The organism is Myxococcales bacterium, assembly GCA_022184915.1.
GTDB lineage: Bacteria > Myxococcota_A > Polyangia > Fen-1088 > Fen-1088 > JAGTJU01.
Genome location: JAGTJU010000007.1, coordinates 57672 through 173014, shown reverse-complemented (window position 1 = coordinate 173014; position 115343 = coordinate 57672). Strand labels below are relative to the sequence as shown.

Annotated in this window: 99 protein-coding genes and 2 pseudogenes (2 of these 101 cut by a window edge); 53 read left to right on the top strand and 48 right to left on the bottom strand. The window is 66.3% G+C overall.

The window, feature by feature from the left end:
• Positions 1–167: the 3' portion of a metallophosphoesterase gene (locus KA712_23300; GenBank protein ID MCG5055895.1), read on the top strand. 757 nt of this gene lie to the left of the window's left edge; the window shows 167 of its 924 coding nt (coding positions 758–924); its start codon lies beyond the left edge, outside the window; it ends in the stop codon at positions 165–167.
• Positions 168–194: 27 nt separating this feature from the next.
• Here the strand turns inward: KA712_23300 and KA712_23295 are convergent, their stop codons facing one another.
• Complete coding sequence (locus KA712_23295; protein ID MCG5055894.1) at positions 195–716, bottom strand: hypothetical protein; 522 nt, start codon at positions 714–716, stop codon at positions 195–197.
• Positions 717–857: 141 nt separating this feature from the next.
• Here KA712_23295 and KA712_23290 point away from each other — a divergent pair, with 141 nt between their 5' ends.
• Positions 858–2966, top strand: a complete 2109-nt coding sequence (locus KA712_23290; GenBank protein ID MCG5055893.1) for a hypothetical protein — start codon at positions 858–860, stop codon at positions 2964–2966.
• Entirely contained in the window at positions 2963–3586 is a 624-nt protein-coding gene (locus KA712_23285) for a hypothetical protein (protein MCG5055892.1), read from the top strand. The genes KA712_23290 and KA712_23285 overlap by 4 nt, the downstream gene beginning before the upstream one ends.
• Before the next feature lie 25 nt (positions 3587–3611).
• Here KA712_23285 and KA712_23280 read toward each other — a convergent pair whose 3' ends face one another.
• Positions 3612–6218 carry a M1 family metallopeptidase gene (locus KA712_23280; GenBank protein ID MCG5055891.1) on the bottom strand — a complete coding sequence of 869 codons (2607 nt, stop codon included), beginning with the start codon at positions 6216–6218 and terminating at the stop codon, positions 3612–3614.
• Positions 6219–6387: 169 nt separating this feature from the next.
• Here KA712_23280 and KA712_23275 point away from each other — a divergent pair, with 169 nt between their 5' ends.
• A complete protein-coding gene (locus tag KA712_23275; GenBank protein MCG5055890.1) occupies positions 6388–6867 on the top strand; it encodes a hypothetical protein in 480 nt (159 codons plus the stop codon).
• A gap of 11 nt (positions 6868–6878) precedes the next feature.
• On the opposite strand, the gene KA712_23270 is transcribed toward KA712_23275, so the two are convergent.
• Positions 6879–7631: a 3'-5' exonuclease gene (locus tag KA712_23270; protein MCG5055889.1), complete on the bottom strand. Its 753-nt coding sequence runs from the start codon at positions 7629–7631 to the stop codon at positions 6879–6881.
• Between the two features lie 153 nt (positions 7632–7784).
• Here KA712_23270 and KA712_23265 point away from each other — a divergent pair, with 153 nt between their 5' ends.
• The 3 genes from KA712_23265 to KA712_23255 are packed head-to-tail and all read left to right on the top strand — an operon-like array spanning position 7785 to position 9826.
• Complete coding sequence (locus KA712_23265) at positions 7785–8105, top strand: hypothetical protein (protein MCG5055888.1); 321 nt, start codon at positions 7785–7787, stop codon at positions 8103–8105.
• A complete protein-coding gene (locus KA712_23260) occupies positions 8098–8985 on the top strand; it encodes an SDR family oxidoreductase (protein MCG5055887.1) in 888 nt (295 codons plus the stop codon). The genes KA712_23265 and KA712_23260 overlap by 8 nt, the downstream gene beginning before the upstream one ends.
• Before the next feature lie 52 nt (positions 8986–9037).
• Entirely contained in the window at positions 9038–9826 is a 789-nt protein-coding gene (locus tag KA712_23255) for a hypothetical protein (GenBank protein ID MCG5055886.1), read from the top strand.
• A 20-nt stretch (positions 9827–9846) separates the two neighbouring features.
• Here KA712_23255 and KA712_23250 read toward each other — a convergent pair whose 3' ends face one another.
• Positions 9847–11034: a PEGA domain-containing protein gene (locus tag KA712_23250; protein MCG5055885.1), complete on the bottom strand. Its 1188-nt coding sequence runs from the start codon at positions 11032–11034 to the stop codon at positions 9847–9849.
• 273 nt (positions 11035–11307) lie between these two features.
• Between KA712_23250 and KA712_23245 the strand changes: the two genes are divergently transcribed.
• A complete protein-coding gene (locus tag KA712_23245) occupies positions 11308–12819 on the top strand; it encodes a HAMP domain-containing protein (GenBank protein MCG5055884.1) in 1512 nt (503 codons plus the stop codon).
• A 3-nt stretch (positions 12820–12822) separates the two neighbouring features.
• On the opposite strand, the gene KA712_23240 is transcribed toward KA712_23245, so the two are convergent.
• Both KA712_23240 and KA712_23235 read right to left on the bottom strand, forming a co-directional pair.
• Positions 12823–14442, bottom strand: a complete 1620-nt coding sequence (locus KA712_23240) for an ATP-binding cassette domain-containing protein (protein ID MCG5055883.1) — start codon at positions 14440–14442, stop codon at positions 12823–12825.
• A gap of 40 nt (positions 14443–14482) precedes the next feature.
• Positions 14483–17224 (bottom strand): hypothetical protein, encoded by a 2742-nt coding sequence (locus KA712_23235; protein MCG5055882.1) that lies wholly within the window; start codon positions 17222–17224, stop codon positions 14483–14485.
• Between the two features lie 122 nt (positions 17225–17346).
• On the opposite strand from KA712_23235, the gene KA712_23230 reads away from it, so the two are divergent.
• From KA712_23230 to KA712_23220, 3 genes are all read left to right on the top strand, one after another.
• Positions 17347–17853, top strand: coding sequence for a hypothetical protein (locus KA712_23230; protein MCG5055881.1), 507 nt, complete (start codon positions 17347–17349; stop codon positions 17851–17853).
• 256 nt (positions 17854–18109) lie between these two features.
• Positions 18110–20269 carry a carboxypeptidase regulatory-like domain-containing protein gene (locus KA712_23225; GenBank protein ID MCG5055880.1) on the top strand — a complete coding sequence of 720 codons (2160 nt, stop codon included), beginning with the start codon at positions 18110–18112 and terminating at the stop codon, positions 20267–20269.
• Between the two features lie 97 nt (positions 20270–20366).
• Complete coding sequence (locus KA712_23220; GenBank protein MCG5055879.1) at positions 20367–21170, top strand: hypothetical protein; 804 nt, start codon at positions 20367–20369, stop codon at positions 21168–21170.
• Between the two features lie 78 nt (positions 21171–21248).
• Here KA712_23220 and KA712_23215 read toward each other — a convergent pair whose 3' ends face one another.
• The 4 genes from KA712_23215 to KA712_23200 all read right to left on the bottom strand — a co-directional run bounded on the left by KA712_23215 (position 21249) and on the right by KA712_23200 (position 26168).
• The gene (locus KA712_23215) at positions 21249–21776 is read right to left on the bottom strand and encodes a biopolymer transporter ExbD (protein ID MCG5055878.1); all 528 of its coding nucleotides are present in this window, start codon (positions 21774–21776) and stop codon (positions 21249–21251) included.
• 78 nt (positions 21777–21854) lie between these two features.
• Positions 21855–22370 (bottom strand): biopolymer transporter ExbD, encoded by a 516-nt coding sequence (locus KA712_23210; protein ID MCG5055877.1) that lies wholly within the window; start codon positions 22368–22370, stop codon positions 21855–21857.
• Between the two features lie 96 nt (positions 22371–22466).
• Positions 22467–23102: a MotA/TolQ/ExbB proton channel family protein gene (locus KA712_23205; protein MCG5055876.1), complete on the bottom strand. Its 636-nt coding sequence runs from the start codon at positions 23100–23102 to the stop codon at positions 22467–22469.
• A gap of 555 nt (positions 23103–23657) precedes the next feature.
• On the bottom strand, positions 23658–26168 hold the full coding sequence (locus KA712_23200) for a PBP1A family penicillin-binding protein (protein MCG5055875.1): 2511 nt from the start codon (positions 26166–26168) through the stop codon (positions 23658–23660).
• A gap of 78 nt (positions 26169–26246) precedes the next feature.
• On the opposite strand from KA712_23200, the gene KA712_23195 reads away from it, so the two are divergent.
• Positions 26247–28058 (top strand): tetratricopeptide repeat protein, encoded by a 1812-nt coding sequence (locus tag KA712_23195; GenBank protein MCG5055874.1) that lies wholly within the window; start codon positions 26247–26249, stop codon positions 28056–28058.
• Between the two features lie 16 nt (positions 28059–28074).
• On the opposite strand, the gene KA712_23190 is transcribed toward KA712_23195, so the two are convergent.
• Positions 28075–30411, bottom strand: a complete 2337-nt coding sequence (locus KA712_23190) for a hypothetical protein (protein MCG5055873.1) — start codon at positions 30409–30411, stop codon at positions 28075–28077.
• Between the two features lie 105 nt (positions 30412–30516).
• Between KA712_23190 and KA712_23185 the strand changes: the two genes are divergently transcribed.
• A complete protein-coding gene (locus tag KA712_23185) occupies positions 30517–30927 on the top strand; it encodes a TIGR02266 family protein (GenBank protein ID MCG5055872.1) in 411 nt (136 codons plus the stop codon).
• A gap of 32 nt (positions 30928–30959) precedes the next feature.
• Here the strand turns inward: KA712_23185 and KA712_23180 are convergent, their stop codons facing one another.
• The 5 genes and pseudogenes from KA712_23180 to KA712_23160 all read right to left on the bottom strand — a co-directional run bounded on the left by KA712_23180 (position 30960) and on the right by KA712_23160 (position 36610).
• The gene (locus KA712_23180) at positions 30960–32624 is read right to left on the bottom strand and encodes a hypothetical protein (protein ID MCG5055871.1); all 1665 of its coding nucleotides are present in this window, start codon (positions 32622–32624) and stop codon (positions 30960–30962) included.
• Positions 32625–32694: 70 nt separating this feature from the next.
• Positions 32695–33810 (bottom strand): FAD-binding oxidoreductase, encoded by a 1116-nt coding sequence (locus KA712_23175; GenBank protein ID MCG5055870.1) that lies wholly within the window; start codon positions 33808–33810, stop codon positions 32695–32697.
• 180 nt (positions 33811–33990) lie between these two features.
• Positions 33991–34230: pseudogene (locus KA712_23170) on the bottom strand ((2Fe-2S)-binding protein).
• Between the two features lie 7 nt (positions 34231–34237).
• Positions 34238–35041, bottom strand: coding sequence for a hypothetical protein (locus tag KA712_23165; protein MCG5055869.1), 804 nt, complete (start codon positions 35039–35041; stop codon positions 34238–34240).
• Positions 35042–35083: 42 nt separating this feature from the next.
• Positions 35084–36610, bottom strand: a complete 1527-nt coding sequence (locus KA712_23160) for a hypothetical protein (GenBank protein MCG5055868.1) — start codon at positions 36608–36610, stop codon at positions 35084–35086.
• A gap of 134 nt (positions 36611–36744) precedes the next feature.
• Between KA712_23160 and KA712_23155 the strand changes: the two genes are divergently transcribed.
• Positions 36745–37626 (top strand): FKBP-type peptidyl-prolyl cis-trans isomerase, encoded by an 882-nt coding sequence (locus KA712_23155; GenBank protein ID MCG5055867.1) that lies wholly within the window; start codon positions 36745–36747, stop codon positions 37624–37626.
• Positions 37627–37648: 22 nt separating this feature from the next.
• On the opposite strand, the gene KA712_23150 is transcribed toward KA712_23155, so the two are convergent.
• Genes KA712_23150 through KA712_23140 form a run of 3 tightly spaced genes read right to left on the bottom strand, consistent with a single transcriptional unit; the run spans position 37649 to position 40307 of the window.
• Complete coding sequence (locus KA712_23150; protein MCG5055866.1) at positions 37649–38953, bottom strand: (2Fe-2S)-binding protein; 1305 nt, start codon at positions 38951–38953, stop codon at positions 37649–37651.
• A 32-nt stretch (positions 38954–38985) separates the two neighbouring features.
• The gene (locus tag KA712_23145) at positions 38986–39714 is read right to left on the bottom strand and encodes a YggS family pyridoxal phosphate-dependent enzyme (protein ID MCG5055865.1); all 729 of its coding nucleotides are present in this window, start codon (positions 39712–39714) and stop codon (positions 38986–38988) included.
• The gene (locus KA712_23140; GenBank protein ID MCG5055864.1) at positions 39711–40307 is read right to left on the bottom strand and encodes a Maf family protein; all 597 of its coding nucleotides are present in this window, start codon (positions 40305–40307) and stop codon (positions 39711–39713) included. Before KA712_23140 ends, KA712_23145 begins: the two co-directional genes overlap by 4 nt.
• A 112-nt stretch (positions 40308–40419) precedes the next feature.
• Between KA712_23140 and KA712_23135 the strand changes: the two genes are divergently transcribed.
• From KA712_23135 to ruvB, 4 genes are all read left to right on the top strand, one after another.
• Complete coding sequence (locus tag KA712_23135; protein MCG5055863.1) at positions 40420–41409, top strand: lamin tail domain-containing protein; 990 nt, start codon at positions 40420–40422, stop codon at positions 41407–41409.
• Between the two features lie 135 nt (positions 41410–41544).
• Entirely contained in the window at positions 41545–42183 is a 639-nt protein-coding gene (ruvC, locus tag KA712_23130; protein ID MCG5055862.1) for a crossover junction endodeoxyribonuclease RuvC, read from the top strand.
• Complete coding sequence (gene ruvA, locus KA712_23125) at positions 42180–42797, top strand: Holliday junction branch migration protein RuvA (protein ID MCG5055861.1); 618 nt, start codon at positions 42180–42182, stop codon at positions 42795–42797. The genes ruvC and ruvA overlap by 4 nt, the downstream gene beginning before the upstream one ends.
• A 120-nt stretch (positions 42798–42917) precedes the next feature.
• Positions 42918–43943: a Holliday junction branch migration DNA helicase RuvB gene (gene ruvB / locus KA712_23120; GenBank protein ID MCG5055860.1), complete on the top strand. Its 1026-nt coding sequence runs from the start codon at positions 42918–42920 to the stop codon at positions 43941–43943.
• Between the two features lie 16 nt (positions 43944–43959).
• On the opposite strand, the gene KA712_23115 is transcribed toward ruvB, so the two are convergent.
• From KA712_23115 to KA712_23090, 6 genes are all read right to left on the bottom strand, one after another.
• Positions 43960–44526: a hypothetical protein gene (locus KA712_23115; protein ID MCG5055859.1), complete on the bottom strand. Its 567-nt coding sequence runs from the start codon at positions 44524–44526 to the stop codon at positions 43960–43962.
• 313 nt (positions 44527–44839) lie between these two features.
• Complete coding sequence (gene dapF / locus KA712_23110; protein ID MCG5055858.1) at positions 44840–45766, bottom strand: diaminopimelate epimerase; 927 nt, start codon at positions 45764–45766, stop codon at positions 44840–44842.
• 140 nt (positions 45767–45906) lie between these two features.
• On the bottom strand, positions 45907–46407 hold the full coding sequence (secG, locus tag KA712_23105) for a preprotein translocase subunit SecG (protein ID MCG5055857.1): 501 nt from the start codon (positions 46405–46407) through the stop codon (positions 45907–45909).
• The gene (gene tpiA / locus KA712_23100) at positions 46392–47174 is read right to left on the bottom strand and encodes a triose-phosphate isomerase (GenBank protein ID MCG5055856.1); all 783 of its coding nucleotides are present in this window, start codon (positions 47172–47174) and stop codon (positions 46392–46394) included. The genes secG and tpiA overlap by 16 nt, the downstream gene beginning before the upstream one ends.
• Before the next feature lie 173 nt (positions 47175–47347).
• Positions 47348–48532 (bottom strand): phosphoglycerate kinase, encoded by a 1185-nt coding sequence (locus KA712_23095; protein ID MCG5055855.1) that lies wholly within the window; start codon positions 48530–48532, stop codon positions 47348–47350.
• A gap of 198 nt (positions 48533–48730) precedes the next feature.
• Positions 48731–48934 carry a hypothetical protein gene (locus KA712_23090; GenBank protein ID MCG5055854.1) on the bottom strand — a complete coding sequence of 68 codons (204 nt, stop codon included), beginning with the start codon at positions 48932–48934 and terminating at the stop codon, positions 48731–48733.
• Positions 48935–49189: 255 nt separating this feature from the next.
• On the opposite strand from KA712_23090, the gene KA712_23085 reads away from it, so the two are divergent.
• Positions 49190–50329, top strand: coding sequence for a PAS domain-containing protein (locus tag KA712_23085; protein MCG5055853.1), 1140 nt, complete (start codon positions 49190–49192; stop codon positions 50327–50329).
• Between the two features lie 17 nt (positions 50330–50346).
• On the opposite strand, the gene KA712_23080 is transcribed toward KA712_23085, so the two are convergent.
• The 5 genes from KA712_23080 to KA712_23060 form a co-directional block, all read right to left on the bottom strand.
• The gene (locus KA712_23080) at positions 50347–51996 is read right to left on the bottom strand and encodes a glycerol-3-phosphate dehydrogenase/oxidase (protein MCG5055852.1); all 1650 of its coding nucleotides are present in this window, start codon (positions 51994–51996) and stop codon (positions 50347–50349) included.
• Positions 51997–52024: 28 nt separating this feature from the next.
• Positions 52025–53836, bottom strand: coding sequence for an aspartate--tRNA ligase (gene aspS, locus KA712_23075; protein MCG5055851.1), 1812 nt, complete (start codon positions 53834–53836; stop codon positions 52025–52027).
• A gap of 98 nt (positions 53837–53934) precedes the next feature.
• A complete protein-coding gene (locus tag KA712_23070; GenBank protein MCG5055850.1) occupies positions 53935–54894 on the bottom strand; it encodes a metallophosphoesterase in 960 nt (319 codons plus the stop codon).
• Between the two features lie 97 nt (positions 54895–54991).
• Positions 54992–55786 carry an alpha/beta hydrolase gene (locus KA712_23065; protein ID MCG5055849.1) on the bottom strand — a complete coding sequence of 265 codons (795 nt, stop codon included), beginning with the start codon at positions 55784–55786 and terminating at the stop codon, positions 54992–54994.
• On the bottom strand, positions 55783–56523 hold the full coding sequence (locus KA712_23060) for a hypothetical protein (GenBank protein MCG5055848.1): 741 nt from the start codon (positions 56521–56523) through the stop codon (positions 55783–55785). The genes KA712_23065 and KA712_23060 overlap by 4 nt, the downstream gene beginning before the upstream one ends.
• 164 nt (positions 56524–56687) lie before the next feature.
• On the opposite strand from KA712_23060, the gene xerD reads away from it, so the two are divergent.
• The 10 genes from xerD to KA712_23010 all read left to right on the top strand — a co-directional run bounded on the left by xerD (position 56688) and on the right by KA712_23010 (position 66333).
• Positions 56688–57587, top strand: coding sequence for a site-specific tyrosine recombinase XerD (gene xerD, locus KA712_23055; GenBank protein ID MCG5055847.1), 900 nt, complete (start codon positions 56688–56690; stop codon positions 57585–57587).
• A gap of 178 nt (positions 57588–57765) precedes the next feature.
• The gene (locus KA712_23050; protein ID MCG5055846.1) at positions 57766–58410 is read left to right on the top strand and encodes a site-2 protease family protein; all 645 of its coding nucleotides are present in this window, start codon (positions 57766–57768) and stop codon (positions 58408–58410) included.
• Entirely contained in the window at positions 58407–59507 is a 1101-nt protein-coding gene (locus KA712_23045) for a segregation/condensation protein A (GenBank protein MCG5055845.1), read from the top strand. The genes KA712_23050 and KA712_23045 overlap by 4 nt, the downstream gene beginning before the upstream one ends.
• On the top strand, positions 59494–60870 hold the full coding sequence (scpB, locus tag KA712_23040) for an SMC-Scp complex subunit ScpB (GenBank protein MCG5055844.1): 1377 nt from the start codon (positions 59494–59496) through the stop codon (positions 60868–60870). Before KA712_23045 ends, scpB begins: the two co-directional genes overlap by 14 nt.
• Positions 60871–60904: 34 nt before the next feature.
• Complete coding sequence (locus KA712_23035; GenBank protein MCG5055843.1) at positions 60905–61681, top strand: hypothetical protein; 777 nt, start codon at positions 60905–60907, stop codon at positions 61679–61681.
• A gap of 106 nt (positions 61682–61787) precedes the next feature.
• A complete protein-coding gene (purH, locus tag KA712_23030; protein ID MCG5055842.1) occupies positions 61788–63329 on the top strand; it encodes a bifunctional phosphoribosylaminoimidazolecarboxamide formyltransferase/IMP cyclohydrolase in 1542 nt (513 codons plus the stop codon).
• Positions 63330–63346: 17 nt separating this feature from the next.
• Entirely contained in the window at positions 63347–64654 is a 1308-nt protein-coding gene (purD, locus tag KA712_23025; GenBank protein MCG5055841.1) for a phosphoribosylamine--glycine ligase, read from the top strand.
• A gap of 34 nt (positions 64655–64688) precedes the next feature.
• Positions 64689–65399 (top strand): methyltransferase, encoded by a 711-nt coding sequence (locus KA712_23020; GenBank protein ID MCG5055840.1) that lies wholly within the window; start codon positions 64689–64691, stop codon positions 65397–65399.
• A gap of 23 nt (positions 65400–65422) precedes the next feature.
• Complete coding sequence (locus KA712_23015) at positions 65423–65818, top strand: GtrA family protein (protein ID MCG5055839.1); 396 nt, start codon at positions 65423–65425, stop codon at positions 65816–65818.
• A complete protein-coding gene (locus tag KA712_23010) occupies positions 65815–66333 on the top strand; it encodes a phosphatidylglycerophosphatase A (GenBank protein ID MCG5055838.1) in 519 nt (172 codons plus the stop codon). Before KA712_23015 ends, KA712_23010 begins: the two co-directional genes overlap by 4 nt.
• Positions 66334–66394: 61 nt before the next feature.
• On the opposite strand, the gene KA712_23005 is transcribed toward KA712_23010, so the two are convergent.
• The 4 genes from KA712_23005 to KA712_22990 all read right to left on the bottom strand — a co-directional run bounded on the left by KA712_23005 (position 66395) and on the right by KA712_22990 (position 72655).
• Positions 66395–69505 (bottom strand): CusA/CzcA family heavy metal efflux RND transporter, encoded by a 3111-nt coding sequence (locus KA712_23005; protein ID MCG5055837.1) that lies wholly within the window; start codon positions 69503–69505, stop codon positions 66395–66397.
• Between the two features lie 9 nt (positions 69506–69514).
• Complete coding sequence (locus KA712_23000; GenBank protein MCG5055836.1) at positions 69515–70744, bottom strand: efflux RND transporter periplasmic adaptor subunit; 1230 nt, start codon at positions 70742–70744, stop codon at positions 69515–69517.
• A 50-nt stretch (positions 70745–70794) separates the two neighbouring features.
• A complete protein-coding gene (locus tag KA712_22995) occupies positions 70795–72093 on the bottom strand; it encodes a TolC family protein (protein ID MCG5055835.1) in 1299 nt (432 codons plus the stop codon).
• Positions 72094–72400: 307 nt separating this feature from the next.
• Positions 72401–72655, bottom strand: a complete 255-nt coding sequence (locus KA712_22990; protein MCG5055834.1) for a hypothetical protein — start codon at positions 72653–72655, stop codon at positions 72401–72403.
• 343 nt (positions 72656–72998) lie between these two features.
• On the opposite strand from KA712_22990, the gene KA712_22985 reads away from it, so the two are divergent.
• From KA712_22985 to KA712_22965, 5 genes and pseudogenes are all read left to right on the top strand, one after another.
• Complete coding sequence (locus KA712_22985; protein ID MCG5055833.1) at positions 72999–73430, top strand: hypothetical protein; 432 nt, start codon at positions 72999–73001, stop codon at positions 73428–73430.
• 126 nt (positions 73431–73556) lie between these two features.
• Positions 73557–74705, top strand: a pseudogene (locus KA712_22980) (OmpA family protein).
• A 23-nt stretch (positions 74706–74728) separates the two neighbouring features.
• Entirely contained in the window at positions 74729–74869 is a 141-nt protein-coding gene (locus KA712_22975; protein ID MCG5055832.1) for a hypothetical protein, read from the top strand.
• 45 nt (positions 74870–74914) lie between these two features.
• The gene (locus KA712_22970; GenBank protein MCG5055831.1) at positions 74915–75220 is read left to right on the top strand and encodes a hypothetical protein; all 306 of its coding nucleotides are present in this window, start codon (positions 74915–74917) and stop codon (positions 75218–75220) included.
• A 221-nt stretch (positions 75221–75441) separates the two neighbouring features.
• Entirely contained in the window at positions 75442–75870 is a 429-nt protein-coding gene (locus KA712_22965) for a hypothetical protein (GenBank protein ID MCG5055830.1), read from the top strand.
• Here KA712_22965 and KA712_22960 read toward each other — a convergent pair whose 3' ends face one another.
• The 5 genes from KA712_22960 to KA712_22940 all read right to left on the bottom strand — a co-directional run bounded on the left by KA712_22960 (position 75871) and on the right by KA712_22940 (position 83716).
• Positions 75871–78168 carry a tetratricopeptide repeat protein gene (locus tag KA712_22960; GenBank protein MCG5055829.1) on the bottom strand — a complete coding sequence of 766 codons (2298 nt, stop codon included), beginning with the start codon at positions 78166–78168 and terminating at the stop codon, positions 75871–75873. It abuts the gene before it with no gap.
• 46 nt (positions 78169–78214) lie between these two features.
• A complete protein-coding gene (locus KA712_22955) occupies positions 78215–80593 on the bottom strand; it encodes a discoidin domain-containing protein (protein ID MCG5055828.1) in 2379 nt (792 codons plus the stop codon).
• A gap of 79 nt (positions 80594–80672) precedes the next feature.
• On the bottom strand, positions 80673–81857 hold the full coding sequence (locus KA712_22950) for a serine/threonine protein kinase (protein ID MCG5055827.1): 1185 nt from the start codon (positions 81855–81857) through the stop codon (positions 80673–80675).
• Positions 81854–83077 carry an FHA domain-containing protein gene (locus tag KA712_22945; GenBank protein MCG5055826.1) on the bottom strand — a complete coding sequence of 408 codons (1224 nt, stop codon included), beginning with the start codon at positions 83075–83077 and terminating at the stop codon, positions 81854–81856. Before KA712_22945 ends, KA712_22950 begins: the two co-directional genes overlap by 4 nt.
• Before the next feature lie 96 nt (positions 83078–83173).
• On the bottom strand, positions 83174–83716 hold the full coding sequence (locus tag KA712_22940) for a PilZ domain-containing protein (protein ID MCG5055825.1): 543 nt from the start codon (positions 83714–83716) through the stop codon (positions 83174–83176).
• 138 nt (positions 83717–83854) lie between these two features.
• On the opposite strand from KA712_22940, the gene KA712_22935 reads away from it, so the two are divergent.
• Positions 83855–84769, top strand: coding sequence for an aminotransferase class IV (locus KA712_22935; protein ID MCG5055824.1), 915 nt, complete (start codon positions 83855–83857; stop codon positions 84767–84769).
• Positions 84766–84975: a hypothetical protein gene (locus KA712_22930; GenBank protein ID MCG5055823.1), complete on the top strand. Its 210-nt coding sequence runs from the start codon at positions 84766–84768 to the stop codon at positions 84973–84975. Before KA712_22935 ends, KA712_22930 begins: the two co-directional genes overlap by 4 nt.
• Before the next feature lie 41 nt (positions 84976–85016).
• Here the strand turns inward: KA712_22930 and KA712_22925 are convergent, their stop codons facing one another.
• Complete coding sequence (locus KA712_22925; GenBank protein MCG5055822.1) at positions 85017–88508, bottom strand: PQQ-dependent sugar dehydrogenase; 3492 nt, start codon at positions 88506–88508, stop codon at positions 85017–85019.
• A gap of 242 nt (positions 88509–88750) precedes the next feature.
• On the opposite strand from KA712_22925, the gene purB reads away from it, so the two are divergent.
• The 4 genes from purB (at position 88751) to murJ (ending at position 93417) form a co-directional block, all read left to right on the top strand.
• Positions 88751–90079: an adenylosuccinate lyase gene (gene purB, locus KA712_22920; protein MCG5055821.1), complete on the top strand. Its 1329-nt coding sequence runs from the start codon at positions 88751–88753 to the stop codon at positions 90077–90079.
• A gap of 4 nt (positions 90080–90083) precedes the next feature.
• Positions 90084–91043, top strand: a complete 960-nt coding sequence (locus tag KA712_22915) for a phosphoribosylaminoimidazolesuccinocarboxamide synthase (protein ID MCG5055820.1) — start codon at positions 90084–90086, stop codon at positions 91041–91043.
• Positions 91044–91085: 42 nt separating this feature from the next.
• The gene (locus tag KA712_22910; GenBank protein MCG5055819.1) at positions 91086–91778 is read left to right on the top strand and encodes a phosphoribosylformylglycinamidine synthase I; all 693 of its coding nucleotides are present in this window, start codon (positions 91086–91088) and stop codon (positions 91776–91778) included.
• A 70-nt stretch (positions 91779–91848) separates the two neighbouring features.
• Positions 91849–93417 (top strand): murein biosynthesis integral membrane protein MurJ, encoded by a 1569-nt coding sequence (murJ, locus tag KA712_22905; GenBank protein ID MCG5055818.1) that lies wholly within the window; start codon positions 91849–91851, stop codon positions 93415–93417.
• Positions 93418–93421: 4 nt separating this feature from the next.
• Here the strand turns inward: murJ and KA712_22900 are convergent, their stop codons facing one another.
• From KA712_22900 to KA712_22885, 4 genes are all read right to left on the bottom strand, one after another.
• Positions 93422–94240 (bottom strand): zinc ribbon domain-containing protein, encoded by an 819-nt coding sequence (locus KA712_22900; GenBank protein MCG5055817.1) that lies wholly within the window; start codon positions 94238–94240, stop codon positions 93422–93424.
• 116 nt (positions 94241–94356) lie between these two features.
• Complete coding sequence (locus KA712_22895; protein ID MCG5055816.1) at positions 94357–95883, bottom strand: hypothetical protein; 1527 nt, start codon at positions 95881–95883, stop codon at positions 94357–94359.
• A 162-nt stretch (positions 95884–96045) separates the two neighbouring features.
• Positions 96046–97011, bottom strand: coding sequence for a serine hydrolase (locus KA712_22890; GenBank protein ID MCG5055815.1), 966 nt, complete (start codon positions 97009–97011; stop codon positions 96046–96048).
• Positions 97012–97063: 52 nt separating this feature from the next.
• Positions 97064–98362, bottom strand: a complete 1299-nt coding sequence (locus KA712_22885; GenBank protein ID MCG5055814.1) for a DUF4147 domain-containing protein — start codon at positions 98360–98362, stop codon at positions 97064–97066.
• Positions 98363–98457: 95 nt separating this feature from the next.
• Here KA712_22885 and KA712_22880 point away from each other — a divergent pair, with 95 nt between their 5' ends.
• Positions 98458–99423: a D-2-hydroxyacid dehydrogenase gene (locus tag KA712_22880; GenBank protein ID MCG5055813.1), complete on the top strand. Its 966-nt coding sequence runs from the start codon at positions 98458–98460 to the stop codon at positions 99421–99423.
• Here the strand turns inward: KA712_22880 and KA712_22875 are convergent.
• Positions 99404–100225: a hypothetical protein gene (locus KA712_22875; GenBank protein ID MCG5055812.1), complete on the bottom strand. Its 822-nt coding sequence runs from the start codon at positions 100223–100225 to the stop codon at positions 99404–99406. The two genes, KA712_22880 and KA712_22875, sit on opposite strands and share 20 nt — an antisense overlap.
• On the opposite strand from KA712_22875, the gene efp reads away from it, so the two are divergent.
• Positions 100224–100799, top strand: a complete 576-nt coding sequence (gene efp, locus KA712_22870; GenBank protein MCG5055811.1) for an elongation factor P — start codon at positions 100224–100226, stop codon at positions 100797–100799. The genes KA712_22875 and efp overlap by 2 nt on opposite strands.
• Before the next feature lie 57 nt (positions 100800–100856).
• Entirely contained in the window at positions 100857–101792 is a 936-nt protein-coding gene (gene genX, locus KA712_22865; protein ID MCG5055810.1) for an EF-P lysine aminoacylase GenX, read from the top strand.
• A 6-nt stretch (positions 101793–101798) separates the two neighbouring features.
• On the opposite strand, the gene KA712_22860 is transcribed toward genX, so the two are convergent.
• Positions 101799–102212 (bottom strand): tetratricopeptide repeat protein, encoded by a 414-nt coding sequence (locus KA712_22860; protein MCG5055809.1) that lies wholly within the window; start codon positions 102210–102212, stop codon positions 101799–101801.
• A 175-nt stretch (positions 102213–102387) separates the two neighbouring features.
• Here KA712_22860 and yajC point away from each other — a divergent pair, with 175 nt between their 5' ends.
• The 6 genes from yajC to KA712_22830 all read left to right on the top strand — a co-directional run bounded on the left by yajC (position 102388) and on the right by KA712_22830 (position 108886).
• Complete coding sequence (yajC, locus tag KA712_22855) at positions 102388–102684, top strand: preprotein translocase subunit YajC (protein MCG5055808.1); 297 nt, start codon at positions 102388–102390, stop codon at positions 102682–102684.
• 18 nt (positions 102685–102702) lie between these two features.
• The gene (gene secD, locus KA712_22850) at positions 102703–104484 is read left to right on the top strand and encodes a protein translocase subunit SecD (GenBank protein MCG5055807.1); all 1782 of its coding nucleotides are present in this window, start codon (positions 102703–102705) and stop codon (positions 104482–104484) included.
• A 23-nt stretch (positions 104485–104507) separates the two neighbouring features.
• Complete coding sequence (secF, locus tag KA712_22845) at positions 104508–105749, top strand: protein translocase subunit SecF (GenBank protein MCG5055806.1); 1242 nt, start codon at positions 104508–104510, stop codon at positions 105747–105749.
• Positions 105750–105845: 96 nt separating this feature from the next.
• On the top strand, positions 105846–107570 hold the full coding sequence (recJ, locus tag KA712_22840) for a single-stranded-DNA-specific exonuclease RecJ (GenBank protein MCG5055805.1): 1725 nt from the start codon (positions 105846–105848) through the stop codon (positions 107568–107570).
• 2 nt (positions 107571–107572) lie between these two features.
• Entirely contained in the window at positions 107573–107842 is a 270-nt protein-coding gene (locus tag KA712_22835; GenBank protein ID MCG5055804.1) for a hypothetical protein, read from the top strand.
• Between the two features lie 48 nt (positions 107843–107890).
• Positions 107891–108886, top strand: a complete 996-nt coding sequence (locus KA712_22830; protein MCG5055803.1) for a TerC family protein — start codon at positions 107891–107893, stop codon at positions 108884–108886.
• A 44-nt stretch (positions 108887–108930) separates the two neighbouring features.
• Here the strand turns inward: KA712_22830 and yacG are convergent, their stop codons facing one another.
• Entirely contained in the window at positions 108931–109155 is a 225-nt protein-coding gene (gene yacG, locus KA712_22825) for a DNA gyrase inhibitor YacG (GenBank protein MCG5055802.1), read from the bottom strand.
• A gap of 69 nt (positions 109156–109224) precedes the next feature.
• Between yacG and KA712_22820 the strand changes: the two genes are divergently transcribed.
• Both KA712_22820 and KA712_22815 read left to right on the top strand, forming a co-directional pair.
• A complete protein-coding gene (locus KA712_22820; GenBank protein MCG5055801.1) occupies positions 109225–112011 on the top strand; it encodes an insulinase family protein in 2787 nt (928 codons plus the stop codon).
• A gap of 97 nt (positions 112012–112108) precedes the next feature.
• Positions 112109–112822 (top strand): CPBP family intramembrane metalloprotease, encoded by a 714-nt coding sequence (locus tag KA712_22815; protein ID MCG5055800.1) that lies wholly within the window; start codon positions 112109–112111, stop codon positions 112820–112822.
• A 134-nt stretch (positions 112823–112956) separates the two neighbouring features.
• On the opposite strand, the gene KA712_22810 is transcribed toward KA712_22815, so the two are convergent.
• Positions 112957–114225 (bottom strand): hypothetical protein, encoded by a 1269-nt coding sequence (locus KA712_22810; protein MCG5055799.1) that lies wholly within the window; start codon positions 114223–114225, stop codon positions 112957–112959.
• Between the two features lie 512 nt (positions 114226–114737).
• On the opposite strand from KA712_22810, the gene KA712_22805 reads away from it, so the two are divergent.
• The gene (locus tag KA712_22805) at positions 114738–115076 is read left to right on the top strand and encodes a P-II family nitrogen regulator (GenBank protein MCG5055798.1); all 339 of its coding nucleotides are present in this window, start codon (positions 114738–114740) and stop codon (positions 115074–115076) included.
• A gap of 190 nt (positions 115077–115266) precedes the next feature.
• Positions 115267–115343, top strand: the 5' portion of a protein-coding gene (gene glnA / locus KA712_22800) for a type I glutamate--ammonia ligase (GenBank protein MCG5055797.1). It continues 1336 nt past the right edge of the window; only the first 77 of its 1413 coding nucleotides appear in the window; its start codon is at positions 115267–115269; its stop codon lies off the right edge, out of view.

The following is a 115343-nucleotide window of genomic DNA, read 5'->3' as shown; positions in this document are numbered from 1 at the left end:
CGGTTGGGGCAGGGTCGGCCTCGTACGCGGGCCCTGCGGAGGGGCGCGCCCGCTACAACGTCTACGGGTTCCGTGAGGACGGCCGGGGTATCGAGCTTCACACCTACGCCCACGATGCGCGGGAGCGGAGCTTCGTCGAGGTGAGCCGCAAAACGCTCGCGCCCTGAATCCGATTTTGCCTGCCCGCAGGGAGGTCAGAAGTAGAAGCGTCCCCCGAGCGCCGCCTCGAGGTAAAGGTTCAGGCTGGGCAAGACGTAGAAGATGGGCGCAAACTCGAGGTAGAGTTCGAGCCGATCGGGCCGCGGCGGCATGTAGTCGAGCCCCACGGGCAGGCGTCCCGCGAAGGCGAAGTCGTTGGCGCGGTCGTCCCCGGTGTAAAGCCAGATGCGGCCTCCGGCGCCGACGTGCCAGTCGAGGCGGCCCGTTTCTTCGAGCAGGGTCTCCTGCCAGAGATAATCCAGGTTGAGGGCCACGTTCGTGCGGCTGCCGCAGCCCTCCCACGCCCCCTCGACGCGGCAGCGCCCGAACGCGGAGAACAGCGACAAGCCTGCGTCGAGGGCATTACCGTTCCCCAGGAACCACTTGGCCACGAGGCCCGTAGGGTCGCCGAGCGCGAAGCCCACGCCGACCTGCCGCGTGGTGCCCACTTCCGTCGCAGAGGCCGAAGTGGTTGCGGCGAGGGTGACGAGAGCCCAAAGCCTACACAGGCGCTTCATGCGGCGATGTTTCGCGCACCTTGGGAGGAGAAGTCAACTTCGCAGGCAAATTGGCTCCATCGTGCCGAACGACGTAAAACAGCGGAAATGTCCATGCCATCGCAGAATCGGTCTTCGCAGAGGCGCAGATCGGCAGGGACCGTGGTGTTCGCCGTCGTGAGCTGTACGGCTCTGTGGGCGGGATGCTCGAACGCCTCGAGGCCCACGTCACAATCCCCGAGCCCGTCCACGGAACCGGATCCGCAGGGAGCTCCCGTAGCTCCCGTTCCCAAGCCGCACGTGCCCGCGCCGGAGGCCCTAAGGCCCGCGGCCACGGAGCGTCTTCCTCCCGAGCGTCGCGCCATCCAGGTGTGGGAGGAAAGCGAGCGGCTCGTGGACGCCGAGCAGGCCCGCGGTGCGGGGCTCGTGGTGGTGGATCTGCGCGATGAGTGGGCGCCGAGGCTCTTCGAGGATGGGCAGACGGCGGATGGAAAGCCGCTGGTGAACCGCTACCGGCAGGTGTTCGTCGGTCTGGCGAACGACAAGACCGATGGTGACGGTCAGCCCTTACCGGCCGGGGGCAAAAACTACCTCGAGCTCTTCGGCATTCCGCCCGCGCTTTCGGTGCTGCGTGAGCGCTTCCTTGCCGACGAGGGCCGAGACTGTTCCGGCGTCGACACGGAGGCGCTGCTCGGAACGCATGGCATCCCGGCGTGGGGCGAGCGCACCGAACGAGATGAGCTTGCCAAACATGATAAGCGCGGGGCTCGCCTGGCGAAGGTGCTCGCTGAACGGGGACTTGCGGACGTGGCGGCCCTTGCGGCCCTCGAAGACCCGTCCCAGGCGCGGGCCATCAAGGAGGCGCGTAGCCACCTCGAGTTTGCCGCCAAACGGGCCGCTTTGGCCGAGGTGGAAAAGCGCATGCTCTGCGAGGGGCGGATGGACCCGGGGAAGCACAAGCCCGGCTTCTACGACGGGGCCCTGCGCGCAGCCGTGGTCGAGTTCCAGGAAGAAAACATGCTCCTCGATCGGGCCGACATCGGTCGCGGCACCCTCGAGGCCATGACCCGTTCCATCGGCGACAACAACTTTGCAGCTTTACGGCGTGTGTTGGCTGAGCGGGCCACCCACGCGGGAGGCATTCTCGAGGATGGCAGCGTGGCGCCCCCGCCCAAGCGCGACGGCACGCCCCGCCCCGCGCCTACCTACCGGGACGCCGCCGGTGTCGAGGTCCCCATTCCGGATCTCGTGAGTGAAGCCACTCAGGCCACGCTCGACTGGCTCGGCATCGAGACGCCGGAGGACGCCACGGCGTTCTTCAAACGCCATGCACCGCGAGACTTTCAGTGGCTCAAGGTTGCGGTGCCTTTCCCGCGAAAACCGGACTACTACCTCGAGCACATGGATCTGTTCGTCGAGATTGATCGGGGCGATATCTGGTACGATTTTCCCTTCGACGACAAGGGAGAAAAACAACCCCAACCCCGTCGACTCTTGCCCACACTCACGCTGTTTACCCGCTGGAACGGGCAGCAGATCCCGCTCGTGAAGTGGCGGAGCACGATCGGAGGGTGGCGCACGGAGATGGCCTCCGACGGGCACGATTACATGCGCTACAAGGGCTCGGACGTGGGGCCGCGGGTGTGGAGGCACATCGTGTCGGCGCCGGTCTGGATCCCGCCGGAGAGCACGCCCCTTGGAGGCATGGTCAAGCGGAAGGTGGTCAACGGCCGCTCCCAGTGGGTGACGAACTACGACGAGGTTGGCCCGGGCTATCTTTCGGCCTATGGGCTGGCGATGGCGATCCACGTGGAAAAGCGCGTTCACCGTGACGGCAAAGTCACTTACTTCGACAACGGCATCCGATCTCACGGGTCTTCCGATTACCGTTCGTTGCTCGGCCGCTTTTCGCACGGCTGCCACCGGCTCTACAACAACTTGGCGGTGCGCCTGTTCTCTTTCGTGCTGTCGCATCGGAAGATGCAGACCATGGGGCCCGTGACGCTCGATTTTCGGCGCTCCTTCTACAAAGACGAGAAGATTTTCGACCTCAGGCTGCCGGTGCGTGGGTATTACTACCTGCTCGATCCGCCGGTGCCGGTGGAGGTGCTCGAAGGCAACATCAAAGGCAAGCTCAAGGCGCCGATCGACGGCTACGTGAAGCGTCCGGGCGCGGACTACCCCACGTCGAGGCCGCCGCCTCTTTCGGGCAGCCCGCAAGACAAATCGGGCGGAGCGGCCCCCGGAGCCGGGGAGGGGAACGAGGCATGAGGGGCGCGATAAAAATTCTCTGTTGGGCGGCAGGCGCTGTCCTCGTGACGGCGAGCGCATGCGAGCGCCCCGATCCTGCAGGTGCACGCGGGGGCCTCGGCACCCTCAAGGGGCACGAGGAGCCGCCGCACGCCGCTCCTGTCGCCCCGGTCGAAATCGATGCCGGGCTGCCCGCGGACCCGGAAGAAGACGACCTGGCGCGGGATGAGACGCTCAGCACCGAGGCTCCCGAAGAGAACCCCGAGTCGAAAACCGTGAAACTGAAGCTCGAGGTGTCCCCGCGCCACGCGCGGCCCCTCGTTTATTGGGGGCGCGAGAAGCTGGGTGAGCCGCCGCTCGTCATCGAGCGCCCCCGGCGCAGCGGCCCCATGGACATCGTGATCAAGGCTGACGGCTATCTCGAGTACCACACCCGTTTGTTCACGGACCGCGACGATCGCCTGAGCGTGGTGCTCGTGCGGCCCACCGAAACCCAGGAGATGTTGGGCTTCAAACGCAGGCCTGATGCGGGCACGGGCCCCCTCGGTGATGGGGGCACAGGCCCAAGGCGGGGCGCACCTTTCCCTTCGGCCGACGCAGGCGCATCGGGCTTCGTGGTACCCGAGGGGGTGTCATTTTGAGCTGACACGGCGTGCGTCGCGGGCGTCAGCGGCGAGGCTTCGAGCGAGGCTTTTTGTCTTCGCGCCGGGCGGCAGGCCTGGGCCGTCGTGGGGGTTTCGTTGCAGGCGGCTTTGCGGGAAGCACCGAGACGGCGGGGGTCTCCAGTCGCTCGACCCGCTCCTGCATCCCCTTGAGCGTATCTCGCAGCCTCTCCACCTCGGCCTTCAGTGTGCCCAAGGTGCCGTCGTCGGCACCCGGATCTCGTAAGTGTCGCAGCGTTCGGTCGATGAAGCGCTGGGCACGGCCATCGGTCTCGCGGCGCAGCGCGGCTTCGAGTGCGGGCTCAGCTTTGCGGTCGCGTAGAGTCAGAAGCCCTATCGCCGCCGCCGCCCTCACCGTGAAGTCACGATCCCCGAGCGCCCCTTCCAGGTGCTCGCGGACGCGGCGCTTGTGGGTGGTGCCTTCGGCCGCCTGGGCAACTGCCTTCAAAGCCGCCCGCCGAGCTGCCGCGCTGGCCCCCGGGTGATATGCGGCGATGAGGGGGTCGATGGCGGCCTCCGAGGAGCTCGCGCCGAGACCGTCGAGCGCGCCCACCTTGACGGTGTCTTGAAACGATGGGGTGGCAAACAGCGTGGGCAGCAACGCCACCGCGCGCGGGTCCCGGGTTTGGCCCAGCGCGCGCGCCGCGTTGCCAAGGACGAACACACTGTCGTCGCCTGATCCGAGGCGTGCGACCAGCGCGTCGGCCGCCTGCGGGTGCCCACGGAAGTTTCCAAGTGCCGCTGCCGCTGCCCGTCGCACGCGGGGGTCAGATGCGGACAGTGCCGGGAGGAGGGCGTCGAGCGCGTCGGTGCGGGGGGCCATCTGCCCAAGCTGCGTGACCGCCGTGGCGCGCACGCCCCAGAACGTGTCCTCGAGGGCGGCCTTGGCGAGAGCCTTGACCACGCGGGGCTCCGGCACGTCGCCCAGGGCGCGGGCGGCGGCGATCCGATCGATGGCCGCGGGACCCGCTGCCAGTTGGCGCATGAGGAGGGGGGGCGGCAACTCCAGCTTCACGGTCGCAAGGAGCGTGCCGCCAATGTCGAACACCACCATCGTGGGGCTTCGCTCGAGGCGCATGTCGATGGCCTGCCGGGCCTCGCCCATCGAGAACCGCTGGGTGACGAGACGGCCCTCAATCTCGAAGCCCACGTCGACGTGAAGCTCGTAGGCGGCAACGTTGTCCCCGGCCTGGGTCTGGACCACCTTGAGCTGCCCAACCTTACGCTCGTCATCCCAAACCCAGGTCACGCGGAGATCCGGATGACCCGGACGCAACACCCACTGATCGAAGAAGCGATCCAGGGACCGACCGGTGACCTCCTCGAAGACACGGACCAGGTCACGTGTCTCCACGGTGCCCCCCGCGTGGCGCCGGCCGTAGGTACCGAGCGCTTCGAAGAAGGCGTCGTCTCCCACCAGGTGCCGCAGCATGTGCAGCACGCGTCCGCCCTTTTCGTAAAGGTGGCCGTCGAAGATCTCGATGGGGGCCCGGAAGTGGCGGCAGACGATGGGCCGCTGGTATTCGTTGGCCTCGTGGAGGTAGTGGTCGAGTTGCGCGAGGGCATGCCAATCGGCTTCGTCGCGGCCGCGATCCTGCTCGAACCAGACGTACTCGAAATACGTGGCGAAACCCTCGTTCAGCCACGCCTCGGGCCACTCGCGGCAGGTGACGAGATCGCCCCACCACTGGTGCGCAAGCTCATGGGCAACGAGGGGCTCGACGTCGTGGTCGAGCGCTGCGCGTTCATCGAGCAGCGCCTGTTCGGTGAGCGTGGTAGCGGTGGTGTTCTCCATGCCCCCAAAAATGAAGTCAGCCACGAACACTTGGCTGTAGCGCCGGTGGGGGTAGGGGATGCCGATGAGCTTCGAGAAAACATCGACCATGCGCGGGGTCTTTGCGAGCGCGCGCTGGCCGTCCGCCACCCGGTGAGGTGGCAGGAAATAGTAGAGATCCACGTTCGTTTCGGAGGCATGATCGCGCATCTCGGCGAACGGCCCGCACACCAAGGTGACGAGATAGCTGGCCTGGGGGCTCGAGAGCTTGTAGTGCCAGCGGGTTTGGTTCGGCTCGACGTCCGAGCGCTCCAGCAGATCGCCGTTTGAAAGCAGCACCTTGTCTCGCGGGGCCAGGCAGATGAGCTCGGTGGTTGCTTTTTCGGCGGGCACATCGATGCAGGGAAACACGTGCCGTGCGTCTTCGTCCTGCCCCTGGGTCCAACACTGTTCCGGGCGATCGGGGTCGTTCTCGTCGGGGGCTAAAAAGTAAAGACCCTTGGTGGGTCGGGCCGTGTAGGCCACGACCAGGTCCAGCGTGCTGCCTCGGGGCCTTGGCGGATGCAGGGGCACCCGAAGGCTAGAGCCGTCATAGGCCACGTCAGCGAGGGCAACGGCCACGCCATCCACGGTGACGCCGTGAAGTTCCATGTCCACGGCCGACAGGGTCACGGCCGAAAGGCCTTCGCGGCGCACACGCAGGGTGAGCGCGGCCGAGCCCGAGAGCGTCCGCGCCGCAAAATCCAGGGCCAGGTCGAGCCGGATGTGGGCCACGCCCGCAGGGCGGTCGATGAGATAGCGCGCTTGGGTGTCTTGAGGAACGAAGGGGTTGGGCATGCAGGTAACCAGGAAGAGGCCCGAATCGTGACGCTTTCATCGTTGATCGGGGCTCGGGTTCGCACAAAGGGAATTTACGCGCCGGGCAGCCCTCGCGATCTGCCGTGCCCCCGCGCCGGAGCGGAGGCAGCATTGCCCGGGCCGTTGCGACCTGATAGCTCATCGGTGGATGAGCACCCCCCTTGAACCCGTCCGCCGGCGTCAGAGTTTTACCGGCCTGGCGCCCCGCGCAATCTTCGACGTCATCGCCGACATCCCCTCTTACCCCCAAGTTTTCAAAGAGATGTCCGAGGCCCGGGTGCTCGAGGTCGACGGCCAAAGAACGAGGGCCGAGTTCAAGCTGCCGATGCTGCTCCCGGTGCGTTACGTGCTGGACCTGGTCTGTGACCCTCAGGCGCTCTCCGTGTCCTGGACCTTCGTGGAAGGAGACGTGGTGGACCAAAACGAAGGGGGCTGGCGCCTCGCGGCCGAGGAGGGGGGCACGAGCGTCGCGTACTTCGTGACTCTTTCCGTGAGGGCGCCCGTTCCGGGGTTCATGCTGCGGAAAATCGTCGACGGGCTGGTCTCGGCGTCGTTGCCGGGCATGTTCAAGGCTCTCGAGGCCGAGGTCCGGCGCCGCGCGGCCGCTTCGGGGGCCCTGCCGGGCTGAGACCGGGGGCCTCAGGTGGGGCCGGGCGCAGTCCCGCCTTCGGCGGGGGAAAGAAGCAGGCGTGCAACGTCGGTCTGTTGGAGGAGGCGCTCAAAGCGGGGATCGGCCGCCAACGTGTCCAGCAGGCCCAGGGCGGCTGCTTGGTAGGCCGCGCGATCCAGGGTCCCCACGAGCAGCCGGTAACGAAGGAATACGAAGGCGGTCTGTGCCACGTCGGAAAGACAATACGCCTTGAGCGCCTCCATTTGCCCCGCGTGGAAGAGCCCCTCGACTTGGCTGCCGTCCACGCCATCTTTGCCCGGCAAACCGATGAGCTTGGCCGCCCCCGCGAGCGAGGTCCGCGAGGCCGCTCCGTGGTCGGACAGGAAGTCGCACAGATCGAGATGCCCCGCTTCGCTGAACCGGAAGCGGAAGTCCTTGTCGCGGTAGTACCAGGGGAAGGGCACGCCATGGCGAAGGGCCCGGAGCGCCAACACGGGCAGATCGAAGCCTCGCCCGTTCCACGTGACGAGGTGGGGCCGGTGCTTGTTCATGAACTCGGAGAAGGCCCTCAAGCTCTCGGCCTCGTCGTGACCGTCGCCAATCGTGCCCAGCCGCTTGACCGAGAGATCCTCGCTAAGCCACAGCACCCCGATGACCACCGTTCGGCACGCAAAGAGCGGCGGAAAGGGCCTCTCGGCCCCAGGGGCCGCCTCGGGGGGCGTATGGACGTCCCGATCGGGGATGGTCTCGATGTCCATGACCAGATAGCTATCGTTCGGCACGGGCCCATCCTACGAGGTGCCGGGAGCTGGACAAAGCGGCAGGTGCACACGGCTGACTTCCTCTGCCACCGGTCGGCGCTGGCAGGCCTGCAAAGGCTTTGCGTCCGGGGTCCAAAGACGATAGTCACGAGTCATGTGCGGTGAGCCTTAGCCATGAAGGTCCCCGTTCCAGGTCTCAAACACGTTCGCGCGGCCCAGCTGCGGGCGCGCCTCGGCCGGCGGGCGATCGGGCAGCTCGCCCTGGCCACGTTGTTCCTTTCGGGCGCATTGTCGTTTGCATATGGTCCCGATCGGGAGGAAGGTCATGCGGCGATGTGGATGGCCTTCCTGAGTGTGCTGTCGACGCTCAACGTCTCGCTCGGTGCGCGGCTGCTCACGCGCATCAAGCGCTGGCCCCGGCATACCTGGCTCGTGGGCACCGTCGCCTGGGGCAGCCTCATGGTGGGCCTTTTGTGGGGGCTTGGACGTGTCTGAGGCTCAACGTCAACCCTCCGTGCTGATCACGGGCTGCTCGAGTGGCTTTGGCCAGGCGGCGGCTCGGCTTTTTGCCTCTCGGGGCTTTCGGGTCTTTGCCTCCCTGCGGACCCCGAGCGCTGGAGCCCCCCTGCGGGAGGAGGCCACTGCGAACGGCTGGTCCCTGACGACGCCTCGGCTCGACGTGACCGATGACGATTCGGTGCGCGCGGCCGTGGAGGAGGTCCTGGCGGCGACGGGGGGAACGCTGGACGTTCTCGTCAACAACGCGGGCTACTTCTGCGTGGGACCCGTCGAGGAAACCCATCCCGACGAGCTCCAGGCCCAGCTCGAAACGAACGTGCTCGGGGCCTTGCGGCTCTGTCGTGCCGTGCTTCCGGCCATGCATGCGCAGGGGCAGGGGCGCATCGTGAACGTCAGCTCGCTCGCGGCGCTCTCGGTCATCCCGATGCTCGGGCCCTACCATGCCTCGAAGGCGGCGCTCGAGGCGCTGGGCGAAGCGCTTCACTACGAGCTGGCGCCGTTCGGCATTCGCGTGGCTTCGATTCTGCCCGGCCCCTTCCCCACGGCCCTGCAGAAAAACCAGGTGCGTGTGGGGGGAGGGCGCGCTTCCTCTCGCTACCTGGCCCTCGCGGAGCGGTTCGAGCGCCTGAACGCCCAAGCTCCGCAAGGCGATGTGAATGTGGTGGTGCGCGCGATCTTTTTCGCCGCCACATGCCGGCGTCCGCGCCTTCGCTACTTCGTGGGGCCGCTTTCGTTCGTGTCGCGCTACCTCCACCCGATCACCCCCCAGTGGCTGTACGGCTGGGTGGTCCGGCGCGTCTTTGGGCTTCGTTCGGGTCCCCCCGCCGGTTCCCCCCCGCCAGCGTCGCCACCCTGAACACCGTTTGCGGCGGCGGGCGCCTCGTCCGGCTTTCTGGGATAATCCTGAAGTGACCTCGAAGCTCACACGTGTGCAGGTCGAGATGGTGTTGAGGCGGGCGGCCGAGCTGGAAGCCGCCCGTGAGGCGAGGGCCGACGACGAGATCGACCCGGATGACCTTACCCGGCTCGGGGAGGAGGTGGGGCTTTCGGCTCCTGTCATGGAGCAGGCTTTGGCCGAGCTGAACCGGGGCCAGCTGGCGTCGGTTCCCCCCAAACCTCTCGAGCGTCTCCTGGGCGCCGCACGGGTGTGGGTCGAACGGCACGTGCCGGGGCGACCTGGCCGGGTGAGCCGCGCGCTCGAACAGTTCATGGCCGAACAGCTCATGGTGGTGCACCGCCACCATGGTGACCGCATCGAGTGGGTCCGGGCCGAGGGCCTGTTTCCCGGCCTGGCCCGTTCGGTGGCGTTTGCGGAGCGCTACAGCTTCGGGCCCGCCAGCAGGGTGGAAACGGTGGTGTGCGCAGAGGGCAACGGAACCCGCGTGAGCTTTCGCATCGAGATGGGCGCCGCCCAGAGGCTGGGTCTCCGCTCGCTGACGGCCCGTGGCATGGCCCTGTCAGGTTTCGGTTTGCTCTTGGGGCAGGGCGTTTCGGGCCTGGCCGCCGCCCTCGGCTGCGCGGGAGCCGCGGGCCTGAGTCTTTCGTGGTGTTGGTGGCACGAACGGCAACACTTGGCGAAACTGCGCGCGCAGGTTGGCGTGGGGCCCGAGCGCTTTTTGGATGAACTCAGCCGCAAGCGCAAGGTCCGCACGCCGGGCGGTGCACCCTTGGTGACCCGCTCGCGAGAGGCCTCCTGACGGGGCGGCGCGCCTGGAACTCAGAAGGAAAGGCGGGCCGACACGCCACCGCCGCCCGGAGTCAAAACCGGGGCCATCCGAATCCGCTTCGCCAGGGCAAGGTCCCCGCCGTCGGGGTCGTCGGGTGAAGCGTACGTTTTAAAGTAGAGGTACAGGCCGGTCCCCAAAAGGGCGGCGCTGGCGCCGTAAAACACCCATTGCAGGGCCCTGAGGCCCTGGGCGTCATCCAAAATGCGCTGCGCCTCGTCGCTCTCGGCGGGGGACAGGCCCCCCACGCGTTCGCCGGCTTCGTTGCAGTCCTTCACCGTAGAGGTGGGCTCGCAGGGGAAGCGGCGGAGTGGGTCGAGGTCGCTGTCGGCCTGGCGCACATCCAAGCTAAACTTCACGCCCAATGCCAAGGCCAAGGCTCCGGCGCCGAGCGTGCTCCACGTCGCGATCTTCATGCCCGTTCCGTCGCCTTCTTCGGCCGGGACCGTCTCGGCCGTTCCGAGGGCCTCACCCCCGACCGGAGGGGGTGCGGCAACCGGAGCCACCGCGTCCAGCGGAGCGGTCAAGCTGACCACCTCGCCGCCGACGACGTCCACGTCGCGGCGCACGGGCTCATAGCCCGGCTTCGACACCACGACCTCGTGGCGCCCCGTCGCGATGCCACCCAGCTCGAGCGGCTCGTCCATCGTGACGCCCACGGGCAGTCCGTCGAGCAGCACGGAGGCACCCACGACATCGGAGGTCACGCGGATGGTGCCGCTGGCGCCCGCGCCCGTCAGGGTGGAAAACCACTTTTGTACGGGTCCGCGGATTGCGGGACCGGTGGCCTGGGTGCGCGCGATCTGTTCGGCCACCCAGGCGTCCACCCGCGCCTTCGAGGCATCCAGCATCTTCAAAGTCACGAGATAACCGTCGGCAGCTCTCTTCACGCTCCCGAAGATGAGCTTTTCGGCCCCGAGGCTCTTGGCGGCCTGAGCCATGCAGGACGGTGCCTCGTCGGGGCAGGAAAAGACCAGCTTCACCTCCATGATGTCCTTGCCGGGCACCAGCTTCCACCCCTTGGCGTTCGCGACTTTCTGTCGGAGAGCGTCGGTGATGGTATTGGCCACCGAGGAGGGGGCCCCGTCCGTGGCCTCCAGCCCCAAAACCGCGAGCGGTACGTTTGCGGGCTGCTGCGCCTGCGCCTTTTGGATGCCCAGCGCCCCAGACGCAACCCCCACGAACCCAACGAAAACTAGGAGTCGACCGCTCATCATGCTTGTGTCGCTTACGTCGCGCATACTTCCCTACGATGCCCTTCGTGTCAACGCTTCGGGCAGGCTACGTACGATTTGTGTTGGGTGCCTCCACGGGCCGTCTAAGTTCTTCGCGGAGCCCCCGCGTGGGGCGATCCGGCGCACAGGAAACCTGTGGGGTGAGCTGGACCCGGAGAATCCATGCGTCCGCTCCCGGGCCGCAGTACTCTCTATGCGCGCCCCGACAGGGCGGGCCCCATGCGACTCGGCGTCTCGGGAAAGATCTTTTTGGCCTACACGGCTCTCGCGGCGATGCTCGTGGGCAGCAGCGTCTTGACGCTGGTCTACATGCACCGCACCCGGGCGCGGGTGGTGGCCAGTCAGGCGCTCTTCGACGTGCAACTCGAGATGGACGCGGCCTGGCGCAAGCTGAACGACTTTCCCAAAACGGCGACGCGTCGCCCGGATCCCACGCGCCCGCTTTTGTTCGTTCAGGCCGACGAGCGCATCGAGGCGGCCCTGGCGGCGATCGCACTTTACGGAGAGGACGCGCCGGGGCTGCCCGGAGCGCCCGACTTCGCCCGGTTTACCGACCAGATTCGCCAGCTGCGCGAGGAACTGGCGCACGCGAGGTCCAAGCTGGGAGCCTTCGAGGCCACCGAGGATGCCGAGGAACGCCGAAGGTTCACGAGCGACCTCACCAACCTCACGTACCGCCTCGACCGGCTCAAGCGGGTGATACGGCGGGAAAGTCGTCGCATCGCGGCCGAGCTGCGTGCCGACGAAGAAGCTGCCAGGAGCCTGGCCATGTTGCTCGGCCTTGGCAGCGCGGTCGTGGCGGTCATGGTGGCGCTGTCGATGATGCGCACCCTGCGGCCGCTCCGGGTGCTCCGTCAGCAGGCGCGTGAGGTGGCGGGGGGCCACTACGACCGCCGCTTGGGCGTGGCCTCGCGCGACGAGATCGGCGAGCTCGCCCGCGAGTTCGACGCCATGGCGATCGCCCTGCAAGAGCGCGAAAATCGGCTCATCCAAAGCGAGCGTCTGGCCACCATCGGGCGCATGGCGTCTCAGATTGCCCACGAGATCCGCAACCCGTTGGCCTCGATCGGACTCAACGCCGAGCTGCTCGGCGACGAGGTGCAAGCGGGTGACGAAGAAGCGCGGCGCTTGGTCTCTTCGATTGCGCGCGAGGTGGACCGCTTGAGCGAGATCACGGAGTCGTATCTGCGCTTCGTCCGTCTGCCCCAGGCAAGGCGCGAGCGTGAGGACTTGGGGAGCATCGTGCACTCCGTGGTCGCCTTTTCGCGGGCGGAGCTGGAGCGGGCCGGTGTCAAGGTGAGCGTGAACGTGGCTTTGGGCCTGCCGGATGTCATCGCCGGCGAGGCCCAGCTGCGACAAGCTCTGCTGAACCTGGTGCGCAACGCGATGGAGGCCATGCCGGACGGCGGTGCGCTCACCCTGACGCTGCAGCGGCGTGGCGAAGATCAGCTCGCGCTCGAGGTCTGTGATAGTGGGCCCGGCATTCCTGCCGAGCTGGTCGACAAGATCTTTGATCCCTTCTTCACCACGAAGGAGCGCGGAACGGGTCTTGGCCTGGCGTTGGTGCAACAGATCGTGGTGGAGCACGGCGGAAGCATCGAGGTGCGCTCGGCCGAGGGTACGTGCTTCGTGGTCACCTTTCCGGTTGCCCCGGCGGCCTCCCGGCCCCCGGGCGTGTCGTCCGAAGGCGAGGGCTTCCCGGTGGACGCCCTCGCCCTCGAGCGCTCGTGAGCGTCAACGCAGCCCGGGCGCCTCGTGGCCGCTGCGTGCCACGTACTCCAGGTATCCTCCGCCATAGGGTACGGGGCCTTCGGGTGTGAGCTCCAGCACCCGGTTCGAGAGCGCGGCCAAAAATTGCCGGTCGTGAGACACGAACAACATCGTGCCCTCGTAGTCGCCAAGGGCCCGCAGCATCATGTCCTTGGTGGACATGTCCAGGTGGTTGGTAGGCTCGTCGAAGACCAGAAAGTTGGGTCGCGCGTAGAGCAGGCGGGCCAGGACCAGCCGCGCTTTTTCACCGCCCGAAAGGATGCGACAGGGTTTGTCCACGTCGTCGCCCGAGAACCCAAAGCACCCGGCCAGGGAGCGCAGCGAGCCAATGTTGGCAAGGGGGAACGCGGCCTCGAGCTGCTCGAACACCGTCTTGTCCCCTTCGAGGACCTCCATCGCGTGCTGGGCGAAGTAGCCCATCTGTACGCTGGCCCCGACCGTGACGGTGCCCGCGTCTGGAAGCGTTTGTCCTGCAACCAGCTTGAGCAGCGTGGACTTTCCGGCGCCGTTGACGCCCATGATCGCCCATCGCTCCTTGCGCTTCACGAACAGGTCGAGACGGTCGTAGATGATCTTGCTGCCGTAGGCCTTTGCCACCCGTTCGATCTTCACCACGTCCTCGCCCGATCGGGCACAGGCGGGAAACTCGAAGTCGAGCGTCTTTCGTCGCTTCGGGGGCTCCACCTTTTCTATCTTGTCGAGCTTCTTGACGCGCGACTGGACCTGCGCGGCCTTTGCGGCCTGGGCTTTGAATCGCTCGATGAAGCGCATCTCCTTGGCCAGCATGGCTTGCTGGCGCTGGTAGGCCGCCTCTGCCTGGGCTTCGTTGAGCGCGCGCTGTTTTTCGTAAAAATCGTAGTTGCCCGTATACGAGGTGAGCGTGCCGCCGTCGATCTCGATGATGCGGGTCACGATGCGGTTCAAAAACTCGCGATCGTGGCTCGTCATCAGCAACGCCCCTTCGTAGCCCTTGAGAAACGTCTCGAGCCAAATGAGCGATTCGATGTCCAAGTGGTTCGAGGGCTCATCGAGCAGCATGGCGTCCGGTTGCATGAGCAGGATGCGCGCCAGCGCCACACGCATCTTCCAGCCGCCCGAGAGCTTGCCCACGTCCCCGTCCATGACCTCGTCTGCGAAGCCGAGGCCTGCCAGGATCTCGCGGGCGCGCGCCTCGAGAGCGTAGCCGCCGAGCTCGTCGAAACGGGCCTGGACCTCACCAAACCTCTCGAGAAGCTTGTCCATGTGGTCCGCTTTGTCAGGGTCGGCAAGGTCGAGCTCGAGCTGCTTGAGCTCCACGGCCAATGCGGCCACGGGCCCGGCGCCATCCATGACCTCTGCCACGACGGTGCGCCCGGACATCTCGCCCACGTCCTGGCTGAAGTAACCGATGGAGATGCCCTTGTCGATCGAGACCTGACCCTCGTCGGGGCTCTCTTCCTTGATGATGAGCCGAAAAATGGTGGACTTGCCTGCACCGTTGGGTCCCACGAGCCCCACCTTTTCTCCCCTGAACAAGGCGGCAGCGGCCTCGACGAAGAGGATCTGGTTCCCGTGTTGTTTGCTGACTTGGTCGAGACGAATCACGGCGCCGTTCGTAGCGCGCCCCGGTGCCCTTGGCCACCGCTCATGGCGGCAGGGACGGCGCGGGTCCTTGAAGCAACGGCGCCGTGGTGGAGGCTTCGTTTTGGGGCTTGCGCTCACCGAGCCTGCGGTGAAGCTGAGCCAGGGCTCGTTTGAGCTCGTCGGGCTCGGGATGCCCGAAGGCGAGGGCGTGCCCGTAGGCCAGCGTGGCCTCCCGGTAGCGCCCGAGAGCCTGTAAGGCGCGCCCCTGGGCGGCGTGAATTTGCGGATCATCGGGCACCACGAACACCACCCAGGGGGCCAGCCTTGCCACTTTGTCTTGGGCTCCCAGTTGGCGGGCCGCTTCGATGAGCCGTGTGGCCATCCGGCCGCTTTGGGGATCCAGGAAGAACGCGGCGATGCGGGCCTCGAGCTCCGCGCGCGGGTCGTGCGCCAGGTCGCAGGCCTCTGCCAGCATCGACCATGCTTCGACCTGGTCGGGTGCAAAGCGTGTGGCCCTCTCGAGATGCGCCACCGCCTCCGCCGCATTTTTGGCCCGCAGGCTCGCGAACCCCAACGCCAGGCGCAGCTCGAAGCCGTCGAAGCCCCGCTTTGCGAGGCCTTCGAGGGCGTGGACCACCTGGGCCGGTGGGGCGCCCTGCCGATCGGCGAGTCGGGCGCTTGCGAAGTCCACGAGAGCTTCGGTGCGTGCGCGCTCAGCCTCGCCGCTCGCCGCCTTCCGGCGGGCGCGGGCGAGCAGGCGTTCCGCCTTCGTGTCGTCGTGGGCGTCGAGCCAGGTGAGCGCCACCCGCGCGAGCTCCTCGGGCCGCGCGGCTTCGGCCTTTGGCCCCGAAGCCAGCAGAGCCTCGGCGCGCGCACGAGGGGCCCGTTCGGCGGACTCCGGTAGAAACTGCGCCGCGAGGGCCGAGAACCGGGCGTCCAGGTGCTGTTGAAATGCGCGCGACAGCTCGGCAAGCGGCATGCGCGAGAGCGCGCCGAGGACCTCGGTTTCGGACGCCCCCGCCCCAAATGCCAAGAGAGCTTGCCTCACCGCCGCAAAGCCGAAGCGCTCGATGAGAAACGTCACTGCGGAGGCGGAGTGAAGGTAAGCCACCACGGCGCGCTCGTTCGAGTCCGCCTCGTAAAACGCCCGGGAGAGCTGGCCGAGGGGAGGGAGGCTCTTGCGTCTCAGCGCACCCCAGGAGGCCAGGCTGTCGCTGCGTTGCCATTCCGGATGAAGGCGCGTGGTCTCCCACTCTGCCAATCCCTCCGTGAGCCATCGAGGCACGCGTTCACGAGACAGGCCCAGGGAAAAGACGTGAGCCAGTTCGTGCGCCAAAACGATGCCCCAGTTCATCGTACCGGCCGAGGGACTCATGGCTGTGATGACGGGGCCGAAGCAGACGGCCGAGACCTCGAGCACCGGAAGCCCCACGGTGCGCACCGCGAAGTCCGTGGGATCGCCGTAAAGTTCGATGGTCACCTTGCCTGCGGGCGTATACCCGTAGCGTTTGGCGTAGTCCGCGAACACGTCTTCCAGAAAGGGCGCCACGATGCGCTCCAGGGCAACCTTCCGCGCGCGCTCGACGCGAAACCGCAGGTGCGGCGTTTCCACGATCGTGTAGCGCGTGGCGATCGTGGTGTCGAAGAGCCGCAGCAGATTGAAGGTGCGCGCCTCGTAAGGGTCGGCGGCAAATGCCTCGCGCAACAGCGCCAGACCGCGCGCTTCCTCGCCAAGCCGCATCAGCGTGGTTCCCAGACTGGTGAGACAGCGTGCGTCCCGCTGCGCCTGCATCTGGCATTCCTCCCCCACGGCCCGGGCTTCCAGATACCGACGCTGCCGGACGAGGGCTTCGGCCACATGCGCGAAGAAGGCCCCATCGGCGGGGTGAACGTCGAGGCGCGCCTCCCTCTCGCGGGTGTAGCGGGGCGCGTCGCCCGTGAGCCGCGCCACGGCCGCCGAGAGCCACGCGGCGTTCGGATCCCGGGGGTTGACCGCACGCAGCTCGCCAATTAACGCTTCCACCTGCGCGAGATCGTCTCCGTCGAGCGCCATCTCGGCGCGGAGGGCACGGGCGCCTGCGTGGCGCGGGTTTTCAGACAGGGCTGTCGCGAGGGCGGTCTCGGCCGCCGCCCGATCGTAGCCCTTTTCAAGCTGCGTGCGTGCCCAGCCCACGAGCGCATCGGGGTGGCGTGGGTCCGCCTGCAGGGCCTCGTGAAAGCTGCTGGCCGCCTCTTGTGCCGCGTGCTTTTCGATGAACAGAGAGCCCCAGGCCACGTTCGGCTCTGGCGCGCGCGGGGCGCGGCTCACCGCCTCGCGGAAGAGCTCGTTGCCCCATTTCCAATTCGCGCCCCGCTGCGCGAGAGACCCCATCGCGACGAGGTTCGCGGGGTTCGTGCGATCCGTTCCTTTGTGCTGCCACAGGCGGCTCCCGGTTTCGAGCAGGAGGTGCGCCGTGGCCCGGTCGCCCAGGGCCATGGCCACCTGGGACAGCTCTGCCAACAAGGGCAGGTTGTCAGGCGCACGGGCGCTGGCGGCTTCGAGGCGCCGCCGGGCGCTGCTGAGCATGCCCAGAGCCTGTTCGGCCCGGGCGGCCAACAGCACGGCGGCGCGGCCCGTCGGCGTGCGGCTCCCTTGCGTGTGGGCGATGCGATCGGCCGTGTGGAGCGCGCGTTCGTAGTGCCCCTGCCGCAGCAGTGTTTGTGCCTGTCTCCAGGATCCCGGGGGCTCCGCGGCGGCGTCCCCCGTGTCGAGGCAGGCCATCAGCACCAGCGCTGCGCCAACGGCCTGGGCGTTTCGAGTCATCACCCGGCCAGTGTGTCATGGGATCGGGGACGCCGCCGCCGGCCGCGGCTTGGGCACCTGCGATGCGGATGGTAGCATCCCCGACGGGCGCCCTGCCGCCTCCCCCAACCTCTGGAGCATCCATGACCGAGCCGAACGCCGCCGAATCAGAAACCCCGGCGGAGATGTACGATGACTATCGCGCCTTCTTGCGGCAAGCCGTTCGTGAGTACTACGACCGCGGCTGGAAGGCCCGCAGAGGGAACTTCATCGCCCTGGTTTTGGCTTCGGGCCAGCTCGTGGGCTTGGCGTCGGACTCTCTCAAGGACGGCTCGGGGTTCCGTAAAGCGGCCTTTGGCGCCGCAGGCGTGGTGGCTTTGCGCTTGGGGCTTCGGTACTTCCTCTCCGGACCGGTCGGCATCGTGTTGTCAGCGGCCATGGTGGCCTCGGCCATCGCCTACCTGGTGAAGAACCAAAAAGAGATCGCAGGCAAGGTCGGGCCCTACCGCACGCTCATCGAACAGATGCGGTCCCGTTTTGAGGAGATCCAAGGCGGATACCGCGGGGGCAAGTACGACACCGCGGGCCGCAACCTCATGATTGACGGGCTGCTCAAACAGTTCCTCGAGCAGCTCGACGCCCCCGTGTGAAACGCTCCTGCGCGGCCTGAGCCCAGGGCGAAGCCGACCCGCCTCGGGTCACCGCCGCTGGGCCGCCTCTCGCGGCGATGCCCCACAGCGTCGTAAAAGTGGTTGCGTGCGTGGGGTCTTCTGACCCAAGATTGGCACCCGCGCTCGTACGCGCGTCTCCATGCCAAGAACTCCTCGTCGCTCTGTGTCCTGCCTCCTCGTTCGGCTCGTCGATCGCGGGGGAGGGCGGGGCCCTCGCTCTATACTCACGAGCTGTTTGGCAGTGTGGCTGGGTTTCGGAACGCCCTGCCGTGCGCAGGCCCAGTCCCTCGAGCCGCCGCCGGTCGAGCTCGATCGGGCGCCCCCGCCGCCCCGCGTGCCTGGTGACGACGACGATCTTCCTCTGACGCCGCCTTCCTGGGTGAACGATCCGCCCGACGCCGAGGCCGCCGATCGAGGTTCCGCGTGGGGCGACGTGGACGCACCAAGGACCTTGCGGCGAGACCCGGCACCGCTGCCGACCGTGGGCGAGCCCCTCGAGGGCAACACGGTGTCGGGAGCCGTGGGCGTCCTGAGGGTTCTCTCCGCTTCCACCGCACCCGCAGGTCGACTCAGGTTGCAGTTCACGGGTGAGTTTTCGAGCGCGCACAGCATGATCGTCCGCCGCGACCAAAACACCCGCCTCGCAGGAACCTTGGCAGGTGCCTACGCCCTTCGGAGGGGCATCGAGCTTTACGGCGCGTTCCTCAGCAGCTCGAACAAGAATCGTCGTTTGTGCTCGGGGGGCGTGTGCGAAAGCGAACCCGACCGTGTCGATCCCGAGGTCATTCGCGCGTTTGGCGATCTCGTCGTCGGGGCCAAATTCGCGCGGTCTCCGCAGCCCGGGTGGTCGGTGGCGGCGTACACGAGCCTCAAGTTCTTTTCGTCGACCGAAGGGGTTTTCTTCGACCTCGGCGCTACGTCTCTCACGCTCGGCGGGGCTGCCACCTGGGACATGTCGAGGTCGAGTGTTTCGGCGAAGGGCCGGGTGCCCCTGCGGTTTCACGGCAATCTTGGCTACTACGTGGACCGTTCGACGAACCTCCAAGATTTCAGCGGGGCGTCTCAGTCTTCGCAGCTGGTCGCGAGCTATGCGTACGGAATGGGACGTAGCCGTTTGCAGGCCGCCCTGGCTGTCGAGACGCTCGGAATGCCCCTCGGCCGCAACGCGCAGATCGCCCCTTTTGCGGAGTACCACTTCGGGTGGGTCACAGGCCGCGCGAACGAGGCGTTCGCGGATTTTGCGGAGCCGCTGTGTTCCAGCTTGGGACGTCCGTGCCAGGACAACCGCGACCAGCAAGCCGTTAGCTTCGGCGCCCGGGCCACCTTTGCCTCCTCCTGGTCCGCGACGGGCGCCGTGGACCTGGGATTCCGCTCCGTGGGCTTTCCCTACGGGCCCCCGCAGGCGCCCTATTCGTTTGCTTTACAGATAGGCCGGGCCTTCGATCTTGGCTCCGGGGGCTTTCTCGTCACGCAGACGCCTGCCATGGCCTCGATCGCGCCCACTGAGGACGAACCGGTAGACACGGGCGTGGTGACGGGGCGCATCGTCGGTCCCGAGGGCACGCCGGTGTCTCTTGCGGTGATTGCGGTGCAGGGTCTGGCGCGCGCCAAGGTGGCCTCGGACCCCGACGGCTCCTTCACATCTCACGAACTGGAACCCGGGGTCGTGGATCTGCTCGTTACGGCCGAGGGCTTCCTGCCCCAAAGCGTGCGCGCCCGTGTCAAAGCGGGCATGGCCACCGAAGTGCAAGTGTCGCTGGAGCCCGCGGTGAACTCGACGGTCCGTGGCCGTGTGGTGGACGCCACGGGCAAGGGCTTGGCGGCGCGTGTTCACTTCAGTGGCACCGCCGACGTGGCGGTGGCCACAGATTCCGCGGGGGCCTTCGAAGCGCCGCTGCCACCGGGAGTCTACGTTGCAAGGGCCGTGGCCGAGGGCTTTCTCACGAAAGAGCAGCGTTTGAGTCTCGAGACCGAGACGGAGGTCGACTTCACGTTGCGTCCCCGCCGCGAGGTCGCAGCGGCCTCCTACACGCCCGCCGACGGGCTGAACGTCCGGCTTCCCCTCTCATTCGATGCGCAGGCGGGGGGGCTTCCTGTGGTGCTCTCGGCCCGTTCGTATCAGACGCTCGACGAGGTGGTGGATATTTTGGTAACGCAGCCCCGCATCCGCACCTTGGTGATCGAAACACACTGGGACGTCTCCGCGGGCCGGGCCGATCCCAAAGCCATCACCGAGCAACAAGCCCACGCCATCGGCGACTACCTCCAAGCGCAAGGTATCGCGGCCGACCGCCTTCAGCTCGCGCCCATGGGCGCCTCGGCGCCCTTGGTGCCGAACGTGGGTCCAGGGCGAGTCAAGAATCGCCGCGTGGTGCTGAAGGCCCTGGAAGGATAGCAAGGTACGTGGCGTGAGGCGGCCTGGTGCGCTTACGTCCGGGCGTGGGTGGACAGGGTGGCGGGCACCTTGGCGCGCCTGGGATTATAATCACCTCATGAGCTGGGATCGGCATCTGTCGTGGGTGAAGGACGTGGGGGTCGAGCGAACGCGCCGAACGGTGGCGCAGCTCGCGTTGGCAGTGTTCGGGATCCTGTACGCCCTGCTGGGTCTGCTGCTGGATCCCTCCTGGCGCGCGGCCTTCCTTGCCCTGGGCCTGTGTTACCTCGTTGCGTTTTTCGCCGTGGGGTCCGAATGGTTCTGGGGGCGCTGGTATGCGCAAGGCCTCGGCTGGTCGGGCTTCATGGTCGGTGTCTTCAGCCTCGTGAACGTGGGATGGGTGGCACCGCTCGTCATCTACACGGCACTGCACGGCGTGGTGGTGTTTTCCCTCCGCGGCACGAAAGTGGCGGCCCTTTACGAGGGCCAGTCCGCCTGGCGGGAACGCTATGGCATGGACGACCACGCCGTCAGCCGCCTGGGGAAGACGATCACGCGGACTTCGGCGTCTTTGCCGGCACTCGTCGTCTGGGCGCTGGGGCCGAAGGAGCCCCAAGGGGCGGTGTGGGGGGGGCCGGGGGGAAGCTGGATCGCCATGGCTGCGCTGGCAGTGGCCGGCCTGAGCCTCGTTTTACTTCTGCGTCTTCGCAGCGCGGGTGCCCTCGGGGTGATGATGGCGGCCGTGTTGGCGACCTTCGCCTTCTGGCAACCGGCAAGCGCCCTTTCGACCCCTTGGGCCCTCATCGGCACGTGCGCCCGCATCGTCGCACCGGTCGCTTTGATGGCTGCCGTGCTTCCCCTGGTTGGCCCTGTCGCTTGCTTTCTTCGGGGACGGTCATCAGCACGGTCACCAAGACGCTGAAAACGACGAAGCCCTCCGGGTGGGAGGGCTTCGTGCGCAGCCGGGAACCTCGTTCTCAGCACGGAGACAGCAGCGAGCTCAGTCGTTGCTCTTCAGAACCACGAGGCGATAGTTTTGATAGCCCGCTTGGCCGCACGAGTACAGGATCTCCGTCAGCAGGCGGTAGGGTGTGTCGGCGTCGGCGATCACCATCAGCTGAGAGTCGAAATCCTGGCCGGTCAGCTCGGCCACCTTGCGCTCTTTGCGGTTGTACCGCTCGAGGATATCCACGAGCGGCGTGATGAAGTACCCGTTTTCCCCGTCCCGCTTGAGCGTGGGATCGATCCTGCCCTGGTTGACGGGAGCGACGGCATCGCCCTCCACCAGCACCACGTTCTTCGTGATCGTGACGCCCACAGCCTCACGTGCCGCGAGTTGCGTCGTGCTGGGCGGTAGCTGAAGGTTCGAGTCGAACTTGATGTTCGTGGCGCTCGCCGAAAAGGACTTCAACAAGAACACAAGGATGATGGTCATCATGTCCATCATGGGCGTGATGTTGAGCTCACGAATCACGTCTGGCTCGGCCAGGCGCCGTGCGAAGGCCCGAATCGCCTTCTTCCCTTCCAACCGACTGAATTCTTCACCCGCGAGCGACATTGGTTGTCCTTGAAGAGTCCGAGGAGTACGTCTAGACCACGGGAGCGATCACAAGATACCGGCCGCGAACACCACGTCGGGAAACATCAGTCCGTGGTTGGTGTCCTCGCGCATGGCGTCAAGCGTCTCCACGACGATCGTGTAGGGTGTGCCTGCGTCGGCGTTGAAGGTGGCCTTGGTCTCGTCTGGAAACTCTTTTTTGATTTCCATCAGCTTCTTCGTGAGCTCGGCGTAGTCGTACTTGTCGTTCTTCTTGGGCACTGCCGGAAGAACACCGCCCGAGGCCGCGATGAGAAAACCGGTTTGCCCGGCCGTGACTGTCAGATTCAACGGCGGCTTCTCGGGCTCGTCGGCTGCAGCCCCGCCACCGCTGGAGATAGTGGGCAGAGACACGTTGACGTTGCCGAGAGGAACTGAGGTCACCACGGACGCGAGGAGAAAGATGATGATGTTGGTGACGATGTCCATGTAGGGGACGAGGTTCAACTCCCCCGTCTCTTCCTCGGCCTCTTCGGCGTGCTCTCGCATGCGCCTCATGGCGGCGCGCACCTGGCGTCTGGTCATCGTGATTCGCTCGTGTGAGTCTGAAACCGGAAGGGGGGAACCAAGAGCCGGTGCAAGTCTTCACACCCAGGAAGACGTACTCCGGCTCCCATGTGGTCAGGCCTGGCCGCCCTTGGAGGACTCGGCCAGGAGGTTCTCGAGCTTCATGGCGAAGCCTTCGAGGTCCGACACCTGCTTCTTCGAAGCGGCCGAGAAGAAGGCGTGAGCGATGATGCAGGTCACGGCGATGGACAGACCCATAGCCGTGTTGTTGAGCGCTTCCGAAATACCTTCGGAGAGGATCGCGGTCCGCTCTTCCGGCTTGGCCGCGGCCACGGCGCCGAACGCCTTGATGAGACCGGCCACGGTACCCAGGAGGCCGATGAGGGTCGCGATGTTTGCGACCGACCACAGAACCTGCACGCGCTTCTTCAACATGGGGCTGACGTCGACCAACGTTTCTTCGATGGCCTGGGCGATCGCCAGTTCGCCCCGGTGCACGCGCTGAAGGGCTGCCTTCGCGACCTGGGCCACGGGGGCGCTGGTAGCGGAGCAAAGCTTCACGGCGCGGTCCACGTTGTTGGCCAACACCAACTTTCGGATCTGTTCGAGGAAGGCTTTGGCGTTCACGCTGGCCTTCGCAAGGAAGAAGATCGCCCTGTCCACGATGATCGTAATCGTGACCACCGAGCACAGCAGGTTGATGTACATGAAGAAGCCGCCCTTCTCCAAAAACTCGGAAATTCCTTGCATTTCATCCTCCGCGTGCGCTCGAGCGCTCGCCTTCAATGGCTCCCACAGGTCGGGTTGGCGTTAATGCGATAAGAACCTGGTTGGTATCTGGTCCAACGCCGTCCGCTATCTTAACGATCGCGTCATGGGTGTCAAGACATTGGCGCTGAGACCAAAATACATAAGTTAGGATTTTCTTTAGTTTTTTACCGAGGTTGGCCTATGTCGTCCCAGATTGGGGGCGCTTATCCCACCCTTCGCCGTCGAGCCTTTCGTGCCGTTGACGACGAAGTCCAGGGGCGACGAAGGGTAGGCTGGCCATGGGCTGGGACGCTGGTCATGAACCATCCGGGCTGTTCCGGGCGAAGGATGTTCTCGGCCGGAGCCTGTTCGAGCTTTAAGCGGCTTGATCAACTTTGGTCGGAATTGTGGCACCCAGGTCGCCGCGGGCGGCAACCTCATGGTTTCGGAGGTTTGCAGAGTGTCTTCGAGCTTACGAAGCCGTCGTCGATCGTTTCCGCTTTGTCTCCACGAGGCCCGCGCTTGCCGTCGCCGCGTCCCCTCGTGCGCACGCCGCTAGAACTGAGCGTCATTGAACGAGCCTGCGTGCGCGGGGCCGCGGAATGCGGGAGGGAGGGTGCCGCGCCTGAGCGGCACGAGGCGGCTCTTCGGGTGGCTTGGGGGGGCCGGGACTCCCTTTTCAGTGTCCGCGCGGACAAAAAGCACGCCCGGCGGCGGCTCGAACGCCTTCGGGGCGCTGTCTCCGAGCGCTTCGGTCATGAAGTCGAGCCAGATCGGTAATGCGGTTTGCCCGCCCGTCATGTCGTGGCCAATGGGTTTGAAGTCGTCACGCCCCACCCAAACGCCGCACAGCAGGTCGGGCACGAATCCGATGAACCATGCGTCCCGGTAGCCGTTCGAGGTGCCGGTTTTCCCGGCCACCGGGCGGCCGAGCGCCTTGGCTTTGCGGGCGGTTCCTTCTTCGGCCACGGCTCGCATCATATCCGTCACGACGAACGCCGTTTCGGGCGAGACCACCCGGTCGTCTTCACGTCCAGGGGCGCTGGCTCTGCTGCGGTGGTCCTCCAAGACGTTGCCGGCCGCGTCCGCCACCCGCAGCACTGCGAGCGGCTGAACGCGGCGCCCGCCGGCGGGAAAGCTGGCCATGGCATACGAAAGTTCTTCCAGACTGAGGTCGGCGGTTCCGAGTGACAGCGACAAGGCGTGAGGCAGTTTCGAGCTCACGCCCGCGTGGCGCAGCAACTCGATGAGACGGGTCACCCCCAGCTGCGCCGTCAGCTGGGCGGCTACCGTATTGACGCTCTTGGCGAGCGCGGTTCGTAAGGTGACGGCCCCCAGGTAGTTGGGGCGATAGTTCTTGGGCGCCCAGACGCCGCTCGACGTGCGGAACTTCACCGGCACGTCGTAGCGGATCGTGAGCGGCGTCAGCCCTGCCTCAACGGCGGCTCCGTAGATGAAGGGCTTGATGGCCGAGCCGACCTGGCGCCTGGCCTGGCGGGCCCGGTTGAACTGGCTGGCCTGGTAATCGTATCCGCCGACCATCGCAAGCAGGTGGCCGCTTTGGGGATCGAGCGCAACCAGGGCGGACTGAACGGTGGGTGCGGCCGAGAGCCTGGCTCGGAGCAAGGGCCCCTCGTTTTTGCGGGATGGTGTCGGCTCCGAAACGCTGAAGTAGACGGGCAACACGTCTCCTACCTGGAGGCCAACGCCCCCCGCTCCCCTGAACGCCAGGACGCGCGCTTCGTCGTCGGGGTCCAAGGACGCCTCCAGGATGCCCGAAGCCACGGTGACCTTGCGACCGAGGTTCGTGATCATCGCTGCGTAGATCGTGGACGGGTCGAAGTCGGGCGGCGGCGCGCTCTGCAGGGCCTTGGGGCGCCTTTGTTGCTGGGCCTTGCGCTGCGCAAACTGGGTTTCCCCCGCCAGCGCCTGGGCCGTGCGTTCCGGCAGGATCACACCCGGCGAGGTCGCGTCCAGCTCGACCGCACGCAGGGTGGCGGGTACTACGAGCAGCCCCGCCTGTTCGGGATCCTCGACGGAAAAGCCCGCGGGGCCGAAGGGCCGAGGCTCGCCCGTGAGCATCCGCTGTCGCTCCTCGCCTCCAAGATGGCCGATGGGCCCTGAAAAGCCGAGCCGCCTCTCGATGTCCTCCAGCCCTCGTCTGACGGCAGCCTCCGCCGCACGTTGTAGGCGCATGTCGAGCGTCGTGTGAATGCGAAGGCCGTTCTCCAGCAGATCCTCGTCTCCGTATCGATCGGCCACGTACTGCCGCATGGCCTCCACGAAGTAGGGCGCCGCCACGTTTCGCAACGCCCGTCCGCGCGAAACCAGGATGAGCGGCTCTTCGCGGGCCTGACGGGCTTGGGCGGCGTTCAGGTAGCCCAGGGACTCCATCTGATCGACCACGTAGCGTTGTCGCGACTTCGCTCTTTTGAAGTCTCGAAAGGGCGTGGAGCGTCCCGGCGCCTTGGGCATGGCAGCCAACATGGCCGCTTCCGCAGCCGATAGATCGTCGGTGTTCTTGCCGAAGTAAGCAGAGGCAGCGGCGGCGACGCCGTACGCCCCGTGCCCCAGGTAAACATGGTTGAGGTAGATGCCCAGGATCTGGTCCTTCTCGAGGCGGGCCTCGATGCGATGCGCGAGCATGGCCTCGCGAATCTTCCGCGCCAACGATCGCTCCTGCCCCACGATCAGCAGCTTGGCGACCTGCTGGGTGATCGTAGACCCGCCTTGAACCACTTGCCCCGCGCGGAGGTTGGCGAGGGCTGCGCGCAGAATCCCCAAGTAGTCGATACCGCCGTGGTCATGAAAGCGAACGTCCTCCGCTGCGACGAATGCCTGTCGCACGACCTGCGGGACACGTTCGATCGGCACCAGAATGCGCTTTTCGACGAAGAACTCCCCGATGATTTCGCCATCCGCGCTCAACAGTTGGCTGGCGCGCAAGGGCCGGTAGTCCGTCAAGACCGAGAGGTTCGTTGGCAGATCTCCTGCGAACTCTCGGTACATCCACACGCCGAGGCCTACACCCAACAAGGCGCTTCCCAGCAGCGAAAGCGCCGTCACACGCAGGAAAGCGGGGAAAAAACGCCATCTTCGCGGGCGAAAACTTGTCTTCCGCACTCCTGCATCCACCATTCGTCTATGAGCCGCTCGCAGGCGCTCGTCAATTTAAGTCTCACGGTCGCTCTCGGTGTTTCGTGGGGGCTCGACGCTCGCATCGTGCGTGCGGCCTCAACGGGCGCAGAGGAGAGTCACGAGCCGGCTGAAGCCGACGTGCCGGGCATGTGCCAGCCCAGCCAGGGCTTCGTGGTTCAGCCGTTCGACAATTCGGACAAAGTGGGAGCGCTTCGTTATCTCGAGGCGGGCTTGCCGGCTCTCGTCGCCGATCGCTTCTGGACCGCTCACCCGTTGAGATTCGTGGGACCCCGGTCGCTTTTGGCAGCGGTGGCGCCCGGAGCCGAGGCGCCACTGCCTCGCGACGACGTGGCCTGGATCGTGAGTGGTCAGTTTGCCACCCGCCCTGGTACGCGCCTCGCCGTCACCGTGACGGTCCGCTCGGCCGCGCCAGGGGCCGGCGAAGTGGCCAGTACGGCCCACCGGGAGGGTTCGCGGCAGGACGCCCCCCGTCTGGTGCTCGAGGCGGCCCGCGAAGCGTTTGTCGGCCTTCCGCATCTGCACTTCGAGGCCGAGCCCCGGCACGCGCAAACGCCGTTTTCTCGTGATGCCTACGCATTCGTGCTCTACGCGCGCGGTGTTTCCAGCCATTTGGGCCTGGGAGGCATGGCGAAGGCGCCCGAAGCGGCGGCGCGCTGGCTCACACGTTCGTTGGTGATTGATCCCCGGGTGCCGGAGACCCGTCGCTACCTGGGCTTGATTCACCTCGAGGCCAACCGCCCGGGACATGCTCGTACCTTGTTCGCTTTGGCGCTCGATGACCGCCCCGATTACGTTCCGGCCTTGTCAGCGCTTTCTGCTCTCGAGCGCGATACGGGGTCACCCGAAGCCCTGGCTCTCTTCGAGCGTTTGCTCGCCCTCGACCCGGGGGCCTGGCATGCACGGCGCAGCTACGGCGAACTGCTCTACGCTGCGGGGCGCCTTCCCGAGGCCCGCACGGCGCTCGAGGCGGTTCTGGAGCGGAAGTCCGATGACCTTCAAGCCCGTCGTTTGCTCACGTTGGTGCTTTCGGCCCAAAAGGCCGGCGCGGCGCTCGTCTTGGAGTTCGAGACCATCGTAAAGCTGGATCCCGACAATGTGACTGCGCGCCTGGATTTGGCGGCGGCCTACCTCAACGAGGGGCGTCTGTCCGAGGCCGCGGCTTCCTACGATGCGGTGCTGGAGCGTCAACCCCGGCACAAGGAGGCGCTCAAGATCGCGGGTGACCTGGCCCGGCAAGAAGGACAGTTGGACGAAGCCGCGAAGCGCTACGAGAGGCTGCGCCGGCTGGTCCCCGAAGATCCACGCCCCGTGTTTCTCTTGGGGGCGGTTTACCACCAGGCGGGAAACTTGGAGGCCGCCGAGCGCATGTTCACGGAAGCGGCTCAGCATCCTCAGTTGCGGGCCGAGGCCTGGTCGAACCTGGGGGCCGTGATGCTTGAACAAGGGCGGGCCAAGGAGGCCCGCTGGCTTCTCATGAAGGCGGCACGGAGCCGCCCGAACAAAGCCTCGGTTCGCTACAACTACGCTGTGGCGCTTCGAGCCTTGGAGCAACATGCCGATGCGCTCAACGAGCTTCGGGCGGCTGCCGAAGCGGACCCCCAGGATCCACAGATTCGCTTCGCCGCGGGTGTGGTGGCCTTGCGCCTCGGCCTCTTGAGAGAAGCGCAAGCCGAGTTTGGTGCGGCGCTTGCGCTCGACCCTGGCCACGAGGGCGCCAAGCACAACCTGAAGCTGCTCACGAAGGTGACGGGTGGACGAGAAGAAGCCGCCGGGGCGGGTGTCGAGACCGTGAACTGAGCCAAGGCCGCGTCGTTCAGCGGTCTTTCGAGGCCCGCGCGGCGGCCCAGGCGATGCGCTCGAGGTAGTCCTCTGCGCGCAGCCGGTCCGCTTCCGTAACGGCCAGGGCGGCGGCGCGCTGCCAGGCCGCTTGCGCCTCGCCGTGGCGGCCTGCGCGGTAGGCGCTTTCCCCCTTTTGTCGAAAGCACGCGCGCAGGAACACGGGTTCGAGGCCGAAGGCCAAGGTTTCCGTTTCCCCGGCATCCTGCGGGCAAGCCTGCGAGAAAAGTGAAAAGGCGATCCGGGGATCCCGGTTCACCAGCTGGCGCCCAAGGAGGTAGGGGCCTAGAGGGTCGTCCGGGAAGGCGTTCGCGAAGGCCTGGAGCAAATAAAGGGCAAGGGCCCCGTCGAGGCTGGTGCTGGGTGAGTCTCCGAACAACACGCGTCCCAGGGTCTGTCGGGCGGCGGGCTCGGACAGCGCCCGTAGGCGCGCCAACGAGGTCCGCCTGTCACCTTCTTCGGTGGCGAGCGCGAGGGCCTGCGTTTCGGCTTCGCGGGCTTTGTCGAACTGGTTCGTCGCCACCAACAAGCTGGCCCGGAAGCTGAGGGCGCGGCGACGAAGGGGGCGCGTGAGATCATCCCGCGCTTGCAGCGCCGACAGCGTGGCGAGCGCGGCTTGGCTCTGATCGGCAGCCGCCTGCGCGTACGCGAAAGAGAGCACGAACGTGGGTTCATAAGGGTCGTCGGAACAGACGGAGCGCATCAGGGCCATGGCCTCTTCGGGCGCGTAGCTGCGTAGGTGGCTGGCGCGCTCGACCCGCGCAGCGAGCTCGCGGGCGCAGACTTTCTCGAAGATGGCAGGGCGGCGGTACCGCTCTTCCGCGGCCGCTCTTTGGGCGAGGGTCGTGACTTGCTCGCGCAAGAATGCCAACCACCTTTGTTCGAGTTCCGGCAGCGAGAGGCTGTAGACGGTCTGGAAATCGCCGGCGCTTGCGTAGAGGCGTTTGAGCTTTTCGGCGCCGAAGGTGTCCAGCAGATAGCGGCAGAAAGACGCCGCGAGCGTGTAAGCGCGGGGCCCTGCCACCACACTGAAACCCGCGCCCACGAGGGCGTCGATGGGCGGCGCGCGACGCGCCTCCACCAAGCTCCGCGCATCCTGGTGCAGTGTGGCCTGCCCACTCGGATCGGTATAGTCGGCCGCCTCGGCGAGGCCCTCGACGAGGCCGCTGGCCAAACGGGGCCAAGGCCACCAACGGAGGCTGATTCCGAAGACCGGATCTCCGAAACGCGCGGCGAAGATGTGGGCCAGCTCGTGTCGCAGATGGCTGGGTGGGAAGTCCTCGACCTGCAGATAGATCTCCCGACGCCACGGCTTCGTGAAGAGCGTGGCCCCCGCGCCCACCAGGTGCTTTTTGGCTTCTGCGCTGGGAAACAGGAACACGGTGACCGGCCCCTCGGGTTCGGACGCGAGGAGGTGGCGTAGCTGTGCGTACCGAAACTCGAGCTCATCGAGAAAGAGCGCGAGTTCGGCAGGCTGTTGACCGTCGAGCGGATCCCTGTGCACGACGAAATGGGGAGTCGCGTGCGTGCGCGGCAGGGCTCGCTCGAGGTCGGCGTGGCTGCGGGAAAACCCCAGCCTGCCTCGGGCCAAGAAGGTCGCCAGGGCCACCACCACGAGCGAAGCCGCCAGCACGCGCCACGCGGGGCGCGCCGCTCGCAAACCCGATGCAAGCTGCGCCCATGACAACACGAGCCGAGGGCCGCGCGGACCCTCTGGCCGAAAGAAGGGAAAAGTCGCGGCCAAAAGGGCAAGGACCCAAACAAGGTTCGCCAGTCTGAATTGCCATAGCAGAGCGGGGGGGGTGAGCGCCTCGTCATAAAGAGGGCCCGGAAAGAAGCCCCCGAAAGGATCGAGCGCGTACACAGGGGGCGAGACGTACAAGCGGAGCGCTGCCCATGCCATCGAGGCGAAGGGAAGAGTCATCGCCAGGGGGCGCCCCCAGCGGGGAAAGGCAAGCCCGACCGCCACGCCGACGGGCGCAGCCACCAGGGCGCTGCTCACCGGGAGAAGCCCCAAAAAGGCGAACCCCACGGCAAAGTTGCAGTTACGAACGCGGAACGCGTTCAGGCAGATCACCACGAGGGGCAGTACCAAGAGCAGCAAGGAGGCGACGGCCGCGCGGGACACCAGCGCTGACAAGGACCAGGAGGCGCGCGTGTCGCCCTGATCTCTGTCTCGTCTCGCCGCGGCCACGACCCCCTGGCCGATATCCGCTGCCGCAAACGCCGTGACCAGTCCGATCGCGAAGGAAAAATCGTACCCCAGCAGATCGAAGAGCGGCACGAAGGTCAGGCCCACGGAAAGTGCCAGCATGGCAAGGGCCCAAAAAGGGCCTCTTGCACCGCGCTGGAACACGCGGCGCGTGCGCCCAAGCGCGTTGACCAGGTATATCCGCAGCCCTACCATAAGGGGAGTCCCATGTCGTCGGAGACGGAACGCCGGAACGAGCCTCGCGCGCCCATCGAATTGCAGGTGGAGTATATGCGGCTCAACACGTTCTTCTACGACTACACGAAGAACATCTCGCACGGAGGAACGTTCGTGAGAACACAGCGTCCCTTGCCCATCGGGACCCTGTTCGTTTTCCGTTTGAACGTGCCGCGTTTGCCCGAGCCGTTGGTGTTGCACGGCGAGGTTCGCTGGATCGTGAAGGTCGAGGGTGTCGATGGCACGAGCGATGACGCGCCTCCTTCAGAACCGGGAATGGGCATTCGCTTCGTCTACGAAGACGACGTGCAGCGGCTCGCGCTGGATGCAAAGGTCGAAAAGCTCATGAGCGAGAGCCTGGGGCCTCTCATCTCGTCGCGGCTCATGGGCTCGCGTTCCTGAGCCTGAGCTCTGCCCGAGGCCGGCGCCCAGGGTCAGAGCGCCGGCAGGGCGCGAGGGCGATAGATCTCCACCGCGTCCGAGGGCAGCAAGAGCTCGCCTTCGAGAGCGCGACCGCCCAGGAGGAGCAAGGATCCATCGGGCATGCTGGCCACGCGGGCGCCGACACGGGGGAGCGCCGGCAGCGTTGTCACCAAGCTGAGTGTGGCGAGGTCGAACACTTCCGCAGTGGGGACCAGCCCTTTGCCCGCGTCCTGGCCGCCGCCGACGAGCAGGTCCTGCCCCACGGCTGCGATCGCGGCCCCGACCCGAGGCGTCTGCAGCGGGAGGGCGACTGGGGTGAAGGTACGCGTGAGCGGATCGAAGATCCGCGCGTCGGCCAGCGGCTGGCCGGCGGTATCGATCCCTCCCAGGATGAGGAGGCGCCCGTCCGGCAAACGCACTACCGTGTGGTCACGCCGAGGCGGCCCCGCGTCCACACCCAGCGGCACGAACGTGTTTGTGTTTCCGTCGAGGAGCTCCGCCACGGGCAGACCCGCGGCCGCGCCTCCAAAAAGCAAGACGTCCGAACGTTCCGTGACGAGGCCGTTGGCGCCGAGCGCCGGAACGGAGACGGTGGTCGCGGTATGGCCGACGCGCGGGGCAAGCATCGAGAACGGCGCCGGGAGAACGACCTGTCCGGGGGCCGATGCGGCGGGTTCGATCTTCACCACCGAGGCGATGGGCACGAACGTGGGGGGCGCCGTGGGCTCACCCGCGGGGGGCGCCAGGGTCTGCCCCCCAAAAACGTACATGACACCCCCCAAAGCAGAGGGGACCTCGGTGATGACGCCCCCTTCGCGGGCGAGTGCGGGCGTGCTGGCGGCGTAACGTGCCACGATGCCGAGGTCGATCACGTTCAGGAACTGGCTGGTGCCGATCTGGTCGGTGTCGCCGCTGAGACTCAACGGCGGGCCCTCGACGCGGCCACCGAAAAACCAGAGGGAGCCGTCCGCGCGCGCCCACACCGCTGCCCCCGTCGCGGTTCTCGTGGCCAGCGCCGGAAACACCGTGGTCTGGAGGTACGGGTTGTAGGCCACCACCGGGCGGTTGGGAAGCTCCTGCCGCATGTCGTTGAGGCTCCGGCCCCCGAGGAAGACGGGCACCAGCGTCCCTGGTGTTTGCGTGTCGCCCGGGTCGCGCACGAGGGCGGTGACGACGTTTCCTTCCGCGAGCCGCTGAACGATCGGTTGCTCGAAAGGTTGTGCCAAGGTGCCGAGGCGCTGAACCAGGATCCTGAGCGACACCTGGCCCTCGAGGAGCCGAATGCGAGGAGATCGCCCGAAGGCGATCACCGTTCCCGCGGCGTCGGTGACCGTGACCGAAAAAGAGGTGGCGCTGGTGGTTCTTGGGTTCAAGCCGCGGATCTTGAAGGCCGGGTTCGCACCGGCCGCGATCAGCTGTTCGGATTTGAGCCCCGTGCCCACGGCCTCGAGGGTCACTTGCGTGCCGCCGGCCAGTGGGTCTTGCCCCACGGGCCGCAGCAGCTGGATGTCGTACTCGGGCTGAAGCACGTCGCCACACCCGGCGAGCGCCAACAACATCGAAAGGACCGCGAGGCCGGTGGAGGTTCGCGCGGCGGCAACGATGCGTCTGTGACCCGTACGCGCGTCATGCGCGGCGCACGGGGGCGAGGCGAGCTCTTGTGCACGAGGGGACATCGGAGAGCGCAACGAGCGGACTATAGCAGCCTCGTTCCCGGCGGCGACGGCGCATCCGGGAGCGAGCGGTTCAACCGATGTTCCAATCCTCCGTGACGGGCTCACCTTCGGCGAAGCGGCTTGGCCGCCAGGCCCGAAAGATCGGGTGCGTCGCTTTGCCCAGCAGGTGGCGAGCGTAGTGTCGCGCCACCACGGGCGCCATCATGAAGCCATGGCCCACGAAGCCGCAGCAAACGAAAAAACCTGGCCGCCCTGGCACCTCGCCAAGCAAGGGGCTGCCGTCGGGGCTGTGGTCGTAGGGCCCGGCCCATTGGCGCACCACCTTGACGCTGCCGAGCTGTGGCAGGAGGGCCGTAAGCGCCGCTCCCATGGCGCGCAGGAAGGTGAGACGGGACCCGAGCGCGATCGGAGTCGTGTTCCCCGGGGCGTCGTGCTCGTGCAGGGTGATGCCCCCGACCACCTCGCCCCGCAAGGATTGTGAAGCGTAAAGGCCGGTGTCCATCACCGAGACCATGGGGTCGAGGAAGGGCTTGAGCGCCTCGGTCGAGAGGATTTCGTGGCGGGCCGGCCACGTGGGCAGGTGCACATCTAGAAGGCGAGCCACCTCGGGCGACCAGGCGCCGGCGGCGTTCACCACCCGGTGCGCCTGGTAGGTCCCCCGGGGCGTGTGCAGCTCGTAGCCGTCGGCGCGGGCGTCCATCGCCGTGACAGGGCAAAAGGTTTCGATGTGCACGCCCTTGGCTTCGGCGGCTGCTGCGTATCCCCACAAAAAGGGCCAGGGAAACACGATGCCATCGGTGGGGTTGTAACAGGCGCCGCGCACGCCGTCCGTACACAGCGCGGGCACGATCCGTCGGGCTTCGTCGACGTCGATCATGCGCGTGGCCACGCCGTGTTCATTCTGCAAGGCCACGTTCTTTTCCATGCGTTGTACGCGCGCGGCGGTGGTGGCGAGGAAGAGATACCCGCCCTGCCGCATCCAGATGTTCGTTCGCAGCCGTTGCGCCAACGACTTGCAGATCCGCACGGACTCTTGCATCAGCTGGATGTTGAGCGCGCTCGACCACTGCTGCCGCACCCCCCCGCCGTTGCGTCCCGAGGCTCCCCAGGCGAGATGCCGGCCTTCGAGCACCACCACGTTGCTTTGTCCCTGGCACGCCAGTTCGTAGGCGAGGGCCAGCCCCATGATGCCGCCGCCGACGATCGCGATCTCGTAGCTCCCACGCGATGCCTGCCGTCGCCGCGTGGCCGAGGATGAGCCTGGGGACGTGGACAGCGGGGGCCGGGGGCCTTCCCGGGACGGTACGGGAGCCGGGGTGGGTTTATCCGCTGGCGTCCCTCGCGTTCGAGGCGTCAGCGCGGCGAGCGGCACGGGGTGCAGCGGAGGCCGGCTCGTGAAGGGTTGCAGGGTGTGAATCGGCCGATCGGTCAGCTTGGCCAGGTGCTCGGCCACCAGGCGCAAGCAGTCTTTGCCCTGGCAGGGGCCCGTCCCAAACCCAGTGTAGCGCTTCACCTCCTCCAGGCTGTCGAAGCCGGTCGCTACGGCACGGGTCACGTCGTGAGCCGTCACGTCTTCGCAGCGACAAAGGACGACCTTGCGATCCATGGTCGGATCACTTTCCGTTCGCGCGCGATGTGCCCCTGGCAGGAAGCTTGAACAGCGCCTTCGGGGCGGGCACGTCCCAGGCGATTTCGTTCACGGTCACGATGAAGGTGGCAGGCCCTGCCGCGGTCTCCTGGACGTACGGGAACCACACGCCGCCCGACGCGCGGTAATCGGAAAAGCGCGTGGTGTAGGGCGTCTCGCCCTGGGGTGACACCTTCTTTCCGATCTCCAGAAGCAGCCGGTGGGTTTGGGTATCGAAGCAGTACGTCGTGGGCGGGCTGTGTTCGTAGGTGAGCTTCACGCACTCCTGGTTGGGTTCCTCGGGCGGGATCGTTTCGCTCGTGCGGGAAAAGCGGGTCAGCGCCGTGTAGCCGCCCCAGGCTGCCGCCAGGGCGGTTTGCTCGGCTTCGGCCTCGTCCAGCCACCTCAAGCCGTCGATCGGGTCTTGCGACCAAAAGCGCTGGCCGCTGCCCCCTCTCTTCATCGTGAGGAGCTTGGGGATCTCGCCCGTCTCCAGGTAGTGCCCTTCGGCGGTCCACAGCGCCTGCGCTTTGCCCGCGAGGGCGAGTCCCTTGACCTCGAGGGTCATGTCCACCTTCAGGCTCTTGTGCTTATTCCAGGCCGCTTCTCCCCCCAGCGCCTGGACGAAGTCCGCCAAGATGGCCTCGGCCGTGCGGGGCTTGGCTGAGGCGTCAACTGGCGCGGGGGCGTTCCCCTTCGACGCTGCTTGGGTCGGGGAGGGCGTGAGGCCGAGCACGAGCGCCGTCACGACGACGATCGCATGAAGATGGAGGCGTCTCGAGGGTTTCATGGGCTTCTTCTTTGGGCTGAGGCGACGGGCGGAAACGCAGCGCTACGTCTTCATGCGCCTGACGAGCTCGAGCCCCGCTTCGAGCACGGGGTCATGGCCCGCCTCGAACGCCGCCCGGGTCTCGAGGACCTGCCGATCCGGAATCACGCCCCGGCCTTCGAGCGCGATGCCTTTGGGTGTTCTGAAGTCTGCCACCACGTACTGCAAGACCGCGCCCCCGGGAAGCGCTTCAATCACGGAGGGCAGCGCTTGCCCCAACGTGACGGAACCCACCACCTTCGCCCGGCCTGCCTCCTGGAGCGCCGCTGCGAAGATCTCCGAGGTGGACGCCGTGCCCTCGTCCGTGAGGAGCACCACGGGGCCGAGGTAAGGGGTCATGTCGAGCGCCTTGTCGACCACCAAGGTGGCGTCGTGATCCCGATGATGAAGGGTGCCAAGCCTGGTTTTTTCGCCGAGCACCGCGCGGGCGAGAGGAATCGCCATCGCCGCCACGCCGCCGGGGTTGCCGCGGAGATCCAGGATCAGACCCTTCACTTTTCGGGCCCGGAACTGGTCGATGGCTTGGGTGACCTCCTGAAGCACGGGATCGAGCAGGAACAAGTTGAACGCAACATAGCCAACGTCACCGAGCTGTCGCACCGTGACCTGGGGACGAAGAGGGCCCAAATTTCCTACCTGGACGACGGGGCCCGAGGGCGCCTCGCGCTTGAGCACGACGTCCTTCGCAGTGCCTTGCAGGGTTTCGACGGTCACGGTCACGGGCGAGCCGGCGGGGCCTTCCAGGGCTCGGCGCGCGAGCCGGCGCACGTAGAAGCGGTTTTCGATGGGCCGCAGGGCCCGAGGCGGTTTGACGTGGGCGAGGGCGTGCCCCCCGACGCGCAGGACCAGCGTGCCCGGGGTCAAGCCCGCTCGGGCCGCAGACGACCCCGGCCGCACCGCCGTGATGACCGCCTCGCCTTCGCCGGGCCCCACGATCCGGATGGTGAGGCCGGGATCTCCCCTCAACCCCGGGTCCCCGTTCGACGTGTCCGTTGCCGCGTCCGCGGGGCTTGCAGGGCCCGGAGCGGCTTCGTCACCTGGCCCCGTGATGCTGAGGTGCGACTGCTTCAGTTCGCCGAGCATGTCGTTCAGTACGCGGTAAAACGTGGGTTCGTCAGGGGCAAGAAGCGCCATCGGCTCGTAGCGCTTGCGCATGGCAGTCCAGTCGAGGCCGCCGAGGCCGGGGTCGTAGTGTTTGTCACGCACGGTCGACCAGGCAGCCTCGAAGATCGCGCCCCGGGTGCCCGCGTAAGGCGAGCGGCTCTCCGGCTTTTCGCTGCGCGCGGGCCCTGGCTCGAACCGGGGAGGCTCAACGCCGGGGCTCTCGGTGGCGACGTTTGGCGGTGGGGGGGGCGCGCCCCGCGACCCGGCGCAGTGCACGCTCGCGAGTGCCGCCAACGCCAAGCCCACCCAGGGTCTTGGCATCAGCGGCCGGATGACCGTGCCTGCGAAGCGAAAAGCCGAACGGGACAAAGGTTCGAGTTGAAAAGCGCCTCGAGGGCGCACCACCGCGCGGGAGCAAATCGACACTCCCTCACTGTAGCGCGGTCCCGGCATCTTTGAGGAAAGGGATGACTGGCACCCCCTCGCGCGTGCGCGGGCCCCAAACGGCTACCTTTCCCCGCCTTTGCTTTTTTTGGGGGCCGCTGGTAAAGCCGAGACCCATGCGACGCAACAGTCTCCTCGTTTTCGCACTCGGCCTCGCGCCCCTCGTCTCCGCGTGCAAAAAAGAACAAAAGGCGGAACCCCCCATGGCCGAAGCGCCCAAAGCGGTCGAGGCGCCTCCTCCGCCTCCCCCTCCCGCATCGGACGACATCCCCCCTCCGCCCGACGTGGCCGCTCCGCCCGCCGACGCCGAGAAGACCGCCTCGGGCCTGGCCTCGAAGGTGTTGTCGCCCGGCGATGGCCAGGTCAAGCCGGGTCCCTCGGACACGGTCGAGGTGCACTACACCGGCTGGACCACGGACGGTAAAATGTTCGATAGCTCCGTCAAGCGCGGCCAGCCTGCGAAGTTCCCTCTCGATCGCGTGATCAAGGGATGGACCGAGGGCCTGCAGCTGATGGTGAAGGGCGAAAAACGTCGCTTCTGGATTCCCGCCGAGCTGGCCTACGACAATCGTCCGGGCCGTCCCGCCGGTATGTTGGTTTTTGACGTGGAGCTGCTGGGACTTACCGAGGCGCCCAAGCCTCCCGAGGACGTGGCGAAGCCATCGAAGGGCGCGAAAAAGACGAAGTCAGGGCTGTCGTACAAGGTTCTCCAGAAGGGAACGGGCAAAAAGCACCCCGAGGCCAAGAGCGTGGTGTCCGTTCACTACACGGGGTGGACCACCGACGGAAAAATGTTCGACAGCTCGGTGGTGCGAGGCGAGCCTGCCACCTTCCCGCTCGACGGTGTCATCCCCGGCTGGACGGAGGGCGTGCAGTTGATGGTGGAAGGCGAAAAGACCCGCTTTTGGATCCCCGAAGGTCTTGCCTACAAGGGCATGCCGGGTGCCCCCGCGGGCATGTTGGTCTTCGACGTCGAACTGCTCAAGGTCATGGAGTAGCCCCGGCCGCGGCTGAGGCGGCTCACAAAGACGAGCCCACGCAGCGCCCAACAGCGCGGCCGTGGGCTTCGGCGTATTCAGGACCTACGTAGCCGCAGGCGTCCCCCGCCACGAAGACCCCTGGCACGGAAGTGCGCCCCTCGGGGCCCACCGCCGCGAAGAACCCACCGCGCGCCGGGTCGTGCTGTACCTCGACCCCAAACTGTCGCGGCAACTCGAAGGCCGGCGCGGGGCGCGCCACGATGGCCAGCGCATGATGTTTCCGCGGGGCCGGGGCCTGCGCGAGGGACACCGTATCCGTGGTGACGCCTGCCGCGTCCAGCGTAGCCCGCAGGCGCTCCCCGTAGTCCCAGGGGGCCGCGGGATCCATGACCAGAGTGACCCGCCGGGCTGGAACGATGCCGCGATCGAGGAGCAAGCGCCCGCAGGCGCGCGCCGCCACGATCCCGGGCCGATCGTTGCCGGGGAAGGCCAAATTCTGCTCGTAGCTGCCCGTGGCCAGCACGAAGCGGCGCGCGCTCACCAAGGTGACATGCTGGGGGCGCAGCACGGCCAAAACGCCAGGCGGTCCGTCGAAGGCTGGTGAGGACGCCGGTAAGTGATCCTCGGGGAAGTAGCCAAACACCGTGCTGGCCAGCGCCACGTCCACGCCGAGGGCACGCAAGCGCCGCTCCGCCGCTTCGGCCCGCGCCCGCCCGCCCGCCTCGGAACGCCAGGAGCCGCCTGACCCGCTTCGCTGGTCGAGCAGAAGCACGCGCCTTCCGGCTTGCCCCTCGGCCACGGCAGCCGCCGATGACAGGCCGGCAGGTCCGGCACCCACGACGCACACATCGACCTGCAGGATCTCGGTCGCGCCGAAGCGTGGGTCGGGCTCGTCGGGCACCACGCCGGTTCCTCCCACTTCCCGCACGAGCTTGACGAAGAGGGCGTTTCCCACACGCGTGCCCGTCATCAAGTGGTGGTGGTCCATCCCGTGAGGAAAGAGCCAGTCGGCCGCTCTCAGCAGATCCACGTCGGCGGCCGGGAACGCGTTTTGGCGCTCGCAGCGAAGCGCGGCACTCACGGGTTCCATGCACGCCCGCACGTTCGGCCGCCCGTTCACCCGCAGAAGGCAGGTGCCACAGCTGCCTGAAAAGCAAAACGCGCCGCGGGGCCGGTGGTATTTGGGCGAGCGCCCGAGCTGCCAGATGCCTGCAGCCCACAGCGCTTCGGCCAGGCTATCGCCGGCGGTGGCGGCATGGACCTCGCCCTCGAACGCAAACGAGCTGCTGGCGCTGCGGGCAAGCGCAGGCGTTGGGTCCAGCGGAGGGGGTCGAGAGCCGGCCATGGGCAAGCGAGAGGATCGAAGGGTAAAGCTTATCAGATCGACGTCCGGGGACCGAAGAGCGCGGTGCCCACGCGGACGAAGGTCGCCCCCTCTTCGATCGCGACGTCGAGATCGTGACTCATGCCCATCGAGAGCTCCCGGAGCTGAACGCCCGGGCGAGGCACGCTGGCTTCGCGCTCGAGCAAGGTGCGCAGCGCCCGGAAGTGAGGGCGGGCGGTTTCGGCATCGTCGCTCGCGGGGGGTATCAGCATGAAGCCGTCACAGCGTAGACGCGGGCAGTGCGCGAAGTGCGCGAGCAGCCCCGGCAGCGCCTCGGGCAGCACGCCTCGTTTCTGAGGCTCGTGCGCCACGTTCACTTGCACGAGGCAGCTTTGGACCTGTCCCTCGGGCACGCGGCGGTTCACCTCGTCGAGCAGGTCGCTCGTGTCGAGTGAATGAAGGCAGGCGGCGAGTCCAGCAACGTACTTGGCCTTGTTCGTCTGCAAGGGGCCAATGAAGTGCCAGGCGGGAGACGCGGTCACCGCCGCGGCCAGGCGCAGGGATTCCACATCGAGCCGTTTGTCACGAAGCTCCTGGGCGTAGTTTTCGCCGAATGCGGTTTGTCCCGCCGCCAACATCGCCACCACGTCGGCTGCCGGCATCTTTTTGCTGACGGCCACCAACTTGACGCTGCCGGCCGCGCGGCCCGCGCGTGCCTCCGCACGGGCGACGCGGTCGCACACTGCCGCGAGGTTGGCAGCCAAGCTCGCCGCGCGGCTCACGAGGGGCCTCCGAAGGCACGAGGGGGGTAGGTGGGCAAGGCATCGAGGGCCCGCAGATCGGCAATCACCTCGGCAAGCGGCAGCCCGATGACGTTGGTGATCGAGCCGCGCACGTCGGTGACGAAGGCCGCAGCAATGCCCTGGATGGCGTAGCCGCCGGCTTTACCGTCCCACTCTTTGCACACCACGTAAGCTTCGACCTCGTTGGGGTCGAGCAAGCGGAACGAGACTTGGGTGGTGACTGCCCGCTCGATGCGACGATCTTTGTGGCGCACGCAGTACGCGGTGGTCACCTCGTGCCGTCGTCCTGCGAGGCGCGTGAGCATGCTCTGCGCTTCGTCGGCGGAGGCGGGTTTGCCCAGGATGCGGCCATCGAGGATCACCGTGGTGTCGGCGGCGAGCACGGGCAGGGCGGGCTCGAGGCACGCAAGACACTTTTCCCGGGCCACGCGTTGCACGTAGTCCCGCGGGGCCTCCCCGGGCACGGGTGTTTCGTCCAGGTTGGAGGGCACGACCCGCAGCCGTAAGCCCACCCGCTCGAGCAATTCCCGCCGCCGGGGCGACGCAGAGGCCAGCACCAAGTCTTCGTTCACGCAGGCTGTTTAGCAGTCTTCCGACGGGCTGCTCAAGCGGTGCCGCGAGGGGAGCGGACCAGCGCTGAAAAGCCGCAACTTCCGACCTGCCAGTGCCGACAAGACCTTCGTGATGTGGACAAGCAAATTTCCTTCGAGCGGGTGCTTCGTCGTCGTGGGCATGGGGCTGCAGATGTTGTCCATCGGCTGCGTCCCCGACGCCGAGCTTGGCGACGAGCGCAGCGGCCCTGGCTTCGAGACGTCTACCACCGGGGCGGTGGGTACGAAGGGGCTCGAGGGGCCGCCCCTGGCCCCGCAAGCGCTGGATGATGGGCAACCTCCCGCGGTCGCGTTACCCGTGCTCGAGGGCGACGGGGTGTCCCGCGGTCCCGAGGGCTGCGTTCACGTGAGCGCGCGGGTCAACGAGCCCGCCACCGTGACCTTCGTGTTCTCCCCCGAAGCAGGCGCCGATGCCGGCGTGCCGGTCGTCGAGGTGCCAGGGCGCGCGCGGGCCGACGGCGCGTGGGAGGCGATCGCGACGTTGCCCGGGTTTCTTCCTGGTGGGCCGCTCCACGTGTCCGCGCGGGCGGAGGATGCCCAGGGGCGCGTCACCCTGTCGCCGCCCCTGGCTCTCGTGGCACCGGTGGCCCGAGGTGCGCTCGTCATCACGGAGATCCTCGCCAACCCGGCTGGCTCGGAGTACACGCAAGAGTTCGTCGAGCTCTTGAACGCGGGGGCCGCCTCATTGTCTCTGGCAGGCTTTTCCCTCGAGGACGGGGCCGGCGCCGACCCGCTACCCGACCTGGTCGTGCCCTCCGGCGGGCGGGTGGTGGTGGTGGCGGAGGGCTTCGTCGAGGGGCCCGGCGCCGACCCTGAGCCCGCGCCCGGCATCCCCCTCGTGAGAGTTCCCGGACGCTTGGGGCGTGATGGCCTGTCGAACGCGGCCGAAGCGCTCACCCTCCGGGCCCCCGACGGAAAGGTGGCCTCGCACTACGGCGCCTGGGTCGACATGAGTGCCAGCGCCTGGAACGGCCGCAGCACCGTGAGGGTGCCCCCCGACGATCCCTGCGATCGCGCCCTTTTGTGGAGCGACAGGCCTCAGCCTCCCACGCCCGGGTGGTGACGAGCGCACAGGGCGATTTCCGGTCACCGCCGGAAACTGATATGGAAAGGGGGGTATGCAACTTGATGGACCTCGTCGGCGGTCCGCCGAAGACCTCCGGGACCTCGTGCGGGATGCGCGCCGGAGCGCGCAGGCATGACCGCCTCCGTGGCGCGAAAAACGATGGCGTCCTCCAGGGCCCCCGGTCGCGTCGCTCGGGAGCCCGAGGCATCTTTGCGGATCCTCGGCATCGACCCGGGTACGTTGCGTATGGGCTACGGGGTGGTCGAGCGCGTAGGCCCGGGGCGAGTGGCCTACGTGGAATGTGGGGTGATCGCCGCGCCCGCGTCGCGGGATCGCCTGGAGCGGCTCGGCCTCATCGGGCAGAGTCTGCGTGAGCTCATCGACGAGCTGCGGCCCCACGCGGTGGCTCTCGAAGAGGCCTTTTACGGGAAAAACGTGCAATCCACGTTGGCGCTCGGGGAAGCCCGCGGGGTTTCCATCTTCGTGGCCGCGCAGGCCGGCCTGTCGGTGACGGGTTATGCTCCCGCCAAGGTCAAAAACACCATCGTGGGCAGTGGGCGGGCCACCAAGACCCAGGTCAGCTATCTGGTGAGAGCGCTCCTTGGGTTGCGGCGTGACCCAGAACCCGATGCGGCCGACGCCCTGGCCATTGCTCTCTGTCACGCGCGCAGCGTGGACTTTGCGACAAAGGTGCCTGGCCCAGCACGGACGCGCGCCGCCTCGCGCTCCGGGGCTATGAAGGGGACCACGGGCAAGAGGGAGCGGTCGTGATCGCGTTCTTGAGGGGCCTGGTCATCGAACGCAACGCCGACCAGGTGATCCTGGACGTGGGGGGCGTGGGCTATCTGGTGACGGTCACGGCACGGGCGCTTCGGGGGCTGCCTTCGGACCGCGACAAGGAAGCCAAGCTGCACGTTTACACCCACGCCTCGCAAGACAGTCCGTATCAGCTCTTCGGCTTTCCCGACGCCCAGGAGCGACGTTTGTTCGAGACGCTCATCTCCGTACAAGGGGTGGGGCCGCGGGTTGCGATCGCCATTCTCTCGCACATCGAACTTGGTGAGTTGGTGCGCGCGGTGACGGCGAGCGACGTCAAGCGCCTCACGCAGGTCAAGGGCATCGGCAAGAAGATCGCCGAGCGTTTGTGTGTGGAGCTGCGGGATCGCATTGGCGCCGCCAGCTCTGGCCTGTCGGCAACGGGGGCAGGGGCAAGCTTCGCCTCGCCGCTTGCCGCACCGGTGGGGCCCGTCAGCGAGGTCCAAGGTGCGCTCCTGGCGCTTGGCTTCACGGCCGCAGAGATTGGGCCGGTGCTTCCGCGCCTCGACGCGGCCAAGACCACGCCCGATCTCATCAAAGACGCGCTGGCGCTGCTGAGAAAAGGCTGAGCCAAGGCCCCCCGGACGGCGTAATCTCGCAGGCACATGGCGAGGCGCAAACACGACGACGGTGAACCCTCATCGGTCGAGCCCCCGATGCCCTCGGCGGCGGCTGCGGGCACGGCGCGGATGATCTCGCCTGACGGCGCGGACTCGTCCGACGAGGAACAACGTGAGGAGCTTGCGCTCCGGCCCCAGTCGTTCGACGAGTTCGTGGGGCAGCGCAAGGTGGCCGAGAACCTTCACGTCTATGTCGAGGCCGCCAAGCGGCGCAGCGACGTGCTCGACCACGTGCTGCTTTCGGGGCCGCCGGGTCTAGGCAAGACCACCTTGGCCCACGTCATCGCTCACGAGATGGGGACCGAGGCCCGCGTAACCTCGGGACCCTCTCTCGAGCGTAAGGGCGATTTGGCAGGCATTCTCACGTCGCTCGGGCGGGGAGACGTGCTCTTCATCGACGAGATTCACCGCTTGTCTCCGGTGATTGAAGAGAGCCTGTACCCGGCCATGGAAGACTACAAAATCGAGATCGTCACCGGCACCGGGGCAGGCGCCAGCGCCATCACGGTGCCTCTCGAAAAGTTCACGCTCGTGGGCGCCACCACCCGCACGGGGCAACTCACGTCGCCGCTCTTGTCGCGGTTTGGCATCGTCGAGCGGTTCAGCTACTACGACCCGGACGAACTCATGGCCATCGTGCTGCGCTCGGCGCGCATCCTCGGCATTCCGATCGATGACGACGGCGCTGCCGAGCTCGGGCGGCGCGCGCGCGGCACACCTCGCATCGCCAATCGGCTCTTGCACCGCGTGCGTGACTTCGCCGAGGTCCGGGGCGACGGTCGCATTACGGCCAGCGCAGCGGACTATGCCCTCTTCCGCCTCGAAATCGACCGGGCGGGCCTGGATGCCGGCGATCGCCGCCTGCTGCACACGATCATCGAGCGCTTCGACGGAGGCCCCGTGGGGGTGGAATCACTTGCCGCGGCGCTCGCCGAGGACCGCGACACCCTCGAGTACGTCTACGAGCCCTATCTCATCCAGGAGGGCTTTCTCACTCGCACAAGGCAGGGCCGCATGGCGGCCCGCCGCGCGTACGAACATCTCGAGCTGCCTCCCCCTGCGCCCAAGGGCGGCGCGCAGGGGACGCTGTTTTGACTCGGGACCTGCGGGCCTACGGTTTAGCGGCCGCAGCTATCGCCTTCACGTACTCGGTCAGGCAAGTTTTTTGGGCCTCGGTAAACGCCTGCGGAGGCATTTTGTCACCCCCGTCCTCTCCATTCGAGCACTTCGGGTCGCTGTCGAGCTTGACGAGCAGTACGCTCTTCTCGGTCGCCTCAGGGTCGAGGAGCTTGTCCTCTTTGCACTTGTCCTGTGGAGCCTTGTCAAACAGGCGCTCGTAAATTTTTGCGGTTTTGAGATCTGTTTTCGCGATCGGGCTGTTTCGGAAATGGCAGTTGCCGCATTGCGGCACAAGCAGCTTCTCTTCCACTTCCTTCACCGTCTGAAACTCGCAGTCAGCGACGGCTGTCTCGAGGAGATTCGGCAGCGTGATCGCGCCGCCTCCGGACCCGCCGCTTGCGCCGCCCGAGCCACCACTGCTGCCGCCAGAACCTCCCGAACCGCCACCCGAGCCACCGCCACCGCCCTTGCCGCCGCTGGCGTTGCCGCCGCCACCGCCTGAGCCGCTGCCCTCTGCGCAGTCGTCGGTACATTCACCAGCCGCCACGCAGGCGGTCACGGCGGAAGCGCCTGCAACCGTGAGCGCTGCGCCCAGGGCGAACCCGGCGATGCTCCAAACGGCGTGACGAGATTTAGGGGGGGTGCCAGTGGACTTCATTGTGGCCTCAGCCTCCGGTCGGGTAAGTGGGTGTGAGTTTTTCTACCGATCGTAGCCGTCGAGGAGCACGGCCACAAAGAGCAAATTTCTTGGGTTACATCGAAAAAATCGAACAGATCCTGAGACTGGTCGGAAGGTTCGCTTCCTTTTTGTTCTCTGGGTTCTCGGTCCGGGTGAGACACCCAGGACGGCAGCCACGGCAAGGTGCGTGCATTCACCTCACAACCGGCAACGGCAACGTGGCGTTGAACACCCGGCGGGCGGGGCCTCGCATACGCACGCCGCGAGGCGCAAGGTCGGCGGTCGTGTCCCGGTCTTGCGGTGCCGTGTCGACCCGAATAAAGAGAGTTCCCCCAGGGAGGTGTACCGGGACCTCCTGGTTTGCCGGCAGCCGTCCTTCGAGGTACGCGGCCACTGCCGTGGCGCAGGCGCCGGTACCGCAAGCCAGCGTGATGCCGCAGCCTCGCTCCCAGACCACCAGGTCGATTTCTTGGCCGCGCACGCGGGCGAACTCCACGTTGGTTCGTTTCGGGAAAAGCGGGGCGTTTTCGATGCGAGGCCCGAAGGTCGCCGCCATCGCGCGCAGGTCGGCCGCAGGGTCGTCGACGAAGATGACGGCGTGGGGATTGCCCATGGACACGGCCGTGAAGACGAAGTCTTTGTCGGCAAGCGACATCCGGGTCCGAACGGCCAGCTCACCCGCCGTCCCGCCCATCGGAATCTCGGCGCGCGCCAGGCGGGGCTTGCCCATCTCGACCGCTACCGTGTTCACCTCGGCCGCCTTGGCGTCGACGGCGCACGCGAGCACGCCGGCACCCGTCTCGATGCGCAAGACGTCCTTGCGGAGATCGGGGTTGTCCTCGAACAAGACCTTCGCGACACACCGGATGCCGTTGCCGCACATCTCGGCCTCGCTGCCGTCAGCGTTGAGTACCCGCATGCGGGCGTCGCCCTGCTCGCTCGGCAGGATGGCCAGGACGCCGTCGCCCCCGACGCCGAAGTGGCGGTCGCAAATGGATCGCACCGCGGAGGGTGCGGTCACCGCGTCACGTGCTTCCGCGGCAGGCTTGCCAGGACGCAGATCTACGACCACGAAGTCGTTTCCCAGCCCCTCCACCTTGGTAAACGGAACACTGCTCATCTTGTGGTTCTTTCCTTCGGGCCCGTATCGGATGCGCGCCGTCGCGGTTCCGTTTCAGGTCGACCACGAAGATCGGCAGGTTTTTGTTCCCGGACGCCGACGGCGGCGCCCGGAAGAGGCATCGAGCGAAGCTCGGGTTGCTACTTGCTACCCGGCTCGGCAGGCGGCGCCTCGGGCGCTGGCGGCTCGGCGGGCGCAGGGGGCTCGGCGGGCGCTTGACCTTCCACCGGAGCCTCGGAAGCGGGAGCGGACGTGGCTTCGTTGCTCTCGGCGGGCGTGTTGCCAGCTGCCTCGGAGGCGGCTGACGACTTGGCCTTCTCGACGTCCTTCAGGAGCTTTTCCTTGGCCGCCTCGTCGGCTTCCTGGGCCTTCTGTTTCTCAGCCGCAATGGCGCGCAGCCGCGGGGAGTCCCGTTGGGTAGACAGGTACGCCAGCGCCAGAGAATTGACGATGAACAGAGTCGCCACGACTGCGGTCATGCGCGACAGGAAGTTTCCCGCTCCCGATCCACCGAACACCGTTTGGCTGGTGGCGCTGCCGAAGCCGATGCCCATACCGCCACCCTTGCCGGCCTGCAACAGCACGACCAGGATCAAGAACAAGCAGATGAAGACGTGAAGAATCGTTAGGACCGTGAACATGCCTCTGTGCCCTTTTTCACCAAGTCGACGAAAGAAGCCACGGTCAAGGAGGCGCCCCCGACGAGGGCCCCGTTGATCTCGGGCTGCGACAGCAGGCTCGCCACGTTCTCGGGCTTTACGCTGCCACCGTACTGGATGCAAAACTGAAGAGCCTTGTCGCCGATGAGGGTCGACAGCCGCTGGCGAATGAACTGGTGGACTTCCACGGCCTGTTCCGGCGTGGCGTTTCGTCCCGTTCCGATCGCCCAGACGGGCTCATAGGCCACCACGCACTTGACGATCTCGGTGGGGGCGATGTCAGCGAAGGCGGCATCCACCTGGCGACCCACCACGTCGAGCGTTTTGTTGCCGTCGCGCTCTTCGAGGGTTTCGCCCACGCACACGATCGGCTGCAGGCCCTTGGTGAGCGCTGCCTTCGTTTTTCTGTTCACCATCTGATCGGTCTCGCCGAACAGGGTGCGGCGCTCGGAATGGCCGATGATCACGCAGCCCGCGCCGGCATCGGCGATTTGGCCCATGGAGGCCTCGCCCGTGAAGGCGCCTTTTTCTTCCCAGTACCCGTTTTGGGCGGCCACCTTCAGGCCGCTGCCCTGCAACGCTTCCACCACGGTACGCAGCGCGAGGAAGCCCGGCGCCACGCCCACGTCGACGCCGCCTACGCCAGCCACGCCGTCGCGCACGCCGGAGGCCAACGCCACGGAGTCGGCCAACGTGCCGAACAGCTTCCAGTTTCCACAGAAGAAGGGACGTACGCGGGGAGTGCTCATCGTTCGGGTCGACTTTCCTTTTGGGCGGTGGACGAAATCGGTCGGGCCGGAAGCGCGGGGTGGGTCACGGGGCGCCCTCGGGCGGCCCCTTGTTTAGCGCATCTTGGGCGAATGCGCCGCACCTGAAAAGCAAGGCCTACCGGGAGCGCTTCCTTCAGACTTCCTCCGGCGGGTCAGAGGCCGAGCGCGTCCAGCGCCGGGATGGGCTTGCGTTCGAGGTAGCGGAGGGTCGCGCCCCCTCCCGTGGAGACGAGCGAAAGCTTGTCCACCACACCTGCACGCCGCACCGCGAGAGCCGTGTCCCCTCCGCTGACCACGGTCAACGAGCCCACCGTGCGGGAGATTGCTCGGGCGACCTCGAACGTGCCTTCGGCGAAGGGTGCGTGCTCGAAGGCCCCCATGGGGCCGTTCCAGAACACCGTGCGTGCCCGGGCCAGGTCTTCGGCGTAGCGGCGTCGCGTCTCGGGTCCAATGTCGAGCGCGGCCAGGTCTTCCGGCACCTCGAGCGCTGGCACCACCCGCCCGTCGTCGCTGCGAACGCCCGCCGCGGCCACGAAGTCCCGCGGCAAATGAACATGTACACCCCGATCATCGGCCTTTTTCAACACGACCCGGGCGGTGGCAAGCTTGTCATCGTCGCGCAAGGAACGACCGAGCTCGGCGCCGCGCGCACGCAGGAAGGTGTTTGCCAAAGCGCCTCCGACGTACACGGCGTCAATGCGATCGAGCAAGCCCTCGAGCAATGCCAGCTTTTCACCGACGTGAGCCCCTCCCAGTACCGCGAAGGAGGGGCGGTAGACGTCATCGCGCATCTGACCCAGCACCTGGAGCTCCCGCTCCATCAGCAGGCCCATGCCTCGCTCGCTGAAGTGGCGAACCATTCCTACGGTCGAGGCGTGAGCGTGCTGGGCGGCCCCGAACGCGTCGTTGACGTAAACGTCGGCGTATCCGGCCAGAGCACGGGAGAAGCCCTCGTCGTTGGCAAGCTCACCGGGGGCGAAGCGAAGGTTTTCGAGTACGGCGAGCGTTCCTTCGCGCAGGTCGGCCACCACCTTTTTGGCGCCGTCGCCCACGGGCTCGTCGGTCAACATGACGTCTCGCCGCAGAGCGGCGGCTAGATAGGCCGCCACCGGCTCCATCGTGAGTTTGGGGTCAGGACGCCCGTGCGCCCGGCCCAGGTGCGCCCCCAACACCACCCGGCATCCGAGCTCGAGCAGGTGGCGAAGAGTTGGCAATCCCTGGTCGATGCGCGTGCCGTCGGCGACCCCACCCGCGGGGGTCAATGGCACGTCGAAGTCAACGCGGACGAACACCCGGCGACCGGTGAGGTCGAGGTCTGAAAGCTTACGGACGGCCATCGGAGAGGCGTGTTCTACACGGATCGCTTCCCATCGTCCACGGCCGATCTCCGGCGCCTCCGCATCGCCTTGCAGGACTCAAAGCGAAAAATCCCGAACGCCTGGGAAAGCGTTCGGGAGCGTGGCCGCCGCAGCTCGCGCCTTGCGCGGCGAGCGGCACAAACGAAAAAACGCCCTTGCGGGGCGTTTCGGGTGGAATCAGTCGAGTCGGAAGCTTTCGTCTTTGTCGATGTCCGAGGTCACCAGGCTGATGATCTCGCTGGCCAGGGCCACGATCTGCTTGGGCTCGTAACCGTTTTGGCGGAGCTCCTTGTAGACGGACTTGGCCAAAATCTTCAGCGCTTTGTTGGGGTTCGCCACGCTGTTGTTGTTTGTTTGTGTCGTTGCCAGTGCTTGTGACATTCAACCCTTCCTCCCAGAAGGCATCCCGAGACTTAGCACTAAGCATGCCACGGGTGCTGTCGTCGTAACTGCCTGATTTTGCTCGCTTCACTTTGGGCCTGGGTGCGCACGAGCCTTCGCACTGTACGCCTGCGAGCCGAGGGAGGACCGGTCGGGTGCGCAACGGTTTTCGCACGTGAGAAAGGAAAATCGCACATACTGACGGTCAAGTTGTCGCTGCGCCTGCCGAGGCACTCTGCGGGCCCCCGTTCGCCCATGACGCAAACGCCCAAACCCGAGCTCGACGATCGCACCATGGTTCTGGTTTCCGTGGCCAAGCGCCAGTGGGAGCGGACTTTCGATGCCATCAGCGAGCCCTTGATGATCATCGATGCTCAGTACGTGGTTCGTCGAGCGAACCTTGCGCTCGCAGATGACCTGGGGGCACCGGTGCAAGCCGTGGTGGGGCGCCGCTGCCACGAGTTGCGGGCCGAATCCTCCCGTGCTTTTCCCGGTGCGCGCGAGGGGCCGTGCGCAAGCTGCCCCGTCGAGCGTGCACGCCGAGACGGGGCAGCTCGTATTGCCGAGATTGAATCGGAAAACGGACGGACTTACCGCATCCATACCTACCCGTTCGAGGACGCCGACGAGCCCCTCAGCATTTGCCGCTATCGAGACGTGACCGAGGAACGCAACCTTGCGCGGCAGTTGAGCCATGCGGAGAAGCTCGCAGCGATCGGGAGGTTGGCGGGAGGGGTGGCGCACGAGATCAACAACCCCCTCGGGGGCATTCTTGCGTTCACGCAAATCCTCCAGCGCCCCGATATCACGGACGACGAGAGAACGGAGTACTTGGCCGAGATCGAGAAGATGGCGCTGCGGTGCAAGGCCATCGTTCAATCCTTGCTGAGATTCGCGCGGCAGGGGCCTGCCACCGTCCGAGGGCCCGTCAACCTCAACGACGTCATCTCCGAATCGCTACGCTTTTCGCCCTACAAATTCGGGGCCCGCGACGTGGCCATCGTATCCAGCCTGGCGCCCAACCTCCCCCCGATCCTGGGCAGCCCCAATCAGCTCGAGCAGATTCTCATCAACTTGCTGTCGAACAGCGTGGACGCCATCGTGTCACAGCGGCCTGGCGCCAGTGGCCGCGTGGAGGTGAGCACCCGTTGCGAGGGGGAGGACGTCGTGCTCGAACTCCGCGACGATGGCCCTGGGATACCGGAGGCCGCCCTCGAGAAGCTCTTTGATCCCTTCTTCACCACGAAGGACGAAGGCAAAGGCACGGGGCTGGGTCTGGCCGTGACGTACGCCATCGTCGAGGAGCACGGGGGGAGAATCCGGGCTAGCAACCTTCCGGGGGGGGGCGCCCTGTTCTCCGTCAGCTTTCCTTCGTTGCCGCGCGCGAGAGACTGAGAGCGGCGCCGGCGGGGTCACTCCTCTTTCCACGAACGGGTGGAGGCGACGGCGCGCGCGTAGGCTTCGATCCAGGCGGATTGGGTCTGCGGCGAAGACCCTTTTTTCGCTGCGAGCAGCGCGGCCACGCGGGGGGCGGCCTCGAGGCCCTGGTCACGTGCGTAGCGAAACATCGAGAGGCGGCGCCGCAGTACGTCTTCGACGGTCTCGGCCCGCTCGTGGTCGATGGCGAACACGGCTTCCGCCCAGAGTTCCGGTAGGTCGGGCGTGAGGGGCTGCGCCAAGTCGGGTTCTGACAGCGCCAAACGGGCCACGGCTTCGGCCCGGGAGCCATAACGCAAATGCAGGTGCGTGCGGACCTCCTCAGGCAGAGCCTCGGGCAAGGCGGTCCAGGCCCCCCCGCCCGGCAGTGCCCTCGTGCGCGTGCGGCAGGCTCGCGGAATCGCGGAGAGGCCGCGGCGCGCTCCCCACGCCACCAGCCGGTCCACAGTCTCTTCGGCCATCTTCCGCATCGTCGTCAGCTTGCCCCCTGTGATCGTGAGGGCGCCGGCTTCGAAGTCGATCTCGTGTTCCCGCGACGTGGCGGATGGGGTGTCGTCCTGGGACGCGACCAGAGGCCGCAGCCCCGCCCAGGTGGAAATCACATCGGCGTGTGTAAGCCGTGCTTCGGGGAAGGCGGCGTTGGCCGCCTCCAGCAGGTAATCAACGTCGCTGCGACGAGCGTGCACGCCCCTGCCGGGCTCGGTCGTGTCCCGCGGGGGCTGCCAGTCCGTGTCCGTCGTACCGACGTAGGTGCGTGCACCCGCCGGGATCACGAAGAACAGGCGGCCGTCCCGGGGTGCGTTGAGCACGAACACGCGGCCTGCCGTGGGGAGTCGCTCGGCGGGGAGCACCACGTGGACACCAAGCGTCGGGCGAAGCTTCCGGGTGCCGGCGTAGGCGTCGGAAAACGGGCCTGTGGCGTTGACGACCATACGGCCGTGCACCTCGAAGGGCGCGCCCTCGTGAAGGCGATCACGAACGGAAATCGAAAACCCACGTTCGTCGCGTCGCCACGGGGAGGCCTCCACGTGGTTCAGGCATACGGCGCCTGCGCTCTCGGCATCAAGAACGTTCTCCAGGACCAGGCGGGCGTCGTCGGTTTGGCAGTCCTGGTAGACCTGGGCACCTTGCAGGCCGTCGCGGCGGAGCCGGGGCGCCAACGACCCGAGGCGTTCGGGGGACAGTCGTTCGCGTTTGCTCGGCGGCCGGCCGAGCGCGAGCAAGTTGTAAAGGCGAATGCCGAGTCCGATCGTACCCAGGGACGGCTTCGTACCGGCATAGCCCGGGAACACGAAATCCACGGGCCGGCAGAGATGCGGGGCCGCCCGCATGAGCCGGCGCCGTTCCGCAAGGCCCTCGAAGACCAGGCCGAAGTTGCCGTATTGCAGGTAGCGGATGCCCCCGTGAATGAGCTGCGACGAGGCGGACGAGGTTTGCGAAGCGAAGTCTCCCCGCTCGACGAGCGCCGTCTTGAGGCCTCGCAGGGCCGCGTCTCGGGCCGAGGCCGCTCCTGTGGCCCCCCCTCCCACGATGACAACGTCGAAGCGCTCGCGGGCCAACCGCGCCAGGAGCTGGGCGCGATCGGCGGAAGCGAGTGAGTGCGGAGAAGGAGCGGCGTGGGTCATCGGGTCAGACGCCGCTCCCGCCCGAGGTTCAGGAGGTACGCAGCGCGATGTGAAGCTCTTCGAGCTGCTTATTAGATACCTGCGAAGGCGCGTCCGTACACAAATCGGTGCCCTTTTGCGTCTTGGGGAACGCGATCACGTCGCGCAGCGATTCAGCTCCGCACATGAGCATGGCGAGGCGGTCGAGGCCCGCGGCGATGCCGCCGTGCGGAGGAGGGCCGTAGCGGAACGCGTCCAGGAGGAACCCAAACTTCTGCTGAGCATCCTCGTCGGACAGGCCCAAGGCCCGAAAGACGCGGGCCTGCACGTCAGCCTGGTGGATACGGATGGACCCGCCTGCGATCTCGTTGCCGTTGAGCACCAGATCGTAAGCGCGGGCGCGCACGGAGGCCGGATCCGACTCGAGCCGCGGCAGGTCTTCCTCCACGGGCGAGGTGAAGGGGTGGTGGGCTGCCACCAGGCGGCCGTCGTCGCTGCCCTCGAAGAGAGGGAATTCGGTGATCCAGCAGAACTTCCAGACCTTGTCCGGAATGAGCCCCATCTTTTCGGCCAGGTGAAGGCGAAGCGCTCCGAGCACGGTGTTCGCCAGCTTGCGCGAGCCGAACTGGAAGAAGAGCAAATCCCCGTCGGTTGCGCCAGCGGCCGCGTTGATCTGCAGCCGAAGGTCGTCGCTCACGGTCTTGAGAGGCGTCTGCGTCCAGGCGCCGCCTTCACCAAGGCGTGCCCGGGCCAATCCCTTGGCCCCGAATCCCTTCACGAACTCTTCGAGCTTGTCGACCTCGGTGCGTGAGAGCTTGTTGGCCTGCTCGGCGGGCAAACGCCACAGCTTCACCACGGCGGGATCGGTGGCGGGGCGTTTGGCCTCGAGGGCGGTCTTGAACATGGCGATGCCGCCCCCGTCGGTCGCGCGCACGGCAGAGGTCACATCGGTGAGAGGCAAGTCGAAGCGCAGATCCGGCTTGTCGCTGCCGTACTTCGACATCGCTTCTGGGTAGGGCATGCGGGCGAACGGACGAGGTACCTCGATGCCGAGAACGTCCTTCCAGAGATTCGCGACCAGGTCCTCGATGACGGTCTGCACGTCGACCTCGTTGACGAAGCTCATCTCGAGGTCGATCTGTGTAAACTCGGGCTGTCGATCCTGACGTAAATCTTCGTCACGGAAGCAGCGGACGATTTGGAAATAGCGATCGAACCCCGAGACCATGAATAGCTGCTTGAAGATCTGCGGCGATTCTGCGAGCGCGTAGAAGCTGCCTGGGTTGAGGCGTGACGGCACGAGGAAGTTGCGTGCGCCTCCGGGCGTGTACTTGACCATGAACGGCGTTTCGATCTCGAGAAAACTGTGCTTCGCGAGGGTGTTGCGGGCCGTCTGATAGATCTTGGACCGAACGATGAAGTTCTTCTGCAGGCCGGGGCGGCGCAGATCGAGCGCGCGGTGCTTGAGCCGGATGTTCTCGTTCGTCGTGATACCGTCCGCGATCTCGAAGGGAGGCGTCTCGGACTTCGAGAAGATGGTGAGCTTGTCGCAGTGAACTTCGATCTCGCCGGTGGGCAAGTTGGGGTTGTTGGCCCCCCCGCGGCTGCGCACGATGCCCGAAAGGCCGATGCAGTACTCGGAGCGGAGCTCTCCCGAAAGGCGATGCGCTTCTGCGTCATACGTCGGCTCGAACACCACCTGCGTGATGCCGCCCCGGTCCCGCAGATCGATGAAGACGCAGCCACCGTGATCCCGGCGGTTGCTCACCCACCCGAAGAGATTCACCCGCTGGCCGTCGTCGGAGGCCCGCAGGGCACCACAGTCGTGCGTTCGCTTCAGGTCTTTCAGAAACTCGGACATGCGGCGGAACATAGCCGCAACCAGGCGGCTCGGGAAGGGGCCGCGTGCGTGCGGGAGAACGCAGATGCCACGCTGGGCGGGCCGGCCCTGCGGCGGCCCTAGGCCTTGAGCCGCCTCTCCCGCCTCTCGCGCTTGAGAACCACCTGCCGGGCCCGTTTGGCCTGGACCGCGAGGGAGGGCCGCCGCCCCTCGAGGGGCTTTTGTTCCCCGTGATGTTCGACGAAGCTGCCGGGGGAGATGCCGAGCTCGAAGATGGTGACCTCGCGGCGCCCCCGGTCGCCTACCCGAAACGGCATCACGGCGGCACCGATGCCAGCGCCCACGTAGACCGCGCCATGGACGTCGTCTTCGCCCCGAGGACCGCGGCTGCCGTAGAGGCCGTGTACGTACTTGTGGCCGAACAGGCGCCCCAAAGCGAGCTCGTGGAGTTTCGCCACGGTGACCTGGCCGCCATGGGTGTGTCCCGAGAGCACGAACGGCACCCCTCGCTGCCAAAGACCGTCGGCCTCCTCGGCGATGTGTGACAGCGCGATCGTGGGCACGTCCCGCCGAAGTCCTTTGGTCCCTTTGTCCTTGTCGGCGTGGCCGGTGTAGGCGTCGTCGAGTCCGACCACTTGCAGTCGTTGATTGCGCAGCGTGAGCAGGGTGTTCTGGTTGGACAGCACCTCCACGCCGGCTCGCAGCAGGCTCTTCCTGACTTCGGGCGCGCCCGACCAGTGGTCGTGATTGCCGAGCACGGCCATGACCGGCACCTTGAACAGCCCCATGAGCTCGCTGAGCTGGTCGAGGTAAAGCTGGCTGTGGCAGACGAAGTCGCCCGTGAGCACGACCAGGTCCGGGTTTTCGGCGGTAGCGCGGGTCACGGCCTCGACCTGCACGGCGAACGGGGTCATGCGCCCGACGTGCTGATCGGTGAGGTGGGCGATCCGCAGGGGCTGCATCTTGCCCACGTAGGCCGATGGTCCGGCGAAGCGGCGCAGGTGAACCCGCGGCCGCAGGGAACCGGGCTCGGGTGCCTGTCCCACGGTGGAGAGAATGCCGAGCGGCAGTCCGAACATGTCGCTTTGAAGTTTAGTCCAGAGCGCGCGGGTGCGCATGGCAAATGGCCCGTGACTTCGTCGACCGCCTGTGGCCGGCGGCCGTGAGGGGCGGCCCTCACCGGCGCTGGAGGAATGCCACCAGAGCGGCCGCGAAGCACGCGGGGTGCTCGAGGTTCGGCAGGTGCCCCACGTCGGGTAGTTGCTGCAGGACGGTGTTCGGAAGCGCTTCGGCCATCGAGCGGTTCTCTTCCGGCGTCGAAAGGGTATCGAGCGCACCCGCGATGACCAGGGTGGGCACCAAGATAGCTGGCAGATCGACGCGTCGATCCGGGCGGTCCCGCAGGGCCGCCAGCGTGGCCACGACGGTCTGTGCAGGCTGGTTCATGAGGCGGCGGATGGATCTCATGACGTCGGGCGGCGTCTCGGGGGCCACGAGCCGGGTCAGCATGCCGTCCGCGAAGGGCGCCACGCCCCGAGCGTTGACCAACTCGATCGCTTGGTCTCGACCTTGGCGGGCGGCATCCGAGTCGGCCGCAGCCTTCGTGTCGGCGAGCACCAAAGCAGACACGAGCCGAGGGTGGTTCGCCGCAAGCGCGAGCGCCACGTAACCGCCCATGGACAAGCCCACCACCGCCGCCGGGGCGATCCCCAGGGTCTCGATGAACCGCGCCACGTCCCGCGCGTGATCCGCCACGGTGTGGGTCCCCGTCAACCGTGGAGACTCTCCGAAGCCCCGCAGGTCGGGGCTGATCACGCGAAACCCCGCCTTCACGAGTGCCGGGGTGATGGCTATCCAGAAGCGCCTATCGAAGGGAAACGCATGCAGCAGAAGGACCGCCGGGCCTTCTCCTTGGTCGTCGTAGGCCAGCCGAACGGCGTCGTCGCTGGTTTTGGCCGTCGGTGTGCTCATTTCTTCTTGCCTGACATGCCCGACATGAGCTGCTGCATGAACTGGTTCTGGTCGAAGGGCAGGGGCTTGCCGCTCAGCGACGACTTGGCGTCATGGCCCTGCTTGAGCAATTCCACCGTAGCGGGGCCCATCTGGGTCTTGCTTTCCATCTTGACGAGACCGAGCGGCGCCGCTTTCTCGGAGAGCCACGTGGTGGCCTCTTGGTCGCCTTGCGTTTGCACGTGCTTGAGGGCTTTGAAGGTGCCGCCTGGCACCTTCACGGTTTCGGCCTTGGTCGAGAGCGTCTTCGGATCCAGGGGCTTGAAGGACTCTTTCGGCGCCATCGGGTGATTCGTGGGCATTTGCATGGGCGCGTTGGCTCCCACCTGTACCACTACAGCCGAGGGGCGCCCCTCGAGCTTCGGGTCGCGGGGCAGCGCGAGCTGCAGGATCATGCGCCCCATGGCCGCCATGGGGCCCCCCTCCACCGTCATCTCGAGCGTGGTGGTCTTTTCATCACGCGCCACCACGGCGAGCCGCTGCTTCATCTGGTTTCCGCCCACGCTGAGGCCGTATTCGGCCCAAGTCCCTGGCTTGACCTGGTGCAGGTCCAGCAGGGTGGGAAAGACGGAAGGTCCCCCCTGTGCCCACGTGGCCCGGGCGCCGGCCGCAAGGCACACCCAGAGGGCGGCAAGCGAGGTCAGGCGGAGGGCCCAGCGGCGGATGGCAGCGTGGCGTGTGATGCGGGGCGGGTACATGGCTGCTCCTTGGCTCGAGGGGAGGGGTGCGGGCCTTTGGACCTTGTCATGTCTCGGCGCGGGGCGCCACCGGTCGGGCGAAGACGGCGGGCGTGCGTTTCAGGGTGTGCGAACTTGCGTGGCAGGTGTGCGCCGGCGAGCATGGTCCCAGGACACGATTCGGCATGGACAGCGCACTTCAGATGTTTCTCGACCACCTCAAGGTGGAACGGAGGCTCGCGCCTGCCACGGTGGGGGCGTACGGCCAAGACGTGGGGAGCTTCATCGCGTTCCTGGTCGAACGGAAGACGGCGGGCGTCGAAGCCATCACACCCCTCGACGTGCTCGACTTCGTGGCCCAGCTGACGGAGACCTCCATCGGCGCGCGCTCCCAGGCGCGCAAGCTCATTGCGCTCAGGCAGTTCTTTCGGTTTTTGAAGGATGAACGCCTCCTGGCGAACGATCCCACCGAGAATCTTGACCTGCCGCGCTTCGGGCGAAAGCTGCCTTCGTTTCTAACCTCCCCCGAGGTGGAGGCGCTGCTCGCCGCCCCCGACCGCAGCCATCCTTTGGGACTCCGAGACGCCGCGATGCTCGAGACCCTCTACGCCACGGGGCTGCGTGTCTCGGAGCTCGTCAAGCTGAAGCTCGGCGACCTCAACCTGCTCGCCGGGTACTTGCGGACGATGGGCAAGGGCAGCAAGGAGCGTCTGGTGCCCTTGGGGCAGGCCGCGGTGATCCTGCTTCGGATGTATCTCGAAGGGGCTCGCCTCTCGCTGGTCACGCGGGCTCCCAATCAGCGCATGGCCGAGTTCCTGTTCCTTTCGCGCCTCGGCCGCCCCCTCACACGGCAGGCCTTTTGGAAGCAGCTCAACCAGTATGCTCTGGCCGCCGGCATCACCCGCCCGATCTCGCCCCACAAGCTGCGGCACTCCTTTGCCACCCACCTCGTGGAGAGGGGGGCCGACCTGCGCTCGGTCCAGGCCATGCTGGGTCACGCCGACATCGGCACGACCGAGATCTATACGCACGTGTCTCGCAGCCACCTGCGCCGTGTCTACGACAAATTCCATCCTCGGTCGTGAGGCCGCCGCTCGCACTGCGTTGTAGGTGGGTTTTTGTAGGCTTCTTGCAGACTTGCGCGCGGCGCCGCGCGAAACGGGAGCCCGGGGGCCCTGATCGTTGAGATCCTCATGGGGCTCGGCTATACCGGGCAGACATTTTCCCGGCAGGCGATTCGTGGGCAGTATTTCTCCAGACTTGGTGCAGCGCGCAATTTTGTTTTTGATTGCGCTGATCCTCAGCATAGCGGTCCATGAATACGGCCACGCGCTGGTGGCGTCCCGTTTGGGCGACCCGCTGCCCCGGTCCCAGGGGCGGCTGACGCTGAACCCCCTGCGCCACGCCGACCTGATGGGCACCATCGTCTTCCCGCTCGTGGCGATGTTTTCGTCGTTTCCCCTGCTGGGTTGGGGCAAGCCGGTCCAAACCAACACGGCCGCCTACACCCGGCGGTTCTCCCGCGCCACGGGCCACATGTTCGTCGCGATAGCGGGGCCGGCCATGAACCTCGTGCTCATGGTGGTGAGCTCGCTCGTGATGGTGGTTTTGGTGAGGGTGGGCGTTGCCAGCAATTCCCTGCTGCTCGTCGTGGAAGAGCACCTGATCCGCCTCAACTTCGTGTTGATGGTCTTCAATCTCTTGCCGATCCCGCCGCTGGACGGGGGAGCCGTACTGGCCTGGTTCCTGCCGCCCTCTCTTCAGGGGATTGTGGACTTCTTGCAGCGCTGGGGCATGTTGGTGCTCTTGGGCCTGATGTTCACGGGGCTTTTGTCCCTGTGGTTCACGCCCGCGTTTCATCTTTACGATTACTGGCTGCGGTTGATTCACGGTTTGTTGGCGGCATGAGTGAAGCGGCGGACACCTCAGAGGTGGCCAACACGCCCTCGGGGCGCGAACGCGCCCCTGCGCCCGAAGGTCAGGGGCCCGAGATCCCGGACAACCTCACGTACCGGGTGGTCCTGCCGGAGTTCGAGGGACCCCTCGATCTGTTGCTCTTCCTCTGCAAGAGCCACGAAATCGACATTCTCGACATTCCCATCGCCTTCGTCACCGAAAAGTACCTCGAATACCTCGACCTCATGCAGTCGCTCTCCGTCGAGGTTGCGGCCGAGTACCTGGTGATGGCGGCCACCCTGGCGTACCTCAAGTCCCGCGAGCTGGTGCCGGCCCCGGAGCCCCTCGATGTGCAAGCCGACGATGCGGAGGAGTCTGGTGATCCCAAAGAGGAGTTGATTCGGCGGCTGTTGGAGTACCAGAAGTACAAGGACGCGGCGGAACAGCTGGGCAACCGCCCGATCGAAGGCAAAAACGTGTTCGGACGGGGCATGCCGGTCAGCATCGAGAAGGGACCGGAGGTGCTGGCCGAGCACTCTCCCTGGAAACTCATCGAGCACTTCGCGGATCTGCTCAAGGACGCTCCCGTCGAGCACACCCACGACGTGGTCATCGATCGCATGTCGGTGGCCCAGCGGATCAACCAGCTCATCGACAAGCTGGAGGCCGGCGAGGGGAGCTTTCGCTTCGACAGCATCATCGATTTTACGCTCCCGCTGGTGGAGCTTCGCCACCAGGTGGTGGTCACCTTGTTGGCGGTGCTCGAACTCGCGAAACTCAAGGCCATTCGGGTGCTGCAAGACCCCGTTTCGGAGACCTTCTTCGTGGCCCGCGCCTCGTCCACCAGCGACGAGGTCTTGCGCCGCGCGCGTCAGCTCAGCACCACCTCCGACGGAGAGGCCGACAGGGCCGCGGCGGTCGAGGCGACAGCGGAGGAGGAGCTTCCTCGAAACGCAGAGGCGGCAGAGGCCGAGGCGTCTGTCATCGCGGAAACGGCTGTCTCCGTTGAGGAAGCGGCTGTCTCCGTTGAGGAAGCGGCTGTCGACGTGCATGACAACCACAATCTGGAACCCCAGCAGGTGAACGAGGAGCCCGATGGCCAAGCGTAAGCAGGGGAAGCAGCAAGACACGGGGAAGGCCGCCGAGGCCCCCGGCGTCGCGGATGCCGCATCCATGGTGAGTGACGCGTTTCCTTCGGAGGCGGAGGTCGAGGCGGAGCGGCAGGACAGTGACATGGCGCTCGAGGGCGCGTCGCTCGCCGCCGCCATGGACCACGCGGAGAGCAAGGCGCGCAAGCGCAAACGCGCGGTGGCCGCGAGCGCAGAGGTTTCGGACGCCCCGCAACGCGAGGAGGAGGGCCCGGCGCCCTCGACCGAGGACGCGGCAGAGGGGCAGATTGTTTCGGAACGAGGGGCCGCAGCGCTCGAGGACGAAGAGTCGATCTCGTGGGACGACGCTGCCGTGCTCGAAGCGCTCGAGGCTGAGGAGTTGCCCGACAACGTACGCAATCTCTTTGGTGCGGACGGCGCCACCCCGCCCGAGGAGGTGGACGACGCAGTCGCTGCGGACCCGGCAGACGAGGATTCGTTTGCGTTGAGCCCACCGGGCGAAGACGAGGGCAGCGGCGAACCCGATGGCATCGAGGGCCTGGAACGGCTCGAAGGCGCGCGCTTGGTTTCCGTCATCGAGAGCCTGCTGTTTGCCAGCGACAAGCTCCTGACCATGGCCGACCTCAAGCGCATGACGGGCGTGCGGGATGGCCGAAAAGTGCAGAAGGCCTTGGACGAGCTCAAGGACAGCCGCCTCGATGCCGGCATCATTTTGGTCGAGGCCGCGGGCAGCTTCCGTTTTCAAACGAACCCTCGGAACGCCGATTTCGTCGGCAAAATGGTGCAGGGCAAGCCGGTGCGTTTGTCGCGAGCGATGATGGAGGCCCTGGCGATCGTGGCCTACAAGCAGCCCATCACGCGCCCCGAGGTCGACGACATTCGCGGCGTGGATTGTGGTCCCGTGCTCAAGACCCTCCTCGAGCGCAACCTGATCCGGGTGATCGGAAAGAAAGAGGACGTGGGTCGCCCCTTGCTTTACGGAACCACGCCCGAGTTTCTCAAGACCTTCAGTCTCTCTGATCTGACCGAGCTGCCAACGCTGCGCGAGTTCCACGAACTCGGCGCGGAGGAGTCGAAGAAGATGAAGGACACCTTCGGCGCCGACGAGGCCCCCGCAGGGGCGCGCGCCAGCGCCGAGGGGCCGGAGGCCGATGTCACTGCGGCGCCCGAAACCGGGGCCCCACCTCAGCCCGAGGTCCGGGTCGACGGGCTCAAGGGCGACCGACCTAGCGCCTTTTCCAACAACACCATCGCGGACGTGCCCGAGGACGACAGTCTCATCGAGGAACTCGAACGCGCCACCGAGGCTGCTACGCGTGCCCTGGAAGCCGGCAAGGGCGAGCCAGGCCAAACGCCTTCGTGACGCGTTCCCTTCCGCCCATCAGAAAGCTCGATTCATGGTTCGTTTGCAAAGATTCCTCTCCCAAGCCCGTGCTGTCTCTCGCCGTGAAGCCGAGCGCCTCATCGCGGCCGGCGCGGTGCGCGTCAATGGCAAGCTCGTCACCGAACTCGGCGTTCAAGTTGACCCCGATAGAGATAGGGTCGAGCTCCAAGGCAAGCGCATCAAGCTCGACGCTCCTCTTTACCGCCTCCTGCTCAAGCCACGGGAGTGCCTTTCTGTGCTCGAGTCCCCTCGAGACGAAGACGGCCGCAAGCGTCCCAGCCTCGAACGCTACCTCAAGGACAAAGAGCCCGGCTGGATCGTGGTCGGGCCGCTCGACTTCGGATCGGAGGGCATGTTGCTCATCACATCCGACGGCGCGTTGGCTGAGCGCATCGTGAAGGGCATTCCGGGCCGCAGGAGTGGAACACCTCTGACGATGACGTACCACCTCAAGTTCCAGGGACTTCTCAGCGAGGATCAGATCGCCCAACTTGGGAAAGGCTGGCGCTTCGAGGGGCGGCTCATCAAGCCCGAGGGCGTCTACCCTCTGGCCACCACAGGAAAGAACATGTGGGTGGAGATCGTGGTCAAGGAACTCCGACCGCGGGCGTTGCGCGCCGTTGGTGAGCGGCTGCGCCTCAGCGTGCTCAAGATTTCCCGCGTGAAGTTCGGAGACTTTTCGTTCGAGGGTCTCAAGATGGGCGAGTTTCGCGACCTGAATGACAAAGAAGTGGCCCAGCTGCAACGTGCAGCCGGCCTGCGAGCGCCCAAGGAGAACGTCCTCGCGTGAGCGCCGCGCCTCGCGAGCCGCGCGCTCACGTCAACCCACAAGGGGCGAAAAAGGCGGCTGCGGACCGGTTCCTGCGTGGTAAAAACCGGGCGCCGTGACAGCCACCATTCGCGCACTTCTTTCCGTCTCCGATAAATCGGGCATCGCCGAGCTTGGCCAGCGCCTTGCCAAGCTGGGCGCCGAGATTCTCTCCACGGGCGGAACTGCCAAAACTCTGCGGGAATCCGGCGTGCCGGTGGTGGAGGTGGGCGTGTACACCGGGGCACCCGAGATCCTCGATGGCCGCGTGAAGACGCTACACCCGAAGGTGGCTGGCGGCATGCTGGGCCGTCCCACGCCGGAGCATCGGCAGCAAATGAGCGAGCACGGCATTCCCCCCATCGACCTCGTCGTGGTCAACCTCTACCCCTTCAAGGCCACCGTGGCCAAAGGCGCGCCCTTCGAGGACATCATCGAGAACATCGACATCGGTGGGCCTACGATGATCCGCGCCGCTGCCAAGAACCACGAGAGGGTCACGGTGCTGGTTGATCCCGCCGACTATGGCCGGGTGTGCGACCAGCTGGAAGCGCAGGGGAGCGTCACGGAGACGCTTCGTTATCAGCTGGCCCGCAAGGCCTTCGCCCATACCGCTGCCTACGATGGAGCCATAGCCGCCTATCTCGGTCGCGTCGAAGCGCCCGAAACGGCTCCTACGGAGTATCCGAAGACGCTGCATCCCGAGCTGCATCTTCATAGCGTGCTTCGCTACGGAGAAAATCCACACCAGACGGCGGCCTTCTATGGGTGGCCCGACATGGTAGGTCCGTCACTGGCCTGTGCAGAGGTGCTTCAAGGCAAGGAGCTATCGTACAACAACCTGCTCGACCTCGACGCAGCGTTTAAGCTTTGCCTCGAGTTTGCCGAGCCCGCCGTGGTCATCGTGAAGCATACGAATCCCTGCGGAACGGCCGTGGCGGCAGCGGGGGTGCTGGAGGCTTACCGGCGCGCCCGCGAGACGGATCCCGTCTCCGCTTTCGGGGGCATCGTCGCGATCAACCGGGAGGTCGATGGCGCGCTCGCGAAAGAGATGACTGAAACCTTTCTCGAGTGCATCATCGCCCCCGCCTTCAGTGAGGAGGCCCTTGCCTTGCTCGGAGCGAAGAAAAACCTCCGCGTCTTGCGGTTGCCTTTCGAGGCGTTGCCCGCTGGCGCGTGGGACCTGCGGACCGTGGCAGGCGGGGTGCTCGTTCAGGCCCGTGATGTGCAGACGTCACCCGCCACGGGCGGTCGCGTGGTCACGAAGCGGGAGCCCACGGCGGCCGAGTTGGCGGACCTGGACTTTGCTTGGCGGGTGACCAAACACGTCAAGTCGAACGCTATCGTTTTCGCAGCCGAAGGCCGCACGGTCGGCGTAGGGGCAGGGCAGATGTCACGGGTGGACTCGGTGAAGATCGCCATCAGCAAAGCCCGTTTACCGCTCAAGGGCTGCGTGGTGGGCTCGGACGCCTTCTTTCCTTTTCGCGATGGTGTGGATGAAGCTGCCAAGGTGGGCATCACGGCCATCGTGCAGCCGGGGGGCTCGGTCCGGGATCAGGAGGTCATCGACGCCTGTAACGAATACGGCATCGCCATGATCTTCGCAGGCGAGCGTCACTTCCGTCACTGAAGCGAGGGACACCGCGCATGTCCAAGGCGACGCCGTTTCCGATTCTGCTCCTCGGCGCCGGGGGGCGCGAACACGCACTTGCGTGGAAGCTCCTGCAAAGCCCGCTTTGCGCGCGGCTCATCGTGGTCCCTGGAAACCCAGGCATCGCGGACCTGGGTGACCGGGTTGCCTGTGTCGCCGCTTCGCCCACGGACGCGGGGCAGCTGATCGCCCTCGCGAAGCGCGAGGACATCGGGTTGGTGGTCTGCGGTCCGGAGGCGCCGCTCGTCAGCGGGGTTGGGGACGCGTTCCGTTCCGCAGGGGTGCCTTTTTTCGGCCCTTCGCAGGCCGCAGCGGAGATCGAAGGCTCGAAGGCGTTTGCGAAATCCGTGATGGTAACGGCCGGTGTGCCAACGGCCGCCTACGGTACGTTCTCGGATGTGGGCGAGGCCGAGGCCTTCATCGCGAAGCAGGCTCGGCCCGTGGTGGTGAAGGCCGATGGCCTCTGTGCCGGCAAAGGCGTGGAAGTGACCTCGCATGCGGACGAGGCACGAGCGGCCGTGCGCAGGATGCTCGAGGACAAAGTCTTCGGTGAGTCAGGTGCGAAAGTGGTCATCGAGGAGCGACTCGAAGGCCGCGAGGCCTCGATCCTGGGGATCTGCGATGGCGAGCGCTTCGTGCTTTTGGCCTCTTCCGAGGATCACAAGGCCGTGCTCGACGGCGACAAGGGACCCAACACGGGAGGAATGGGAGCCTACAGCCCCTCTCCCCTGGTCGACGAAGCGATGATGGAGGAGATCGGCTCCCGGATCTTCGCCCCTACGTTGAGGACCATGGCCGCGCTTGGGCGCCCCTTCCAGGGCCTGCTCTACGCGGGGCTCATGCTGACCCCCGATCGAGGGCCTCTGGTGATCGAGTTCAACTGCCGGTTCGGCGACCCCGAGACCCAGGCCGTGCTGCCACGGCTCGTCGATGACATCGTACCCTGGATGTTGGGTGCAGCCGAAGGGCGGTTGCCCGAAGGACAGCTCGCCTGGCGGCCGGGCACGAGCGTATGTGTCGTGATGGCTGCCGCCGGCTATCCGGTGGCGGTGCGCACCGGCGACGCGATCTCGGGCTTGCCTGCCGTTGCCGACCAGGATCCCGACAATTCGGTCCTGGTGTTCCATGCGGGTACCCGTCACGACGGCAAGTCCCTACTCACGGCAGGGGGGCGTGTCTTGGGCGTGACCGCCGTGGGAACCAGTCTCGACGCGGCCCGCAAGCGCGCCTACGGAGCGGTCGAGGGCATCCGCTTCGAAGGCGCTCATTTCCGGTGGGACATTGGGCTGCGAGGACAGGGCTGACACGGCCGACTCCGGCGGCGGCTCCGCAGCCGAGGTGACCTGCGACACGCTCCTGCGGGGGCGGGTCACGGTTTTTCAGCCTGCCCGTGGCTACCGCTTCAGCTTGGACCCCGTTCTGTTGGCGGGGTTTTTGACGCCTCCCTACGGTGATTTCGTCGATCTCGGCGCTGGATGTGGTGTGTTGGGCTTCGTGCTGGCCACACGGGATCCACATGCACGCGGCGAGGCCATCGAGCTTCAACCGCACCTTGCCGACCTTCTGGCGAGAGGGGCGCAGATCAATGGGCTTCACGAAAGGCTCACCTGTCACGTGGGCGACTTTCTCGCCTGGGCGCCTCGACAGTCCGAAGGCAGCTTTGATCTCGTGGCGTGCAACCCGCCGTTTTATCGGCTCGAGGGCGGTCACCTATCTCCTAAACGCGAGCGCGCCTTGGCCCACCACGAGCTGGCTCTGCCGCTCCCCGCGTGGACGGCGGCGGCCGCCCGCCTTCTGGCTCCCCAGGGGCGCCTGGGCGTCGTCTTTCCGGCATCCCGGGACGGCGAACTCTTCGAGGCGCTGACGAACGCGGGCTTGGCCCACGTGCGGATGAGGTACGCCCGCCCCTCGCCAGGACGCCCCCGACACCGTCTGTTCGTGGAAGCCCGTCCTGGGCCCACCTCACGGGAGGTCGAGCCGGACTTGGTGGTACATGAAGGTGAAGCGTTCTCTCCGGATGTGAGTCGTTTGTTGGACGGCGCCCTCTAGCCGGGCGCAAAATCGGGGTCGCCGTGGGTCTGAAGGTATTCCTCAAGCATCAGCTGGGAGCGTTGGTCTCCACCACGGTGGATTTCGTCGTGATGACGAGTCTCGTGGAAATGCGCCTTGCTTCGCCCGAGGCCGCCACCGCGTGTGGTGCGGGGCTCGGAGCGCTCACCAACTTCGTGCTCGGGCGCCACCTCATCTTCGCCGCCCAAGCTGGTCACATGGGCCCCCAGGCGTTACGTTACGCACTCGTGTCAGGGATTAGCCTTGGCTTGAACACCGGGGGCGAGGCCTTGTTGCACCGGGTGGGGGGCATGCAATATTTCGCCGCCCGCGTGATCGTCTCGGCCATCGTCAGCGTCGGCTGGAACTTTCCCATGCACCGCCGCTTCGTTTTCCCTTCGCCCGTCGGCTCTCGATGAAGTCACCCACCTCGCTCGGCCCGAGCGCCGACTGGAAGCGCCATATGCGCTCCGGTGGCCCCAAGCAACGCCTCGCCTTTTGGCTTTCGTTGTGGTGGGGGTGCGGCTTCATGCCGCGGGCGCCCGGCACAGCGGGGAGTCTCGGGGCGCTGCCTCTTTACGCTTTGGCATCGCTCGGGGGCCCCTTCGTAGTCTTCGCGGTTGGCACTTTGGTCACGGTGCTGGGGATCTGGTCCTCGAGTGAGGTCGCACGGACGTCACGGGCCTCGGATCCGCAGGTCGTGGTGATTGACGAAGTGGCTGGGGTTTTGCTGACGCTCGCTGTGGCGCCAGCAGGTTGGCCAGGCCTCGTCACGGGCTTCGTGCTGTTCAGGCTCTTCGACCAGGTCAAGCCGTGGCCGGTGCGCCGCTTCGAGAGCCTTCCCGGAGGCTTTGGCATCATGATGGACGACGTCGCAGCCGCGGTGATTGCGGGGGCCATCCTCTTGATGCTGCAATGGCTTCACGTACTGTGAGCGCCGAGGTCGCCTCGCGAGGTTGAGGTTGACCTCGCGAAGCGTGGGGCCTTGGGGGCGCTCAGGCGGCCCCGCGGGCCTCGCCGGGGCTGGCGATCTCCTGCTCTCGTACGAGCAGGCGCAGAATCACTGGCAAGACGAGCAGGCAGAGCAGGGTCGACGAGAGGATCCCGCCGATGACCACGGTGGCCAGTGGCCTTTGCACCTCGGCGCCCGCGCGTGTAGAGGTGGCCATGGGCAGAAAGCCGATGGCAGCTACCAGGGCCGTGGTAACGACAGGACGCAGCACCGAGCGGCAGCCGTAGAAGATGGCGTCCCGTACGGGAACACCGTCCTGGATGCGCCGGCGCACTTCCGACGCAATCACCACCCCGTTGAGCACCGCAATGCCAGCGACCGCGATGAAGCCCACCGCAGCGGGGATCGAAAAATCGAGCCCCCGCAGCACGAGCGACAGCACCCCTCCGATGAGCGCGAACGGCACACCCACGAACACCGCCCCGGCCAGACGCAGGTCGCCGAACATCATGAACAGCATGCCGAAGATCGTGACCAACGCGATCGGCACCACCAGGCCCAAGCGGTCTGCAGCGCGGCTGAAGTTCTCGAACTGGCCGCCCCATTCCACCCGAACGCCCGGAGGAACCTTCACCTTGGCTTCGACTTGCGCCCGGGCATCGTTGACGAAGCTCACGAGGTCTCGGCCGCGCACGTTGGCTTCCACCAGCACACGCCGTTGAAGACCTTCGCGGTTGATGACGGCAGGCCCCTCGGTTTCGGTGATCGTGGCCACCGAAGCCAGGGGAACCAGCTGTCCATCATCAGAGGCCACCAGCAGCTCGCCCAGTGACTCCGTGGTGAGCTCGGCGGGCGGCAGCAGCAGCATGAGGTCGAAACGCCGCTCGCCTTCGAAGATCGTGCCAGCGTGTTTGCCGATACGTGACGCCTCGACGACCTCTAAAACCCGGTCCGCCGTGATGCCGTAGCGGGCCAAGCGTTTGCGGTCTGCCTGCACCTCGACGAAGGGCAAGCCCAAAACGCGTTGGACGCGCCAGTCGCCTCGCCCCTCGACGTCCCTGATCACCGCGCCAATCTCGTCGGCCGTTGCCTTGAGAACCTCGAGATCCTCGCCGAACACCTTGATGACGACGTCAGCGCGGGACCCCGCCAGAAGTTGATTGACGCGGTCTTCGATGGGCTGCGACACGGACACGAAGGTCGCCGGCACGTTCGCCTCGACCTTGGACTTGATGGCCTCTCCCAGGTCGTCGAGCGTCTTGGCCGTCGTCCACTCCTTTTTCGGACGCAGTTTGACCATGACCTCCGTCTCGTCGGGACCGACAGGATCGGTCGCCACCTCGGCGCGGCCCGTACGGGTCACCACCGAGAGCACCTCCGGGAACGTGGAGAGCACGTCTTCCACCTGCACGCCCAGGCGTTGTGCCTCCGTGATCGACACCGATGGCAAGCGCTTGACGTCCAGGGACAGCTCGCCTTCTTCCAGGCGTGGCACGAACTCGGCACCGAGCCCCGAGCCGATGTACCCCGCACCCGCCAGGCCCGCGAGCGCCAGCACGATGGTGAGCGTCTGCGCACGGAACACGCGGCGCAGCACGGCGCCGTAGGCGAGGGTGAGCTTCCCCCAGACCCCGTGGCCTTCTTCGTGGTGCTTCACATTCCAGGTGAGGAAGGTCGCGGCCAAGGCGGGAAACGCGGTCAGGGAGAAGAGCAAGGCGCCGAAGAGCGCCAGCGCCACCGTGACCGCCATCGGCTTGAACATCTTGCCTTCCACGCCTTCGAGGGCCATGAGCGGCAAGTAAACGAGCGCGATGATCGCCAAAGCGAAGGTGACGGGACGAGCCACGCGCCTCGCGGCCCCGGCGATGACGAACGCCAGATCCTCCCGGTTGTGCGGCTTCCTCAGTGCGATCTGCACGAGTACGGTTTCCAGCAACACGATGCAGCCGTCCACCAGAAGGCCAAAATCGATGGCGCCGAGAGACATCAGGTTGCCGGTGACGTCGAGCTGGATCATGCCGATCACGGCGACGCTCATCGACATGGGGATCGCAAGTGCAGCCAGAAGGGCCCCCCGAAGCGTCCCAAGCGTCAGCAGGAGAACCAGGACGACCAAGGCCGCGCCTTCGGCCAAGTTGATGGCCACGGTGCTGAGCATGCGGTCGATGAATTCGGCACGGTCGTAGTAGTTCTCGATGCGAACGCCGTCGGGGAGCTCCTTTTGAATTTCGTCGAGCTTCTCCCTCACGGCGTGCACCACCTTGCGAGAGTTGGCGCCCGTCAACATCATCACGGTGCCCGCGACGATCTCGCCCCGGCCCAGCTTGGTGACCGTTCCGAACCGAAGTGCAGGCCCGAGGCGCACGCTTGCAACGTTCCTGAGCAGCACCGGAGTGCCGTCAGCGTCGGAGGCCACGACGGTGTTCTCGATGTCCTCCATGTTCTTGAACAGGGCGTCACCGCGGATGACGAACGACTCGCTGTTCTTCTCGATGTACCCCGCTCCAATCGACGCATTGTTCTTTTCGAGCACGTCGTGGATGTGGCCGAGTGAGAGTTTGTATCCGGCAAGCCGCTTGGGATCGACGATGACCTGGTATTGCTTGGCCTCACCGCCCATTCCGTTCACTTCGATGACGCCAGGGACCGAGCGAAGCTTGTAGGCAACGACCCAGTCGAGCAGCGTCCGCAGCTCCATGGGGGAATGACGCTCGGACGTGAGGTAGAATTCGTAGATCTCACCAAGGCCGGTCGAGACCGGACCCAGCTCGGGGTTGCCGTAGCCTTCCGGAATCTGGGTCTCCGCCAGCTTCAGCCGCTCCATGACGAGCTGACGCGCGAACCAGGGGTCCGTTCCGTCCTTGAAGACGCTGGTCACGGCTGAAACGGCGGTGCGGCTGACCGAGCGTATCTCGGCCAGGCCCGGCAACCCGTTCATCGACATCTCGATGGGGTAAGTGAGGTACCGCTCGACCTCGAGCGGCGCGAGGCCCGGGGCGCTGGTCATCACCGACACCTGGACGTTGGTGACGTCGGGCACGGCATCGACGGAGAGGTTCTTCATGCTCGAGATGCCGAATGCCAGCATCGCAAGCCAAAGCACGATGATCACGCCGCGACGGCGTACGGATTGAGTGACGATCCATTCGAGCATGAACCGTCCTCAGCGCAGAAGTTCGCTCTTGAGCAGGAAGGCGCCGTCCGTGGCCACGACATCCCCGGGCTTGAGCCCGGCCCGCACCTCGATGAGCTCGCCGCCCGAGCCTCCGAGGTCCACGACGCGGCGACGGAATTGGCCATCCTCGGCTTTCACGAACACGAGCGGCTTGCCATCGACCCTCTGCACCGCTGTTCGCGGGACGGCCAGGACCTCCTGGGCGACGAGCTTGGGGTTTCCCACGATCCTCGCCGTGACCAGCTGCCCAATGCGCAGCTTGCCGTTGGGGTTGTCGAGCTCGATGCGGACGCGCGCCGTTCGTGTGTGCTGATCGATGAGGTTTTCGACCTGGGTGAGGGTCGCCTTGAAGACCTCTCCGGGATAGGCCTCGGTCCTGAGCTCGACGTCCTGGCCCATACGCACCTTGGCCAGGTCTTTTTCGTAAATGTCGAGCAGAACCCACAGCCGGCTCATGTCGGCGATCCGAAACGCGTCGGTCGCCCGCTCGACGGCCTGTCCCAACGTGACGTAGCGCTTGACCACGGTGCCCCCGATCGAAGCCCGCATGGGCACCCGTCCTCCCATGTAGCCCTTGCGATCGAGGGACTGGATGTCCTGGTCCGAAAAACCGATGGCCTGAAGCAACTCTGTGGCGGCCTTGAGGTAGGCACGATCCGTCACGGCCTTCGCCACCGCGCCTTCGTGCTCGCGTGCCGACGAAATGCGACGCTCGACCAGATCTGTCTCGCGCTTGAGGTTCGCTTCGGCCGCATGCAGCTGCGCCTGGGCGGTCAGGTACTGCGCCTGGGCCTCGCCCACCTGGGCACTCTCGATCCACCCGAGGATCTGCCCCTTTTTGACGACGTCCCCGATGCCCGCGTTGAGAGCGGCGATGCGGCCGTCGACCAAGGGACCAATGATGGCCAAGTGGTCTTCGCTGGCAGCCACCGAGCCCACGACGTCCACGTCAGGGGAGAGCCGGGCAATGCGCGCCTCGGCGGTGGAGATGGGGTTCTTGTTGAGCGCCTTTTCCGTGAGCGCCAACGCTTGACCGAGGGCTTCACCCTCAGCAGGCGCAGGCGTGGTCGCTACCGCCACCGGGGGGGCGGCACCTGGCTTGTTCTCCTCGTTACAGCCGCCCGTTGGCGCAAGGAGGGCCAGCGACAGGAGACTGACGGGCCACGCCCGTGTCCGCCTGCCCGGGGCGCCGCCTTCGCCGAGGAAGGGAAGGGCCACCCGTCCGTTTCGAGACCGCTCAGAAGACCGTGGTTGCACCGCGTGTTGCCTCATACTTGTCCTAACGCTCGATCCAGTTCGATGACGGCCAGCCACAGCTCGCCGAGAGTTTCAAAATACGTACGACGCGCCACCCAGACCTCGCGCGAGGCCTGGATGACCCGGAAGAAATCGAACTTGCCCGCTCGCCACCCTTCCCGCAGCAGGTCTACCGAGGCCTGCGCCGCCGGCAACACGCTCGTCTGGATGACCTCGAGCTGGCGTCTCAAGAGACCCACGGCACGAAAGGCTCGCTCGACTTCGTGGCCAATCAGGCGCTCGGTGACGTCCCGCTCGACGGCGAGGCTCACTTTGGCTGCGCGGACCAAGGCCTTGTCGCCCTGGTTTCGCCGAAACACGGGCAAGGGCATCTGCAATCCTCCGCCCATGAAGAGCTGACCGGGCAAGTCCCTCTGGAGATCGACGAACACCGTGGGGTTCGGAAGCGTCTCCCGGGACAGCCGGGTCAGTTCCGCGTCGAGTTCGAGCTGGCTATTTTCGATCAGCGACAGCTCCGCCCGATGGCTTCGCGCCAACGTCAGTAGCTGATCGAGCGCCTCGGTTCGCGGCTCGGGTCGCGCCACGTCGGTGGTCAGCGACACCTCGGTGCCTGGGGGCAGGCCCACGGAGATGCGAAGAGGCGTGAGCGCCATCATGGCCGACTGCTCGGCTTCGAGTCGGGCACGCTCGACTTGTCCCAGCTCGGCTTCGGCCAGACGCATGTCGATGTCGGACGCTGCCCCTTCCTCGACGCGGGCTTTGACGGCCGCGAGCAGCTGATGGGCGAGCTCTTCTTGCTTCAGCGCCGCTTCGGCCTGGCTCCTCGCGAGCACGCTCGCCACATAGGCAGCTTTCGTACGGGCCCGGGTCTCGTTGCGCGCCACGGCCTGCCGGAACCGCGCGGCCTCCACCGCCTGCCTGACCACGGCTCGTCTGGTCCCGCGTTGGTTGAAGATCTCGAGCTGCTGCTCGGCGTGCAGGCCGAACTGGGTGCCTCGCGCCACGGGCCCCGGTTGGTTCGATTCCCGCCGCGGCCCCAAAAAGCCACCCACCACCGGGTTGCTCGGGACCAACAGCGCGGCTCCCACGTCGCGCGCTTTCACCGCTTGGGTTTCTGCCTCGGCCTGCCGAACGAGCGGGCTGCTCGCGACGGCCATACGCAGGGCCTCGTCCAGCGGGAGGGACATCACGTCCTCTGCCTCGGCCGTCGGCCCCAGGGCTTGCGCCCCCAGCACGGCCGCCATCGACAGCGCCCAGCGCCCGAGACTGCGTGACAGGAACCGCTTTTGTTTCGACTGCTTAGCTTGCAATTCAGGCACTTTGTATCAACGGAGGGGAGCAGGGGCAACCCACGAGAGCCCGGGGTGACCCAATTGGGGATATCGGGACGTCTGGTCTGTGCGTTCGGCCTCACGGGGTTTGGCGAGAGGACGCGCGGCGAAGTAAGTCACAGGAACTGTTTCGCCGCTGTTTCTTTTTTGTTCCTTGCGCGCGCATGCGGCTGGTGCCGCCGGTTCGTGCCGGGAAAGGCCCCTCGACGTCATCCGGAATCACGAGGTGGCGAAAACGACAAAGCCCGCCAAATGGCGGGCTTTGAGAAAGGCCGAGCCGAAACGTTCAGCTTTCGGCGTAGGCCTTGATCTGCTCCTTGACGAGCTTCTCGTTGACACCCGTTCGGATGTATTCTTGAAGGCAGTCGGCCAAGGTCACGATCATATCGTCCAAAGACCCTTGCCCCGAAACCTTCGCGATGAGGGCGTGGGCTTCCGGGCTTTCGTCGCCGCGTAGAAATTCGCGCAGCATCTCCATGTTCAGGTCGCCGGAAAAGTCGAGTATCGCGTGTTCGAGCAAGAATGCTATCAGTCGGTCCACTTGGCCTCCGGGGGGGAACAGGGGGTGAGCCTTAAAGCCATATCGCGGAAACTACGCGGGATGCAAGGTTTTTCCGGATCTTCTTGGGTCGGGACGCACAGGCCGTAACGTGCATTCGGCACGGTTCTGCGCGGCATCGCCGACCTCGCAGCCGTAAATGACTTTGGCTCTTCCCCCCTCGGACCGCCGCCCCGGGGCCGTGCGTCGCGTGCGTGCCGGGCGTTACGGGGGCCCCGTGATGCGACCGCTTCGAAGGACCGGGGATCAGCCCGCAGAGTCGGGAAACCCATCGTGATTTAGAGCGCTTGACTCGCTGGGGGAAGCTGTATACGGTCGGCTCAGCGTGTCGCGCCCTAGGTTGGTAGCAGCGTTGGCGCTGGTGGTCGCGCTTCCCGTCGGCTGTGGGCCTGTCGAGTACCTCGCACAGGTGGGCGGACGGGCTTCGGCATCACTCGCGCAGGCCCGGCGCGAAAAGGCGGATGAGCTTGCTCCTTACGAATACACGGCGCTGGCTGCGGAGTACCTGAAGAAGGCGCGTGAGGAGGCCGGGCGATTCGCAGTACCAAACGGCTCTCGAGTACGGCCTCTTGGCCGAGGAGCTCGCCGATCGCGCGAAAGCCCTCTCGCGGGGAGCGGCAAGGCAGGCCGGAGCTGGGAAGAGCCGGGCTCGGGGGGAGCGCTCGCTGCGCGGTGGATCGTCTTCGGGGTCGCCATCATTGCCGCGGACCCCGGCTTCCGAGGCTCCGGCAGCGGGCGGCTCGGCTCTGGCCGGTGAGGACACGCCCTCCCCCGAGGACGGTTCCGTTGCTCCAGGTCGCCATGCAGAGGATGACGAGTCCGGGCGCGCGGGAGTCAAGACGCCCCGCAAGGGCCGCCTGCCCACCCACGAGGAGCCTTAGCCATGACCGGGCGATCCTGCCTTCAGCAGCGGGTGTCTGTGGCGAGCACGTCGTCGCGCGCCGTAGGGGCTTTTGTGGTCATGGGGCTGCTTCTGACCGGCTGCGCGGGGGCCCGTCTCGAGGAGCGTTCGCGTCAGGTGCGCTCCCTGATCGGGGAGGCGCGGGAGGCCGGGGCGTACAAGTGTGCGCCCCGGCAGCTCGCCTTCGCCGAGACGCACGTCGTGTTCGCAGAAAGCGAGCTTCACCAGGGCGATTACTTCCGCGCAAAAGATCACCTCGAGATCGCCGAATCGCAGGTCAGCGAGGCTCTCAGGGAGTCACCTCCCGAGCGTTGCGTGGCCAGGCCCGATCCCGAGCCCGACGCCCCGGTCGCCGTCGCAGGCCACAAGCCCCGCGATCGCGACGGCGATGGTCTGCTCGACGAGGCCGACCAATGCCCCCTAAAGGCGGAAGACCTTGACGGCTTTCAGGACGGCGATGGCTGCCCTGAACCCGACAACGATGGCGACGGCGTGCTCGATCCCGCGGATCAGTGTGCCCTCGAGCCCGAAGACCGGGATGATTTTCAAGACGCCGACGGCTGCCCCGACGTCGACGACGACGGCGACGGCGTACCCGATGCGCGTGACCGATGTCCCCGGGAACCCGAGGATTTCGACGGGTTCGAGGACGCGGACGGCTGCCCCGACCGCGACAACGATCAGGACACCATCGACGATCCGGCCGACAAGTGCCCGAACGAGGCAGGACCCGTGGGCACCGAGGGCTGTCCCCAGCGGTTCAAGCACATCGAGGTGAAGAAAGACAAGATCGAGCTCAAGCAAAAGGTCTTCTTCGCCACGAACAAGGCTCAGATCCAGGCGCGTAGCTTCGACCTGCTCGAAGAGGTGGCATCGGCGCTGGCGGCGCGGCCGACGATGCACGTTCGCATCGAGGGCCCACACCGGACAGTCAGGGCAAGCCCGCCTCGAACCTTCAGCTGTCTCAGATGCGTGCCGACGCCGTGAAGGCGCACCTCATGGGGTTGGGCGTGGCACCGAGCCGCCTCGAGTCCGTGGGCTTTGGGCCCAGACCAACCCATTGAGACGAACCGCACGGCTGCGGGGCGGGAGCGCAATCGACGTGTCGAATTCGTGATCACGACGCCTTAGAAGTCGGATAGGTTTCCGACCCGATGCCACGCCGGATTTTCGAGGTGAGCCTGGCCGCGACGGCGGTTGCCCTGACGTGCGGAATGCTGTTGGCGCCCGGACTTGGCGCTGGCGTCGCCGGCAAAGAGGCGCGCCACGTCGTCGACGATGCCCGAAGAGCCTGATCTGCCGGCGTCCGTACCGCGTCCGCTGTTCTGTCCGAACCCCCGATGAGGCGCCTCCGCGCAAGAAGGCTGTGCTTCGGTGTGTGGTGCAGCCGGGGCGTCGCTGTCTCGCGGGTTCTGCTTTTCTTTCGTGTTCCCGGCGACGAGACCTACGAATCGGTTCCCGCCGTCAAGACGCCGAAGGGGTGGTACGTGGCAGTGGTTCCGGGCAAGACCCTCACCGGAAGCGTCCTCCAGTTCTACTTCGAAGGCCGTGATGCCACGGACACCCCGGTCGCAGAGAACGGCCGCTCCGACAGCCCCAACCTGATGATCGTGCGAGACGGTGCACGAGCGGTGACCCCACGATGACACCCTCGGGGCCGTACGGAGGGAGGCCGAAGGGGGACGGTGGCACCCCCAGCAACGACGGCCCGGTGTTTTCGGGTCGAGAGCGCTCCCCGCCTCTACGGAGGGGCGTCGCTTCTGGGTGGCGCTTTCGGTAGGGCGGGGGCCTTGGTTTTCACGGTACCACCGAGCTCGAGTGGTACGGCTCGGAGATCTCATCGGGCACACCGCCGTCCGGGGCCTTCGTGCTGTGGCCGGAGCTGGGCTTTCGAGTGGCGCGCTACTTTGCTCTGGCTGTTCAGGGGCGCAACCAGGTGATCGTCCACGAGGGAAGCGATGGGGCCCGTGAAGGGCGCCCGGCGGAGGGGGGCGAATGCGGGCTTGCTGCGCGCCATCTTGTGGCTGCCGATTCGGGGCTCATTCGAGCCTTCAGCTGTCAGCGCTCGGGCGGGGCGGGAGAGGGTTTCCGTCTCGTGATTCCCCCCAACGAAGTGCTTGGGCGAACGAGCAGCGACACGGTGAGGGGCGGCCCTTTCATCGTGGGGGCCGGTCTGCATGGCGACATTGGTTTGTCGCCGGTGTGGGCTTTGCGGCTTGGACTCGAATTCTTGCGGGGCCTTTCCCACACCGCCCATGTCCTCGACCTGGGGGTAGGCGTCGTGGTCTCGTTCTGATCAGTTGCAAAACCCTCCCTCGACCAGCGTCCGCAGGGCAGGCAAGCGGGTGGGATCACGCCCCAGGTTTCGCTGTGCCCGCGCGTAGACGGACGCGGCCCAGCAGCGGTCGGCGTGGTTTGGGGTCGCCAACGCCTGCCCCATGAAGTGGCTCGTGAGCCTGCGGCTGTTTTCCGCCAGGAGACCTGCGACGAACGTGCCCACCGGCCCGAGCGGCTTTCTGGATTCGCGCAGGCGTGAGGCGAGGACCATCGACGAAGCTGGCGTTTGGCGCGAGAGCAACCTCCACCACCGCAAATCGTCATCGGCACGAACGGCCGTCTCCCCAATCTCTTGCAAGGTGGCGGCCAGGGCGCGCACGTTTCCCCGAGCGTAGGCCGCACGCGCCGCCAACAGACGCGTCTCCGCTGTCCAGGGACGTGGAGGCACCATCTGCTTGACGTTCGCCGGGCCTCGTCCCAGGGCCCATGCCAGCTCGGCCCACTCCCGGGCTGGAAAGGCTTGTGCAGTCATGCGCCTGAGGCGTTCCAGAAAGACGTGGGCCGTTCCAGACTGCCCGATCTGACTGAGGGTCACGACCGCCTCGGCGAGAATGCGCGGGTCCGTGGCCTCCAGTTTTGCGAGCTGGGCCAGGCGCCGGGCGGCTTCGTTCCGATCGCCGGTGCGCCGTGCATGGCTGGCCAGCCGGCCCGTGCACGCCATCAACTGATTGGGCGGCAGATCGGGTGTGCAGGCCACTTCAGCCGGCGCGGATTCGGGACGGAGGGCTTGTTCTGCCTCGAAGGCGAGCTGCCGCAGCCGCGGATGCGTCGGGTTGCGTGCCTCCAGGGGCGCCAGGGCCTCGAGGGCCTCGGAGGGCTGCCCGGCATCGAGCGCGAGCTCAGCGTGCAGCAGGCGGGGCCCGGTCGCGTCGCTGTCGGGAAGGGTGGCGAGCTTGTCGCGGGCCCCCTCGAGATTGCCTTGCCTTTGCAGCAGCCGCGCCTGGGCCAAAGGTATCCAAATCGAGCCCTCGCGCCGGGACTGTGCGCCTTGCACCAACGCCCCTGCGCGGTCCAGTTTGCCCTCCGCGAGCGCGTTGAAGACGGCCGTTGCCAGGGCCGCATCGGCAAGCTCCCCCTCGAGAGCGTCTGGCGCCGTGTCCGAGCCCGGAGCGCCGAGGGGCTCTCCATAATCGAGGCGAAGCAGGGAGGCTGCCAGGTTGCGGCTGGCGACCTCTGCGGGTTCAGAACCTCCCTCCCGCGCCTTCAAGACCTCGCGCAAGGACGCGGGGCTGCTCAACATGAGCTCCACATGTTGCGGCAGACGCGTTTCGACCACCTTGGGCGCTTCCCTCGGTGCTGGCTTTGGCACCTCCGGCATCGTCGCCGTGATCGGCGCCTCCCGCATCATCCAGCGCAGGCTTCCAAAGCCAAGCGCGGCTGTCGTGACCAGGGCCGCGCCCCACGCGAGGCCCCGGGGCCAGCGTCGGCGCCAATGCTGGTCCAGTACGGGAATGCCCTTCCAGGTGACCGAAGGGGTGTGCTCGAAGTCTCGCGGGCGTGACGTTGGCGCCACGTTGATCACGGCGCTTTCGGGAGCCCGGAGCCGCGAGGCTTCGGCCGGCGGCGCCAGATCCACCAGGGGTGGTGGCCACACCGAGGCGGTGCGACGTACTTCGGCCGCAGGGGAGGGTGCCTCCTGGGCAGGCTCGGGGCGGAAGTCCCGGCGCGCGTAGAGCGGTGTTTCAGGCGGCGCGATGCCTGTTGGGGTGGGATCGTCTTCGCTCAGTCGACTGCGCGGCTCCCGTCCTTGCACGGGGATCGGGGGCGGAAGAGGCGTCGCAAGATTCATGGCTCTCGTGGTGCTGTCGTCTCGCGCCTCGATGACGTTTGCAGGGGCGTCCTGTCGTTGCGCGGCTTGCCCCGCCAGCATCTGAAGCTGCCCCAGCCTGCGATTGGCGGGTGAGAGCATGACCGCTTGGTTCAGGACAGCCCGCGCCCGCGCCCACCGCCCCTGACGTACCAGCACCTCGGACAGCCAGCGGTATGCCGCCACCGAAGCCGGGTACTGGATCGTGGTGGCTCGCAGGATATCGGCGGCTTCATCGAGACGATCCTGCTCGAACAAAACGCGCCCAAGCACGATTTGGCCGCCCGAGAAGTTGGGGTGTTGGTGAATCAACCAGCGCGCGATCGTCTCGGCTTCAGCCGCACGACCCGCATCGCATAGCGCGTGGGCCGCCGATGCCAAAGCGGCCGGCTCCGGAGCAGCCCCTGCGGCCTGGGACGCTCTGAACGGGATCGATGCCTCCGAGCCCACGGGCGCGACTATAGACGTGGGCGTCGAGGCTCGCGAAAATTATTGTCTACGTTTTCGCCCCGGCACTCACATCTGTCTCGCTCGAAGGAGTTCCCGAGGCAAGGGTCTTGCTCCATCCCTCCCGCGCCAAGGGCCACACCATCGCGACGAACGCGGCGATGAGCAAGAAGCTCTGATAGTTGAAGAACTCATCCGTCCAGCCATGCGCCCAATCGTAAGTTGCGTACTGTCCCACGCAGAGGGCACAAAGTATGGCCACCCATTCTCCAAACCGCCGAGGGGACTGCTTGGCAGAGATCGCTAGCGGCAGCAGGAAGATGAGGTGCAGGTAATAGTTGGACGGATAGAAGCAAAACGGAATCGTGGTAAGTCCGATCAGAGCAGCAGACTCGGGTGAGCGTCGACGACACGCCAAGACGACGAGCACGACGAACGCAGCCATGGCGAGTCCGTGCGCAGGTGCGCGGCGCCGTAGGTTCTCGAAGAAGTTATTCTCCCAAACGCCCCATGGGTTGGGTGTGCCGGACTCCGTGAGCTTGCGCGCCGTGGCGTCGGGGTCATAGGCCATCACGTTGCGAAGGCCGATGTTGTTGACGCTGACGTCGGAGGCGTGGATGCTGATCTTTTCTCCCCATGCGATCCATGCCCGAGGACCGAAGACCACGGCGGAGAGGCTGAAAAGCAAGACGACGCAGGCGAGGGCTCCGGCCGCGGCACGAATCGTGGGCCGTTCAGCCGCCCTGATTTCGGCCCACGCAGGCATGGCTTTGCGGCGAAGACGTTCGCCGGCGAGCCACCACAGGGCAGGCAACACGACAAAGAACGTTGCCATGGCTGGAAAGGCGCGGATGAGCCCCGCATAGGCGAAGAGCGCACCCGAAAGCGCAAACCTGTCACGTTTGAAGGCGCAGGCACCGAGTCCAAGCGCCACCAGCCAATCCTGACGGAGCATCGAGCCCATCAGGTTGCTACCGAATTGATAGAAATCAGTCGCTCCAAACAGGACTAAAACGTATCCCATCACGCGCCAGCCAAAGACGCGCCCGACGAAGAAGAACATCACGGCGAGCAGCACGGGGTCGAACAACCCCAGGAGCACCAAGGTGATCTCGGTGGCTGGGACTAGCCGCAACACCGGACTGGCGCTCAAGAGCCAGACGGGCGTGGCATTGCCCCCGTGATCGTTCATGTTGTCGAGAAAGGCACGGTCTCCCATGATCTCGACGAAGGTCAGGATGTCGGCCTTGAAGGCCGCCCATCGCTCATCGGAGAACCGTCTTCTGACGTCTTCGACGTGCGAACGCATCTCGGTTGCGGACTTCACCTTGCTTTCGCGCAGGTCTCGGAAACGTTGATCGCCGTACTGTTCGAAGGGGGCGTCACGCAGATCGAGGAACGCTGCGAAACTCGCCGCGTAGAGGCCATCGAAGCTCAGCTCGCTGAAGTACTTTCCCACGGGAAAGTAGTGGCGCATGTCGTAGCTATGGACGTAGGTGTTTCGCCCTTCCTTGGCGTGCCAAAACTGGGCCGCTCCGAAGTGGTAGTAACAACCCACGGACAGCGCCGCGAGAATGCCCAACAAAGCTCCGGAGGCACGCTTGTCGAGCGTCGGGAGGTTTGGCAGCAGGAACTCCCGAATGGCCAGGCTGCCCGCCACGACCGCAACGGTGGCACGGATCAACGGCTCCTGGTCGAAGAACGGATAGAGGGTGAACAGGTCTTGGGCGACGACTGCCACCAGGACCCCGAGCCCAGCTCCCGCCAAAATCATCTGCCCACGTGGCCTGCCAGCGAGGAAAAAAAGCACGAACAAGACACCTGCCACGGCGACCCAATGCACCCGTGTTTTCACGGTGTCGGCCAGGGCTGTGCCCTCGACGCGATGGACCTCGGGAGGCCAAGGTTCCGGGCAGGTCTTGTACAGCGCAAGCTCCGAGAGAGAATAGGAACCATCCCCTCCGTACGCGCGAATGCGCACGAATTGGGCGGTGGCGCTCAGCTTCAAGGTGCGGTCGCGCAGGCCTACCGCATTCACGGCGGGGGCCACGAACAGCGGGAAGTAATCATCGCCGTTCATGGATCCAGAGACCTCGTAAACGTCGTTGTTGTCTCCCTGAAGGTACGCGCAACGAATGGGTGAAGGGGTGCCGAGGTCGAAGGTGGCGAAGGCGTCCTTGCTGCGGAAGCGGGTGGTGAGGTCGGTGAGCCAGAACGCGCCTTCGTCAGCCGCGCGCCCGTCGGTCAAGCGCGCCGGAGAGGTCACACCCTGCCGGGCGATGGGCGTAAGTCCCGCCAGGAGGTTGCCGTCTTGCCCGCTGGTTTCTGCCCGCGCCTCGAGGGGCAGTACACCACAAGCCACGAGCAGCAGGGCCGCTGCTCGGGCGTGGGTCCGTACGGAGTGGAGAGCCCAACCCAGGTTGGACATGACCCGCTGCGATAGTGGCGCTGGCATGGAGCCGCAGATAATACCCCTGCCCACCTGGCAGAGAAGCCCCATTGCGGCCTCAACCCAGAATCGCGAGCGCTGCCTGAGCGTTCAGCGGCCGCGCGGCAGGCTCTGCGGCGGTCAAGGCGGCCACGAGGTCGAGGAGGTCCGGAGCCGTGATGCGCCAGGTAGGCGTCACCTCACTCGGGAAAGGCGGGGCCTCGAAGCGGCCGCTCGTCAAGTCGGCTCGGGTGCGCATGGGGCGTCCCGCCGCCATCTCCCACACGATGGCACCCATCGCAAACAAGTCCGTTCGCACGCTGGAGTCGGCGCCCAAAAGCTGCTCCGGCGCGAAGTAAAGCGGCGTGCCCGCCGGGCCCACCCCGGAGGCTTGGGGATTTGCCGACAGCAAGCGCGCTACACCGAAGTCTCCGAGTACCGGGCACCCGGTACCCCGTAAGAGAATGTTGCGTGGCTTGAGGTCGCCGTGCAGAAGACCCGCGTCGTGCACGGCTGCCAGGGTAGCCAAGAGGGCCTTGGTCGTGGCCCTCACCTCTTCGAGCGGCATCGCCTGCCCGTCCTGTCCCAGGTCGTTCAGTCTGTGGCGGAGGGTCCCCATGGGCAGGTACTCCATCGCGAGGCTGCGGGTCTCTTCGTCGAGATCATAAATCGCCACGACGCCCGGGTGGCGCAATCCGGCCGCCAACCGGGCTTCACGAAAAAAGCGCTGGCGAAGCTCGCTGCGGCTGCTGGCCGCAAGGAACGGGTGCAGCACCTTCAACGCCACCTGGAGATCCAAATGGGCATCTCGCGCCAAAAACACGGTAGACGTGGTGCCGCGCCCCAGCTCCGCCAAGATCTCGTACCGCGCCGCAATGACCCCTTCCGGTGAGAGCAAGGTGGCCTCGGGTCGAAGCGGCATGCGAGGTAAAGGCGTGGCCGGCACGAGGGCTCGGTTCAGCCTCTGCAGGTGAGCACGTGCGGCGGGGTGATCCACGTCGAGGGCCAACAGCCTCTCCCAGAGTTTCAAGGCCTCGTTGTGCTCGCCCGCCCGCTCGTGTAAGTGGCCAAGCAGGCTCATCGACTGCTCCCAGACTTCGTCGTCGTAAGAATCGAGGAGGGGCGCGGCCGTGGCCTTGGCAGCGTCTGCCTCGCCGGCGGTCGACAACGCCTGCGCCAGTTCCAGACGCGAACGCTCATCGTGGGGGGCTGCCGCCAGCTTTGTCCGTAGCAGGGGCAGTCGGTCTCGGGACCCGCCGCTCATGCCACGACTTCCAGGGTCATCGCCTCGTTTTCACCCAGGATCTCGATGGTGTCGCCGAGCAGGAGATCGCAGCTTCGTCCGATGAAGCGCCCGCTCACCCGAACCAACTGACTCGCCAGGCGCTCGAGGCGTGCGACCCCTCCGTCCAGGTTGAGGCTCACCCCAGCCCCTCCATCGAACACCTCTGCCAGGTCCACGGATCCCTCTGCCACGATGGCCTTGAAGGCCCGATCCAGCCCCGTCTGGCCCTCGAGTCTCACGAGACCCGGGCGGTTGCAGGTGACCGTGAGACGACACAGGCGGCCGAGGCTGATCTCCATGTCGTGCCCAAGCGGCACCCTTCCCATCAAGCGGGCCCCTGCCATCGTCGTCCCCGCTTTGGAGCCTGCATCTTCCACCACCATGCGACCACCATCGGCAATGATGACGGCGTGACGCCGGGAGACGCCCGGATCGCGCAAGGGCAGCTCGCAAGCGGGATCCCGCCCCAGTACGGCGGGCGCCCCCGCAAAGCGGAGCGTCCTGGGCTCGGGATGTTGGACCTTGAGGGTGATGCCGCGACCGCGCCGGAGTCTGACAGCCAAATCGGTTCGCGTGGTGTTCATCCCCGACGCTTCGAGAAGAGGCTGCGGTGCTGCTTCCAGCAGCAACAAAGCTGCGAGGCGATCTCCAGACTCGATCAACCCTTCCACCTTTCGGGAGAGCTCCGAGACCGCGCGGGTCGCGCCCCGTCGCTCGTCGATTCGCTGGTGGCAGGCCTCCATCCGCTCGAGATCTCCCGTAGCGCCGTAGGCGTCTGCGGCGCGCAGGTCCTCGCCCGACCGTTCGAATAAACGGGCTGCCTCGCGGGGATCGCCGGCCGCCAAGAGCAGCTCGGCTGCCAGCGCCAGCAGGTCGCGCTCGTCGGCCGCGAGGGGATCGTGTCGGAGCCGCTTGGCCAGCGCCGCTCCGGCCATGGCGCGCAGGGTGGAGATCTCTTTCTGGATGGAGGCCCGGCGACTGCGCGCTTCGGGCATGCGGGCCAGCGCGCGGTCGATGGCCCGCGCGGCGGCGGCAAGCTCGTCGAGTGGGACGACGTCCAGGGAGGCGTGAGCCAGGAGCATGTCGACCGAGCTCCAGCTCCTCTCTTCCACGAGGCGCTCCGCCAGGCGCGCCAGCCGACCAACGTTGGCCGCCGCCTCGATCTGGGCGGGCGAGAGGAGTAGCAGTTCCTCGGCCATGCTCCGATCCTAGCATCTCGCGACAAAACTCTCCCGCCGCCACGAGCCTCGCCACCGCGTCGCGGGCGCAACCCCGCGAGGTTGCAGGACCTGAGTTCAGGCCTGCTTGATGCGCCTGACCAGTTCGCGTAAGCGCCGCGAGCCGCCTCCCTCCCTGAAAAGGAAGCGGATGCCCGTGCCGTCTTCGCTGGCGTGGTAAAGCACGCGCCCTGCCAGGTCCATGGGCGCCTCCCCTCCGGGGGGGACGAACTCGAGGACGACCTCGGTCCCGATGGGTGGGGGCGCAATGCCACCCACGAGAGCCCCACTCACGCTGATCTCGCGAAGCTCCACCTGACTCGTCAGAGGTTGGCCTTCGATGCGCAAGGTCGCGGGAAGCGCCACGGGCAGGCGGGTGTGCTTGCGGCGAGGGGCGGGGGGCCGAATGCCCCTGAGCGTCTCGGTCACGAACGCCACCTTCTGCCCCTCGGCTTCGTCGAAGCGCACCGTCACGCCTGCGCGGACACGAAGGCGGGGCAGGGCCGGTCGCCACTGCAGCACGATGCCCTTGATCATGACCCGGTTCGGCAGGGCCTTACACACCAGCTCGATGACCACGGGCGTGTCGCTGATGAGCGGCGTGGTGGTGGGACAGAACACATGGGTTCCGTTTTCATCTTTACGGAGGACGCTTTCAAACTCCTCTGCGTCCTGGCAACGAAGCCTCAGGATGTTCAAGCGTCGCCTCGGTAGGGATGGCCGTGAGTGTCCCGATGTACTAGCTTCGTTGTTTGCGTCATGTCAATCCGTGTTTACATCTCGGGACAAATTGTGGAACCCGAGTTTGCCAAGGTCTCGGTTTTCGATCGCGGCTTCCTCTTCGGCGACAGCGTGTACGAGACCGTGGGCACGGTGCGGGGGCGGCTCTTTGCCTTGCAGGAGCATCTGGATCGGCTGGAGCGCTCGGCAGCGCGCGTCGCTTTGGCCTTGCCACCCAGGGAAACCATCGAAGCCGCAGTCCGCAGCACGGTCAGGGCTGCGGAAAACGCCGACGCCCGCGTGCGCATCGTCGTCACGCGAGGGATTGGCCGCTCGGGTGACCTCGATCCCCACGCCGCGACCGAAGCGCAGCTCATCGTCATCGTTCAACCCCTCAATCCGCCCGCGCCTCATCTTTACGAAGAAGGGGTCGGTGTGGAGGTGGTTTCGGTAACGCGCAACCATCCCGGTGCGCTCGATCCGGCCGTCAAGTCGGGCAACTATCTCACGAACGTTCTGGCGCTCGGAGAGGCGCGCACCCGCCGCCCTGGCGTGCACGAGGCGATCTTGTGTTCTCCCGAGGGCTTCATCGCAGAGGGCGCGACGAGCAACGTCTTCGCCGTCATCGATGACGTGCTCGTGACGCCTGCGCTGTCCGTGGGCATCCTGCCCGGAATCACGCGTGAAAAGGTGTTGGCGCTTGCGCGGGCCGAGAACCTCCCCTGGCGCGAGACCACGTTTTCCCCGGACGATTTTCGCCGCGCGTCCGAGGCGTTCATCACCAGCGCCGCACGCGGCATCTTGCCGGTCTGCCGCATCGATGGGCAGAACCTGGGCAGCGTTTGTCCCGGCCCCCTCACGCGACAGTTGATGGTGGCCTATGCGGCCCTGCTCGATCGAGAGCTGGCCAACGAGCCGGTTGCGACGAGCCCTCTTGCGGAGTCCCACGCGTGACGAAGTTCTTTATGGTCAGCGGAATCGTTCTCGTCGTGAGTGGCGTGCTGCAAGCGGTGGTTCGTCCCCCGGTGCAGGGCGAGAGCCGCTTGAATCGAATTCTCAGTCGGGCCACGTTGCGGGCCGTGGTTTTCGTCACCGTGGGCGTGGTGGGCATTCTCGTGGGCGTGGGCGTGCTGCACTTGCCTCAGCCTCCAGGTCCCTGAAGCGGCCGTTCAAAGCGCAGGTCGTGGCCGCTCCGGCCGCGTTACCTCGACGCTGCGAGAAAGGCAACCAGGTGCCGCAGCTCCCGCTTTGTCAGGATGCTGCCGAACCCATCCGGCATCCCCGAGGCGCCAGGTTCGCGGTCGGCGATGTTCAGCTTGTCCACCGTGATGACCCCTTCTTCGGCGGAGTCCAGCACCAGCGTGGTCGGTGTCTCACTCTTGACCGTGCCGCCATGGATCGAACCGTCCTTCATCGTCAACAGGACCGACTCGAACCCTGGTGCGAAGTGCTTGCTGGGATATACCACCGCTTCGAGCAGGTACTCGCGGGAGCGGCGGCGTCCAATGCCCAGGAGCTCGGGGCCCACCTCGGACCCGTGACCTTCGATGCTGTGACAGCGGCGGCACTGGACTTGCGTGTTGTACAGAAACACCTTCCGGCCCTCCTCGGGATCGCCGCCGATCGAGGCCTCCGCGAAAGGCCCAAGGTCTGTGTCCGGGCGACTTTCCTCGAAGGCGGCCAGCTTGGCGTCGAGCTCTGCCTCTCGTCGCTTCGCTGCGGCCTCCAACACGTCCAGGGTCAAGCCTGGCTCAAGCTTGTTGGCCAGCAGCTCGTCGAGCAAAGCGCCAAGCCGAGGGCGTACACCCGGGTCGCGCAGCCATCCCAGGATCGCCACGGCTGCTTGTTTTTCGGCGAGCGCTCCCTTGGCGAGGGTCTCGTCGACCAGCGGCAAGCCCTGCGCCGGGTTGGCCTTGACCCGCGCCTTGAGCGCCCACAAGCGCACGCGTGGTGAGCTGTCTGCGGAGGCGCGTGGCAAGACCCGCGCAAGCTCTGGGGCGCCCAGCGCCGCCAAGGCGTCGAGCGAGGCAAGCCGAACGGACGCGTCGTCCCACGCTTGTTCGAGCGCGCGCGCCAAGAAGGGCGTGGCCTCGCCGATGCGAAGAGCGGCCACGGTGTGGGCGGCGGTCACGAACACACGGGGCTGTCGCCGCGCCAGGATCTGGCCCAACACGGCGCGCAGCTCGAATGACGCCACCTCGGGATCTCGGAATGTGGTCGGCAGCGGGCGGTAGGCTCCCGTGACCCGGTCGATAGGAGGGGCTTTCGTCCATTCGCCCAAGGCACTCACGGCCTCCTGCCTCAAGGGTTCCGGGGCCGTGCGGTCGGCTGCAACCTTGGCCAACAGCGCCGCGCCTTCCTTCGTTCCCTGGCGAAAGTTGGCGTGCAGGACCCGGCTTTGGACCACGTCGTCCTTGATGCGAAGGCCCCTGGCCCCGAGCGCTGCCAGCGCCGGGGTTGCCGCCTCGATGGGCACATCGTTGATGGCGCGCGCCGCTTCTCTGACCACCAAGGGGCTGGCATCCGCCAAGAAGCCCGCCAGCAGGGGAGAGCCCTGGCGGCGCAGCGCCACCGCGGCGGCAAGCCGAACGGAGGGTGAACGGTGCTTCGCGAGCGTGGCGAGTTCCTCGGGGCTTCCGCCGGCGGAAAGGGCCAGGATGCCCGCATGGCGCACGAAGGGATCTCGATCGGCGTTGCGGGCCAGCAGGGCCACCACGGCGTCCTGCGCGCTTTGGGCACGAAGCCGCGCCAGCGCCAGGGCCGCGAAGAAGCGCACGCGGTCGGTGCGATCGGAGAGTGCGGCCGTCAGAGCACGTACGGGGCCGTCGCCCGGAGCATCTCCCAGCACCTTCGCTGCCTGGGCCCGGGCCTCCTCTTCGGCGGGCGAGCCTCGTTTGTCCTCGAGCCGAGCGACCAAAGCGGCCACCAGAGCCTCGCTCGTCGTTTCCGGCCGTGGACGGGCCGAAGGCGTTTGCCGCAGACGTTCGCCAAGGCCCCAAATGGCATGGAGCTGGGCCAACAAGGGCTGCCCGGGTTGTGCGCTCTCGAGCAGAAGATCGTCGCGGCGGGCATCGACGAGCGCAAACTGGGCCTCGCGACGGACTCGCATGTCCGGGGCGGCGAGCTTCCTCTGTAGCTCCTCCGGCGCGCGGTCCGCACCGCTGCCGGCGAGCCAGGCTCCCACGGCAGACGCTTCGGCTGACACCACACCGTTTTCCGTCACACGGTAAAGACGGCCCTTCCCGGTGCCCCTCCATCCGTAGACCCAATCGGAGACGTAGAACGCTCCATCGGGGCCAAAGTCGACGTCCGTGGCCAGCACGCCCCAGGCAAACCTCTCGGGCTTCGACAGGTGGAAGCCGGCCCCTCGCGGGCGCAGCGAAAACGCAAGCACGCCGCTGTTGTTGGCTTGGCCTCGGAAGTCCGCGAGGAAGAAGTGCTGCCGGTAGGCGCGCAGATGACCGGTCCCGGGGTGATAGGTGAGGCCCGCGGGGCCGTTTGCCACGTTCGCGATGGGCGGCACGATGTAGGCCGCCTGGCCCTTGAAGGCAGGGCGCCAAAGAGCTTCGCTGTTCCAGGGCCCGCGGGGGGCGGGGTCGCCGAGGTTCTGGTAGCCCAATCGCCAGCCCGAGTCTCCCCGCTCGACCACGTAAACGAAGCGCGCCTGATCGCCGGCGTCCGAGTTGTTGTCCGCCGTGAAGAGGTTACCGAATTCGTCGAACGCCAGCTCCTGCGGATTGCGCAGCCCCTCGGCGAAGATCTCGAGCCGGGTTCCATCGAGCTCACTCCGGAAGATGGCGCCCCGATCGGGTACGGACAGCAGCTTGCCTTCCTTCGTCTTGACGGCGGCCCCCCGGTCGCCGAGGGAAAAGTACAAACGCCTGTCGGGCCCGAGCGCGAGGCCGTGGAGGTCGTGCCCCAAGAACGCGTAGCGTACCCCGTAGCCAGTTGATACCTCTTCGCGGGCATCGGCGACGCCGTCGTCATTGGCATCGCGTAGACGCCACAGACTGGGAATGTTCGTGACCCAAACTTGGCCTCGGCGTACCAGGACACCCGCCATCAGGCCATCCAGCAGCCGGTTAAAGCCGTCTGCGAACACCGTCGCGTGGTCGGCCACGCCGTCGCCGTTGTCATCCACGACCCGTTTGACAATGTCGGAGTCCTGGGTGAATCGCTCGAGATCGCCCTCGAAATACGTCCGCAGCAAGCGCTCTCGATCGGCGACGGTGCGGGCAGAGAGCTCGGCGTTGAGAATCTCTTGGCCGATCTGCTCCATGCGCTCTTTGCTTGCCTTCTTCACGAAGGCCTCGGAGGGCCACTTCAACCGACCGCGGTTGTCGAGCACGCCCGTGGGAAGCCGGTGGCCCTCCGCCACGAACACGCGGCCCTGCTCGTCGAACGCAAAAGCCACGGGGTTGCGGACCAGGGGCTCGGCGGCAAACACCTTGGCCTCGAACTCGCCGCCCGGGTGTTTGACCTTGGGAAACCGAATCTGCCGCGCGGCCTGAGCGGCTTCGGCCATGGCGGCATCAGCTGGCGTCAGCGTCTCGACCGTGCTTTCGGCCCCGGGGGAAAGGGTACGGTTCGTCTCTTCGGCCCCTGTCGTGGAGGCCGGGAGAATCGCTGTAACGAGTCCGACGAAAAACGCCCTCTGGCGGGCGAGCGACCAGGGCCGACGCAAAGCGAGCATGTGAGCGCTTCAATCTAGTCGCTCGGACGAAAGAGCGGAAGCTCACGTGCTGCTCGCAACGAACAGCCGGCCCCCCCGTGACGGGCCGCACTTTTGGGGGATCGCTGAAGCCGGTCTTCGCCCGCGCGGCCCCCGCAGAGACACTGAGGGCCTCGGGGAAGGACAACGCGATGCGTTTCGTTCCAGATTCCCCACCCCCTCGGTTGCCCTGCTTGGCCGATTCGGCTAGTTAGTTCCCTCCGATGCTCGAACGATATAGCCGCCCCGTCCTGCGCGACCTTTGGTCGGACCTCAAGCGTTACGACACCTGGCTCGAGGTCGAACTCGCGGCCTGCGAGGCCATGGAAGAGGCAGCGCTCGTTCCCTCCGGCACGGCCGCCCAGGTCAGGGCGCGCGCGGCGGGCCGCCTGGACGCGGGCGCCATCCTTGCCCACGAGGCGCGCACGAAGCACGACGTCATCGCGTTCCTCACGCATGTCGAAGAGGTGGCGGGCGAGCCTGCGCGGTGGCTGCACCTGGGCATGACCAGCTCCGACGTGCTCGATGCGTCCTTCGCGCTCTTGCTCAAGCAGGCCGGTGAACAGATCTTGGCGGGACTGGACTTGCTCCGCGAGGCTTGCCGCGCGAAGGCCGAAGCGCACCGCAAGACGGCGATGATTGGCCGCTCGCATGGCATCCACGCCGAGCCGATTACGGCAGGGCTGGTGTTCGCCGGCTTTTTTGCCGAGCTCGGCCGGGCTCGGAAAGAGTTGGTCCGCGCCTGCGAAGAGGTGGCGGTGGGCAAGATCGCCGGGGCCGTCGGCACCTACGCGAATCTCGATCCGGCGATCGAGGCCAAGGCCCTTGGGCGCCTGGGCTTGCGGCCCGAGACCGTGCCCACCCAGGTCGTGGCGCGGGATCGGCATGCGGCGTTCTTTTCCGCCTTGGGCCGCCTTGGCACCGCTGTGGAACGCATCGCCATCACGGTACGCCACTGGCAGCGCACGGAGGTGGGAGAGGCGATTGAGGCCTTCGGCAAGGGCCAGAAGGGCTCCTCCGCGATGCCTCACAAGAAGAACCCGATCCTGTCGGAGAATCTCTGCGGCCTTGCGCGCCTGCTGCGAAGCTACGAGCAGGCAGCGCGCGAAAACGTGGCCTTGTGGCACGAACGCGACATCTCCCATTCCTCGGTGGAACGCGTGATGGGTCCGGACGCCACGGCGCTCGCGGATTTCATGGTGCGCCGTGCGGCGAGTCTCGTGGAGGGGCTGGGGATCAACGAAGCCCGCATGAAGCAGAACCTCGATCTGACCGGGGGGCTCTACTTCAGCGAGGCCGTCATGCTGCAGCTCGTGCGCAAGGGCATGGCCCGGCAGGCCGCCTACGAGTTGGTTCAGCGCAACGCACTCGTCGTGGCGGCCCGCATCGGCCTGCCGCAGGCACAGGGACCCTCGTTCCAGCAGCTCCTCGCGGAGGACGCCGACATCGCGGCGCGCCTTACGCCTGGCGAGATCGCGCAAGCTTTTGATCTTCAGCACCACCTGCGCCACGTCGATGCGATCATCGACCGCGCGTTGTCGGTCGAAAGCTGAGCCCATGCTCGACACCGACGTCATCCGCCAGCAGCTCGCTAAGACCCTCGACCGCACCGACTTCACCGAGCTTGGCACGAAGTACGAAGGCAAGGTCCGAGACTGCTACATCGAGGGGGGCCGCCGCACGATCGTCATAAGCGATCGGATCAGCGCGTTTGACGTGGTTTTGGGCACGATTCCCTTCAAAGGCCAGGTGCTCAACCGCATGGCCCGGCACTGGTTCGAACTCACGAAGGATCTGGTGCCCAATCACGTTCTGGCCGTACCTGATCCGGTCGTGATGGTGGGCGTGGAGTGTGAGCCCCTCGCGGTGGAGTTCGTGATGCGTGCATACCTGACGGGCACCACGAAGACCTCCATTTGGTACCACTACCAAAACGGCGCTCGCACCTTCTGTGGGCATGCGTTGCCCGAGGGGATGCGCAAAAACCAGCTCCTCCCGGCCCCTTTGCTCACCCCCTCGACGAAGGCCGAAAAGGGCGGGCACGACGAGTCCGTGTCGCGCGATGAACTGCTGCGCCGAGGCGCGCTTTCGGCGGCAGATTTTGAGCTGGCGGCCGACATGTGCCAGCGGCTCTTTGCTTTCGGGCAGGCCGAGGCGGCCCGACGCGGCTTGATCCTGGTCGACACCAAATATGAAATCGGCCGCCGGCCCGATGGTCAGCTGTGCTTCATCGACGAGGTGCACACCCCTGACAGCTCCCGCTACTGGTTTGCCGACGACTACCAGGCGCGCTTCGATCGCGGCGAAGACCCGCGGGGGCTCGACAAGGACTACGTGCGCAACACCTTCGTCGCCCAGGGGTATCGGGGAGAGGGGCCGCCTCCGCCCTTGGCAGACGACGTGCGCGTCGAAGCGGCACGCCGCTACATTGCGCTCTGTGAACTCGTCACGGGGCTGCCCTTCGTGCCCGATGTCGAAGCGCCGATTCCGCGCATTCGCCGCAACCTGGGTCTTTGAATCGGGAGGCCGTGCGTGCGGGGGGCGGTGTTGGGCGCGCGCGTGCGGGTAGGGCCTCTTCTCGAGGCGCCCGCCACGTGGTCGACGGTGGCGGGCTTCGCCTTCGCCCCGTCAGAGCTCGCGTGTGTGGTGGTGACGGGGCCGCTGCCTGCTGAGTCGAGCGCGCGGGCGTTCCTGAACCGCCACGAAGCTGCCGGTGGCGCCGTTTTGGCCCTCGGCGAGGGGTTCGCTGCCTGCTGCGCGTGGGGGCTTCTGCCCGGCAGGCTCGAGCCCACGGATCTGGGCGGGGAACTCCCCCGGCGGTGTCACGTGCGCGTGGAAGGGCGGCCCACGCCCTTTACGGCCGGGCTTCCCGCCGGCCGCGTGCTGGACCTGTCATGGGGAAGCCGCTTGTCCTACCGTCACACGGATCTTTACGGTCTCGAGAAAGCCGGCCAGGTGATCTTCCGCTTTTGCGATGCCTGGGCGGGTCTCGGCGACGCGTGTAACCCCGTAGGTGCACCCGCCCACGTGGCAGGGGTCTGCAACGCGCGGGGCAACGTGGTGGGCCTGGCCACGGCCCTGCCCGATCTCGAAGAGGCGGCGCCGCGCGAGGGCGGGGCGGATGTGACCACGTGCTTTGCGTCCTCCTTCGCGGGCCGCTTGTTTGCATCCTTGGCCCTGTGGGCGGCCCACACGAACCCCACAAGGTCTGCCCTGGCGTCCCCTCGCCGCCGCAAGCCCGTTGCGTCTTGAACCTTTGCTTTCGCAGACCCGCATGGCCCGCAGCACACTTCGCGCCTCCTTCGCCCTCAGCCTCGCCGTCATGGCGTCGCGTGTTCTCGGCGTGGTGCGAGAGTCGGTCTTCGCCGCCCTTTTCGGCGCGGGCGCTTTGACGGACGCGTACATCGTCGCGTTTCGCATCCCCAACCTGCTGCGCGACCTCTTTGCGGAGGGCTCCTTGTCCAGCGCTTTCGTGCCCACGTTCACGCAGGCGATGGAGCGGGACGGGCGTGCCCGCGCCTTCGAGCTCGGCAACCGGGTGGTCACCGGTCTTCTCTTGGTGACGGGGCTCATCACGCTCTTGGGGATGCTCTTTGCGGGTCCTGTCGTGGAGCTCATCTCGGGTGGGTTCGCCGGGGATGCTGACAAGGAAGCGCTCACCACGCGTCTTGCCCGCATCATGATGCCGGTGCTGTCGTTCATCAGCATCAGCGCCGCCTGGATGGGCATGCTGAACGCCCAAAGTCGCTTCGTGGCGCCCGCCATGGCGCCGGCGATCTTCAACGTCGTGTCGATCATCGGCGGCTTTGGGCTGGTCGCTTTGCGGCTGGTGCCGGAGCGGGCCATCGTGCTCTTCGCCTACGTCACCGTGGTGGCGGCGCTGGCGCAGGGGCTCTGCCAGGCGCCGAGTCTCTGGCGTACCGGGTTTCGGCCCCGCCTCAGCCTTCGGGGGGTCCTCACGGATCCTGGCGTGCGGCGCATTCTCCGGCTCATGGCTCCCGCTGTGGTGGGCCTGGCCGCCGTGCAGATCAACGTGGTCGTGAACACGCGCTTTGCTGCCGCCTTGGGAGATGGCCCCCAGACCTTTCTCAACAACGCCTTCCGCCTGTTCTACCTGCCCGTGGGTGTGTTCGGCGTGGCCTTGGCGACTGTCACCACGACGCGTGTCTCGGAAGAGGCCGCGCGTGGCGACCGCACCGCGCTGCGGGCCCGTACGGCCGAGGGGCTCCGCGGCGTGTGGATGCTGGGCAGCGCGAGCACCGTTGGGCTCGTGGTGTTGGCCATGCCCGTGGTGGGCCTCATTTTCCTGCGGGGCCGCTTCACGTTGGCCGACACGCGGGCAACCGCCATCGTGCTGCAAGCCTTCATCCTGGGCGTGTTGCCCTACAGCATGGTGAAGAACCTGGCGCCCGCGTTTTATGCCGTGGACAAACCGCGCATCCCCATGATGGCGTCCCTGGTGGCCGTAGTGACCAACCTCGTGTTCAACGCCAGCACCTATCGGATTCTCGGCGCACCGGGCCTGGCCTTGGGCACGACGCTGGGGGCGGTCGCCAACTATCTGGTCCTGCGGATCGCTTACGGGCGGGTGATCGGGCCGCTGAAGACGCCGGGCTTTCCGGGCCTATGGGCCCGGCTGCTTCTGGCCAACGTGGTCTTGGCCTCGCTCGCCTACGGCCTTTACCGGCTGGGGGCATACCTTTTGGCCCTGGTGCACCTTCCCGTGAAGGTGGGCGGGGGAGGGCTTTCGGGGGCGCTGGTGCTCTTCGTGGCCATCGCGGGCGCCTTCCTCGCCTACACCCGCTTGCTCGCGCGCTTGCGCTACCCCGGGGCCGACGAGCTTGCCAATCTACCAGGCAAGCTCCTGCGCAAACTCCGTCCGCAGCGCTGAGCGCTCAGGGCCCAAGCTCGGGAAACACGTACACGAGGCGCCCTTCGTGGGTCACCTCCACGTCCACGTGGCGCCCGTCCACGAGGGTGTCCAGCACGGCCTCGGCCTCGTTGAGATCCAGTCCCAGGGCTGCCGCCACCTCCGAGACGCTCAGCCGTCCCCCGTGTTGTCGCGCCAGACTCAACACCTGGCGACGTTGGTTTTTGGCCTCGGCGGCGCGCGCTTCGCGGAGCAGCCGCCCCGCGCGACGGAAGGCGTTCACCGAGCCCAGCGCCAGCAGACCGCCCGGCAATCCCACGATCGCCAGTTCGGAAAGCCCGGCGCTGCTCAGCATCGCGAACAAGGGCAGCGACAGCGGCATCGCAAAGAGTCCCAGCCACACCCCTCGATGCCGCGCGCGCTGGCTGGCGGTCTCGAGCTGCCGCGCTTTCGGCGCCGTGGTCATGAGACCCCCGGGCGCCAATGCGGGGATGAGCGCGCCGCCCGGAGCCGCACCCATTGCCGGCAGCAGCGCAGCCGGGGCCGCTTCAGGCAAGAGCTTGCGGCAGTGGGCACAGATGACCCGATCCTTGCGCAGGAAAAAGAAAATCACCGGTAACACGAAGTTGAGGGGCAAAAGCGCCACGAGCTTCGCGATGTTGACCCCGCGGGAAAAGTAGGCGCTGGGGGGCAAGGTTTGCCCGCAGCGGTGGCAGCTCTGCGCCATCACGTTCGGCTGGGCACGCAGGCCCGGCTCTGGCACGTCCGCCGAAAGGTTGGCGCCGCAGACAGCGCAGAACCGCGCCGCCGACGAACTCTCCGCTGTGCACCGGGGGCACTGCATGTTCCCAGATGATAGCAACAATCCGTGATCTCCCCGCCCGCCATGTGTTCGCCGCCTTCGAAACGAAAAACCCCCGCACCGACGAGCCGGGCGGGGGGCTTGTCAGGCCGACGCGCTCAGTTGCAGCGCGGATCGTTGTCGCGGCCGCAGGTACGGCACTTGACCGACTGAATCGTGCCCTTGGCAGGCTCTTGCCCGCCGCGGTCCACGTTGATGCGGAACTGCGAGCCGCTGCACGTGTTGCCGTTCGCTCCTGGCGCCTGCAAGCGCCAGCAGGGTGTGTTGTTCCCGCTGCACGCCGGCAAAACCTTGTCTTCGCCAATGCCCGTTGCCGTATTGGGCACGCGGTCCACCACCGTGCACTCGGCCTGAACCCCTGCCTGGTTCGGGTCCACGTCCATCAGCCGCTCGGAAAGGCACCCGGGGTCGAGCCGGGCTGCGATGAGGTCAGCGATCCGCTTGAGGGCAGGGCTGAAGTTGTCGCTGCAGATGCTGTCGAGCGTGCCGTTGTCGCCGAAGGACTTGACGAACTGCTCGATGCGCAGCGCGGGCGCCGCGGCGCCACCGGCAGAATTGCAGATGGGCTCGACGTCGAGCACCGTCTGGTTGTTCATCGCCACCTCGGAAAAGGCGTAAGTTGCACCGTCACGCTTGTTCGGCTGCCCGGTGATCGCAGACACGATCACACGCTCGGGGTTGATGGGCTTGAGTGAGTAGAGGTAGCTCACGATTTCTTCCACGGGGATGAGGCGCCCCCCGCCGTTCGGAGCGGCGGTGCAGTTTTCGAGCGGCGTTTGGAAGGCTGACGTCATCGGCGCCCGGCCGTTGCAGGTGTGTCCGGCGATGTTGCAGCGCAGCGAACCCGCCTGGCCCGTGAAGCTTCCGTCGACGTAAAGGTCAGAGTCGGGGTTGCCCGAACAGTCGTCCTCGTCGGTGATCAGCACCACCGCCAAAAAGGCGTCTTTGCGCAAAAACCCCACGTTCTTGGTGGTGTTCTTGGGCATGAGGCTTTCTGCCAGCGCCACGCGGACAGACTGCAGCTGGTGCTCGAAACCACATCCGCCCGTGCCCAGCGCCGCCATGCAGGAAAACACGTCCTCGAGGTTCCCCGTGAAGTTCTTCTGCGTATCGTTGTTGAGCGAGATGATGAAGTTGCCCTGGCTCTCGTCGAGACCGCAGCCGCTCTTCACCTGAAATTCGCCCTTGTCCCCGCCAGGACGGTTACAAGCGGCGTTGCCCGAGATGAGGGAGCTTCCGGCACCCACGTCGCTCGAGATGATGCCGATGTGCACGTTGGGCAAGCCACCCGGTATCTTCCGAAGCGTGTCGATGAGAATCGGAAAGTTTTCGCGCAGGTTGTCCTGCTCCTCTCTCATCGAGCCCGAGTTGTCGATCATGAACACGATATCCAGGTCTCGAATCGGGTTCACGTCGTAGAACTTGTCGGCCTGGCCCTCGGGCTGCGGGTTCGGAGCCTGCAGCGGGTGTGAGTTGCAGGCAGCCAGCGTGGCGGCCGCCACGATGCCCGTGAAGATGCCCTTGGCCACGAGCCCCCTCGAAATCTCGAGGGTCGAACGGCGCCGGCGGGGGGAGGGCGCGAGCCCTGCGGGTGAAGACGAGCGGTCGAACGGGCTGGTGGTCACGGGGGTCCTCCTGAGCATGCGGTCTCCCACTCTAGAGCAAGGCGTAGGCCACAGGAACCCCCAACTTAAGCTGTTGCAACGAAAGGGGTTTCAGAGTGGGCATGACAACTAAGTTGACGGCGACCGGAAAACTAAATTGGCGACGGACAACATCGTTGGCACTCAGCGGCTCGTCTCGGCTCCGGGGGCCGCGGCCATCCCGGTTCCGAGGGGGGGCGTGGGTTTGGGGTGCGGTTTCGTCGCCACCACCCAGTCGGCCACGCGCGCGAAGTCCCCGAAGCGGGTGAGTTTTCCCTCGGCGCCCAAAAAGGCGAGCCCTAATTTGCGCCCGTCCACCCGGGCGCAAAGGACCAGGCAGTAGCGGGCAAAGTCGTTGAAGCCGGTTTTTCCCCCCAGGATCTCCGTGTTCCGGCGCAGCGCCGGTTTGTAGGTGTTCACGTAGGGGATGGAGGGCCGCGACACGGGATGGGCGCTGTACTCCAGGCGCCCCAGGACCCCGGCGAGTGTGGGGTGGGCCAGCGTGGCGGACAGCATGGCGATGGTCTCCCGGGGGGTGGACACGTTTTCGCGGGAGAGGCCCGTGGGCTCCCGAAACCGGGTGTGCTTGAGCCCGAGCGCACGCACCGTTTTGGTCATCTCGCGGGCGTATTCAGCCGCTGAAAGGCCGAGGGCGCGCCCCATGGCCGAGATGGCGCGGTTGTCCGAGCCCAACAACCCGGCGTGGAGCAAATCCAGGTTCGAGACGGTCATGCCCGTGAGCAGCCGGCTACGGGCGCCCCCGCGGGCCACCTCGGCATCCGTTTCCGTGATGGTGGTCAGCTCGGTGAGGTCGAGTCCACGGTCCATCGCCACGAGAGCTGCCGCCAGCTTCGAGATCGAGGCGATGGGGCGTTCCGTATCGGCGCGTTTGGCGTAAAGCTCGGCGCCCGAATCCAGGTCCAAGGTGAGGGCCGCTGCCGACTGCACGTTCGGGAGGTTCCCCTTCATCCAGGGGACCGCGGGCGCCGCCGGCCGGGGCGCTGGGCGGCGGCGGGGTTTCCGACGAGCCAGGGCCTCGGGCGCCTGCGTGAACATCCAGGCCCCGATCCCGCCTCCGGTGATCAGGGACAGCAGCTTTCGTCGCTCCAAGGTGGCCGCAGCTTAGCCGCTTGCCGCGGGAAGGCCAACCCCGACGGAAGGCTCAAATCCCCACGCCCAACAGGTGCAGATCCAGCAAGTTCGACGTTCCGGGGCCGTGGACCAGGGCCCCGAGCGCGCCGAGCACCGTGGCGGCGTCATTGTCATCGAGGGCCGCCTGGGGATTCAGCCCTTGGCGCTGGGCCTCGGCCCAGGTGCCTCCGTGCACTTCGGCGCCCGCGGCCGGAGCGCTTCCGTCCCTGTCATCGGTCCCGGCGGCCAAAAAGCGCACGCCTGCGAGCCCGTTGATGCCCTTGGCGACGAGGAGCGCCAGGTGGGTGGCCCGGCCGCCGGTTCCCTGGCCGCGGACGACGATCGAAGGTTCGCCGTTGCCCACGCAGACCCGCGGTGCCCCGCCGGAAGCGCTCTCGGCGTGCGCACGGGCCACGTACGTCGCGGCGAGCACCTCGACGTCCGTCTCGACGTCGGCAGAGAGGGGCAAGCCAACGAAGCCTCGCGTTTGCACCACCCGCCGGGCACTGTCGCGCACGTTCTCCGGCCCCGCGAGGCATTCGTACCTCACGTGGTCGAGGCGCCCGTCTCCGGGCTTCGGCGTTTCGGGCGAAAGGCCCCGCACCCCGTCGCCAATCCAGGCCTTGACGGGTGCCGGGGCGTCGGGGGCGAAGCGCTCGAGCAGGGCCTTGGCTTGCGCAAAGGTCGTGGGATCCGCAGAAAATGGGCCCGAGGCAATGGTGGCCGGGTCGTTGCCCACCACATCGGAGAGGGCCCAGACCTGGGTGGGCGCCTTGGTGAGCGCCCCGAGCTGGCCGCCCTTGATGCGCGACAGGTGCTTGCGAACGGTGTTGAGTTCGGCAATGGCGGCACCCGCCCGAGACACGGCCTTCACCGCGGCGCGTTTGTCTTCGAGAGAGAGGGGCAGGGCCGGCGCGCACAGGATCGAGGAGCCCCCACCCGAAAGCAGCACCAGCAGCCGATCTTCGGGGCTGAGCGTCTTCACGAACCTTTCCGCGGCCGTGCCCGCGTCCACCGAGCGCGGGGTGGGGTTCGGGTGATCGCCGACCAGCGCCGAGGTGCCTGGGGGCAGGTTCGGCTCTTCCGGAAAGCGGGTGGGGGGCGCCACGAGCAGCGCCTTGGGGGGAGCCCCGCAGCTCGCCAGGTAGCCCGCAAACATGGGGAAGCTGACCTTGCCCACGGCCAGCAGGGCGGTGGGAGGCGCGCCCCGCTCGTCCGCCAGCCGGGCCCTGACCAGGGTGGCGCCGTCCAGTTCGGAAGCCACCTCCCGGAAGATGTCGGCCAGAGGTCCGGGAAGTCCTGGCTCCCGATCGGCGCGCGCAGACGTCATGGAGCCTCACGTTGTCGCACGCCTCGGATCGCGTCAAGCGTGTGGGGCGTTGGGGAGGGCTTGACGTCGCGGGGCTGGCCGCGTTCCATGGCCCCATGACGGCGACGAAGCTCGTGGTGTGGTGCAATCAATCGTTGGGGGAAGAGGCTTCGGGCCGGCTGCGGTCCCTGCTGGCCACCCACAGGCTTCACTGGGCGCCCGACGGCCAAACAGATCCCGCCCTGCTGCGCGAAGCCGACGTGGCGTTTGGTCAGCCGCCGGTGGACGCTCTCATGGGGCCGCACCGTCTGAGGCTGGTTCAGCTCACGAGCGCGGGGTACACCACCTACGACCGGCAAGACCTCAAGGCAAGCCTTGCCGCGCGCGGGGTGGTCATGACCAAGGCGTCGTGGGTTTACGACGAGCCGTGTGCCGACCACGTGCTGGCCTTCATGCTCGCCGCGGCGAGGGCCCTCCCGGCGGCTTTCTGTGAGCAAAAAGGCCCGCGCGGCTGGCCCACGGCGCCCCTGCGATCGCGGTCGTTCCTGCTGCGCGATCGCGAGGTGCTGCTGGTGGGTTTCGGCTCGATAGGCCGCCGGCTGGTGGAACGGTTGGCCGCCTTCGGCGCCCGCGTCAAGGCTGCCCGTCGGCAGCCCACGGGGCACGAGCCCGTGCCGACCACCGCGATCGGAGAGCCCACGTTTGCGCGCTGGCTGGCGCAGGCCGAGCACGTGGTGAACCTCTTGCCGGCCAACGCCTCCACGCTCGGCTTCTTCGATACCGGTCGGTTCGCGGCCATGAAGCCCGGTGCGCACTTCTACAACGTGGGCCGCGGCAGCACGGTCGAGACGGCTGCCCTCGGCCAGGCGTTGCAGAGCGGACACCTGGCCGCTGCCTACCTCGACGTGACCGAGCCCGAACCCCTACCGGCCGGGCACGCCCTGTGGACGGCGCCGAACTGCTTCATCACCCCCCACACGGCCGGCGGCCATGACGACGAAGACCTGCGCTTGGTCGAGCTTTTGCGCCTGAACATCGAGCGCATCCAGAACCGACAGACCGTCATCGACCAGGTGACGTGACCCTCCGCGGGCGCGTGAGGTGCCCCCACACCACCTCGCAGGCCTTCGCCACGGCCGCCGGGCCATGGGTCAGCCACTCCTGCCGGCCCCGAGGGCCTACGCGGTTGGACACACCCAGCACCGCCACGAAACGCACGCGCGCCGCCCGGGCGGCCCGGGCCACGGCGAAGGCCTCCAGGGTCTCGAGCTCAGCCCCGGTCTCCGCCAGGACGTGGGCTCGGCGTGGGGCGCGGGTGATGGCCAAAGGGCAGATCGCATCGACCAAAGGCAGGCCGGCCTGGCGGCAGAGGGCACGGGCGAGCGGGCCGTGGCAGCTGGCTTTCGTGGGCATCGGCGCCGGCAGCTCGGAGACGGAGGGCAGGTTCGGCTCGCACAGGGTCATCTGGTCGATGACCGCCACGTCGCCCAGGGCGACCGGGGAGCCCGGCAAGCTTCCCGCGGTGCCCACGAGGTACACGACCTTGGGGCGGTGTGCCGCGATCGCGCGGGCCGCCCCCAGCGCGGCTTCGACCAATCCCACGCCCACGACCTCGGTGACCACCAACGGACGGGACCGTGTTTTGCGGAAGGCCGCCGTGAAGGCCGCGAGCTCCGGGCGCCAGGCCGCCAGCACGAGGGCAGGGGAACCAGCTTCGAGCTTCGGGCGCTTCACGGGCCGCAGTGTGGCCGCGCGTGACTCAGGAGTAAAGCTCGGGATGGCTCCGCCGGGCGCGACGAGGAGGCCTTCCGTGCCGCGCCGGGGCGCCTGGTGCGTCTGCGTGGTTGACGCCGCCGACGCCGTCACGTTAGATCGGCGGCCCATGGCCCAAATGTACGATACCTCGGAGATCCGGAAGGGTCTCAAAATCATGATGGACGGGAACCCCTACACCGTGGTCGAGTTCCAGTTCGTCAAGCCCGGCAAAGGCACGGCGTTCACGCGCACGAAGATGAAGAACCTGCTCACGGGCAGCGTGCTCGAGCGCAACCTCCGCTCGGGGGAGCGGCTCGAAGCCGCCGACGTCGAGGTGAAGAACATGCAGTACCTCTACGACGAGGGTGAGTTCTGCGTGTTCATGGACAACACCAACTACGAGCAAGTCCAGATCACGAACGACCTCGTTGGGGACGACAAGGGCTTCATGCCGATGAACATCAGCGTGGACGTTTTGTTTTTCCAGGGCCGCGCAGTAGGCGTGACCTTGCCGAACTTCATCGAGCAGGAGATCGTCGAGACCGAGCCGGGCGCGCGAGGTGACACCGCCACGAACGTCACCAAGGCGGCCAAGCTCGCCTCTGGCGCCACCGTCAAGGTGCCCCTGTTCATCAACCAGGGCGACGTGGTGCGCGTGGACACCCGGACGGGCGAGTACCTGGACCGCGTGGGCCGCGCCTGAAGGCCTTCACCCGGGCGCACCTTGTCTCCCACATCCCCCGCGCTTGCCGAGCCGGCCTTGGCCGCGCGTCGCGAGGCCCTTGTGGCGCGGGCCCGCATCCTCGATGAGGTGCGGGCCTATTTCCGTTCACAGGATTTTCTCGAGGTCGAAACGCCATCCCGCGTGCGCAACCCCGGCCAAGAGCTGCACCTCGATGCGTTCTATGCCGAAGGGGGGCGCTACCTCATCACGTCTCCCGAGCACCACATGAAGAGGCTCGTGGGGGCAGGTTACGACCGGGTATTCCAGGTGTGCCGCTGCTTTCGCCAGAACGAAGAGGGCCCTCACCACCAGCCCGAATTCACGATGGCGGAGTGGTACCGGGCGCGGGCGCCGCTGTCCTCGATTGCGGACGACTGCGAGGCCTTGCTCGTCCGTGCGGCCGCGGTGTCCGGGCGGCCCTTCGACGGTGAGTGCGTACGAACTACCGTGGCTGCCCTGTTGGCAACGCATGCCGGCGTCGAGCTTCAGGGAGACGAGGATTTGCCCGCGCTCGAGCGGCGGGTGCGCACGGCGGGACACGACCCGCGGGGCGCCCGGACCTTTGACGAACTCTTCTTTCAGATCTTCCTCGACCATGTCGAGCCGGCGCTGGCCCAGGGCCCGCCCACCTTCGTGTGCGATTGGCCGGCGCCGCTCGCGGCCCTCGCGCGCGTGCGCCCGGGCACCCCATGGGCCGAGCGCTTCGAGCTCTACGCGGGCGGACTCGAGCTCGCGAACGCGTTCGGCGAGCTCACAGACGCCGTCGAGCAGCGACGGCGCTTCGAGGCCGAGGCCGAAGAGCGCCACAGACGCGACAAGGTGGCTTACAACGTTGACGAACGGCTGCTGGCTGGCCTTGCCACCATGCCCGAAACCTCGGGTGTGGCGCTTGGCATCGACCGCCTCGTGATGTGGGCGCTCGGCGCCTCCCAGATCGCGGACGTGGTGGCCTTCCCTGACCCCGAGGTATGAGCGGCGTTAGGCCTGGTCGCGCACCCAGACCGCCTCGACACCGTCGATGTGCGCCACCCACTTGGGAACGTCGGGCACGTGGCGGCCCGACGGCAGCAGCGTCTGGTAGCGCTGAAAGTGGGAGAGGGCCTGGTCCCGGTCTGCACGGTGCGCGAGCGCTAGACGCCGCAGCACCTCGAAAAGCTCGTCGTCGAGGGCGGCGGGGTCGAGGTTGCTGGCCGAGGTGTCCAGCCCGAGCGCGTGGGCGTAGTCCTGCGCCGCCTCTTCCAGCTTCCCCAGGCCTGCCTGAGCCTGACCCCGGTTGAACCACGCCTCGGGTTCGTCGGGATCGGTTTCGATCTCGCGCGTCGCCTGTTCGACCGCCGCCTCGAAATCCTCATCGGCCACCAGTCGGGTCGAAAACAGCTCTCCGTAGCTCATGGAGGCGCAGTGTAGACCAAAAAATTCCCCCTGGTGCGCTGCGGTCGAGCGACGCGCGTGGCCAACTGCGTCGCTTGACCCTCGATCGCCCCTCTGCTAAGCGTTCCGGCCCGTGACTACCTTCATTCTCGGCATCGGTCAGGCGGCACCAGCGGGCCCTCAGGGCAGCCCTCTCATGTCGTTCTTGCCGCTCATCCTGATCTTCGGCGTTTTCTACTTTCTGATCATGCGGCCCCAGGCGAAAAAGCAGAAGGAGCACCAGCGCATGCTGGGTGAGCTGAAGAAAGGCGACGACGTGGTGACCACGGGCGGCATGATTGGTCGTGTCACGGGCGTCAAGGACACCGAGCTCGTCCTGCAAGTGCAAGAAGGCGTGCGGATTCGCGTGCTTCGAAGCGCAGTCCAGGGCAAAGTCTCGGCCTCGGCGGCGAGCGCCTCCGACGACAAGGGCGACAAGGCCGCCCAAAAGTAATCCCCTCGAAGGCAGATCATGGAACGTTCCTGGTGGTGGAAATCTCTCCTGTTCGGAGCGGTCACGCTCCTCGCGGTGCTCTATTTGGCGCCGTCCGTCCCGAATTTCACGCTGCCAGGGTTCCTGCAGGGAACCTTCGACCGCAAGCTGCAGCTGGGACTCGATCTCCAGGGCGGCCTGCATCTGGTCTACGAGGTCAACGTCGACAAGGCCGTGTCCTCGAAGGTCGATCGGCTCGCCGGCGACCTCGAAGAGCGTTTGCTCGAGAAAACGAAGGACTTCAAGGTCACGCGGGAGGGGCGTGAGGACATCATCCTCACGTTCAACCAACCCGCGGAGGTGGCGAAGCTGGATGACGACATCCTGAAGAACTACCGGGATTCGTTGGACGTCATCGACCGTGACGCCGCTTCGGGCATCGTGCGCTTGCGGATCGACGCCGACCAGGTGGCCGAGGTGGCGGACTATGCCCTGCGCCAGGGCATCGAGACGATTCGGGGCCGCGTGGACAAGTTCGGCGTGGCCGAGCCCACCATCATCAAGCGCGGCACCGACATCGTGGTCGAGCTGCCGGGCCTCAAGCCCGAAGACTTCGAGCGCATCAAGACCATCATCGGCAAGACGGCCCAGCTCGAGTTCAAGATCGTGCAGGCCGGTGGGGACTACATGACCAAGGTCGCAGCCGCCTTGCCCAAAGACGGCTCGATTCAGGTGATCCCCGACGTGTGGAGGGACAAGAAGACGAACGAGACCAAGCAGGACCTTTACCTGCAGGCTGCCGACCGCAAAACCCTGGAGACGTTCGTCAAGGGCCTCTCGGGTGAGCTCGCCGTGCCCGCAGACCGCGAGTTTGGCTTCGAGGAGGTCGAGGTCGGCGGCACCGAGGGTAAACCGGGGTCTGCCCGGCGCGAGTGGCGCACCTACCTGCTGGAAAAGCGCGCCGCTGTGACCGGCGAGTATCTGTCTTCGGCTGAGCTCAGCTTCGACCCCCAGACGAACCGCCCCGAGGTGCTCTTCACCATGGACCGGCAGGGCGCCACGCTCATGGAGCGCCTGACGACCGCCAACATTGGTCGGAAGATGGCCATCGTGCTCGACGACCGGATCAACAGCGCCCCGGTGATCAATGACACCATCGCGGGACGTGGGGTGATCACCCTGGGTTCGTTCGGTGATCCCCTGAAGGTGCAACAGGAGGCGAGGGATCTGGTGGCCGTACTGCGCTCGGGCGCCTTGCCGGCCCCGCTGACCAAGTCCTTCGAGACCCAGGTGGGCCCGACGATGGGTCGTGACGTCGTAGACCGCGCAGTCACCTCGATGTTGGTGGGTTCGGTGGCCGTCGTCTTGTTCATGCTCGTCTACTACAAGGTGGCAGGCATCGTGGCGATTGTTGCCATGTTCCTCAACTTGCTCTTCATGCTCGCGATTCTCGCCGGCTTCGAGGCAGCGCTCACCCTGCCGGGTATCGCGGGGCTCGTGCTCACGGTGGGTATGGCGGTGGACGCCAACATCATCATCTACGAGCGCATCCGTGAAGAACTTCGCGCCGGCAAAACAGCACGAACCGCTGTGGAAGCGGGATTTGATCGCGCTTTCTGGACGGTGTTCGACGCACACGTGACCAACTTCGTCGCGGGCGTGGTGCTCTACTCCTACGGTTCAGGCCCGATTCGAGGCTTCGCCGTGACCCTGCTCGTAGGCATCGCCTCCAATCTCGTCACCTCGGTGTGGATGTCGCGCTGGATGTTCGAGCTCCTGCTCGGCCGTCGCGGAACCGTCAAGGCCACCCTCTCCATCTAGTCCGACTCACCAGGAACGCGCCCATGGCCGCTCACAAGTTTTTCGAAATCATCAAACAGGGTACGAACTTCGAGTTCGTGGGTAAGCAGCGGACGTCCATCACGATCTCGCTGCTCGCCGTTCTGGGCTCGCTTGCGATGCTTCCCTTGAACGCGTTCGTCTTCAAGGGCCGGGGCAGCATGCTCAACTGGGGCGTGGATTTCCGGGGCGGCAGCGAGTTGCTGGTGCGCTTCTCGAAGGAGGTCGAGCCCGGTGATGTGCGCCAGGCCATGGAGGCCGCAGGCTTCCAGGGCGCCGAGGTCGTGCGCTATGGGCAGGCCTCCGAGGCCGGCCGATCCTACATGCTTCGGATCGGGGCCGTATCCGTCCTGTCCGAGGACCAAGCGAAGAAGCTCGAAGGGGCCCTCGGCACAGTGGGTGACGCGAAGCTCAAGTCGCTCGAATGGTCGGAGGGAGGAGATAAGGTTTACCTACGCTTCGACAAGACCCTCGAGTCCTCGCGTGTGCGGGAAGCTTTGACCGCCGCCGGAACCGAGACCACCCAGGTGCAGCCCTTCGGTCGCGCTGACGACAACACCTTCGAGGCCACGCTCATCGGCCTCGACGTGGAGGTGCGCAAGGGGCTCGAGGCCAAGTTGGGTGTGGGGGCGGTTGCCGAGATTCCCCAGGTCGAGTCGGTGGGTGCCAAGGCCGGTCGACAGCTTCAGTACGACGGCGTTCAGGCTGTGTTCGGCGCCATTTTGCTGATCGTGCTCTACGTAGCGCTCCGCTTCGATTTTCGTTTCGGTCCGGGGACCATCATCGCGCTTCTTCACGACGCGATTGTCACGGTGGGTGCCTTCGCGGTCACCTACAAGGAGTTCTCTCTGACCACGCTGGCGGCGGTCCTCACCATCATCGGTTACTCGGTCAACGACACCATCGTGGTGTTCGACCGCGTCCGGGAGAACGCTGTGAGGTTCAAGGACCGCGCTTTCGATCGCGTCGTGAACCAGTCGGTCAATGAAACGCTATCGAGGACGATTCTCACCAGCGCCACGTTGCTCTTCGTGACGCTGGCCATGAACGTTTTGGGCTCAGGCGTCGTGAAGGACTTTGCGTTCGCCATGAACGTGGGTGTCATCGTGGGCACGTACTCCACGATCTTTATCGCAAGCCCGGCGCTCATCTGGCTCGACAACCGCTTTCGGGCGGCCGCAAAGAAGGGAGCCGCGGCTCCTCGACGCGGTCGCCGTCGCACGGCCGAGTCGGCCTCCTCGGTGTGAGTCGGATGCCCTCGGGGGCATGAGTCCGCCTTCGGGGGCCTCGTTTCGTCAACAGCCCCCTTTTCTGCCGTGGGCTGTTCGGCATAGAAGCTGCGCATGGTCAGCCGATGGCAGATTCCTCGCATCGACGACGGCCAAGTCGATGCGCTCTGCAGACAGCTTGGCCTGCGGCGGCTCACGGCCGAGGTCTTGGTCCGACGGGGCATGGGAGAGCCCGAGCACGCTCACAAGTTCCTGACGCCACGGCTGGCAGACCTTCGAAGCCCCAAGGGCATTGCGGACCTGGATCGGGCTCTCGAGCGTCTCGTTCAGGCGGTCGGCGAGCGCGAGACGGTCGGTGTGTTCGGTGACTACGACGTGGACGGGGTCACCTCCGCGGCAGTCCTCACTTCGGGCCTTCGGGCGTTGGGGGGCGTGGTCGAGGCCCGATGTGCCAGCCGCTCGGGCGGGTATGGCTTTACCCTGGCGGCTGCCGAGCGCTTTGTCGCGGCCGGCTGCACGCTCGTGATCACGGCCGATTGTGGCACGAGCGACCACGCCTCGATCGGCTGGCTTCGGGAGCGCGGGGTTCCCGTGGTGGTGATTGATCATCACCAGGTGCCTCGCGGAGACCACGTCGCCTTGGCGTTGGTGAACCCCCATCGCGACGACGACCGTTTTGCCTTCAAGGGCCTGGCGTCGTGCGGCCTGGCCTTTTACCTGGTCGGCGCCCTGCGGACCCGCCTCAAACAGCTCGGAAACCCCCGGGCCGCGGCGTGGGACCCGCGTGAGCTGCTCGATCTCGTGGCGCTGGGCACCGTGGCCGATGTCATGCCCCTCACCCACGAGAACCGCGCCTTGGTTGCGGCGGGGCTCAGGACCCTGTCGACCCGTCGGCGTCCCGGTGTTGCCGCGTTGGCCCAGGTTTCCGCGATGGAGGCTGACCGAGACGTCACCGCCGTCGACATCGGGTTTCGTCTTGCGCCCCGCCTCAACGCAGCCGGCCGTCTCGGGGACGCTCAGCTGGCGCTGGATCTGCTGCTCGCGCCCGACGCCGAGAGGGCGCTCCGTTTGGCTCAGGCGCTCGACGAGCAGAACCGCCGGCGCCAGGAGATCCAAGAGGCGGTTTTGGCGGCGGCCGACGCAGAGGTCGCTGCGCTCGTCCGGGACGCCGGTGGCCAAGTGCCCGCCGCGCTCGTGGTGGGCGATGAGGGCTGGCACCACGGCGTGGTGGGCATCGTGGCGGCCAAACTGGTCGATCGCTACGCCCGTCCCAGCCTGGTCATCGGCTTCGAGGGAGAGCGCGGCCGCGGTTCGGCGCGTACCGTGCCGGGCTTCAATCTTTATCGCGCTCTCGCTGACACGGCCGGTCATCTCGAGGTTTTCGGCGGCCATGCCGCCGCAGCAGGGCTCACGATACGGCGCGCAGAGCTCGAGGCGTTTCGGGCCGCCTTTGTCGGTGTGGCGCGGGTCTGGCAGGAGCACAGTGAAGACAATGCAGGCATCGAGGTCGACGCTGTGGTGCAGCTTGCGGACCTGGACCTGGCCGGCGCCGAGGATCTGGCGCGGCTTGCCCCCTTCGGGTGCGGGAACGCGGAGCCTCTCTTGGCACTCTGCCGTGTAACAGCAAGCTCGTCCCGTGTGGTGGGGGGCTCGCATCTGCAGCTCACCCTGAGCCAGGAAGGTGTGGTGAGCGACGCCATTGCCTTCGGCATGGCGGAGCAAGCGCCGGCACCGGGCGTGCGTTTGGACCTTCTCGGCTGTTTCGAGGTGAACGCGTTTCGAGGGAGCCGCAGACCCAGGCTTCGGGTAAAACACATTTTCGAACCCGAGGTCGACTGAGCATGCCCGAGGAACGCCCCCCCAGCGACGACCATGTGGCGTCGCAAGAGGCCTCTGCCGCCGAGGAGGCTGAGTTGCGGCGGCTGCGCAAGGCCATCGCCGAGCGGGGCAGCCGTCGTTTGTGGCAGCTCGTGCCGAAGAGGACCCTTTCGAAGGCCCTCTGGCTGATCCTGGTCCTCGTGGCCATCTTGTGGCTAAGGCGCAATGCCGGGCGGCTGGCGGCAGAGTTCGACGGTGCCTGGAACACGAGCCCGACCGACACGCGGCGGTGAAAATCGGCCCTGGCCCTTGCGCCCGGGGAGCGCTAGATCGGGGCTCTCGTGAACTCCGTCGGTTCTCTTTGGATGTGGGGCCTTTTTGGCTCGGTGGTGCTCGTGATGCTAGCGCTCGACCTGGGCGTTTTTCATCGGACGGCCCATCGGGTTCGCATGCGCGAGGCCGCCATCTGGGTGGCGGTGTGGGTTTCTCTGGCGATGGCCTTCAACGTCTTCGTGTCTCAGCGCTTCGGGACGGCGCGCGGCCTGGAATTTCTTCAGGCCTACCTCCTCGAGCAGGCCCTGTCGGTGGACAACGTGTTCGTGTTCATCGTGGTGTTCAAGTACTTTCGGGTCCCCGAAAGCTATCAGCACCGGGTGTTGTTCTGGGGAATCTTGGGGGCGGTGTTGACGCGCGGCGCGTTCGTGTTGGCGGGCGCCGCGCTGATCTCCCGCTTCCATTGGCTGATGTACGGCTTGGGCGTGTTCCTCATCGCGACGTCGGTGAAGATGTTCACGCAGGGTGACGACGAAGTCGATCCCTCGAAGAACAAGATTCTGCGCCTGTTCCGCCGCCTGGTGCCCATGACAGCTGCCTACGAGGAGGCTCGCTTCGTGGTGCGGCGCGAGGGGCGGTGGCTCGCAACTCCGCTCATGGCCGTGCTGGTGGTGGTGGAGGCCACCGACGTGATGTTCGCGGTGGATTCGATTCCGGCGGTGTTCGGTGTCACCACGGACGTCTTCATCGTGTACACCTCCAACATCTTTGCGATCCTGGGGCTGCGCTCCCTCTTTTTCTTGGTTGCGGGGCTGGTCTCGAAGCTGCACCTGCTCAAGCATGGCGTTGCGCTCATCCTGGCGTTCATTGGCTTCAAGATCCTGGTGGAGTCGTTCGTTCACATCTCCGAGGTGATTTCGCTGCTCGTGCTGGCCAGCATTCTCCTGATTTCGACGGTGCTCAGCTTCGCCTTCCCGGCCCGGCAGGACCCGCCCGACGAGCCCCCCGTGGAACCTGCCGAAGGCGGCGAGGCCCCCCCCGCCTCGGCGTCTGCCGGCCCTTGAGGCTCGACGGGGTCCCGGCGGTTGCCCGCGGGACGCGGAGGCCCTCAGTTGGCTTCGTCGGGAAGACCGCGACGCGCCAGCTCGGCCTCGAGGGCCTCGAGGTCGTTTTCGTCGAGCGGTTGGCTGATGCGGTAGGCGCCGTCCAGCCAGCCGGCCAGGTCGATGTCCTTGCAGCGCTTCGAGCAGAACGGATGGAAGAGGTTGTCCCCGCGATGTCCCGCCGGCTTGCGGCAGATCGGGCAGGGAGAAGCTTTCGACAGCGGCGCCATGATCGACTCTCTCGGATACGATGCCTTCATACTCCAAAGGTCCTAGAACGGCCACCGATGAGGTGATCCATGCTACCTTCGCCTTTCGTGAGGGCCCCCCTCGTGTTCGTGGTGCTGGCCCTGTTCGCAGGTTGCCGATATGCGCAGCCCGGGGCGGGGACAGGATCGACTTCGGCTGCCGTGCCCGGCATCGACGAGCTCGGCCGTGGGCCGAAATCAGGACGCATCGTGAAATTTAGTCTCGAAAACGGATTGCAGGTTGTTCTGGAAGAAAACCACAGCGCGCCCGTAGCCGCTGTTCAGGCGTGGGTGCGGGTGGGGGCTGCCGATGAACCCGACCGGCTGGCCGGGGTGTCCCACTTTCTCGAACACATGCTCTTCAAGGGCACCAAGCGACGTGGCGTGGGGCAGATCGCACGAGAGATCGAGCAAGCGGGTGGCGAAATCAACGCGTGGACCAGCTTCGACGAGACCGTCTACCACGTGGTGGTTGCGAGCGAGTTCCTCGAGGTTGGGCTCGACGTGCTGGCCGATGCCCTGACCCAGTCGTCGTTCGTGGCCAGTGAGCTCGAGCGGGAGCGCGGTGTCATCCTCGAGGAGGTCAAGCAGGGCCTCGATGACCCCGATCGAGGGGTCACTCAGCGCCTGTTCTCCGGCGCATTCCCGCACCATCCCTACGGTAGGGCCGTCATCGGCAGCCTGGAGACGGTCTCGGCCATGACCCGCGCCGATGTGCGTGGCTTTTACCAGGAACGTTATGTGGCGCCGAACGTCACGCTCGTCGTGGTGGGAGACTTCGACGCCGCCAAGACACGGCAAACCATCGAGCGGCTCTATGCAGGCATGCGGCCTGCTCCCAAGCGGGCCCCGCAAGGTCGTCCGCCCCTCGAGGGCCTACCCCCGGCATGGGTTGATGTTCTCGCCCGTGACGTGAAGGAGTCGCAGGTCATGGCGGCCTTTCGCATTCCCTCGATTCGTCACGAAGACATTCCCGCCCTCGATCTGCTGGCGGTCGTCCTGGGTCAGGGTGAGAGCTCGCGCCTCAACCTCGAGGTGGTCCGAAACCGTCAGCTAGCGAAATCGGCCTTCGCATACGCCTTTGGAGCCCGGGACGGCGGTGTGCTCGTGGCCGGTGCCGTTACAGGCGGAGGACGCGTGGACCAGGCCACCTCCGCCCTGCTCGACGAGGTGCTGCGTCTGTCGCGTGTACCGGTGAGCGGGGCCGAGCTGGAAAAAGCGCGCACGATTCTCGAAAGTGATCGTGTCTACGATCGCGAGACCGTTCAGGGGTACGCGCGCAAGGTGGGCTTCTACGCGACCATCGTGGGAGACCTCCATTATGAACCCTGGTACCTCGCACAGCTGCGGGCCGTATCACCCACGAGCCTGCAGGCCGTGGCGAACAAGTATCTGCGAACCGAACACCTGTCCCTCGTGGCACAGGTTCCCGAGGGCGTGTCCCGGTCAGTCGATGTGGGGGCGGCCAAGGAACGACTTCAAAAGGTGGTTGCCGGGGCCGAAGTGCGGGCGGACAAACGCTTCCGTCTCAAGCCCCCATCGGCGGCCGTGCGTGACGAGGTGGTGGTCCAGACCCTGCCCGGGGGCGCGAAGCTCATCGTCATGCGCGACCCCAGCGTGCCCATCATGTCAGTGAGGGCCATGTGGCTCGGGGGCTTACGCTACGAGGACGCACGCACGAACGGTGTGTCCAACATGATCGGCGCGCTCTTGTCGCGCGGGACGCGGACGCGTTCAGCCGAACGCATCATGCACGAAGTGGAGGGCCTGGCGGGCAGCCTCACAGGGTACGCGGGCCGCAACAGCGTGGGTCTCCAATCCGAGTTCTTGTCGCGCAACTGGGAACAGGGGCTCGATCTCGTGGGTGATTGTCTGCTGCATGCCTCGTTCCCAGACCCCGAGCTCGACAAGGAGCGGCGGATCGTGCTCGACGACATCCGGGCCCAAGATGACAACCTCGGGCAGGCCGCTTTCCGGCTCTTTCAGAGCCTCATGTGGAAACGCCATCCCTATCGGATGGATCTCATCGGCACGGCGGACTCAGTCTCGGGGCTCACCAGGCGACGCCTGGTCATTCACTTTCGCAAACACTACCCGCCGGGGAGCCTGACTCTGTCGGTCGTCGGGGACGTCGAACCCGCGCGCGTGGTGGAGAAGCTCACGAGTCTATTCCGGGACGCCGACGTGCAAGCCGCAGAGGTGCCCGCGGTCGTCACTGAACCCGCCCTGAGCGCGCCCGCGCAGGCCATTCAATATCGCGAGCGTGAACAAGCCCACGTGGTGCTCGGGTTTCCCGGAACGACATTGGCCAGTCCGGACAGATTCGGCCTCGAGGTGCTGAGTCACGTCCTCGCGGGGCAGGGCGGTCGCCTGTTCGAGGAGCTGCGCGAAAAGCGGGGGCTTGTCTACCGCGTGAGCGCGTTTTCGCTGGAGGGCATCGATCCGGGGTACTTCGCCGTGTATCTGGCCTCGAGTCCCGAGAAGCTCGAGCAAGCCCTCGAGGCGGTGCGCCGCGACCTTCGGCGCCTGGCAGACGAGGGCATCACGGCGGAGGAGCTAGGTCGGGCCCAGCGTTACCTCATCGGGACTCACGCCATCGGTCTGCAGAGAAAGGGCTCGCTGGCCGCGGCCCTGGCTTTCCACGAAGCCTACGGCGAGGGATGGGAGGCGTACAAAAAGTTCCCGCAACGGATCCGCAAGATCACCCGCGCCGAGGTGCAGCGCCTGGCGCAAAAGTACCTCGATCCAAAGCGGGAGGTTCTCGCGGTCATCAGGCCGCCCGAGGGAACGCCCGCTGTTTCGAGCGCCGGGGCAGAGCCTCGCGCCGCCAAGCGCTGAGCAGAGCTGTATGGATTTCGTGCCGTCTCGCCGGCCAAGCAAACGCCTCGCCAAACCTGGCGGCTCCGCCCTGCGAGCGTCAAGCTCCCTGACGGACATGGGCATCTTCGACGCGGGTCGGCGCAATCTTCTCACGAACTTGGTGCTCGTGGCACCCCTCTTCGTGATCTACCAGCTTGGGGTGCTGTACACGCGCCCGATGCTCAACGGCGCTGACTTCGTCACCATCCTGTTGCTCCACAACTTGCAGCTGTCCACGGTGGCTTACCTGGCTTTCGTGGTGGGCGTTGCCCTCAGCCTCGTGGTGGCGGTGTCGACGCTGGGGCGCCGTCAAAGCTTCGACCGGAGGGTCATCCTGCCCGTCCTGCTCGAGAGCACGCTTTACGCCCTCACGATGGGATCCCTCATCATTTTCGTGATGACGGAGCTGATGGGCATATCACCGCGGCTGGCCGGCCCAGGAGGGCTCCCCGACCAAAGCCTGCCCACCCGGTTCATCATGTCCATTGGGGCCGGCCTCTACGAGGAGGCGGTGTTTCGCCTGGGCCTTCTGACTTTGTGTGTGTACCTGGCGGAACGGGTCGTCGGCATGAAGCGATGGGCTGCGCTGCTGGTGGGGCTTGCGGCCTCGTCACTTGCCTTCTCCGCGATGCACCACATCCCACCGTACGGAGATCCCTTGTCCCTCGGGGTCTTTACCTTCCGCACGTTGGCCGGCGTTTTTTTCGCGCTCTTGTTCTGGTTCCGGGGCTTCGCGGTGGCGGTGTACACCCACGCGCTCTACGACATTTACGTGCTCATCGTCCGCTGACGCGGGAAAGCACCAAAGCACACATCGATCCGACGGCCTCCAAAGCGGCGCCCGAGCCCTGCGGGTCCCCGATTTCGAGCTATGTGGTGCCCGGGATTTTGGTCGCCATAAGCGACCACAACCCAGGCACCCCGTCACTTGCGCTTGGTCGGAGACTTGGCTGGAAGCTTTGACTTCACAGCTGCCTTCGGCGCCGAGGCCTTGGGCGCAGGGGCTTTGGGCGCGGGCTTCGGCTTAGCCGAGGGTTTGGCCGCCGCCGCTTTCAGGGCTTTGTCCTTCAGAGCGGTGGGCGACGGTGCTTTGGGTGGGGATTTCGCCGCAGGCTTCGAGGCCGGCGAAGCCTTCTCAGGCTTTGCGGCCTTCGGAGCTTCGCCCTTGCCCTTGGGGGACTTGCCCTTATCGGACGCGGCTGAAGTCTTGGTGGCCTTCCCTAGGTCCGCACGAAGCGGAGCCTTTTCGGGTGGGGTGGGCTTGTCTGAGTTGCCTGTTTTGGCAGCCTTGGCGGCTTTGGGCCCGGTTGGCTTGCTGGCTTCGCTTTTGGGTGGCTCGGCTTTGGGGGACTTGGCCTTTTCGGGTTTGCCACCCTTGGCTTTGCCCACCGCCGAACTCACGGGGGACTTTTCGGGGCCAGACGCCTTTTCCGGAGTCTTGGCCTCGGTCTTGTCCTTGCCGTCCTTGTCCTTGCCGTCCTTGTCCTTGCCGTCCTTGTCCTTGCCGTCCTTGGCCTTGCTCTTGGTGGCCGGGGTGACCGCAGGGCTCTCTTCGTCGCTGTCGCCGTCGTCGTCGTCTAGCGGTTCCGGAGACACCGCCCGGTCGGGCTGCAACTTCGGCGGCTTGACTACCTTTTCGGGAGCGGACTTGGCTTTGTCAGCCTTGACCGGCGCCTTTGGGGCGGCCTTGGCCGCAGGTTTCCCTTTCGCCGGCGGCTCTTGGTCGGAGGGTGTCCCGTCTCCCGTTGGCAAGCCCGGAATGTCGCCCCGGTTGTGAACCAGAATGCGCCGGCCATCCTTGAAGGTGATCTCGACCTTGCTGTTCGAGACAACTTCCGAGACGAAACCCACGCCGAACTTTGGATGCTCGACGATGGCCTGCTCGTTGTATTCCAGCCGGAATTGGTAGGGCTTTGCCGCACTCGCTTTGTGTTTGGCAAAGAACTCTTCCCAGGTGGGCTTCTTCATCAGAGCCCGCTTCCGGGCCGACACCGGCTCCGGAACCTCGTCTTCCACCTCACCGCGTGGCTTGCGGAACGAGTGTACGTCCCCGCACACGTTGCATTGCACGCGCCGGATCTCGTCCTCGTACTTTGATATGACGACGTGGGTCGTATCGGCCTTGCACTTCGTGCAGTACCCTTCGACGTCGGATCCGACCTCGTCGACCTCGTCTTCGAACATCAAATCCATGCAATCGCCTCGATGATCCCCTACGACTTTCGCTGAGTAACACAGCTGGGAGACAGCTGCAACTTTTTGAAATCAGGGCGGTTGTTTTGGTTGCCGCACCGCTTGCCCCGATGCCCGCGGCCGCGGGATAGTCCCAACGTCGCGCCCCATGCGGTAGGCCGACCTACAGTAGCGGCCCCTGGGGGCTCTTGTCTATAAGCATTGAATATTCGGGCACAATTTTTGCGGACCCTTGTGGGGCCCTCGGCACGGGAGACACAGGGATGCGTCGGAACGACCAAGCGCAGTTCGACACCCGGGAGTCTGCCCCCCGTGACGCGGAACCTCAACGACCCCGCAGGGGGCCGAGGCCCGGTCCGAACGGCCCGAGGGCGCCGCTTCTGTGTTACATCGCGTGTTTCGCAGTGTTGCAAGTGACTGAAATTGCTATCGAAACTTATTAAACCCAATGTTTACGGTAAAGAAATACATTGGAAACAATTGCCCGTTAGGCTGCCTGCGAGGGTCAAACCATGAAAAAAATCGAAGCGGTCATCAAGCCATTCAAGTTGGACGACGTGAAAGACAGGCTGCGCGAGATCGGTGTGCAAGGCATGACCGTCTCCGAGGTCAAGGGTTTCGGGCGCACAGGAGGTAAGCGAGAGGTTTACCGGGGCTCGGCCTATGTGGTGGATTTCGTTCCGAAGGTGCGAATCCAAATCGTGGCCAAGGACGACATGGTCAAGGACATCGTCGAGGCGCTGACCTCCGTGGCGAGGACGGGCCACATCGGCGATGGCAAGATTTTCGTCGAGCCCGTGGAAGAGGTGATCCGCATCCGCACGGGTGAGCGCGGCGAAGAAGCCCTCTAAGCCCCTCACGTGAAGGAGCCACTCTCGGAGGGGGGAGCGTTCGCGCGCCCCCCTCTCGAAGCGTTTCGAAATACGGCTCTTCCCTCGCGGGCCGCAGAGGGGCACGATTCCTTCGGAGCACTGGTCAACCATTTTCCCTCCCAGCTCGGGCGTCGGCCTGGGGCAGGGGTGGGCGAGGAGAATCGCACGCATGACACCCGCCGAGGTCCTGAAGTTCGCCGCGAAGCACGGCGTGAAGTTCGTAGATTTCAAGTTCGTGGACCTCCT

Excerpts from the sequence above, each read along its gene's own strand:
- aspS (MCG5055851.1), bottom strand. The coding sequence starts at position 53,836 with ATGTCCGAGTTTCTGAAAGACCTGAAGCGAACGCACGACTGTGGTGCC.
- KA712_23180 (MCG5055871.1), bottom strand. The coding sequence starts at position 32,624 with ATGTCCCCTCGTGCACAAGAGCTCGCCTCGCCCCCGTGCGCCGCGCAT.
- KA712_22925 (MCG5055822.1), bottom strand. The coding sequence starts at position 88,508 with ATGCTCGCTTTGCGTCGGCCCTGGTCGCTCGCCCGCCAGAGGGCGTTT.
- KA712_23035 (MCG5055843.1), top strand. The coding sequence starts at position 60,905 with ATGGTTCGTTTGCAAAGATTCCTCTCCCAAGCCCGTGCTGTCTCTCGC.
- ruvB (MCG5055860.1), top strand. The coding sequence starts at position 42,918 with ATGATCTCGCCTGACGGCGCGGACTCGTCCGACGAGGAACAACGTGAG.
- KA712_22805 (MCG5055798.1), top strand. The coding sequence starts at position 114,738 with ATGAAAAAAATCGAAGCGGTCATCAAGCCATTCAAGTTGGACGACGTG.
- KA712_23085 (MCG5055853.1), top strand. The coding sequence starts at position 49,190 with ATGACGCAAACGCCCAAACCCGAGCTCGACGATCGCACCATGGTTCTG.
- KA712_23065 (MCG5055849.1), bottom strand. The coding sequence starts at position 55,786 with ATGAGCACACCGACGGCCAAAACCAGCGACGACGCCGTTCGGCTGGCC.
- secF (MCG5055806.1), top strand. The coding sequence starts at position 104,508 with ATGGCCGCTCACAAGTTTTTCGAAATCATCAAACAGGGTACGAACTTC.
- scpB (MCG5055844.1), top strand. The coding sequence starts at position 59,494 with ATGGCCAAGCGTAAGCAGGGGAAGCAGCAAGACACGGGGAAGGCCGCC.
- ruvC (MCG5055862.1), top strand. The coding sequence starts at position 41,545 with ATGACCGCCTCCGTGGCGCGAAAAACGATGGCGTCCTCCAGGGCCCCC.
- KA712_22945 (MCG5055826.1), bottom strand. The coding sequence starts at position 83,077 with ATGGCCGAGGAACTGCTACTCCTCTCGCCCGCCCAGATCGAGGCGGCG.
- KA712_23005 (MCG5055837.1), bottom strand. The coding sequence starts at position 69,505 with ATGCTCGAATGGATCGTCACTCAATCCGTACGCCGTCGCGGCGTGATC.
- KA712_22885 (MCG5055814.1), bottom strand. The coding sequence starts at position 98,362 with ATGACGTCTGCGCGCGCCGATCGGGAGCCAGGACTTCCCGGACCTCTG.
- KA712_23195 (MCG5055874.1), top strand. The coding sequence starts at position 26,247 with ATGAGCCGCTCGCAGGCGCTCGTCAATTTAAGTCTCACGGTCGCTCTC.
- KA712_22860 (MCG5055809.1), bottom strand. The coding sequence starts at position 102,212 with ATGAGCTACGGAGAGCTGTTTTCGACCCGACTGGTGGCCGATGAGGAT.
- KA712_22950 (MCG5055827.1), bottom strand. The coding sequence starts at position 81,857 with ATGAGCGGCGGGTCCCGAGACCGACTGCCCCTGCTACGGACAAAGCTG.
- KA712_22875 (MCG5055812.1), bottom strand. The coding sequence starts at position 100,225 with ATGGGCCGCCGATCTAACGTGACGGCGTCGGCGGCGTCAACCACGCAG.
- KA712_23165 (MCG5055869.1), bottom strand. The coding sequence starts at position 35,041 with ATGAAACCCTCGAGACGCCTCCATCTTCATGCGATCGTCGTCGTGACG.
- KA712_23245 (MCG5055884.1), top strand. The coding sequence starts at position 11,308 with ATGCGACTCGGCGTCTCGGGAAAGATCTTTTTGGCCTACACGGCTCTC.
- KA712_23090 (MCG5055854.1), bottom strand. The coding sequence starts at position 48,934 with ATGTCACAAGCACTGGCAACGACACAAACAAACAACAACAGCGTGGCG.
- KA712_23190 (MCG5055873.1), bottom strand. The coding sequence starts at position 30,411 with ATGCTGGCACTTTCCGTGGGCCTGACCTTCGTGCCGCTCTTCGATCTG.
- KA712_23230 (MCG5055881.1), top strand. The coding sequence starts at position 17,347 with ATGACCGAGCCGAACGCCGCCGAATCAGAAACCCCGGCGGAGATGTAC.
- KA712_23080 (MCG5055852.1), bottom strand. The coding sequence starts at position 51,996 with ATGACCCACGCCGCTCCTTCTCCGCACTCACTCGCTTCCGCCGATCGC.
- dapF (MCG5055858.1), bottom strand. The coding sequence starts at position 45,766 with ATGAGCAGTGTTCCGTTTACCAAGGTGGAGGGGCTGGGAAACGACTTC.
- KA712_22975 (MCG5055832.1), top strand. The coding sequence starts at position 74,729 with ATGCCACGCCGGATTTTCGAGGTGAGCCTGGCCGCGACGGCGGTTGCC.
- KA712_23205 (MCG5055876.1), bottom strand. The coding sequence starts at position 23,102 with ATGCAAGGAATTTCCGAGTTTTTGGAGAAGGGCGGCTTCTTCATGTAC.
- KA712_22810 (MCG5055799.1), bottom strand. The coding sequence starts at position 114,225 with ATGGATTTGATGTTCGAAGACGAGGTCGACGAGGTCGGATCCGACGTC.
- KA712_22970 (MCG5055831.1), top strand. The coding sequence starts at position 74,915 with ATGAGGCGCCTCCGCGCAAGAAGGCTGTGCTTCGGTGTGTGGTGCAGC.
- KA712_23295 (MCG5055894.1), bottom strand. The coding sequence starts at position 716 with ATGAAGCGCCTGTGTAGGCTTTGGGCTCTCGTCACCCTCGCCGCAACC.
- KA712_23155 (MCG5055867.1), top strand. The coding sequence starts at position 36,745 with ATGCGACGCAACAGTCTCCTCGTTTTCGCACTCGGCCTCGCGCCCCTC.
- KA712_23280 (MCG5055891.1), bottom strand. The coding sequence starts at position 6,218 with ATGCCCAACCCCTTCGTTCCTCAAGACACCCAAGCGCGCTATCTCATC.
- yajC (MCG5055808.1), top strand. The coding sequence starts at position 102,388 with ATGTCGTTCTTGCCGCTCATCCTGATCTTCGGCGTTTTCTACTTTCTG.
- KA712_22935 (MCG5055824.1), top strand. The coding sequence starts at position 83,855 with ATGTCAATCCGTGTTTACATCTCGGGACAAATTGTGGAACCCGAGTTT.
- tpiA (MCG5055856.1), bottom strand. The coding sequence starts at position 47,174 with ATGAGCACTCCCCGCGTACGTCCCTTCTTCTGTGGAAACTGGAAGCTG.
- KA712_22820 (MCG5055801.1), top strand. The coding sequence starts at position 109,225 with ATGCTACCTTCGCCTTTCGTGAGGGCCCCCCTCGTGTTCGTGGTGCTG.
- KA712_23210 (MCG5055877.1), bottom strand. The coding sequence starts at position 22,370 with ATGACCAGACGCCAGGTGCGCGCCGCCATGAGGCGCATGCGAGAGCAC.
- KA712_23150 (MCG5055866.1), bottom strand. The coding sequence starts at position 38,953 with ATGGCCGGCTCTCGACCCCCTCCGCTGGACCCAACGCCTGCGCTTGCC.
- KA712_22900 (MCG5055817.1), bottom strand. The coding sequence starts at position 94,240 with ATGCAGTGCCCCCGGTGCACAGCGGAGAGTTCGTCGGCGGCGCGGTTC.
- KA712_23095 (MCG5055855.1), bottom strand. The coding sequence starts at position 48,532 with ATGGCCGTCCGTAAGCTTTCAGACCTCGACCTCACCGGTCGCCGGGTG.
- KA712_22915 (MCG5055820.1), top strand. The coding sequence starts at position 90,084 with ATGCTCGACACCGACGTCATCCGCCAGCAGCTCGCTAAGACCCTCGAC.
- KA712_22835 (MCG5055804.1), top strand. The coding sequence starts at position 107,573 with ATGCCCGAGGAACGCCCCCCCAGCGACGACCATGTGGCGTCGCAAGAG.
- efp (MCG5055811.1), top strand. The coding sequence starts at position 100,224 with ATGGCCCAAATGTACGATACCTCGGAGATCCGGAAGGGTCTCAAAATC.
- KA712_22955 (MCG5055828.1), bottom strand. The coding sequence starts at position 80,593 with ATGTCCAACCTGGGTTGGGCTCTCCACTCCGTACGGACCCACGCCCGA.
- KA712_23220 (MCG5055879.1), top strand. The coding sequence starts at position 20,367 with ATGAGCTGGGATCGGCATCTGTCGTGGGTGAAGGACGTGGGGGTCGAG.
- KA712_23175 (MCG5055870.1), bottom strand. The coding sequence starts at position 33,810 with ATGGGGCTGGCCCTCGCCTACGAACTGGCGTGCCAGGGACAAAGCAAC.
- KA712_23235 (MCG5055882.1), bottom strand. The coding sequence starts at position 17,224 with ATGACTCGAAACGCCCAGGCCGTTGGCGCAGCGCTGGTGCTGATGGCC.
- purD (MCG5055841.1), top strand. The coding sequence starts at position 63,347 with ATGTCCAAGGCGACGCCGTTTCCGATTCTGCTCCTCGGCGCCGGGGGG.
- KA712_23185 (MCG5055872.1), top strand. The coding sequence starts at position 30,517 with ATGTCGTCGGAGACGGAACGCCGGAACGAGCCTCGCGCGCCCATCGAA.
- secD (MCG5055807.1), top strand. The coding sequence starts at position 102,703 with ATGGAACGTTCCTGGTGGTGGAAATCTCTCCTGTTCGGAGCGGTCACG.
- KA712_23070 (MCG5055850.1), bottom strand. The coding sequence starts at position 54,894 with ATGTTCGGACTGCCGCTCGGCATTCTCTCCACCGTGGGACAGGCACCC.
- secG (MCG5055857.1), bottom strand. The coding sequence starts at position 46,407 with ATGTTCACGGTCCTAACGATTCTTCACGTCTTCATCTGCTTGTTCTTG.
- KA712_23045 (MCG5055845.1), top strand. The coding sequence starts at position 58,407 with ATGAGTGAAGCGGCGGACACCTCAGAGGTGGCCAACACGCCCTCGGGG.
- purB (MCG5055821.1), top strand. The coding sequence starts at position 88,751 with ATGCTCGAACGATATAGCCGCCCCGTCCTGCGCGACCTTTGGTCGGAC.
- KA712_23265 (MCG5055888.1), top strand. The coding sequence starts at position 7,785 with ATGAAGGTCCCCGTTCCAGGTCTCAAACACGTTCGCGCGGCCCAGCTG.
- murJ (MCG5055818.1), top strand. The coding sequence starts at position 91,849 with ATGGCGTCGCGTGTTCTCGGCGTGGTGCGAGAGTCGGTCTTCGCCGCC.
- KA712_23010 (MCG5055838.1), top strand. The coding sequence starts at position 65,815 with ATGAAGTCACCCACCTCGCTCGGCCCGAGCGCCGACTGGAAGCGCCAT.
- KA712_23275 (MCG5055890.1), top strand. The coding sequence starts at position 6,388 with ATGAGCACCCCCCTTGAACCCGTCCGCCGGCGTCAGAGTTTTACCGGC.
- KA712_22815 (MCG5055800.1), top strand. The coding sequence starts at position 112,109 with ATGGGCATCTTCGACGCGGGTCGGCGCAATCTTCTCACGAACTTGGTG.
- KA712_22880 (MCG5055813.1), top strand. The coding sequence starts at position 98,458 with ATGACGGCGACGAAGCTCGTGGTGTGGTGCAATCAATCGTTGGGGGAA.
- recJ (MCG5055805.1), top strand. The coding sequence starts at position 105,846 with ATGGTCAGCCGATGGCAGATTCCTCGCATCGACGACGGCCAAGTCGAT.
- KA712_23060 (MCG5055848.1), bottom strand. The coding sequence starts at position 56,523 with ATGTACCCGCCCCGCATCACACGCCACGCTGCCATCCGCCGCTGGGCC.
- KA712_23285 (MCG5055892.1), top strand. The coding sequence starts at position 2,963 with ATGAGGGGCGCGATAAAAATTCTCTGTTGGGCGGCAGGCGCTGTCCTC.
- xerD (MCG5055847.1), top strand. The coding sequence starts at position 56,688 with ATGGACAGCGCACTTCAGATGTTTCTCGACCACCTCAAGGTGGAACGG.
- yacG (MCG5055802.1), bottom strand. The coding sequence starts at position 109,155 with ATGGCGCCGCTGTCGAAAGCTTCTCCCTGCCCGATCTGCCGCAAGCCG.
- KA712_23135 (MCG5055863.1), top strand. The coding sequence starts at position 40,420 with ATGTGGACAAGCAAATTTCCTTCGAGCGGGTGCTTCGTCGTCGTGGGC.